The 114,650-nt window shown below is 51.0% G+C and carries 112 protein-coding genes and 2 tRNA genes (2 of these 114 only partly in view); 92 read left to right on the top strand and 22 right to left on the bottom strand.

Annotated elements, in window-relative coordinates; all coding sequences use genetic code 11:
- The 7 genes from asnB to ACFQ0F_RS06405 form a co-directional block, all read left to right on the top strand.
- Positions 1-1,190, top strand: partial view of an asparagine synthase (glutamine-hydrolyzing) gene (asnB, locus tag ACFQ0F_RS06435; protein WP_379070341.1) — the 3' portion only. It extends 670 nt beyond the left edge of the window; 1,190 of the gene's 1,860 nt are visible here — the last part of the coding sequence; the start codon falls outside the window, past its left edge; its stop codon occupies positions 1,188-1,190.
- A gap of 52 nt (positions 1,191-1,242) precedes the next feature.
- Positions 1,243-2,874: a heparinase II/III family protein gene (locus ACFQ0F_RS06430; protein WP_379070338.1), complete on the top strand. Its 1,632-nt coding sequence runs from the start codon at positions 1,243-1,245 to the stop codon at positions 2,872-2,874.
- 2 nt (positions 2,875-2,876) lie between these two features.
- On the top strand, positions 2,877-4,046 hold the full coding sequence (locus tag ACFQ0F_RS06425; RefSeq protein WP_379070335.1) for a glycosyltransferase family 4 protein: 1,170 nt from the start codon (positions 2,877-2,879) through the stop codon (positions 4,044-4,046).
- Positions 4,043-4,993 carry a UDP-glucose 4-epimerase family protein gene (locus tag ACFQ0F_RS06420; RefSeq protein WP_379070332.1) on the top strand — a complete coding sequence of 317 codons (951 nt, stop codon included), beginning with the start codon at positions 4,043-4,045 and terminating at the stop codon, positions 4,991-4,993. The genes ACFQ0F_RS06425 and ACFQ0F_RS06420 overlap by 4 nt, the downstream gene beginning before the upstream one ends.
- Positions 4,994-4,996: 3 nt before the next feature.
- Complete coding sequence (locus tag ACFQ0F_RS06415; RefSeq protein ID WP_379070329.1) at positions 4,997-5,545, top strand: sugar transferase; 549 nt, start codon at positions 4,997-4,999, stop codon at positions 5,543-5,545.
- A gap of 20 nt (positions 5,546-5,565) precedes the next feature.
- Complete coding sequence (locus ACFQ0F_RS06410) at positions 5,566-7,590, top strand: polysaccharide biosynthesis protein (protein WP_379070326.1); 2,025 nt, start codon at positions 5,566-5,568, stop codon at positions 7,588-7,590.
- 92 nt (positions 7,591-7,682) lie between these two features.
- The gene (locus ACFQ0F_RS06405) at positions 7,683-8,993 is read left to right on the top strand and encodes a nucleotide sugar dehydrogenase (protein WP_379070323.1); all 1,311 of its coding nucleotides are present in this window, start codon (positions 7,683-7,685) and stop codon (positions 8,991-8,993) included.
- Here ACFQ0F_RS06405 and ACFQ0F_RS06400 read toward each other — a convergent pair.
- Positions 8,937-10,262: an O-antigen ligase family protein gene (locus ACFQ0F_RS06400; RefSeq protein ID WP_379070320.1), complete on the bottom strand. Its 1,326-nt coding sequence runs from the start codon at positions 10,260-10,262 to the stop codon at positions 8,937-8,939. The two genes, ACFQ0F_RS06405 and ACFQ0F_RS06400, sit on opposite strands and share 57 nt — an antisense overlap.
- 131 nt (positions 10,263-10,393) lie before the next feature.
- Between ACFQ0F_RS06400 and ACFQ0F_RS06395 the strand changes: the two genes are divergently transcribed.
- The 8 genes from ACFQ0F_RS06395 (at position 10,394) to ACFQ0F_RS06360 (ending at position 19,553) form a co-directional block, all read left to right on the top strand.
- Positions 10,394-11,278, top strand: a complete 885-nt coding sequence (locus ACFQ0F_RS06395; RefSeq protein WP_379070317.1) for a UTP--glucose-1-phosphate uridylyltransferase — start codon at positions 10,394-10,396, stop codon at positions 11,276-11,278.
- Positions 11,275-12,951 (top strand): glucose-6-phosphate isomerase, encoded by a 1,677-nt coding sequence (pgi, locus tag ACFQ0F_RS06390; protein WP_379070314.1) that lies wholly within the window; start codon positions 11,275-11,277, stop codon positions 12,949-12,951. The genes ACFQ0F_RS06395 and pgi overlap by 4 nt, the downstream gene beginning before the upstream one ends.
- Positions 12,948-14,273: a UDP binding domain-containing protein gene (locus ACFQ0F_RS06385; protein WP_379070311.1), complete on the top strand. Its 1,326-nt coding sequence runs from the start codon at positions 12,948-12,950 to the stop codon at positions 14,271-14,273. Before pgi ends, ACFQ0F_RS06385 begins: the two co-directional genes overlap by 4 nt.
- 55 nt (positions 14,274-14,328) lie before the next feature.
- Positions 14,329-15,813 carry a phosphomannomutase CpsG gene (locus ACFQ0F_RS06380; RefSeq protein ID WP_379070308.1) on the top strand — a complete coding sequence of 495 codons (1,485 nt, stop codon included), beginning with the start codon at positions 14,329-14,331 and terminating at the stop codon, positions 15,811-15,813.
- A 59-nt stretch (positions 15,814-15,872) separates the two neighbouring features.
- The gene (rfaH, locus tag ACFQ0F_RS06375; RefSeq protein ID WP_379070305.1) at positions 15,873-16,421 is read left to right on the top strand and encodes a transcription/translation regulatory transformer protein RfaH; all 549 of its coding nucleotides are present in this window, start codon (positions 15,873-15,875) and stop codon (positions 16,419-16,421) included.
- Between the two features lie 68 nt (positions 16,422-16,489).
- Positions 16,490-17,983, top strand: a complete 1,494-nt coding sequence (gene glpK / locus ACFQ0F_RS06370; RefSeq protein ID WP_379070302.1) for a glycerol kinase GlpK — start codon at positions 16,490-16,492, stop codon at positions 17,981-17,983.
- A complete protein-coding gene (galE, locus tag ACFQ0F_RS06365) occupies positions 17,980-18,999 on the top strand; it encodes a UDP-glucose 4-epimerase GalE (RefSeq protein ID WP_379070299.1) in 1,020 nt (339 codons plus the stop codon). The genes glpK and galE overlap by 4 nt, the downstream gene beginning before the upstream one ends.
- On the top strand, positions 18,996-19,553 hold the full coding sequence (locus tag ACFQ0F_RS06360; protein WP_379070296.1) for an RNA methyltransferase: 558 nt from the start codon (positions 18,996-18,998) through the stop codon (positions 19,551-19,553). The genes galE and ACFQ0F_RS06360 overlap by 4 nt, the downstream gene beginning before the upstream one ends.
- Positions 19,554-19,606: 53 nt before the next feature.
- Here ACFQ0F_RS06360 and argF read toward each other — a convergent pair whose 3' ends face one another.
- Both argF and ACFQ0F_RS06350 read right to left on the bottom strand, forming a co-directional pair.
- Positions 19,607-20,518: an ornithine carbamoyltransferase gene (argF, locus tag ACFQ0F_RS06355; protein ID WP_379070293.1), complete on the bottom strand. Its 912-nt coding sequence runs from the start codon at positions 20,516-20,518 to the stop codon at positions 19,607-19,609.
- A complete protein-coding gene (locus ACFQ0F_RS06350) occupies positions 20,515-21,726 on the bottom strand; it encodes an aspartate aminotransferase family protein (protein ID WP_379070290.1) in 1,212 nt (403 codons plus the stop codon). The genes argF and ACFQ0F_RS06350 overlap by 4 nt, the downstream gene beginning before the upstream one ends.
- Positions 21,727-21,847: 121 nt before the next feature.
- On the opposite strand from ACFQ0F_RS06350, the gene grxD reads away from it, so the two are divergent.
- From grxD to ACFQ0F_RS06335, 3 genes are all read left to right on the top strand, one after another.
- Positions 21,848-22,165, top strand: a complete 318-nt coding sequence (grxD, locus tag ACFQ0F_RS06345; RefSeq protein ID WP_340675081.1) for a Grx4 family monothiol glutaredoxin — start codon at positions 21,848-21,850, stop codon at positions 22,163-22,165.
- A gap of 66 nt (positions 22,166-22,231) precedes the next feature.
- Positions 22,232-23,146: an SPFH domain-containing protein gene (locus ACFQ0F_RS06340; RefSeq protein ID WP_340675080.1), complete on the top strand. Its 915-nt coding sequence runs from the start codon at positions 22,232-22,234 to the stop codon at positions 23,144-23,146.
- Positions 23,147-23,149: 3 nt separating this feature from the next.
- Positions 23,150-23,569 carry an NfeD family protein gene (locus ACFQ0F_RS06335; RefSeq protein WP_379070286.1) on the top strand — a complete coding sequence of 140 codons (420 nt, stop codon included), beginning with the start codon at positions 23,150-23,152 and terminating at the stop codon, positions 23,567-23,569.
- Positions 23,570-23,679: 110 nt separating this feature from the next.
- Here ACFQ0F_RS06335 and ACFQ0F_RS06330 read toward each other — a convergent pair whose 3' ends face one another.
- The gene (locus tag ACFQ0F_RS06330; RefSeq protein WP_379070283.1) at positions 23,680-24,645 is read right to left on the bottom strand and encodes a fatty acid desaturase family protein; all 966 of its coding nucleotides are present in this window, start codon (positions 24,643-24,645) and stop codon (positions 23,680-23,682) included.
- A gap of 200 nt (positions 24,646-24,845) precedes the next feature.
- On the opposite strand from ACFQ0F_RS06330, the gene ACFQ0F_RS06325 reads away from it, so the two are divergent.
- A complete protein-coding gene (locus tag ACFQ0F_RS06325) occupies positions 24,846-25,193 on the top strand; it encodes a BolA family protein (protein ID WP_379070280.1) in 348 nt (115 codons plus the stop codon).
- On the top strand, positions 25,190-26,122 hold the full coding sequence (trhO, locus tag ACFQ0F_RS06320) for an oxygen-dependent tRNA uridine(34) hydroxylase TrhO (RefSeq protein WP_379070277.1): 933 nt from the start codon (positions 25,190-25,192) through the stop codon (positions 26,120-26,122). Before ACFQ0F_RS06325 ends, trhO begins: the two co-directional genes overlap by 4 nt.
- Here trhO and ACFQ0F_RS06315 read toward each other — a convergent pair.
- On the bottom strand, positions 26,119-26,685 hold the full coding sequence (locus tag ACFQ0F_RS06315) for a YecA/YgfB family protein (protein ID WP_340675073.1): 567 nt from the start codon (positions 26,683-26,685) through the stop codon (positions 26,119-26,121). The two genes, trhO and ACFQ0F_RS06315, sit on opposite strands and share 4 nt — an antisense overlap.
- 122 nt (positions 26,686-26,807) lie before the next feature.
- Between ACFQ0F_RS06315 and recQ the strand changes: the two genes are divergently transcribed.
- Together recQ and ACFQ0F_RS06305 are read left to right on the top strand one after the other, a co-directional pair.
- The gene (gene recQ / locus ACFQ0F_RS06310; protein ID WP_340675072.1) at positions 26,808-28,637 is read left to right on the top strand and encodes a DNA helicase RecQ; all 1,830 of its coding nucleotides are present in this window, start codon (positions 26,808-26,810) and stop codon (positions 28,635-28,637) included.
- Positions 28,637-29,380, top strand: a complete 744-nt coding sequence (locus ACFQ0F_RS06305) for a M48 family metallopeptidase (protein WP_379070272.1) — start codon at positions 28,637-28,639, stop codon at positions 29,378-29,380. Before recQ ends, ACFQ0F_RS06305 begins: the two co-directional genes overlap by 1 nt.
- Here the strand turns inward: ACFQ0F_RS06305 and pbpG are convergent.
- Entirely contained in the window at positions 29,357-30,280 is a 924-nt protein-coding gene (gene pbpG / locus ACFQ0F_RS06300; protein WP_340675070.1) for a D-alanyl-D-alanine endopeptidase, read from the bottom strand. The genes ACFQ0F_RS06305 and pbpG overlap by 24 nt on opposite strands.
- Before the next feature lie 100 nt (positions 30,281-30,380).
- On the opposite strand from pbpG, the gene ACFQ0F_RS06295 reads away from it, so the two are divergent.
- The 7 genes from ACFQ0F_RS06295 (at position 30,381) to ACFQ0F_RS06265 (ending at position 37,225) form a co-directional block, all read left to right on the top strand.
- A complete protein-coding gene (locus ACFQ0F_RS06295) occupies positions 30,381-31,061 on the top strand; it encodes a response regulator transcription factor (RefSeq protein WP_340675069.1) in 681 nt (226 codons plus the stop codon).
- Positions 31,058-32,956 (top strand): excinuclease ABC subunit UvrC, encoded by a 1,899-nt coding sequence (gene uvrC / locus ACFQ0F_RS06290; protein ID WP_379070267.1) that lies wholly within the window; start codon positions 31,058-31,060, stop codon positions 32,954-32,956. Before ACFQ0F_RS06295 ends, uvrC begins: the two co-directional genes overlap by 4 nt.
- A gap of 47 nt (positions 32,957-33,003) precedes the next feature.
- Positions 33,004-33,564, top strand: a complete 561-nt coding sequence (gene pgsA / locus ACFQ0F_RS06285; protein WP_340675067.1) for a CDP-diacylglycerol--glycerol-3-phosphate 3-phosphatidyltransferase — start codon at positions 33,004-33,006, stop codon at positions 33,562-33,564.
- Positions 33,565-33,668: 104 nt separating this feature from the next.
- Positions 33,669-33,744, top strand: a tRNA-Gly gene (locus tag ACFQ0F_RS06280).
- A gap of 73 nt (positions 33,745-33,817) precedes the next feature.
- Positions 33,818-34,621, top strand: coding sequence for a glutamate racemase (gene murI / locus ACFQ0F_RS06275; RefSeq protein ID WP_340675066.1), 804 nt, complete (start codon positions 33,818-33,820; stop codon positions 34,619-34,621).
- Between the two features lie 97 nt (positions 34,622-34,718).
- A complete protein-coding gene (locus ACFQ0F_RS06270) occupies positions 34,719-36,323 on the top strand; it encodes a glycerol-3-phosphate dehydrogenase/oxidase (RefSeq protein ID WP_379070262.1) in 1,605 nt (534 codons plus the stop codon).
- Between the two features lie 50 nt (positions 36,324-36,373).
- Entirely contained in the window at positions 36,374-37,225 is an 852-nt protein-coding gene (locus ACFQ0F_RS06265) for a M48 family metallopeptidase (RefSeq protein WP_340675064.1), read from the top strand.
- Between the two features lie 66 nt (positions 37,226-37,291).
- Here ACFQ0F_RS06265 and ACFQ0F_RS06260 read toward each other — a convergent pair whose 3' ends face one another.
- A complete protein-coding gene (locus tag ACFQ0F_RS06260) occupies positions 37,292-38,035 on the bottom strand; it encodes a glycerophosphodiester phosphodiesterase (RefSeq protein WP_379070259.1) in 744 nt (247 codons plus the stop codon).
- 93 nt (positions 38,036-38,128) lie between these two features.
- Between ACFQ0F_RS06260 and ACFQ0F_RS06255 the strand changes: the two genes are divergently transcribed.
- Both ACFQ0F_RS06255 and lolD read left to right on the top strand, forming a co-directional pair.
- Positions 38,129-39,364, top strand: coding sequence for a lipoprotein-releasing ABC transporter permease subunit (locus tag ACFQ0F_RS06255; RefSeq protein ID WP_379070256.1), 1,236 nt, complete (start codon positions 38,129-38,131; stop codon positions 39,362-39,364).
- Positions 39,357-40,049: a lipoprotein-releasing ABC transporter ATP-binding protein LolD gene (gene lolD / locus ACFQ0F_RS06250; RefSeq protein ID WP_340675061.1), complete on the top strand. Its 693-nt coding sequence runs from the start codon at positions 39,357-39,359 to the stop codon at positions 40,047-40,049. Before ACFQ0F_RS06255 ends, lolD begins: the two co-directional genes overlap by 8 nt.
- 9 nt (positions 40,050-40,058) lie before the next feature.
- On the opposite strand, the gene ACFQ0F_RS06245 is transcribed toward lolD, so the two are convergent.
- Entirely contained in the window at positions 40,059-40,640 is a 582-nt protein-coding gene (locus tag ACFQ0F_RS06245) for a DUF2062 domain-containing protein (protein WP_379070252.1), read from the bottom strand.
- 91 nt (positions 40,641-40,731) lie between these two features.
- On the opposite strand from ACFQ0F_RS06245, the gene ACFQ0F_RS06240 reads away from it, so the two are divergent.
- From ACFQ0F_RS06240 to murB, 9 genes are all read left to right on the top strand, one after another.
- Positions 40,732-43,104, top strand: a complete 2,373-nt coding sequence (locus ACFQ0F_RS06240; protein ID WP_379070249.1) for a DNA internalization-related competence protein ComEC/Rec2 — start codon at positions 40,732-40,734, stop codon at positions 43,102-43,104.
- Positions 43,105-43,176: 72 nt separating this feature from the next.
- Entirely contained in the window at positions 43,177-43,860 is a 684-nt protein-coding gene (locus tag ACFQ0F_RS06235) for a MotA/TolQ/ExbB proton channel family protein (RefSeq protein WP_340675097.1), read from the top strand.
- Positions 43,857-44,282 (top strand): ExbD/TolR family protein, encoded by a 426-nt coding sequence (locus tag ACFQ0F_RS06230; RefSeq protein WP_379070246.1) that lies wholly within the window; start codon positions 43,857-43,859, stop codon positions 44,280-44,282. Before ACFQ0F_RS06235 ends, ACFQ0F_RS06230 begins: the two co-directional genes overlap by 4 nt.
- 18 nt (positions 44,283-44,300) lie before the next feature.
- Complete coding sequence (gene msbA, locus ACFQ0F_RS06225) at positions 44,301-46,067, top strand: lipid A export permease/ATP-binding protein MsbA (protein WP_340675057.1); 1,767 nt, start codon at positions 44,301-44,303, stop codon at positions 46,065-46,067.
- Positions 46,051-47,061, top strand: a complete 1,011-nt coding sequence (gene lpxK, locus ACFQ0F_RS06220) for a tetraacyldisaccharide 4'-kinase (RefSeq protein WP_340675056.1) — start codon at positions 46,051-46,053, stop codon at positions 47,059-47,061. The genes msbA and lpxK overlap by 17 nt, the downstream gene beginning before the upstream one ends.
- 25 nt (positions 47,062-47,086) lie before the next feature.
- Positions 47,087-47,281, top strand: a complete 195-nt coding sequence (locus ACFQ0F_RS06215) for a Trm112 family protein (RefSeq protein ID WP_340675055.1) — start codon at positions 47,087-47,089, stop codon at positions 47,279-47,281.
- A gap of 46 nt (positions 47,282-47,327) precedes the next feature.
- Positions 47,328-48,116, top strand: a complete 789-nt coding sequence (kdsB, locus tag ACFQ0F_RS06210) for a 3-deoxy-manno-octulosonate cytidylyltransferase (RefSeq protein WP_340675054.1) — start codon at positions 47,328-47,330, stop codon at positions 48,114-48,116.
- The gene (locus ACFQ0F_RS06205; protein WP_379070240.1) at positions 48,113-48,685 is read left to right on the top strand and encodes a low molecular weight protein-tyrosine-phosphatase; all 573 of its coding nucleotides are present in this window, start codon (positions 48,113-48,115) and stop codon (positions 48,683-48,685) included. The genes kdsB and ACFQ0F_RS06205 overlap by 4 nt, the downstream gene beginning before the upstream one ends.
- Positions 48,685-49,746, top strand: a complete 1,062-nt coding sequence (murB, locus tag ACFQ0F_RS06200) for a UDP-N-acetylmuramate dehydrogenase (protein ID WP_379070237.1) — start codon at positions 48,685-48,687, stop codon at positions 49,744-49,746. Before ACFQ0F_RS06205 ends, murB begins: the two co-directional genes overlap by 1 nt.
- Before the next feature lie 105 nt (positions 49,747-49,851).
- On the opposite strand, the gene ACFQ0F_RS06195 is transcribed toward murB, so the two are convergent.
- A complete protein-coding gene (locus tag ACFQ0F_RS06195; protein ID WP_379070234.1) occupies positions 49,852-52,881 on the bottom strand; it encodes an Rne/Rng family ribonuclease in 3,030 nt (1,009 codons plus the stop codon).
- Between the two features lie 563 nt (positions 52,882-53,444).
- On the opposite strand from ACFQ0F_RS06195, the gene ACFQ0F_RS06190 reads away from it, so the two are divergent.
- The 20 genes from ACFQ0F_RS06190 to ACFQ0F_RS06095 all read left to right on the top strand — a co-directional run bounded on the left by ACFQ0F_RS06190 (position 53,445) and on the right by ACFQ0F_RS06095 (position 71,247).
- Positions 53,445-54,404, top strand: a complete 960-nt coding sequence (locus tag ACFQ0F_RS06190) for an RluA family pseudouridine synthase (protein ID WP_340675049.1) — start codon at positions 53,445-53,447, stop codon at positions 54,402-54,404.
- Complete coding sequence (locus ACFQ0F_RS06185; RefSeq protein WP_379070230.1) at positions 54,397-55,059, top strand: HAD family hydrolase; 663 nt, start codon at positions 54,397-54,399, stop codon at positions 55,057-55,059. The genes ACFQ0F_RS06190 and ACFQ0F_RS06185 overlap by 8 nt, the downstream gene beginning before the upstream one ends.
- 9 nt (positions 55,060-55,068) lie before the next feature.
- Positions 55,069-56,034: a signal peptide peptidase SppA gene (sppA, locus tag ACFQ0F_RS06180; protein ID WP_340675047.1), complete on the top strand. Its 966-nt coding sequence runs from the start codon at positions 55,069-55,071 to the stop codon at positions 56,032-56,034.
- Positions 56,035-56,095: 61 nt separating this feature from the next.
- Complete coding sequence (locus ACFQ0F_RS06175) at positions 56,096-56,608, top strand: YceD family protein (protein WP_340675046.1); 513 nt, start codon at positions 56,096-56,098, stop codon at positions 56,606-56,608.
- Positions 56,609-56,679: 71 nt separating this feature from the next.
- The gene (rpmF, locus tag ACFQ0F_RS06170; RefSeq protein WP_340675045.1) at positions 56,680-56,862 is read left to right on the top strand and encodes a 50S ribosomal protein L32; all 183 of its coding nucleotides are present in this window, start codon (positions 56,680-56,682) and stop codon (positions 56,860-56,862) included.
- Positions 56,863-56,875: 13 nt separating this feature from the next.
- A complete protein-coding gene (gene plsX, locus ACFQ0F_RS06165) occupies positions 56,876-57,898 on the top strand; it encodes a phosphate acyltransferase PlsX (RefSeq protein WP_340675044.1) in 1,023 nt (340 codons plus the stop codon).
- 35 nt (positions 57,899-57,933) lie between these two features.
- Positions 57,934-58,869 carry an ACP S-malonyltransferase gene (gene fabD, locus ACFQ0F_RS06160; RefSeq protein WP_379070223.1) on the top strand — a complete coding sequence of 312 codons (936 nt, stop codon included), beginning with the start codon at positions 57,934-57,936 and terminating at the stop codon, positions 58,867-58,869.
- A 47-nt stretch (positions 58,870-58,916) separates the two neighbouring features.
- Positions 58,917-59,660 carry a 3-oxoacyl-ACP reductase FabG gene (gene fabG, locus ACFQ0F_RS06155; protein ID WP_379070220.1) on the top strand — a complete coding sequence of 248 codons (744 nt, stop codon included), beginning with the start codon at positions 58,917-58,919 and terminating at the stop codon, positions 59,658-59,660.
- A 140-nt stretch (positions 59,661-59,800) separates the two neighbouring features.
- Positions 59,801-60,040: an acyl carrier protein gene (acpP, locus tag ACFQ0F_RS06150; RefSeq protein WP_340675041.1), complete on the top strand. Its 240-nt coding sequence runs from the start codon at positions 59,801-59,803 to the stop codon at positions 60,038-60,040.
- A gap of 72 nt (positions 60,041-60,112) precedes the next feature.
- Positions 60,113-61,351: a beta-ketoacyl-ACP synthase II gene (gene fabF / locus ACFQ0F_RS06145; protein ID WP_340675040.1), complete on the top strand. Its 1,239-nt coding sequence runs from the start codon at positions 60,113-60,115 to the stop codon at positions 61,349-61,351.
- Positions 61,348-62,238, top strand: a complete 891-nt coding sequence (gene pabC, locus ACFQ0F_RS06140; protein WP_379070216.1) for an aminodeoxychorismate lyase — start codon at positions 61,348-61,350, stop codon at positions 62,236-62,238. Before fabF ends, pabC begins: the two co-directional genes overlap by 4 nt.
- Complete coding sequence (gene mltG, locus ACFQ0F_RS06135; RefSeq protein WP_379070213.1) at positions 62,235-63,245, top strand: endolytic transglycosylase MltG; 1,011 nt, start codon at positions 62,235-62,237, stop codon at positions 63,243-63,245. The genes pabC and mltG overlap by 4 nt, the downstream gene beginning before the upstream one ends.
- Entirely contained in the window at positions 63,242-63,901 is a 660-nt protein-coding gene (gene tmk / locus ACFQ0F_RS06130; RefSeq protein WP_379070210.1) for a dTMP kinase, read from the top strand. The genes mltG and tmk overlap by 4 nt, the downstream gene beginning before the upstream one ends.
- Positions 63,891-64,898 carry a DNA polymerase III subunit delta' gene (locus tag ACFQ0F_RS06125; RefSeq protein WP_379070207.1) on the top strand — a complete coding sequence of 336 codons (1,008 nt, stop codon included), beginning with the start codon at positions 63,891-63,893 and terminating at the stop codon, positions 64,896-64,898. Before tmk ends, ACFQ0F_RS06125 begins: the two co-directional genes overlap by 11 nt.
- Positions 64,888-65,697: a TatD family hydrolase gene (locus ACFQ0F_RS06120; RefSeq protein WP_379070204.1), complete on the top strand. Its 810-nt coding sequence runs from the start codon at positions 64,888-64,890 to the stop codon at positions 65,695-65,697. The genes ACFQ0F_RS06125 and ACFQ0F_RS06120 overlap by 11 nt, the downstream gene beginning before the upstream one ends.
- 71 nt (positions 65,698-65,768) lie before the next feature.
- Entirely contained in the window at positions 65,769-66,413 is a 645-nt protein-coding gene (locus tag ACFQ0F_RS06115; protein WP_340675034.1) for a TetR/AcrR family transcriptional regulator, read from the top strand.
- A gap of 169 nt (positions 66,414-66,582) precedes the next feature.
- Positions 66,583-67,332: an electron transfer flavoprotein subunit beta/FixA family protein gene (locus ACFQ0F_RS06110; RefSeq protein WP_340675033.1), complete on the top strand. Its 750-nt coding sequence runs from the start codon at positions 66,583-66,585 to the stop codon at positions 67,330-67,332.
- Between the two features lie 2 nt (positions 67,333-67,334).
- Positions 67,335-68,264 (top strand): electron transfer flavoprotein subunit alpha/FixB family protein, encoded by a 930-nt coding sequence (locus ACFQ0F_RS06105; RefSeq protein WP_379070199.1) that lies wholly within the window; start codon positions 67,335-67,337, stop codon positions 68,262-68,264.
- A 159-nt stretch (positions 68,265-68,423) separates the two neighbouring features.
- Positions 68,424-69,380 (top strand): DUF5995 family protein, encoded by a 957-nt coding sequence (locus tag ACFQ0F_RS06100; protein WP_379070196.1) that lies wholly within the window; start codon positions 68,424-68,426, stop codon positions 69,378-69,380.
- 28 nt (positions 69,381-69,408) lie between these two features.
- Positions 69,409-71,247 (top strand): ABC transporter ATP-binding protein, encoded by a 1,839-nt coding sequence (locus tag ACFQ0F_RS06095; RefSeq protein WP_379070193.1) that lies wholly within the window; start codon positions 69,409-69,411, stop codon positions 71,245-71,247.
- Between the two features lie 60 nt (positions 71,248-71,307).
- Here ACFQ0F_RS06095 and ACFQ0F_RS06090 read toward each other — a convergent pair whose 3' ends face one another.
- The 3 genes from ACFQ0F_RS06090 to ACFQ0F_RS06080 form a co-directional block, all read right to left on the bottom strand.
- Positions 71,308-72,675, bottom strand: a complete 1,368-nt coding sequence (locus ACFQ0F_RS06090) for a WS/DGAT/MGAT family O-acyltransferase (protein ID WP_379070190.1) — start codon at positions 72,673-72,675, stop codon at positions 71,308-71,310.
- A 28-nt stretch (positions 72,676-72,703) separates the two neighbouring features.
- Positions 72,704-74,575, bottom strand: a complete 1,872-nt coding sequence (locus ACFQ0F_RS06085; RefSeq protein WP_379070187.1) for a long-chain-acyl-CoA synthetase — start codon at positions 74,573-74,575, stop codon at positions 72,704-72,706.
- A gap of 125 nt (positions 74,576-74,700) precedes the next feature.
- Complete coding sequence (locus tag ACFQ0F_RS06080) at positions 74,701-76,587, bottom strand: potassium transporter Kup (protein WP_340675027.1); 1,887 nt, start codon at positions 76,585-76,587, stop codon at positions 74,701-74,703.
- A gap of 150 nt (positions 76,588-76,737) precedes the next feature.
- Between ACFQ0F_RS06080 and ACFQ0F_RS06075 the strand changes: the two genes are divergently transcribed.
- Positions 76,738-76,828: transfer RNA gene (locus ACFQ0F_RS06075), tRNA-Ser, on the top strand.
- Positions 76,829-77,120: 292 nt separating this feature from the next.
- On the opposite strand, the gene ACFQ0F_RS06070 is transcribed toward ACFQ0F_RS06075, so the two are convergent.
- Entirely contained in the window at positions 77,121-77,351 is a 231-nt protein-coding gene (locus ACFQ0F_RS06070) for a tyrosine-type recombinase/integrase (RefSeq protein WP_449304927.1), read from the bottom strand.
- Between the two features lie 331 nt (positions 77,352-77,682).
- Here ACFQ0F_RS06070 and ACFQ0F_RS06065 point away from each other — a divergent pair, with 331 nt between their 5' ends.
- The 12 genes from ACFQ0F_RS06065 to ACFQ0F_RS06005 all read left to right on the top strand — a co-directional run bounded on the left by ACFQ0F_RS06065 (position 77,683) and on the right by ACFQ0F_RS06005 (position 85,431).
- Positions 77,683-77,967: a hypothetical protein gene (locus tag ACFQ0F_RS06065; RefSeq protein WP_379070184.1), complete on the top strand. Its 285-nt coding sequence runs from the start codon at positions 77,683-77,685 to the stop codon at positions 77,965-77,967.
- 89 nt (positions 77,968-78,056) lie between these two features.
- A complete protein-coding gene (locus tag ACFQ0F_RS06060; RefSeq protein ID WP_379070181.1) occupies positions 78,057-78,512 on the top strand; it encodes a hypothetical protein in 456 nt (151 codons plus the stop codon).
- A 254-nt stretch (positions 78,513-78,766) separates the two neighbouring features.
- A complete protein-coding gene (locus ACFQ0F_RS06055) occupies positions 78,767-79,363 on the top strand; it encodes a hypothetical protein (RefSeq protein WP_379070178.1) in 597 nt (198 codons plus the stop codon).
- 87 nt (positions 79,364-79,450) lie between these two features.
- Entirely contained in the window at positions 79,451-79,816 is a 366-nt protein-coding gene (locus tag ACFQ0F_RS06050) for a hypothetical protein (RefSeq protein ID WP_379070175.1), read from the top strand.
- Between the two features lie 72 nt (positions 79,817-79,888).
- Positions 79,889-80,833 carry a hypothetical protein gene (locus ACFQ0F_RS06045; protein WP_379070172.1) on the top strand — a complete coding sequence of 315 codons (945 nt, stop codon included), beginning with the start codon at positions 79,889-79,891 and terminating at the stop codon, positions 80,831-80,833.
- A 24-nt stretch (positions 80,834-80,857) separates the two neighbouring features.
- Positions 80,858-81,673, top strand: a complete 816-nt coding sequence (locus ACFQ0F_RS06040; protein ID WP_379070169.1) for a hypothetical protein — start codon at positions 80,858-80,860, stop codon at positions 81,671-81,673.
- Positions 81,674-81,701: 28 nt separating this feature from the next.
- Entirely contained in the window at positions 81,702-82,118 is a 417-nt protein-coding gene (locus tag ACFQ0F_RS06035; protein WP_379070166.1) for a hypothetical protein, read from the top strand.
- 50 nt (positions 82,119-82,168) lie between these two features.
- Positions 82,169-82,651 (top strand): GNAT family N-acetyltransferase, encoded by a 483-nt coding sequence (locus ACFQ0F_RS06030; protein WP_379070163.1) that lies wholly within the window; start codon positions 82,169-82,171, stop codon positions 82,649-82,651.
- Between the two features lie 161 nt (positions 82,652-82,812).
- The gene (locus tag ACFQ0F_RS06025; RefSeq protein ID WP_379070160.1) at positions 82,813-83,232 is read left to right on the top strand and encodes a MarR family winged helix-turn-helix transcriptional regulator; all 420 of its coding nucleotides are present in this window, start codon (positions 82,813-82,815) and stop codon (positions 83,230-83,232) included.
- A gap of 122 nt (positions 83,233-83,354) precedes the next feature.
- Positions 83,355-83,693, top strand: a complete 339-nt coding sequence (locus ACFQ0F_RS06020; protein ID WP_379070157.1) for a DUF1330 domain-containing protein — start codon at positions 83,355-83,357, stop codon at positions 83,691-83,693.
- Between the two features lie 40 nt (positions 83,694-83,733).
- Entirely contained in the window at positions 83,734-84,225 is a 492-nt protein-coding gene (locus ACFQ0F_RS06015; RefSeq protein ID WP_379070154.1) for an AAA family ATPase, read from the top strand.
- Between the two features lie 384 nt (positions 84,226-84,609).
- Positions 84,610-85,431, top strand: coding sequence for a helix-turn-helix domain-containing protein (locus ACFQ0F_RS06005; RefSeq protein ID WP_379070151.1), 822 nt, complete (start codon positions 84,610-84,612; stop codon positions 85,429-85,431).
- On the opposite strand, the gene ACFQ0F_RS06000 is transcribed toward ACFQ0F_RS06005, so the two are convergent.
- Complete coding sequence (locus ACFQ0F_RS06000) at positions 85,426-86,727, bottom strand: hypothetical protein (RefSeq protein ID WP_379070148.1); 1,302 nt, start codon at positions 86,725-86,727, stop codon at positions 85,426-85,428. The genes ACFQ0F_RS06005 and ACFQ0F_RS06000 overlap by 6 nt on opposite strands.
- Positions 86,728-86,729: 2 nt before the next feature.
- Positions 86,730-88,310: a M28 family peptidase gene (locus ACFQ0F_RS05995; RefSeq protein WP_379070145.1), complete on the bottom strand. Its 1,581-nt coding sequence runs from the start codon at positions 88,308-88,310 to the stop codon at positions 86,730-86,732.
- A gap of 234 nt (positions 88,311-88,544) precedes the next feature.
- Here ACFQ0F_RS05995 and ACFQ0F_RS05990 point away from each other — a divergent pair, with 234 nt between their 5' ends.
- A complete protein-coding gene (locus ACFQ0F_RS05990) occupies positions 88,545-88,985 on the top strand; it encodes a GNAT family N-acetyltransferase (protein ID WP_379070142.1) in 441 nt (146 codons plus the stop codon).
- Between the two features lie 113 nt (positions 88,986-89,098).
- On the opposite strand, the gene ACFQ0F_RS05985 is transcribed toward ACFQ0F_RS05990, so the two are convergent.
- The 3 genes from ACFQ0F_RS05985 to ACFQ0F_RS05975 form a co-directional block, all read right to left on the bottom strand.
- Positions 89,099-90,034, bottom strand: coding sequence for an alpha/beta hydrolase (locus tag ACFQ0F_RS05985; protein ID WP_379070139.1), 936 nt, complete (start codon positions 90,032-90,034; stop codon positions 89,099-89,101).
- Between the two features lie 131 nt (positions 90,035-90,165).
- Positions 90,166-90,963 (bottom strand): SDR family NAD(P)-dependent oxidoreductase, encoded by a 798-nt coding sequence (locus ACFQ0F_RS05980; RefSeq protein ID WP_379070136.1) that lies wholly within the window; start codon positions 90,961-90,963, stop codon positions 90,166-90,168.
- A gap of 7 nt (positions 90,964-90,970) precedes the next feature.
- Positions 90,971-91,582 carry a hypothetical protein gene (locus tag ACFQ0F_RS05975; RefSeq protein ID WP_379070134.1) on the bottom strand — a complete coding sequence of 204 codons (612 nt, stop codon included), beginning with the start codon at positions 91,580-91,582 and terminating at the stop codon, positions 90,971-90,973.
- A gap of 125 nt (positions 91,583-91,707) precedes the next feature.
- On the opposite strand from ACFQ0F_RS05975, the gene ACFQ0F_RS05970 reads away from it, so the two are divergent.
- Positions 91,708-92,241, top strand: a complete 534-nt coding sequence (locus ACFQ0F_RS05970; RefSeq protein ID WP_379070131.1) for a TetR/AcrR family transcriptional regulator — start codon at positions 91,708-91,710, stop codon at positions 92,239-92,241.
- A 202-nt stretch (positions 92,242-92,443) separates the two neighbouring features.
- On the opposite strand, the gene ACFQ0F_RS05965 is transcribed toward ACFQ0F_RS05970, so the two are convergent.
- Positions 92,444-93,064 carry a carboxymuconolactone decarboxylase family protein gene (locus ACFQ0F_RS05965; RefSeq protein ID WP_379070128.1) on the bottom strand — a complete coding sequence of 207 codons (621 nt, stop codon included), beginning with the start codon at positions 93,062-93,064 and terminating at the stop codon, positions 92,444-92,446.
- Positions 93,065-93,069: 5 nt separating this feature from the next.
- Positions 93,070-94,125, bottom strand: a complete 1,056-nt coding sequence (locus tag ACFQ0F_RS05960) for an AraC family transcriptional regulator (RefSeq protein WP_379070125.1) — start codon at positions 94,123-94,125, stop codon at positions 93,070-93,072.
- 181 nt (positions 94,126-94,306) lie between these two features.
- Here ACFQ0F_RS05960 and ACFQ0F_RS05955 point away from each other — a divergent pair, with 181 nt between their 5' ends.
- From ACFQ0F_RS05955 to ACFQ0F_RS05940, 4 genes are all read left to right on the top strand, one after another.
- Positions 94,307-95,158, top strand: coding sequence for an SDR family oxidoreductase (locus tag ACFQ0F_RS05955; RefSeq protein WP_379070122.1), 852 nt, complete (start codon positions 94,307-94,309; stop codon positions 95,156-95,158).
- A 43-nt stretch (positions 95,159-95,201) separates the two neighbouring features.
- Complete coding sequence (locus ACFQ0F_RS05950) at positions 95,202-96,920, top strand: OmpP1/FadL family transporter (RefSeq protein WP_379070119.1); 1,719 nt, start codon at positions 95,202-95,204, stop codon at positions 96,918-96,920.
- A 160-nt stretch (positions 96,921-97,080) separates the two neighbouring features.
- Positions 97,081-98,886, top strand: a complete 1,806-nt coding sequence (locus ACFQ0F_RS05945) for a CocE/NonD family hydrolase (protein ID WP_379070116.1) — start codon at positions 97,081-97,083, stop codon at positions 98,884-98,886.
- A complete protein-coding gene (locus ACFQ0F_RS05940) occupies positions 98,787-99,467 on the top strand; it encodes an IS6 family transposase (RefSeq protein ID WP_379072119.1) in 681 nt (226 codons plus the stop codon). The genes ACFQ0F_RS05945 and ACFQ0F_RS05940 overlap by 100 nt, the downstream gene beginning before the upstream one ends.
- 386 nt (positions 99,468-99,853) lie before the next feature.
- Here the strand turns inward: ACFQ0F_RS05940 and ACFQ0F_RS05935 are convergent, their stop codons facing one another.
- Positions 99,854-100,879, bottom strand: a complete 1,026-nt coding sequence (locus ACFQ0F_RS05935; protein WP_379070114.1) for an AraC family transcriptional regulator — start codon at positions 100,877-100,879, stop codon at positions 99,854-99,856.
- A 152-nt stretch (positions 100,880-101,031) separates the two neighbouring features.
- Between ACFQ0F_RS05935 and ACFQ0F_RS05930 the strand changes: the two genes are divergently transcribed.
- The 3 genes from ACFQ0F_RS05930 to ACFQ0F_RS05920 are packed head-to-tail and all read left to right on the top strand — an operon-like array spanning position 101,032 to position 104,678.
- Positions 101,032-101,931, top strand: coding sequence for a fatty acid desaturase (locus tag ACFQ0F_RS05930; protein WP_379070111.1), 900 nt, complete (start codon positions 101,032-101,034; stop codon positions 101,929-101,931).
- Between the two features lie 41 nt (positions 101,932-101,972).
- Positions 101,973-103,004 (top strand): putative solute-binding protein, encoded by a 1,032-nt coding sequence (locus ACFQ0F_RS05925; protein WP_379070109.1) that lies wholly within the window; start codon positions 101,973-101,975, stop codon positions 103,002-103,004.
- Between the two features lie 48 nt (positions 103,005-103,052).
- Positions 103,053-104,678: a GMC oxidoreductase gene (locus ACFQ0F_RS05920; RefSeq protein WP_379070107.1), complete on the top strand. Its 1,626-nt coding sequence runs from the start codon at positions 103,053-103,055 to the stop codon at positions 104,676-104,678.
- A 582-nt stretch (positions 104,679-105,260) separates the two neighbouring features.
- Here the strand turns inward: ACFQ0F_RS05920 and ACFQ0F_RS05915 are convergent.
- Positions 105,261-105,764 carry a phage integrase N-terminal SAM-like domain-containing protein gene (locus tag ACFQ0F_RS05915; protein ID WP_379070104.1) on the bottom strand — a complete coding sequence of 168 codons (504 nt, stop codon included), beginning with the start codon at positions 105,762-105,764 and terminating at the stop codon, positions 105,261-105,263.
- Positions 105,765-106,056: 292 nt separating this feature from the next.
- On the opposite strand from ACFQ0F_RS05915, the gene ACFQ0F_RS05910 reads away from it, so the two are divergent.
- The 10 genes from ACFQ0F_RS05910 to ACFQ0F_RS05865 form a co-directional block, all read left to right on the top strand.
- Positions 106,057-106,515 carry a hypothetical protein gene (locus tag ACFQ0F_RS05910; RefSeq protein WP_379070101.1) on the top strand — a complete coding sequence of 153 codons (459 nt, stop codon included), beginning with the start codon at positions 106,057-106,059 and terminating at the stop codon, positions 106,513-106,515.
- Between the two features lie 69 nt (positions 106,516-106,584).
- A complete protein-coding gene (locus ACFQ0F_RS05905; protein WP_379070098.1) occupies positions 106,585-107,286 on the top strand; it encodes a hypothetical protein in 702 nt (233 codons plus the stop codon).
- 134 nt (positions 107,287-107,420) lie between these two features.
- Positions 107,421-109,178 (top strand): ATP-dependent nuclease, encoded by a 1,758-nt coding sequence (locus ACFQ0F_RS05900; protein ID WP_379070095.1) that lies wholly within the window; start codon positions 107,421-107,423, stop codon positions 109,176-109,178.
- An 87-nt stretch (positions 109,179-109,265) separates the two neighbouring features.
- Complete coding sequence (locus ACFQ0F_RS05895) at positions 109,266-109,943, top strand: hypothetical protein (protein ID WP_379070092.1); 678 nt, start codon at positions 109,266-109,268, stop codon at positions 109,941-109,943.
- Between the two features lie 102 nt (positions 109,944-110,045).
- Positions 110,046-111,584 (top strand): RNA-directed DNA polymerase, encoded by a 1,539-nt coding sequence (locus ACFQ0F_RS05890; RefSeq protein WP_379070089.1) that lies wholly within the window; start codon positions 110,046-110,048, stop codon positions 111,582-111,584.
- An 82-nt stretch (positions 111,585-111,666) separates the two neighbouring features.
- Entirely contained in the window at positions 111,667-112,251 is a 585-nt protein-coding gene (locus ACFQ0F_RS05885) for a DJ-1/PfpI family protein (protein ID WP_379070086.1), read from the top strand.
- Between the two features lie 79 nt (positions 112,252-112,330).
- Positions 112,331-112,837, top strand: coding sequence for a hypothetical protein (locus ACFQ0F_RS05880; protein ID WP_379070083.1), 507 nt, complete (start codon positions 112,331-112,333; stop codon positions 112,835-112,837).
- A 25-nt stretch (positions 112,838-112,862) separates the two neighbouring features.
- Positions 112,863-113,234 (top strand): hypothetical protein, encoded by a 372-nt coding sequence (locus ACFQ0F_RS05875; RefSeq protein WP_379070080.1) that lies wholly within the window; start codon positions 112,863-112,865, stop codon positions 113,232-113,234.
- Positions 113,235-113,426: 192 nt separating this feature from the next.
- Positions 113,427-114,191 carry an SDR family oxidoreductase gene (locus ACFQ0F_RS05870; RefSeq protein ID WP_379070077.1) on the top strand — a complete coding sequence of 255 codons (765 nt, stop codon included), beginning with the start codon at positions 113,427-113,429 and terminating at the stop codon, positions 114,189-114,191.
- Positions 114,192-114,202: 11 nt separating this feature from the next.
- Positions 114,203-114,650 carry the 5' portion of a bifunctional transcriptional activator/DNA repair enzyme AdaA gene (locus tag ACFQ0F_RS05865; RefSeq protein ID WP_379070074.1) on the top strand. Its footprint extends 395 nt past the window's final position, so 448 of the gene's 843 nt are visible here — the first part of the coding sequence; its start codon is at positions 114,203-114,205; the stop codon falls past the right edge of the window.

Raw genomic sequence — 114,650 nt, 5'->3', positions numbered from 1 at the left:
ACAAAGTCACAAAACTTTATAAAAAGCTGTCTGCGTATAATAACAGTAATTCATTTGCCAATAAGCTAAACCATTCGATTTCAAATCAATTGATGGCCGACGTACCTTTAGGTGTATTTTTTAGTGGTGGAGCTGACTCGAGTATATTGGCAAGTATGTCAAATGATGCCGATCTTTTTTTTGCTGAATATTCTGCGGATAGTTCTGCCGACATAGATAAGAAATACTCTAAACTAATCGCGGAATATCTCAATAAAAAATTAATATCTTACAAGTTTTCAGATGACGACACCGGGGTTGATGATTTAATTCGTCAGGTTAAATTTGTAGCAGAGAATACAGAGGAGCTTATTTCTGATTATACATTTTGGGCCACTTATCAGCTTTCAATGGCTGCTAAAGAGAGCGGTTATAAAGTTATGCTAAGTGGTATGGGGGGAGATGAAGCTTTTGCTGGTTACCCGAGATATCATATTTTAAATAAACATAGCTTTTTTAAATTATTAAATCCGTTGTTGAAATTTTTTTTAAAGTTTAACGTATTCCCTAAAAAACTAGATAAGAAATTTGAAAGACTTGTTTCTTATACTGATGAGGATAATTGGGGTGTTGCCTATTCTCGACTACTTGGTTATTTCAGTCGAACAGAGCTAAAAAGTCTATTTAAAGAAAAGGAAGGTTTTCTTTTTGCAAATTATAGTGCTAAATTAGTTCAAATTATTAAACAGTTTGAAGGGGATTTTAACGATAAGGTCAAGTTGGGCCAGCACATGGACAGATCTGGGTTTTTAGCGCACAATTTAATGGTATCCGATAAAGCTAGTATGTTAGCTAGTATTGAATTAAGAGTTCCACTATTAGATGAAGCGCTAGTTGCTCATGGATACGCTTCTAATTCTGCAAATTTAATTGATTTAAAGGCCACAAAAAAGCCACTAAAAAACTTTTTGAAAAGTATTTTACCCAAAAGTTTAATAGAGCGATCAAAAACAGGATTTAACCCTCCTATAGACACTCTTATTGACAAGATTGGTCAGAATAGGCTTAAGCAAGAGGTCTTAGGAGTTGAGCGGTTTATCGATGAAAAATTCGTTTTGAAATTAATAGATGAACATTTCTCACAAAAGAGCAATAATGCTTATAAAATTTGGCAGATCTTATACTTCAAGTATTGGGTATCCAGTTTATAATTATTTTTATCTTTCATTCTTATATTTCAAAATTAAAATTTAGGATCTATTTTTGTTAAATTATTTTTTTAAGCTCTATAATACTATCAAGCCATTAAAGTTTGAGCAACTCTGGTTTCGACTTTATTATCGAATTAAAAAAACTGAAGTTATACCTACCAAAACTTTTTTATCTAATTATGTATGGGGCTGGAATGGCCCTAGCTTATATGAGCAAAGTATTTTTGAATATGGTCGTGTCAATTTTTTATCTTTAGATGGCGTAGTTAACTCTAGTGAAATTTGGAATGATACTGGCCAAGAAAAGCTTTGGTTGTATAATCTACATTACTTCGATGATCTAAGCTCCGTTACTTATCAGGAGCGAGAGTCTATACACTATTCTTTTATTAATCGTTGGATTGAAGAAAACCCACCTTGTTTTGGAAATGGCTGGGAGCCATACCCGCTATCACTAAGGTTGGTAAACTGGGTTAAATGGTTTAGTAAGAAGAAGGGTGTTGAGCAAAGGTATTTAAATAGTATTGCACAGCAGGCTAGTGCACTATCTCAGCAACTTGAATACCATATTTTAGGTAATCACCTATTTGCTAACGGTAAAGCTTTGACTTTTGCAGGTGCTTACTTACTAGGTGAAGAGTCCGAAGGTTTTTTAAATTTAGGTTTAAAGATATTAGATAGAGAAATTGACGAACAATTTTTAGCTGATGGCGCTCATTTTGAATTGTCTCCAATGTACCATGAAATTCTACTTTTGGATTTACTTGAACTAATTGATTTAGCAAAAACGAGTCAAAATGTAAATTTATTAGATCGCTTAAATAACTGGGAATTAGTGGCTAAAAAAGCACTTTGTTGGCTTAAGACAATGATTCACCCTGATGGTGAAATCAGCTTTTTTAATGATGCGGCTATAGGTATCGCAGCAAGTCCTGCTGAAATTTTTTCCTATGCAAGTAAACTAGGTATTGATTATCAAGTGCCATTAAATATACTTACTACTAATCATGGCAGTGGCTATAGTCGGGTGCAGAATGACACTTACACTCTTTTATTTGACCACGCAAACGTTGGGCCCGATTATCTACCTGGGCATGCTCATGCTGACACTTTAAGTTTTGAAATGTCAGTTAGTACTCAACGTGTTTTTGTTAATTCAGGTACTTCACTTTATGGAATTAGTAAAGAGCGATTAAGACAGCGTGAAACTCCAGCCCATAATACAGTAGTTGTTGATGGGCAAAGTTCTTCAGAGGTTTGGTCTGGTTTTCGTGTTGCTCGTAGAGCTTATAGTTGCCTAATTAAAGCAGAGGAAAGTTCAGGTAACGTTGTACTTTCAGCATGTCACGATGGTTATAAACGACTAAAGCAAAAAGTGACTCACACACGAACAATAAGTGCGTTAACCGATACTTGCATTATTATTGATGACTTATCTGCTAAAGCAGCAGCTGAGTTTAATTTACATGTTCATCCAGATGTAGATCTTAAGCAAGTTAATCAAACATGTTTAGAGTTAAGTCTTGCATGTAAAAGCAAAGTTATTTTAGTGAGTTCACATGCTTACTTTATTGAAGATAGTACGTGGCATCCAGAGTTTGGTACAACCATTCCAAACAAAAAAATAGTTATACCATTTAATAATGGTCAATTGATTACAGAAATAAAAATTCAAAAGGAATAGCTTTGAAAGTATTAGTGCTCTCATTTTATTACGCTCCCGATTTGTGTGCAGGCTCATTTAGAACTACAGCTTTAATAGAGCAGCTAAAAAATAACTCCGATGTTGAAATTGAAGTTATTACAACTTTACCAAACCGGTATGCTAGCTTTGAAGCTGAAGCGCAGGAGTTAGAGCAAACTGATAATGTAACTGTTAGGCGAATTGCTTTACCTTCGCATAACAGTGGCATGCTTGATCAAATTAAGTCTTTTGCTGCTTTTTATAAGCAGGCTAACAAACTTGTCTGTGGTAAAAAGTATGATTTAGTCTTTGCAACAAGTTCTCGTTTATTTACCGCTTTTTTAGGGGCGAGAATTGCAAAGCGAATTAATGCGCCTCTTTATTTAGATGTACGCGATATTTTTGTTGATACGCTAAAAGATGTGTTAAACCCCAAAGTAGCTTTTTTACTAAAACCTATTTTGACATTAGTAGAAAACTATACATTTTCAGCGGGAAGTCATATTAACCTAGTATCAAAAGGATTTGAAGGATATTTTGTTAATCGATTTAAAAATGCAAGCTATTCATGGTTTACAAACGGTATTGATAAAGAGTTTTTACACACTGAATCGCCAATTGAATTAGAGTTAAGCAAGCCAAACACGTTTACAGTATTATACGCAGGGAATATCGGTGAAGGTCAGGGGTTAAGTAAAATAATACCTGAGTTAGCTAGGCGAGTTGGCCCGAAATATCAGTTTAAAGTAATTGGTGATGGAGGTAGAAAATCCGCGCTGGTTGAGGCTAGTAAAGGGGTTGCTAATATTTCTTTTCACCCGCCAGTAAGCCGTGAGCAATTAATCAAAGAGTATTTAAGTGCCGATATTCTATTTTTACATTTAAACGATTACCCTGCATTTGAAAAAGTTCTACCTTCAAAAATATTCGAATACGCAGCTATGGGTAAGCCAATTTTAGCTGGGGTAAGCGGTTACGCTGCTGAATTTATAAATTTAGAGGTTGATAACGCTGAGGTGTTTTATCCAAGCAACAAGCAGCAAGCGGTCGCATCACTTGCTACTTTGAAGCTTGGGCAAACGAATCGAGATGGTTTTATTAAGAAGTACACACGTAAAAATATTATGATAGAAATGGCAAAATCAATTATTAGTTATGGTGATAAAAAGTGAAGCGCTTATTGATCACTGGTTACTCAGGTTTTGTTGGTAATCATTTAGCTGAGCTGTTGCAAGGAAACTATCACGTAAATTTACTAGGAAGAAAGCCGTCAAATTTAGGTAACTTTTTCAACCATAATCTTGATTCAACATCTACTTACGCTGATGCATTAGAAAATGTTGATGTAGTTGTTCATTGCGCTGCAAGAGTCCATGTTATGGATGATAAAGCTACTGATCCACTTAATGAATTTAGAGCCATAAATACTCATGGAACACTTAATTTAGCTAAGCAAGCAGTACAAGCTGGTGTTAAGCGCTTTATATTTTTAAGCTCCATTAAAGTTAATGGTGAAGGTACGACTAACCAAAACCCTTATACAGCACTAGATACCCCAAGACCTGAAGATCCGTACGGTATATCTAAAGCCGAAGCTGAACAGCAGTTATTAACGCTAGGTAAAGAGACTGGGATGGAAATAGTGATTATTAGGCCGCCCCTTGTTTACGGTGAAGGTGTTAAATCAAACTTTGGCTCACTAATGCGTTTTGTAGGCAAAGGTTTTCCATTGCCGTTTAGAGCGATAAAATGCAACAAGCGTAGTTTAGTATCTGTTTATAACTTGGCTGATCTAATTAAAGTGTGTATTGAGTGTCCTAAAGCAGCAAATCAAATATTATTAGTCTCCGATGATAATGATCTATCAACGGCTGAAATGGTTTCTTTAATGGCAAAAGTACAATCTAGGAAAAACTTAGCTTTGCCTGTGCCTGTTTGGTTCTTTAAATTGGCGGGCAAGTTAATTAATAAGAATGATATTATTGATAGACTGACAGGTTCTCTCCAGTTAGATATTACTCACACAAAAAATTCGCTTGACTGGAAACCACCATTTTCAGTTGAGCATGGGTTTACATTAGCAGCAAAAAACTTCAAAAAATTAACTAATGGATTTTAATTCATGCGCTTACTTGATTTTATTTTTTCACTAGCTGGTTTGGTATTTGGCTTCCCCGTGCTGTTAATTATTTACCTCATTGGCCTATTCGACACTGGCTCACCCATATTTCGCCAAGAGCGCGTAGGCCGTAACCAAAAGCCTTTTACGCTAGTGAAATTCCGCACCATGTCGGTAGATACCGCCTCTGTCGCCAGTCATTTAGCTTCATCCGCTAGCATCACCAAGCTTGGCGGCTTTTTGCGCAAGACTAAGCTCGACGAGCTGCCACAGTTGTGGAATGTATTAACCGGCGACATGAGCTTAGTTGGCCCGCGCCCTGGCTTGTTTAATCAAACTGAGCTTACCGCCGAGCGCGAGAGCCGTGGTGTGTTTGCTGCACGCCCAGGCATCACCGGCTTGGCACAAGTCAACGACATCGATATGTCTACGCCACGCTTGCTGGCCGAAACTGATGCACAAATGCTGGCTGAGCTCTCGGTCAACAACTACTTCCGCTATATACTGCAAACCTTGACAGGCAAGGGGAGCGGGGATCGTGTGCGTAAATAGTCACTTGTGGGTGAGTGCCAATGCCTAAATCCAAGCCTGCTCCTAAACACGACTGGCTAAGCTGGCTGCACCAAGCGCCGCGCCGCGCCAAGCAGATTGTGCTGCTACTGATCGACATTTTTATGTTGCCAGTGTTGTTCACGCTGGCACTCAGTGTGCGCATGGGCGAGCTAGACCTACCCAGCAAAGCGCAGATGCTCGACATCCCGCTCATGATCATCCTCATGATCGTCTGCGCCTTGTTCACTCGTGTGTATAGCGCCGTGGTGCGTGCCTTCGATGAGCATTATTTGCAATCAGCACTATTTGCCAGCATTAGTTGGGCAATGCTGCTCTGGGTAGCCGCTAGCGCTGGCATCACCCACACCTTGCCGCGCAGCGTCATCATCATCACCGGCGCCTTGCTCATGCTGCACTTCTGGGTCAGCCGCGCACTCATTCGCACTGTGCTTTTTGTTTTGCTCAAACGCCGTGAGCAGCACACTAATCTCGCCGTTTTCGGTGCTGGCCAAGCCGGTCGCCAAATCATGGCCGCTGCCGCTGGCATGGCGCAGTACCGCCTCACTGGCTTTTTCGACGACGACCCAGAGCTCATTGGCACCCGCATCAACGGCTTGCCGGTGTGGTCGGGCCGCCAAGCTCAGCGCTTTATAGAGCGCTTAGATATCGACGAAGTCATTGTTGCCATGCCTTCGGTGAGCCGCTCTCGCCGTCGCGATATTATCGATAGCTTGCAGAAAGCCTCTGGCGAGCGCGACATACACATTCGTATGTTGCCCGGCCTTGACCGTGTGATGTCTGGCGATATCTCGCTTAATGATGTGCAAGACATCGACATCCTCGACTTGCTCGGGCGCGATGCTGTGCCGCCAGATTTAGCGTTGTTTCGTCACCACGTCGCCGACCGCACGGTGCTCGTAACAGGCGCGGCAGGCTCTATTGGCTCTGAGTTATGCCGTCAGCTGCTCACCGCCCGCCCAGATACTCTCGTCCTGTTTGATCACAGCGAGTTTGGCCTCTACAGCATCGAGCGCGAACTTCGTGCCAGCTTTCCCGATGCCACACTGGTGCCGATACTCGGCAGTGTCATGGACCAAGCCCGCTTAGAACGACTGATGCGCCATCACCACGTGGAGACGGTCTACCACGCTGCAGCATACAAACATGTGCCCTTGGTTGAGGCCAACCCGTTTGAAGGCGTGATTAATAATAGTCTGGGCACCTACCACACGGCAGTGGCCGCACGCGATGCTGGCGTTGAGACATTTGTGCTGGTGAGCACCGATAAAGCCGTGCGCCCGACCAATGTGATGGGTGCCTCTAAGCGCTTGTCTGAGCTGGTGCTACAGGCCTTGGCCGCCGAGCCGATAGTGCCTGGCACCTTGGGTACTTGTTACGCCATGGTGCGCTTTGGCAATGTGCTCGGCAGCTCAGGTTCAGTCGTGCCGCTATTTCGTAAACAGATCAGCCAGGGTGGTCCGATCACACTGACTCACCCAGATATTACCCGCTACTTCATGACTATTCCTGAGGCTGCGCAGCTGGTGATTCAGGCCGGCGGCATGGCCAAAGGCGGCGAGGTGTTTTTGCTGGAGATGGGCGAGTCCGTACGCATCTTAGACTTAGCACGGCAGATGATCCGACTTTCTGGCCTTAGCGAGCGTACTGTTTCACAGCCCGATGGCGATATTGAAGTTGTGTTTACTGGCCTTCGCCCTGGCGAGAAGCTTTATGAGGAGCTGCTCATTAGCGATGAGGGAATTGAGCACACCGACCATCCGCTTATTTACAAGGCACATGAGCGCTTTTACCCGCTGTCACGCATCGAGGCTTTGTTTGCGGAAATAGAAGAGTTGGCTTTAATGCGCGACACCATCGGCCTGAAGCAATTGCTGCTGTTGAGCATCCACGGCTATAAGCCTGACTTCGCGGCTGAAGATAATTCTGGCTGCCTGGATGAGCGCCCCGAGGATGCCATGTCGATTGCTGCCTTTGAGGCCGAACTAGACCTGCCATACAATGAGTCGCAGGTGACACCGGTTTAGTTATTTTCGATCGATAGCGTTCTCTGCTCAGGCCAGTTTGGGTTACCTTACTGGCCTGAGTTGTTTTTAGTTCTGTATTTTTTGGAGTATCCATGGTGCATCCATCTCCGCTGTTGGCAAATGCCACCGTTGCAGTCATTGGCTTAGGCTATGTTGGCTTGCCGCTAGCGCTAGCATTTGGTCGTGTGTTGCCGACCATTGGCTTTGACATTAGCGAAGCTAAGCTCACGGCCTACCGCGCCGGTAACGATCCGACTGGTGAGATGGAAGCTGAGGCGTTTACGGCGTCTACTCAGTTGCGCTTTACCTCGCAGGGCAGTGATTTAAGCCAGGCCGACTATGTCGTGGTGGCTGTGCCAACGCCAATTGATCAAGAGAAAAATCCAGATCTCACGCCTGTGGTGCGTGCGACCGAGACCATTGCGCCGTTTTTAAAGCGCGGTGCGGTGGTGATTTACGAGTCCACGGTTTACCCCGGTGTGACCGATGAGGTTTGCGCACCGATCTTGGAGCGCTTGTCGGGCTATGTGCGCGGCGTTGACTTCAAGCTCGGCTATTCGCCCGAACGTATTGTGCCCGGCGACAAAACCCACCGTCTCGAGACCATCACCAAGATAGTCGCCGCCGACGATGCCGAGTCGCTAGACCGCGTGGCGGCGCTGTATGAGTCGGTGGTGGAAGCCGGCGTGTATCGCGCATCGAGCATTCGTGTCGCCGAGGCGGCAAAGGTGATCGAGAATACCCAGCGTGATGTCAATATCGCCTTGGTCAACGAGTTAGCGGTGATTTTCAACCTGATGGGCATCGACACCCTAGAAGTACTCGAGGCCGCCGGTACGAAATGGAACTTTTTACCATTCCGCCCAGGCCTGGTTGGCGGCCACTGCATTGGTGTCGACCCGTATTACCTCACCCACAAAACCCAAACCTTGGGCTACAACCCCGAAGTTATCTTGGCCGGTCGCCGCATTAACGACCGCATGGGTAGCTACATTGCTCAGCAAACCATCCGTGAAATGCTCAAGGCCGATCGCTTGCGCGCCGGTGCCACCGTGCTGCTCATGGGTCTAACCTTCAAAGAAAACTGCGCCGACATTCGCAATAGCAAAGTCATCGATATTTTCAACGAATTGCGCGACCACGGCTTAAACGTTGCACTTTGGGACCCTGTTGCAAATGTGTCGGAAGCTTTTGAAGAGTACGGCGTGGAGCTGGTAGCCGATTGGCGCACTGTGCCGCGCGTAGATGCTGTGCTCGCCGCCGTGGCGCATAACGAAGTTAAGGCCCTCGATCCTGCGGCCTTGGTGTCGGCGTTTGGTGTTGGCACGCCAGTGATCGATGTGAAGTCAGTGTTTGATCGCGCCGCCTTTGCTGCCGCCGGCTTGGCGTTGTGGCGACTGTAAGTGCGGCGCTGAGCCCTGCACCAAACCCCACGCCGCAAACACCAGCAGGAAGAAATAGGGCCGATAGATCGACAAATCGGTAGCGCCGTGCAGCACCAAGGTGGTGATGATGGCGGTAGCCAGCAGCCCAGCGAATGGGTTGCTGGCCTCTCTCGCCGCCCGCATGGCCAGCCACAAAATACGCCCCAGCGTGGCCAAGACCAATACACAGCCAATCACACCCAGCGAATACAGTATTTCCAGCAAAATATTGTGCGGTGCCGGGAAAAATAGTCCGTCCATATGTTTAGCGACTTCAACTGCGCCATGGTTTTTATAGGCCTCGAGGCCCCAGCCAAACCACGGTGCCTGCTGCCACAAGCCCCACGTGGTGTCGTAGATGGGTAGCCGCCGTGAGCTGAGGGCATTGAGCGTGTCATAGCTCATCCAGCCAGCGCTTTGAATGATGAAGGTGGCCACGCAAGCAAAGATGAAGGTGCCTGCGGTGCCGGCAAATAGCCATTTTAGCGGTAGGCGGGTAAAACGCAGTAACACCAGTAAGGTGATCGAGCACAGCGCCGCGAGTAGTGCGCCACGGCTGGGATAGCTGAGGCTGAGCCAAGTGAAGAGGGCTGCGGCGGCTAAAAGGGTAAGCAGGGCTACTGTGATGCCTAAACGGCCGATTCGGCCGCTGAGCACCACCGCGACGCTGCAGCTAATTAGCAGAGAGAACGCGAACCCCCAATAATTCATATTCTCCACGCTATTGAGCCACGCAACGACCATTGCCGAATGCTTAGGCGTGTAGATCAGCCACAACGCCCCCAGCCCCGTCACCACGCAGCAGCTGGCAATACCGCGCCCAAGCCACATTCTTTCACTTGAGCTTTCCAGAGCTCCTTGGCATGAACTTCGTTGAGTTGTGACTCCTTGGCTGGTAGCCACCTGCGCCAAAATAGCCACCGTAAGGCCAACTACCAGCGCCCCGATGAACTCCGCAAGCACTATCGCCCCCTGCCACGGGTATACCGACAACACCAAGCTGCTAAGCAAGCCTACACTCACAGGCAGAGCAACCCAGCCTAGCTCGCCGATATGCCGGAGCATTCCCACGCGCCCGCTTTCGCTTACACGCCCAGTTACTACACCTCTTAAGACTGTTGCGACAAAGACGACAGCGCTCACGCTCAGCAATATCCACACACTCGGGAAGCGCGCCACCGGCGAAAAAATCAGCGTTAAAACACACAGCAGTAGCAATGCCCCGGTCATGTGCGCAGTTTTCGTCATCGCGTAAGTCTCTAGGTTTGCGTTAGGGCGCAAGATTAGCGTGATGCTAGCTTCGTGGGTTATCTTTAGCCCTATTATAATTGCAACAAAAGCGCCCACTCTTGCGGCCAATAAAGTTTAAGGAACTCCCTGTGATTTCAACTGTCATTCTTCCTGTTGCCGGTCTTGGCACGCGTTTTTTGCCGGCCACTAAGTCGGTGCCGAAAGAGTTGCTGCCGGTGGTCGACAAGCCATTGCTGCAATACGCGGTGGAGGAGGCGTGGCGCGCAGGCATTCGCCATGTGGTGCTGGTGAATTCGCCGAAGAAGTCGGGGTTGGAGACGCATTTGCAGCCAGCCGATCCAGAGCTGGTGGCTGAATTGACCGCTAAAGGCAAAAAAGACTTGCTAGCGGCATTGCTCGGCACAGTGCCTGAAGGTTTGAAAGTGACAGTGGTCATGCAGCCGCAGGCGCTGGGCTTGGGTCACGCAGTGGCGTGTGGTGCTGAGGCGGCATTGGCTAGCGCGGGCGATGGCGTCGCGGTGATGTTGGTGGATGATTTTATTGATGCGCCGTTGTCGGGTGCGGGCGCGGCGGGCTGTTTGGCCGATATGGTGGCGCTGCACGAGGCGACAGGCGCATGGTCATTGGCGGTGGAAGAAGTGCCGCGCGATCAGGTGCATCGCTATGGTGTGGTGTCGCTGGCTGATTCCTCCGCACAGCGCATTGCGGCGATGGTGGAGAAGCCCGCCGCCGATGTCGCGCCCAGCAATCTCGCCGTGGTCGGGCGCTATGTGCTGCCCAAGGCCATCTTCGCCGCACTTGCCGATGTGAGGCCTGGCGCTGGTGGCGAAATTCAGCTCACCGATGGCATCAGTGCGTTGCTCGCCGAGCACGACATCCGCGCCCACCGCTTCGCCGGCGTGCGCTACGACTGCGGCAGCAAACTTGGCTACGCGCAAGCCAATATGGCGCTGGCCCTGCGCGACCCCGAGCTCGCCGCACCGCTGCGCGCTTGGTTGCCGGGGCTTTTATGAGCAGTAAAGCGCGGAGTCAACTCAGCGAGTGGCAGGCGGTGGCAGCGCAGGCGCCGATTTGGCAGCAGCGCCATTTGCGCGATGTTTGGGGCACGAAAGGTGCTTCGACGCGTACCGCCGAGCTAACGCGCACGCATGATGGCCTGCTTTTCGATTTCAGCAAGCAACGCCTCGATGCCTCTGTGCTCAACGACCTATTGGCCTTAGCTGAGGCCTGCGAATTACCACGCGCCATTGAGCGTTTGCTCAGCGGCGATCGCGTGAACCAAAGTGAAGATCGCGCGGCTTTGCACACGGCTTTGCGTTTGCCAGCCACGAGCCAGCTAGTCGTGGAGGGTGAGGATGTGGTGCCGGCGATACACGCCAGCCTCTCGCGCATGAGTGATATCGTGTCGCGCATTCATGCTCAGCAATGGCGTGGCGTGACTGGCGAGGCCATCAGCGATGTCGTCAGTATTGGTGTCGGTGGTTCCGATTTAGGCCCGTATTTGGCCACGCAGTCGTTGGCTGAGTTTGCGCCACCGGAAGCGCGCGGCCTGCATGTGCATTTTGTTAGCTCTATCGATGGTACCCAGCTCGCCGATTTGCTCGATCATTTGCGCCCAGAAACCACGCTGTTTGTGGTTGCTTCGAAGTCGTTTTCGACCATCGATACCTTATCTAACGCCGAAACCGCCATCGCTTGGATGCGCACGCGCATTAGCGACCGGGCCCGAATTTTGCGCCATCACTTTATTGGCGTGTCGGCGAAACCAGAAAAGATGACCGCTTATGGCATCCCTCAGTCCAATCAGATTCGTTTTTGGGATTGGGTCGGTGGGCGTTTTTCGCTGTGGTCGGGCATTGGTTTGCCTATCGCGCTGAAGTTGGGCATGGCGGGCTTTAAACAGCTACTCGCCGGTGCGCACGCTATGGATACGCATTTCGCCCAAGCGCCATTGGCCGATAACCTGCCGGTGCTGATGGGGCTTTTGCAGGTGTGGAATAGCACGTTTTTAGGCATTAATGGCCAAGCCATTTTGCCTTACGATGCGCGCCTGAAGCTGTTTCCGAGCTACCTCACGCAGCTGGAAATGGAGAGTAATGGCAAGTCGGTCGACCGCCTCGGCAAGCCGATTGATTACGCCACCTGCCCGATTTTATGGGGCGAGGTGGGCTCCAATGCCCAGCACGCGTTTTACCAATTGCTGCACCAAGGCACGCAACCGGTGGCCTGCGATTTCATCGCGCCGATACGCCGCTATAGCCGCGATGACGACACTGGCTCGAGTTTGCAGCACCAGCAGCAGCTGGCTTTGGCCAACTGTTTGGCGCAATCGCGCGTGCTCATGCTCGGCGATGCTACGCGCCAAGGCCATCATTATTATCGTGGTAATCAGCCGTCGTCGACGCTGCTGTTTGATGAACTCACGCCGTATCGCTTGGGCCAGCTCATCGCGCTTTATGAGCACAAAGTGTATGTGGCTTCGGCGCTGTGGAACATCAACCCGTTTGACCAATGGGGCGTGGAGCTAGGCAAGAAAATTGCTACTGCCACCCACTCGGTGATGACCGGTGCTGCCAGTGCCGAAGATTACGATGGTTCGACACAGCAGTTATTGCGCGTGATTGCCGATGGTCGCGCCGGCTGGGAGCGGGCTTCGTCGCGCGCCGACAAGGAGCAGTTGTCATGAAAATCGTTGTTCACGGTAACACTCCATTTGCCTGGACCTCTGCTGTGCATCTTGCTGGCATCGGCCACACCGTCACGCTCTGCGCCGATTGGTCGCGTTGCTTGCGCACACCCGACGCTGAGCTCGCGCGTGAACCCGGCCTGCTCACGCAATTACACGATTTGGTGCCCAAAGGTTTGCTCACGCTGAGCAGTGGCGTAGGGTTGATGGCTACAGGCACAAGTGATGTCAACGCAGATGCCTTTGCCATTGATCAGCATTGGCTCGCACTTGGTGGATCTGCAGATGAGCTTTTGGCTTATGCCCAGCGTTTAGAATCAGAGCGTGGCACTGCCTTGGCGCCGCTGGTGGTACTTTCGCCATATCCGCTCGGCACTTTGGCGCGGCTCAAGCAGGCCGTCGATGCCATGGTCTACGCGCTGCCGATTTTCGCACGCGGCGGCAGCATGCTCTCTAACCTGGCGAAACCGCCGTTATTGGTCATCGGTTGCGATGACGAGGCTCACACCGCATTCATGCTCGAAACCCTGCGTCCAATGACGCGCCGCGCCGGTGAAGTCATGCTGGTGCCGCTCGCCGCCGCCGAGCTCATCAAAAGTAGCGTCAACGCCATGCTCGCCACGCGCATGAGTTTCATGAACGAGATGGCTACGCTCTGCGAAAGCGTCGGCGTCGACATCGACCTTGTGCGCCAAGGCCTCGCCGCCGACCCGCGCATCGGCTCCGACTATCTCGACGCCGGCTGCGGCTTTGGCGGCCCCAGCTTCTCCGATGAGCTCCTCGATTTCTCGCGCAGCGTGCAGGCTTCCATCGACCAGCAAACTCTTATCGCCAATGCCCTGCGCATCAACGAACGCCAGCGCGACATTCTTTTTCGCAAACTCTGGCGCTATTTCGAAGGCGACCTCAGCGGTCGCTGCTTCGCCATCTGGGGCGCCGCCTACAAACCCAACTCCGCCAGCGTGCAAGACTCCGCCGTGCACCCACTGCTGCAAGCCCTCTGGGCCCAAGGCGCGCGCACCCGCGTCTACGATCCGCTCGCCGCCCAAAGCTTGCGCGAATGCTATCCGGATCAGCCGCTGCTCGAGATCGTTGATCAGCCATATGATGTGCTGAACTGTTCTTCGAGCGCGGCTTCAGCTGGCGCGGATGCCCTCATTGTGGTCACCGCTTGGGAGATTTTCCAAAGCCCAGACTACGCCCGCATACGCGCCGGCCTGCGCCAGCCATTCATCCTCGATGGCCGCAATGTCTACAATCCCGACTATCTTCGCGAGCAGGGCTTCACGTACGTGGGCATTGGCCGTGGGGATGTGTTTTAGATTTTCGTACTAAGTTTCTGCCAACATTATTCATCTTTATCTATTAAGGCCTTTTATGACTACGCCCTTGCAAAAACTTCCTGCTTTCAAAGCCTATGACGTGCGTGGGCCAGTGCCGGCGCAGCTGCATATCGACATGGTGTATGCGATTGGTCGGGCTTATGCGCGAGTGATTCAGCCGCAGGGGCCGGTGGCGATTGGCTACGATATTCGTGACACCAGCGAGGATTTTGCGCGGGCCTTGGCGGCAGGGCTGAATGCCGAAGGTGTGGCGACGCGCGATATTGGTTTGGCTGGCACCGAGATGGTGTATCACGCGGCGGGCTCATCGGGCTTGAATGGCGAAGTCATGGGCGGCGGCGTGATGATTACCGCAAGCCACAATCCGGTGGGCGATAACGGTATTAAGATGGTGCGTTATGAGTCGCGGCCGATTAGCGGCGATGATGGTTTGGCAGAAATGGAAGTGCTGACGCGGCAACTGCTAAACGAGCAGGCAGCTGAAGCTGGCGTGCAGTCTTATAACTTTGGCCCGCTAACTAACGGCGACCAATATCAAGCAGACCCGCAGTTGCACGCAAAAATGCCAATTGCCGACACCTATCGCGAAAAAGTCCGCTCTTTCGTTGATTTCCCCAAGTTAAAAGCCGAGCTCGCGCAACGCGATACGCCATTAAAAGTCGTTGTGAACGCTGGCAATGGCTGTGCCGGCCCATTTTTTGACAATATCGCCGAAGGCCTCAAGCTAGACATCACACGCGTATTTCACACGCCCGATGGACAGTTCCCCAACGGCGTGCCTAATCCTATGTTGGCAAAATGCCAAGAAGACACCGCCAGTGTTGTGCGCGAGCAAAAAGCTGATTTGGGCATTGCCTGGGATGGCGACTTTGATCGCTGCTTTTTCTTTGATGAAACCGGTGCGTTTATCGAGGGCTATTATTTGGTGGCCTTGCTCGGCACGCAGTTACTCAAGTACGAGCCCAATGGCGCGGTGTGTTATGACACACGCTTAACCTGGAACACTATTGCGCAAGTGGAGGCGATGGGCGGTCGTGCGGTGGTCAGCAAGTGTGGCCATAGCTTCATTAAAGGCGCCTTGCGCCGCGAGGGTGCGGTCTATGGCGGTGAGATGTCGGCGCACCATTATTTCCGCGATTTCTACTGCTGTGATTCCGGCATGATCCCATGGCTATTGTTGCTCGAGCGTTTAACCGCCGATGGCAAACCGCTGTCGAGTTTGGTTGCTGAAGCACAGGCGGCTTACCCCTGCAGTGGTGAGATTAATTTCAAGGTCGACGATGCCGCCGCTGCACTCAATCGCGTAGATGCCGCTGTGCAAGCAGAGGTTAAGGCCAACAACGAAACGCTAGTCAGTGAGTCTATGCTCGATGGTGTGTCTCGTGAGTTTGAGCAATGGCGTTTTAATTTGCGCATGAGTAATACCGAGCCTGTGGTTCGCCTCAATGTTGAGTCGCGCGGCGACAGCAAACTCATGCAGACGAAAACCGACTGGCTGCGAGCGCTTATTACGGCATAAACTATGCGCATTAGCAGCCATGTTTAGGGCTGATACCGTAACGAGGCAAGGAGCGCCGGATGCTTGATGGTTTAGGCTCAATGCTAGAGTTAGATATAGAGGCCTCGCGGCGTTGGTATGTCTTGCAGTGCAAGCCGCGCGAATGTGAGCGCGCGGTGGAGCAGCTAGCCAATCAGGGCTATCAAGGATTTGTGCCAACTATACGGCGTGAGATTCTGCGTCGAGGTAAGCGCACCGTTGTCGTTGAGCCATTATTTCCGCATTACATTTTCGTTCAGCTCTGCACCAAGCACGACAACTGGGCGCCGATTCGCTCCACTCGTGGCGTTGCCAAGGTCTTGCGCTTCGGCGAGCTGCCGTTGGCCGTTCCCGATGCCATCGTCGATGCCTTACAAGCGCGCGAAACTGGGCAAGATGCCGGTAGTGAAAACCCAACAGCACTCTTTGCTATTGGCCAAGACGTGCTTATTAACGAAGGCCCGTTGGCTGGTCTAGATGCCGTCGTTGCTGCCCGCGATGGCACCGAGCGTGTGGTGCTGTTGCTAAAACTGTTGCATCAAGAGCAGCGTGTGAGCATGCCCATTCAGTCGCTAAAAATTTCGGATTGAATGTTACAGCAGACTGTTTGCCGTTAAAGTAAGCCCTGTTTTGTCCTAGCAATAAGAATTACATCATCATGCCGCACTATATTTTATCGATCGATCAAGGCACTACTAGCACGCGCGCCATCGTTTTTGATGGCACCGGTAACCGTGTCGCCAGCGCTCAAGTCGAGCTTAAGCAGCATTTTCCCGCCGATGGCTGGGTTGAGCATGACGCCATGGATATTTGGTGGGCGACCGAGACCGTCTGCCGCGATGCACTGCGCAAGGGCGGCCTGCATGCGCGTGATATTGCCGCCATCGGCATTACCAATCAGCGCGAAACCACCGTGCTCTGGGATCGTGCCAACGGCATGCCGGTGCATCGCGCCATTGTTTGGCAAGACCGCCGTACTGGTGAGCGTTGTGCTGAGTTAAAAGAGCAAGGCTATGAGCCGCTGATTCAATCGCGCACTGGCCTGCTGCTGGACCCGTATTTCTCGGCAACAAAGCTGGCTTGGTTGCTCGATCATGTGCCCAATGCTCGAGCCCGCGCTGAGCGTGGCGAGTTGGCCTTTGGCACCATCGATAGCTGGTTATTGTGGAAGCTCACGCATGGCAAAGTGCATGCGACCGATGCCACCAATGCCTCGCGCACCATGCTGTTTAATATCCGTACGCAATGCTGGGATGAAGAGTTGCTGCGCCTGTTTAATATTCCCGCCGAGCTACTGCCGGTGGTGAAGGATTCCAGCGCCGATTTTGGCCGCTGTGCACCGGATTTTTTAGGTGCGCCCATCCCTATTTGTGGCGTTGCTGGTGACCAACAAGCGGCACTCATTGGCCAAGCCTGTTTTGCGCCGGGCATGGTGAAAAGCACCTACGGCACAGGTTGCTTCATGATTACCAACACCGGCAGCACCATTGTGCAGTCGGAAAATCGCTTGCTCACTACCGTGGCCTATCGTCTTAATGGCGAGACCACGTATGCAGTGGAGGGCTCGATTTTTGTTGCTGGCGCCACCATTCAATGGCTGCGCGACGGCCTCAAGCTCATTGGCTGTGCCTCGGAAACTCAGGCGATTGCCGAGGCTACTGGCGATGCTCGCGGCGTGTATATGGTGCCGGCGTTTACCGGCTTAGGTGCGCCGTATTGGGATCCGCGTGCGCGTGGTGCCATCTTTGGCCTGACTCGTGACACTGGCATTGGTGAGATTGTTACTGCTGGTTTGCAGTCGGTGTGCTTCCAGACTCGCGACCTGATGGAAGCCATGACTCGCGATGGCGCTTCGCCTGTCACCACGCTGCGCATCGATGGTGGCATGGTGGTGAATAATTGGGTGGCGCAATCGCTGGCCGATATCATTGGCGTGCCGGTGGATCGCCCCGTGGTCACAGAAACTACGGCATTGGGCGCGGCATTTTTGGCCGGTCTGCAGGTCGGTATTTTCACCTCTTTAGATGATATTTCGACGCTGTGGAGTTGTGACCGCCGCTTTGAGCCGACCATGAGTGATGACAAGCGTAGCTCGCTTTACACCGGCTGGCTCGATGCCGTGCGCCGCGTTGCCTCGGAGCCAAACGCATGACGATTTTAGTAACCGGCGGCGCTGGCTACATCGGCACACACACTCTCATTGAGCTGCTGGCTGCGGGCCATGAGGTGTTAGTGCTGGATAACTTCAGCAATGCCAGCGCCGAGTCATTGCGCCGAGTCGAGCAAATCACCGGTAAAACCATTGCCTGCATGGAAGGCGATATTCGCGATGCCGCCTGCTTAAAAGCGCTGTTTGCTGAGCATGCGATTAGCGCGGTGATTCATTTTGCTGGCCTGAAAGCAGTGGGCGAGAGCGTTGAGCAGCCGCTGAAATATTACGATAACAACGTTCATGGCTCGCAAGTGCTAGTCGAGGCCATGCGTGATGCCGGTGTGTTTACGCTGGTGTTTAGCTCCTCGGCTACTGTCTATGGCGAGCCGGCCGAGATGCCGATTAGCGAGCAATGCCCGGTTGGCCGACCGACCAATCCTTATGGTCGCTCCAAGCTCATGGTCGAAGATATTTTGCGTGACGTGAGCTTGTCGGATGCGCGTTGGCGCGTGGCGTTGCTGCGCTATTTCAATCCCGTTGGCGCACACGAAAGTGGCTTGATTGGCGAGGATCCGAATGGCATCCCGAACAATCTTGTGCCCTATATTAGCCAAGTCGCGGTGGGCAAATTAGCCAAGCTCTCGGTCTTTGGCGACGATTACAACACGCCCGATGGCACCGGTGTGCGCGACTATATTCATGTCGTGGATTTGGCTCAGGGTCACGTTGCCGCGCTGGCATTTTTAGCGCGCGAGGCCGGTGTGCACACTTGGAATCTTGGGACTGGCCAGGGTTATTCGGTGCTGGAAATGATTCGTGCTTTTGAGCAGGCCAGCGGGGCACGAGTGCCTTATGCGATAGTGCCGCGCCGTGCGGGTGATATTGCTACTTGCTATGCCGACCCGCAGAAAGCTAGCACTGAGTTGGGCTGGCAGGCGTCGCGCGATCTTGATGCGATGATGCGTGATACGTGGCGCTGGCAGTCGCAAAACCCAAATGGCTTTAAGGGCGCATGAGCTTGGCAGCAGACGCCGAGAGCGTTCCTAAACAGGTGAGCGGCTTCGTTGCCATCGGCTTAGAAAACCCGAAAACCCCCGATAACGTTGGCTCAGTGTTGCGTGCTGTTGGCTGCTTCAACGCGCAAGCGGTCTACTACACCGGTCAGCGCTACGACATCGCCGCCAAGCATCACACCGATACGAAAAATGTTCAGCAACGGGTGACCTTAGCGCGCACCGATCACTGGTCTGCGTTAAAAGCCCAGCTACCTGAGGGCACAAAAATCGTTTGTGTTGAGCTAGCCTTAGGCGCCATGAGTCTGCCTGAGTTTGAGCATCCCGAACGTGCGCTATATGTGTTTGGCCCCGAGGATGGCAGCTTGCCGAAGTCGGTGGTTAGTGAGGCCGATGCGGTGGTGTATATCCCCACCATTGGCTGCTTAAATTTGGCGGCGACGGTGAATGTGCTGCTTTATGACCGGCTGCTAAAGCGCGGTTTAAGTGATGAGATGAAAACTGGCGATGAGCTGATTTTGGCGAGCCGAGATAATCGCAATCGGCTGAAAGTTTAGCGCGCTTAAGCTGGCTCAGCGGCACCAAAAACTAGCTACAAATTGCCCGCTATTTAGCGCGCGCCCACCAGCAAAAACTCCAGCAATGCCTTCTGTGCATGCAGACGATTCTCCGCCTCATCCCAGACCACACTACGCTTGTCATCGAGCATATCTTCAGAGATTTCTTCGCCGCGATGCGCAGGTAAACAGTGCATAAACAACGCGTCATCGGCGGCATGATCCATCAGGCGCGGATTGACCTGATACATCGAAAAACGACGCTTACGCACACTTTGCTCAGACTCTTGGCCCATGCTCGTCCACACGTCGGTAGCCACCAAGTGCGCACCCTCGGCGGCCTCTTCAGCGGTTTTCACCAAGGTCGCGCAATGGGCATATTGCTCGAGCATGTCGGGGTCTGGCTCAAAGCCATAGGGACAGGCGATGCGCAGATGAAAGCCGAATTGGTGTGCGGCATGGACATAGCTATTGCACATATTATTGCCATCGCCGACCCAAGCAAATTCGCGACCAGCTAGCGGGCCACGATGCTCGACAAAGGTTTGTAGGTCGGCGAGTAGCTGGCAGGGGTGATGGTCATCGGTGAGGGCGTTAATCACGGGCACGCGTGAATACGCCGCAAAGCGCTCGATGGTGGCGTGGTCGAAGGTGCGAATCATCACCGCATCGACCATGCGTGAAATCACTCGCGCTGAGTCTTCAATCGGCTCGCCGCGACCGAGCTGAGTGTCGCGCGGCGATAGAAAAATCGCCGAACCGCCAAACTGCGCCATGCCCGCTTCAAACGAGACACGGGTACGAGTCGATGACTTCTCGAAAATCATCCCCAAGACGCGGTTTTTGAGCGGTTCATAGATTTCGCCAGAGCGCAGTATGCGTTTCAGCTCGATGGCGCGATCTAAAATGCCTTGTAGCTCAGCTGGCGTGAAATCTAGGAGCGTGAGGAAATGCCGCGTGCTCATGCGCTTGCCTCGTTTGTCGCAGCTGCAGGCGCTAGGAATTCGCGCACCATCGCGCTAATACGAGTCACTAGTTCGTCGGCCTCTGCGGCGGTAATCACCAGCGGCGGCAATAAACGAATACGATTTTCTGCACTAACAATCAGCAGCACACCGGCATCACGGGCGATGGCGACTAGTTCTGTGCAGGGCTTTGGCAGCACGACGCCGAGCATCAGGCCTGCACCTTCTACAGTGACGCCAAGATCGCCAAGCTCACGGATGAAGCCGTCGCGAATGCGCTGGCCCATGATGGCGGCGTTGTCGACGGCACCAGCGAGCAGGCCATCCATGGTAGCGAGCGCAGCAGCGCAGCCTAGCGGAGTGCCGCCATAGGTGGTGCCGTGTTTGCCCGGACTAAAAAGCTCAGTGGCTTTGCCAGCGACTAGCGTGGCGCCTATTGGGAAGCCATTGCCCAAGCCTTTGGCGGTGGTCAACACATCCGGCAAAATGCCCGCGTGTTGGTAGGCAAAATAGCGCCCAGTCCGGCCATTGCCAGTTTGAATTTCGTCGAGCATGAGCAGCCAGTCGTGTTGGTCGCAGATGTCACGCAGAGCTTTCAAATAGCCGAAGCCATTTTTCGCCATGCGCACGCCGCTTTCGCCCTGAATAGGCTCGACCAAGATCGCCACGATATTGGGGTTGCGCGCGGCTACGGCTTCGATTGCAGCAATATCATCGAATGGCACACGCTCAAAACCTTGCACCAGCGGGCCAAAGCCTTCTTGTACTTTCGCGTTGCCAGTGGCAGTTAGTGTTGCCATGGTACGGCCATGAAAGCTGTTTTCCATGACAATAATCGTTGGCAGTGTGATGCCTTTTTTATGGCCATAGAGCCGAGCTAGCTTGATCGCGGCTTCGTTAGCTTCCGCGCCGGAGTTGCCAAAAAAGGCACTGTTCATGCCCGAGACGGCACAGAGCTTATCGGCGAGCTGCTGCTGCAATGGCACCTGAAACAAGTTCGACGTGTGCACCAAAGTGCTGGCTTGCTCAGCAATGGCTTTCGCTACGCCAGCGTGAGCATGACCCAAACCACAGACAGCAATGCCGGCGGTGGTGTCGAGGTAGCGCTTGCCATCGGTGTCGTAGAGCCAGACGCCTTCGCCTCGCACAAACGCTACGGGCTGGCGGGCGTAGGTGGGCATTAAGGTCGGGGGCGTTAGGGCGGTCATGATGGCGAGCCTGCAGGTCATTGAAAAAGGTAATCGCGGAGTGTAGCGCTGGGGCATCGTTTCGCCAAGACACTTCAGTATCTGCTATATTGTGGGCCATATTTTCAACTGAGATGAAGCCATGGAAATCGAAGAGTTAATCAAGAAGCAAATTGCCGACAACGCCGTACTGTTGTTCATGAAAGGCACCCCGCAATTTCCACAATGCGGTTTTTCTGCCCGTACTGTCGAGGCTTTGGTGCAAGTTGGCGAACCATTCGCCTACGTCAATATTTTGGATAATCCTGACATCCGTGCCACCTTGCCGAAAATCGCAAACTGGCCAACCTTTCCACAGCTGTGGGTTAAAGGTGAGCTGATCGGTGGCTGCGACATCGTTATGGACATGGTTCAAAAAGGCGAATTAGCCACGCTCGTAAAAGAAGCATCAGCTACTTAAGCCTTAACAGCGTTGGATTCAAGTCGCCGAGCAGAGCCTCTGTCGGTGCACTAAATGGAGTTATATATGTTACCTATTTTCCTAATGGTCTTAGTTGCACTGGCCGTACTCGTTGTTTTAATGAGTGTGAAAACCGTGCCCCAAGGCTATGAGTGGACAGTGGAGCGCTTCGGTCGCTACACCACCACACTGAGCCCAGGCCTGCATTTCATCATGCCGTTTTTCGATCAAGTCGGTCGCAAACTCAGCGTCATGGAACAGGTACTAGACATTCCTGCACAAGAAGTGATTTCGCGCGACAACGCCATGGTGCGTATCGATGCTGTCTGCTTCTACCAAGTCATCGACACGCCACGTGCTGCTTATGAAGTTCAAGGCTTGGGCTATGCCATTCAAAACTTGGCAATGACCAATATGCGTACTGTCATTGGCTCGCTAGACCTCGATGAGATGCTGTCGCAGCGTGACCAAATCAACGGTCGCTTGCTTGCTGCTATTGATCAGGCCACTGGCCCATGGGGTATTAAAATTACCCGCGTTGAGATTAAAGACATCACGCCGCCACACGATTTGGTCGATGCTATGGCGTCGCAAATGAAAGCTGAGCGTATGAAGCGTGCCTCGATTTTGGAAGCTGAAGGTCGCCGCCAAGCGGAGATTTTGGAAGCTGAAGGCGAGAAGCAAGGCCAGATTTTGAAAGCCGAGGGTGCTCGCGAAGCCGCCTTCTTGGAAGCTGAAGCGCGTGAGCGTGAAGCTCAGGCTGAAGCCAACGCCACCTCAATGGTGTCGGATGCTATCGGCAAGGGCAATATTCAAGCCTTGAACTACTTTATCGCGCAAAAATACGTCACCGCCTTTGGTGCCGTGGCAGCGTCGACCAACACCAAAGTCATCATGATGCCGATCGAAGCTACGCAGTTGGTTGGTAGCGTTGGCGGTATGGCTGAGTTGTTGAAAGCCGTACGCGACGATAAGGCCTAAGCCATGACAGCCACAGGGTGGTGGATTATTGCTCTGGTATTGGCGCTCAGCGAGCTGCTTTCGGGCTCGCTGTTTTTGCTGATGTTGGCAATTGCCGGCGGTCTAACGGCGCTAGCAACTCACGCGGGTTTGACTGACTGGCAGTATCAAGCAGCCCTGTTCTCAGTGCTCTCAGTGCTGCTTTGCTTTGGCTGGGCTAAACGCCGTGCTTCAAAAGCTGCGGTGGCACCGAATGGGCTAAATAGTGGCTCTAAGCGTTGGCTTGGCCGCGAGTTGGTGCTGACTGAGGCAATAGTACAAGGCCGTGCCCGTATTGCGATGGACGATACTTCGTGGACACTGAGTGGCCCGGACCTGCCTATTGGTGCTCGCGTTCGCGTGAGCGCAGTACAGGGCAATACGCTGGTGGTAGAGGCGCAGTAATCGCTTCAGAGCAGCTGCTTCACAAAAAACGCGCGAGCCATCAAGGTCGCGCGTTTTTTTATGGGGCTCATTTTTTGCCGCAATCTCTGTAGTGTGCTCTTGCGCGACTGTTATGTTGTGCTGATCGTTGCCCTGCGCAATACATCAAGCAAGCTTGTAGCCTGATTCTGCTCAGGGATAACCCCTGCTGCTTTTAGTTCTGCATGTAGTTTCGGCAAATGCCAGCAGGGCGCTGTCGGCATGAGGTGATGTTCTAGATGGTAATGCTCATAGTGCGGCGCAAACAACAGCTTTTCAAACCAATTCGCCGAAGTGCTGCGTGCGTGCATTAGCGGGTTTTTGCTCAATGGGTCGGCGACCACAGCATGGTCGGCAATCTGGCGTATGCGCATGCAGGTTGGTAGTACAAAGATGAAGGCTATGGCCCAGAGGCCGTAGAGCCAGCCATTGCCGAGTGCATAGAGTGCGCCCCAAATAGCGAACTGCCAGAGAATGGCGATGTGGCCATTATTTGCGATGAATTTTTTCGCATAGCCACTGACACCTTGTGGCGCAGGCATTAGGCGTTCGACCTTGCCGGTGAGCTCATATTTCCAATAGCCCGCGTACATGCCCATGAGGCCGATGATGGACTTGATGCCAGTTTGGCCGCTGATGTCGCGCCAAAGTTTGCGTTTCAGGCTGCCAGGGCTGACCGGATAGCTCTCGGTCATGATGCGGTCGGGGTCATCTGGCGTGCCAGCAAGGCGGTGGTGCACCATATGATAGGCTCGATAGCCAGGCATGCTTTGCAGGATTGGTAGGGCGGCTAGGTATTCACCAATCCATTCGTTTAGCGATGGCGTAGCAAATAGCGAGCGATGCGCGGTTTCATGCTGCAGGATGGCAAAGCCGGCCATGGCACTTGCCAGCAGAAACACACTGAGCACATAGCTTAGTGGGTGCGGCCAAGCTAGGCTGATGGCGAAACCGGCAATCACCAGCGTCCAATCTTTGGCGACTTCTAATGTGCCGCGCCAGTTTGATTTTTGGTTGAGCTCGGCGCGACGCGCGGGACTTAGGCTGTATGTGCTCATATCGATGCTCATGGAGTATTTAGCGTGGATTTATATTACTCATAAAAATTCATATGTGCAAATGATGTAATGAATCTAAATGATTTGCTGCAATCTTGACCCTGAGCAAGCGAGGCTGAGTTTCAGGCTCTATAATAGAAACATTAGCCATGTGCTTGAGCTGTGCTCTAGCCTTGGCAGACTGGTTTTGGAGTGTTGTTATGTCCTCTGTTTCACCATCTACAGCATCTACTTCGGCATCATCTAGCCGCGAGCAGCGCATTATTGCGGCGGTTACCCAGGCGATCCAGCCTAGTCACATTGAAGTGCTGAACGAGTCACATAATCATGGCGGCCCAGGCACCGAGACTCATTACAAGTTGATTGCCGTGAGCGAGGCGTTTCAAGGCCAGCGCGCGGTGGCAAGGCATCAGCGCATTTATGCCGCAACGGCTGCTGAGCGTGACACCGGCCTGCATGCATTGGCTTTGCATTTGTACACGCCAGAGGAATGGGCTGCTATTGATGCTGCGCCCGAAAGCCCAGCTTGCCGTGGAGGCAGCCAATGAGCGAAGCATGGATTCAGGCGCGCCAAGCGGCCGATGAGCCTGTGGTGGTTGCTGCGCTTTATCATTTTGCCGATTGGCCTGAGTTTGCCGAAGTCAAAGCTCCGCTCACCGAGTTCTGTGTAGGCTTAGGCATTCGCGGCACGTTATTGCTCGCGCATGAGGGCATAAATGGCACGGTGTCGGGCACGCGCTCGGCCATCGATGCATTGCTCGCGCGCTTGCGTGGCGACAGCCGCTTTGCCAATTTAGAGCATAAAGAATCGTTTTCTGATCGCCATCCATTCTTGCGTTTGAAAATTAAGCTCAAGCGCGAAATCGTCACTTTAGGCAAGCCGGTTGATCCTACAGCGGTGGTTGGCACTTACGTGAAGCCGCAGGAATGGAATGCGCTGATTAGCGATCCATCGGTGTTATTGATCGATACGCGCAATGATTATGAGGTGGCCATTGGCACCTTTGCTGGAGCGGTAGATCCTAAGACGGCGAACTTCAGTGACTTTCCCGAATATGTCGCCAGCCAGCTAGACCCTGCAAAGCATACTCGCGTCGCGATGTTTTGCACCGGCGGCATCCGCTGTGAGAAAGCCTCGAGCTATATGCGTCAGCAAGGTTTCGATGAGGTCTATCACCTGCAAGGCGGCATCTTGAAATATTTGGAAGAAGTGCCAGTCGAAGAAAGCCTGTGGCAGGGCGAGTGTTTTGTTTTCGATGAGCGCGTGGCGGTCAAGCATGGCCTAGAGCAGGGCGAGGCCACCGTCTGTTATGGCTGCCGCCGTGCTTTGATGCCAGCGGATTTAGAGTCGCCGCTTTATGAGTACGGCATCAGCTGCGCACATTGTCACGATAGCTTGAGCGATGATCAGCGTAAGCGTTTTGCCGAGCGCCGCATGCAACTGGCGCTGGCGACAAAACGCTTAGGCAAGTCTTAATGCCCTTCGGGTGCGTGGAAGTGCAGGTAAATCGAGGTGATGAGTTCGGGGATCTCGCTGGTCATGCCGGAGAGCATTTTGCGGTCGCGGCGCAACGGCATCAGATCAGGATCTTCGATCAAGTCCGAGAGCACCAGCATGGGCAAAGTCATGTCGGCGATCTCATCTTCGTCGATGCGATACCAGTCGTCTTCGTCCAAAAACAGCGCCTCCATGAAGCCAGCACACCAGCTATTGAGCGGCGTGTCGTCATCGGGCTCGGCGTGCAACGGGCAGGGCAGCACCAAGCGCACACCATGATAAAGCGCGGCGTGGATGCTTTTTTGCCAAGCCTGCAGGTCGGCAAACAAATCCGCACTGGCTTCGGCGTTGGGCAGCGGCGCTTCGTCATCGAAGCAAGCGGTCATCGCCTCCTCGTCGAGCTTGCCGCGCGGGCCCACGGTGAGGCCCGTAAGGAAGCCGTGCATGCCAGCGAAGTCAGGGCCATTGGGGTTGGCGTCGCCATCGAGAAAAGTCTCCAGAGCCAGCAGTGTGGACTCGGACAAAGCGTATTGTTCGTGCATAAGCGGCGCTCCAAAATGTCCATGCATTGTACTCTGAACAATAGCGCAAAGAGAGCCTCTGTATCGCGCAAAATTACGACATTGCGTACGCGCACTCATCTGAATTTAAAGGAAGCCTGCTGATGTCGGCGAGTATTGATCGCGCCCGCGAGGTGCTGCGCCAAGTCTGGGGCTATAGCGATTTCCGTGGCCGCCAAGCCGAAGTTGTCGACACCGTTGCCAATGGCGGCGATGCCCTAGTACTGATGCCCACTGGCGGTGGTAAGTCCTTGTGCTATCAAGTGCCGGCCTTGATGCGCAGTGGCACAGCGATCGTCATCTCTCCGCTCATCTCACTGATGCAAGATCAAGTCGCTACCTTGCTGCAGCTAGGCGTGCGCGCGGCGTATTTGAGCAGTAGCTTGGATTTGCACGAGGCGCGGGCGATTGAAACGCAGCTACTCGACGGCTCACTCGACCTGCTTTATATGGCGCCTGAACGAATGGTCACTGCGCGTAATTTGGCGCTGCTGTCACGCGTGCCAATTTCATTATTTGCCATCGATGAAGCGCATTGCGTGTCGCAATGGGGCCATGATTTCCGCGCTGATTATTTAGGTCTGTCGGTGCTCGCTGAGCAGTTTCCCGATGTGCCGCGCTTGGCATTAACGGCCACCGCCGACCTGCGCACCCGTGCTGATATTGCGCGCTTGCTGAAGCTCGATCATGCGCCGGTATTTTTAAGCAGCTTCGACCGACCGAATATCTATTACCGCATTTTGCCGCGCCTCAACGCGATGGATCAGCTCACCGATTTTATCCGCCGCGAACACCCGCAAGATGCTGGCATTGTCTATTGCTTATCGCGCGCGAAAACCGAGCGAGTGGCGGCGGCTTTGGTGAAGCAAGGCTTTCCAGCACTGGTCTATCACGCTGGTTTATCGCCAGCGGAGCGCGAGTCCAATCAAACGAGGTTCTTGCGCGAAGAGGGCATTATTGTTGTCGCCACCATCGCGTTTGGTATGGGCATCGATAAGCCCAATGTGCGCTTTGTCGCGCACCTAGATTTACCCAAAAGTCTTGAGGCTTATTATCAAGAAACTGGTCGTGCTGGCCGTGATGGTCTGCCTTCAACGGTATCGCTTTTTTACGGCCTGCAAGATGTCATCAAGCATCAGCAAATGCTGGCGCAGTCCAATGGCAGCGAAGAGCATAAGCGTCATGAGCGCCGCCGCATCGATGCCATGCTTCAGCTTTGCGAGACCACGGCGTGTCGCCGCCAATTGCTGCTGCGCTATTTCGATGAGCATATGCCCGAGCCCTGCGGCCACTGCGATGTCTGCACGGAGCCGGTGGCGACTTGGGATGCCACCGAACCGGCGCGCATGGCCTTGTCGGCGGTGTATCGCACTGGCCAGCGCTACGGCGTTGAGTATGCGGTAGAAGTGCTCAGCGGCAAGCGCTCCGATCGTGTCTTGAGCAATGCTCACGAGCAGCTCGCGGTGTTTGGCCAAGGCGTGCATTTGAGCCTAAAAGCATGGCGTAGTATTTATCGCCAGCTGTTGGCGCACGGCTTATTACTGGTCGATGCCGATGGCTACGGCACACTACGTTTGGCGCCAGAGTGCCGGCCATTGCTGAAGGGCGAAGTCAGCCTGCAATTGCGCAAAGATCGCGACACCGCCAGTTCTCAACGCTCGAGCAAGCCATCGCGAGCGGCGAGCAGCATTGAGCCGGCAGATGAACCGTTATGGCAGGCCTTGCGCGCACGTCGCAGCAAATTGGCGAAGGAGCAGGGTGTACCGCCTTATGTCATTTTCCATGACAGCACCTTGATCGATATGGTCATGCGCCAACCGCAAAGCCTGCAAGAAATGAGTACCGTTGCCGGCATCGGCGAGAGTAAGTTGGCGCGCTATGGCGAAGCCTTCTTGGCGGTGATTTTGGATCAAAGTTATCCGGTCATGGGCTAATGAGCGGCGCGCAGGCGTGGCAGCTGAAGCGCTCATCGCGGCGCACGGTGGCGATTCATATTCGCCGTGATGGCCATGTTGAAGTGCGAGCGCCGCTGCGTTATCCGCTCAATGCCATCGAAGCCTTTGTGCGTAGCCGCCAAGCTTGGATAGATGAGCAGCTGCAGCGCTTAGGCGACTTACCGGCATTGCCGCAATGGGGCGAGGATCGTCAGTGGTGGCATCAGGGTCAGGAATGGCCGGTGCATATCGAGCACGTGGCTACACAGCGTGGGCGGGTGCAGGTTTGCTTTAGCGACCATGGTGTTGATAGCGTAAGCGCTGTTAGGCATGGCTTCCAAATAACAACGACAACTGAGCCCGACACTTGGCCCAAGCTCATCACCAAATCGCTACAAAACTGGCAGACAGCTCAAGCCAAGCAATCATTGCCCATTCGTGTGGAGGCTTTAGTAGCGAAGCATGGTGAACAATGGCGACCAACCGCTTTACGTTTTCGCTGCCTGCGCTCGCGCTGGGGCAGTTGCAGCGCCGATGGCCGCATCATGCTCAACACTCAGCTCATGCAGCTGCCTGAGCACTTAATCGATTATGTGATTTGCCACGAGATGGCGCATTTGCGCGAGATGAATCACAGTGCGGCGTTCTATGCTGTGCAAGCGCGCTTGAACCCAGAGTGGCAGGTTCAGCGCGTTGAAATGAAGCAGTGGGCTACGCGCTTAGTTACGAGCGGCGACGTCTAGCCAGTCTTTCACGCGATTAGCATCACCAATTCGCGTGTATTTTCCCCACGAATCCATCAGCACAATAACCACGGGCTTGTCTTGGATATGCGCCATCATGACCAAGCAACGACCAGCTTCATTGATAAAGCCAGTTTTCGAAATATCGATTTCCCATTCGGGCTTTTTCACCAAGCCGTTGGTGTTGCGAAAGCGCTGCTCTTGGCCACGCACCATCACGCTGTATTCGGGTGTTGTTGAAAAGGCACGAATGTCGGCGTAGCGATATGCCGCCTGCACCATCTTAGTAAGTTCGCCAGGTGTTGAGACGTTTGCGCCATGCAGGCCGGTGCCGTCGAAAAACTGCGTATTGGGCATGCCCAAGCTGCGCGCTTTGCGATTCATTGCCGCGATGCCCGCAGCCAAACCGCCTGGATAATTGCGAATTAAAGCCGATGCGGCGCGATTTTCTGAAGCCATTAACGCCAGTAACATGAGGTCGGCGCGCGGTAGGCTAGTGCCAACACTCATGCGTGAATGGGTATGGCGAAGATGATCAATATCATCTTTAGTAATCGTGACCAGCTCATCCATGGATTGCTTTGCATCGAGCACCACCATCGCTGTCATCAGTTTGGTGATGGAGGCAATCGGCATGCGCTGATGAACGTTTTTCGAGTACAGCACTTCGCCGGTTTCAACATTGGTAATAAGTGCTGCGCGTGAGGCAACATCCAATGGTGTGGTGAAGCTGCTGTGGATAATGTCGGGCCCAGCGCGACGCTGCTCGGCGGCGATCTGAGCTGCTGATACGGGCGCTGCTGTTTTGGCCGCATAGGCTTGTGGAGCCATTGCGAAGAGGCTTAAAACAGCAACAGCAAAAGCCCTGCGCGGGCTAAGAATTTTAACGTTTGGCAACATGAAAAGAGTCTCGGTATTTATGACTAGATTGCGTTCAAGCGTTATGTAACATAAGACGGTGCAGTTATGATAGTAGGTCGGCTTAAAAGTAGGGGGTAATGTGGCGCTAACGGTGGCTATCGTCGACAATAATGCGCTCCTGCGAGATGGTATTGCAGCGCTACTTTTCCTGCCTATTTCCGGCTTGCGCGTGGTGATGGCCAGTGACTGCGATGACGCCGCAATGACGGCTTTGCAATCGACTAGTTTTCGTGTCGCTTTAATTGGTATTTCTGGGGCAAATACGCCATCTAGCTTAAGCAGTGAAGCGAGCGATCAAACAGATGCTCCGAAAACACATTTCGAACTCGCCATGCGCTTGATGCATCTAGCCGATAAGCCGCGCGTGGTGCTGATGAACCAAACGCCTGAGGTCTATCCAAAAGCCATGATTCAGGCCGGCGTTTCGGGGTTTTTATCCACCCATGCCGATCTCGATGAGCTAGTAAAATCCTTGCGTTTGGCGGGGATGGGTAAGTCGTATATTTCACCGAGTTTGTCGACGGCTTGGGCGCAAGAAGGCTTAAGTGATGAGCAGGAGCGCTTTGCTGAATTATCGGCGCGTGAGTTGGCGGTTATGCACTATGTTTTGGCGGAGAAGCGAGTGCCCGAAATTGCTGAGCTATTGAGCATTAATCCGAAAACAGTAGCGACTTATCGCAGCCGAATGATGGAGAAGCTTGGCGTGCGCTCAGACCTCGGTTTGTTCAAGCTCGTGCAATCTACAGGACTGTGCTCATGACGGATGTCACGGCCACCTTAGCTGCGCCGGAGCCATTGGAGCCGACGGCAAATAGCAAGCATGCCAACGCATTACGCCTAGAGGCTTTGCGCGACACAGTGAAAACCTTGCCAACTGACCCCGGTGTTTATCGCATGCTCGATGCCACCGGTGCAGTGCTTTATGTCGGCAAGGCCAAGGTGCTGAAAAATCGCGTTAATTCCTATTTTGCCAAGCAGGTCGACAGCCCGAAAACTAAAGCTTTAGTGGCGCGTATTCACGCCATTGAAGTGACTATTACGGCCTCGGAAACTGAGGCGCTGCTGCTTGAGCAAACGCTGATTAAGTCGCTGAAGCCTCCTTTTAATATTCTACTTCGCGATGATAAAAGTTATCCATCGGTGCTATTAACTGAGGGCGATGCTTGGCCTCGCTTAGGTTTTCATCGTGGTCCGAAAAAACAAAAAGGCCGTTACTTTGGCCCGTTTCCTAGCTCGGTGTCGGTGCGCGATAGCCTGAATTTATTGCAGAAGTTATTTCAGGTGCGCCAATGCGAAGACAGCTTTTTTCGCAATCGCACACGGCCATGCTTACAGCACCAAATTGGCCGTTGCCGCGCGCCCTGCGTAGGCTTGGTCAGCGACGAAGATTATCGCCGCGATGTCATCAATACGCGGCTGTTTTTAGAGGGCCGTAATGCCGAAGTTACCGACGGTCTTATCGCGCGCATGGACATGGCCGCCGAGGCCTTAGATTTTGAATCAGCCGCGCGTTATCGCGACCAACTCAGCGCATTGCGGCGCATACAAGAGCAGCAGTTCGTGCTCAATGATTTGGGTTCAGCCGATGTTTATGGTGTGGCGGCGCAGCCCGGCGGCGTTTGCGTGTCGGTGTTACAAGTGCGCGATGGTCGTGTTTTGGGTAGCAAAAATTGGCATCCCAGCGTGTTTGGCGAGACCGCTATTGAAGATATTTTGGCTGAATTCCTACCTTCGTATTATTTGCAGATAGGCGCTGGTCGCGAGCTGCCGCGAGAGATCATCACGCCAGTGGCTTTGGCTGATGACGCGGTGCTAGCCGATGCCTTACGCCAGCACTTTGGTCGCGAAGTTGAGATTAAGTCACGGGTGCGTGAGACGCGGGCGGCCTGGTTGACCATGGCGCAGCGCAATGCTGAGTCGGCGCTGACGGCAAAGCTCAGCCATCGCGGTCATACCGCCATGCGCTTTGCCGAGCTGCAGCGAGTATTGGCTTTGGAAAAACCGATTAAACGCATGGAGTGTTTTGATATTTCGCACACCATGGGCGAGGCCACGGTTGCCTCTTGTGTAGTATTCGATGGCGAGGGCCCGCGCAGCAGTGACTATCGCCGCTTTAATATCGAGGGCATCACGCCCGGCGATGATTACGCCGCCATGCATCAAGCCTTAACGCGGCGCTATAGCAAGCTCGACCCTAATGATGAGCGCTTGCCTGATGTCTTATTTATTGATGGCGGCAAGGGCCAGCTCAGCCAAGCGATCGATGTTTTGGCCACGTTGGGCATCATTTCTGTGCAGCTGATTGGTATTGCCAAGGGCGAGGGCCGTAAGCCTGGGTTGGAGACACTGCACTTTCCTGACCGAGAGCCTTTGAGCTTAGATGCGCAATCGCCGGCCCTGCATTTGACTCAGCACATTCGCGACGAAGCGCATCGGTTTGCCATTACCGGGCATAGGGCTCGCCGCGCCAAGGCGCGTAAAACCTCGACGCTAGAAGGTATTGATGGCATTGGCCCAGCGCGCCGGCGTGCCTTAATTCAGCATTTTGGTGGCTTGCAAGAAGTGCTACGAGCCAGCGCACACGACCTCGCTCGCGTCAATGGCATTAGCGATGCCTTAGCACAAAGCCTGTATGCCGCCTTGCACAGTCACTGAAGTTCTAGGATAGTCTGTGACTTCATTCTGACCGTATGGAGACGGTGTTGGCCGCACGTCCACTCTGGAACATCCCAAATATTCTGACCGTCTCCCGTGTTGCCCTGATTCCGGTGCTGCTGGTGCTCGCGTATTCGCCTATCGCCTTTCGTAATGAGATCGTTGCCGCCGTCTTTGCAATTGCTGCCGCCACCGATTGGTTCGATGGCTATTTGGCGCGCACGCTGAATCAAGGCTCGGCCTTTGGCCGCTTTTTAGATCCTGTTGCCGATAAACTTATGGTCGCTGCCGCACTAATTTTGCTAGTCGAATGGCATGCGCACGTGGTCATGGTAGTGCCGGCGATTGTCATCATTTCGCGTGAGATCACTATCTCGGCATTGCGCGAATGGATGGCTGAAATTGGCCAACGCACGCAAGTGGCAGTAAGCGCCATTGGCAAATGGAAAACCGCCGCGCAAATGGTCTCTATCACTTTGCTACTGCTCGATTGGGCGGTGCTAAATCCGCTGGCATGGGGCTTGTTGTATTTGTCGGTCGTGCTGACCTTATGGTCGATGTGCATCTACTTAGTGGCAGCATGGCCATCGCTAAGTGAAGCAGATTAAATAGCTGGCTAAAGTTTGCGCAGACGCACCGCCTAAGGCTTGACTTGATTCTGCCAAGGCCTACAATGCGCGCCTGTTCCAGTGACGCAAGTCATTTGATCATTGCGGGTGTAGCTCAGCTGGTAGAGCGCGACCTTGCCAAGGTCGAGGTCACGAGTTCGAGCCTCGTTACCCGCTCCAAATCGACAAAACGCCGACCATTGTGTCGGCGTTTTGCTATCCTGAGTTTCTATTTGGCTTGATGGACGCGTTCATGGCCGCAACTTCACGCTCGGCAATTGGTGTATTTGACTCCGGTATTGGCGGTCTGACGGTAGTGCGGGCTTTAATGGAGCGCCTGCCATTTGAAGACATAGTCTATTTTGGCGATACCGCGCGCGTGCCCTACGGCGTGAAATCCAACGAAACCATCCATAGCTTCACCACGCAAATCGCCGACTTTTTACTCGCCCGCGATGTCAAGTTGCTGATCATCGCCTGTAACACCATGGCGGCGGTGGCGGGTGAGGCCGTGCGGGCGCGTTCGCCAGTGCCAGTGCTTGATGTTATCGATGCCGGTGCGCGTGCGGCGGTGGAAATAAGCCAGCGCGGCATTGGTGTTATCGGCACGCCGACCACGGTCAACTCCAATGCTTATGCGCGCAATATTCATGCGCTCAATCCTGCACTCAGTGTCTACTCGCAGGCTTGCCCTTTGCTGGTGCCATTGGTGGAGGAGGGCTGGCTTGAACACGAAGTCACGCGCCTAACTTTGCGCGAATATTTGAAGCCAGTATTTGTTGAGTCTATCGATGCTTTGGTGCTGGGCTGCACGCATTATCCGCTGCTGAAGCCGCTTATTGGTCAGATTGCGGGGCCGAATATTCGCTTGGTGGATTCGGCGGTGACTATTGCCGAGCAAACCGCGCGCGTGCTGACCGAAATGGAAATGCATAATCCGCAGCGCATCGCGCCACGCTATGACTATGTGGTGACTGACATTCCGCTACGTTTTCAAACCATAGGTTCGCGCTTTTTGGGGCGTGAACTGAGCCATCTTGAGCAGGTGCGCTGGTAGTTCTGCAAAAAAATGACCTCGAAGTCATTCGCCTGAGCCTTTTTTCCTACACATTTGGTTACACTAGCGCCGATTTTTCGGACAAGGAGAGGCGCAGGTGGCAGTTATAGAGGCTCGAAAACAGCAATGGCAAACGTTGACCACAACCGCATGGGATGTGCTGGTGATTGGCGGCGGAATTACTGGTGCTGGTGTGGCGCGCGAGGCCGTGCGACGTGGCCTGCGTACGGCATTGATCGAGCAGACTGACTATAGCTGGGGCACATCTAGCCGCTCATCGAAAATGGTTCATGGCGGCCTGCGCTATATCGCTCAAGGTGAAGTGCGGCTGACTTGGCATTCGCTTACTGAGCGCGAGCGTCTGCTGCGCGAAGCACCGGGCTTGGTCGAGCGCATGGGCTTTCACTTTGCCCATTATAAAGGCGTATTTCCGGGTCGCTGGCCATTTCAGTTTCTCATCACGGTCTATGATCTGCTCGCCGGCATGCGCGACCATCGCTACTTTAAAAAGCTCAATTTCTTGGCGCGCATGCCTGGTCATCGCGGCGAAGGCCTTACTGGCGCCACGCGCTACACCGATGCCGTGGTCGACGATTCGCGCTTAGTACAACGCGTGCTCGACGAGGCCGTGGCCGATGGTTTAGTCATGCTCAATTACGTGAAAGCCACCGATTTGGTGATGACTGGTGATCGTGTCACCGGTTTGCGTCTGCAAGATACCTCGGATGATTTTGGCAGCGACCGAGGCGAGACCGCTGTAGTGGCGGCGAAAGCCGTGATTAACGCCACCGGCGCGTGGGCGGATCGCCTACGTCGAAAACTCATTGATGAAGTGCGTGTGCGGCCTTTGCGCGGCAGCCATTTGGTGTTTTCTGCGCATCGCCTGCCTTTGAGTGAGGCCTTAATTTGCCATCACCCCGATGACCAGCGCGTGATGTTCATTTATCCGTGGGAAGGCCGCACCATTGTTGGCACGACGGACCTTGATCATCGTGACGATTTAGACATTGAGGCGGCCTTAAGCGAGGCCGAGATGCATTACTTGTTGCGCGGCATCAATACGCAATTTCCTGCCGCGAAATTTACCGTTGAAGACATTATTTCAACTTGGTCTGGCGTGCGCCCAGTGGTTAGCGCTGGCGATGGCAATGACCCATCGAAAGAGAGCCGCAGCCATAGCGTTTGGGATAACCAAGGCTTAATTACCGTAACTGGCGGCAAGCTCACCACTTTCCGTCTTATTGCGCTCGATGCCTTGCGGCTGGCGGCAGGGCAGCTGGGTATTACTGTGCGCGATGATGGCGCCGCGATTTTTCGTGCACCACAGTCGGGCCCTGCGCCTGAGCATTTAACGCCGGCGATGTTTGCCCATGTAGTGGCGCGTTTTGGCATCCATACCCAACGCTTTTTGCGCGAGATGCCCGCTGGTGAGCTCGTGCATATTGCCGACACCAACACCTTGTTGGCCGAATTACGCTGGGCATGCCGTCATGAGCAAGTGGTTCATCTCGATGATTTACTCATGCGTCGTGTGCGTTTAGGCCTGCTGCTACCGCGCGGTGGTTTGTCGTTGATTCCGCAAATCGATGCCATATTGCGTGATGAATTACACTGGTCGGCGGAAAAAATCAGCGCTGAGCGTGTACGCTATGAGTCTATATGGCGACGTTATTACTACTTACCAACGGCAGCTAAGGTTTAGCGCTTAGCATATTTAGCCGTCGATACCATTACTTTTGGAGCACTCCGCGCATGAATGTGAAGCATCTTGCTAAAGCCAGTGGCTTAGCGCTGATTTTAGCCTTAGGCCTAGCGGCTTGTACGACCACGACTCAGCAAGGTGCTACGGGTGTCAGTCGCCAACAGTTACTGCTGGTGTCATCTTCTGAAGTGGAGGCGATGGCGGCGCAGAGCTATCAGGAAGAGCTGACTAAGGCCACAAGCAAGCGCGCGCTAAATACTGATAAAGCCAATTTGGAGCGTATTCGCCAAATTGCTGATCGTTTGATTCCACAAGTCGGTACTTTTCGCAGCGATGCCTTGGCGTGGCGCTGGGAAGTTAATTTAGAAACGCGCGATGAGCTCAATGCCTATTGCGCGCCTGGTGGCAAAATCATGTTTTTCACCGGCATCATCAATAAGCTAAAACTCACCGATGATGAAATCGCCGCCATCATGGGTCATGAAATTGCTCATGCTTTGCGTGAGCATGGCCGCGAGCGTGTGTCGCAAGCCTATGCGCAAAATGCTGGCTTGAGCCTGGTTGGTGCACTCACTGGCATGTCGCAAGGCACCAGTACGTTGTTGCAGCAAGCTGCGCAGATTGGTTTAACGCTACCCAATGGCCGCGGCCAGGAATCGGAGGCCGACATTATTGGCCTAGAGCTGCTAGCTCGTGCCGGTTACAACCCGAATGCATCGGTCACGCTTTGGCAGAAAATGGCTGCTGCCACTGGCAATAGCAGTGGTTCGTTCTTGAGTACTCACCCAGGTAATGCTCAGCGTATTAACGATCTGCAAGCGGCTATTCCGAAAGTTATGCCCTTGTATCAGCAGGCTAGACGTAGTCCCGCGCCAAGCCGAGCCATTGTGCCGCGCACTTAATATTTAGTTTTGCCTGCAACGATAAAAAGCCTCGCCGATGAGCGAGGCTTTTTTATGCGCTTGAGTTTATGCGCTCCAGCTCAGCCAGCTTTTTGCCAGCATCGGCGTGTCGGTGATTAAGCCATCCACGCCCATTGCTGCTAATTCTAACGCCCGCTGGTGATCGTTCACCGTCCACGTCGACACCCACAAGCTAGCGGCGTGCGCCTGAGTCACTAGCTCAGCTGTGAGTAAGTTTGCGTGCGGACCGATGGCATCGCAGCCTAGGGCTTGTGCGACCTGCACGATGTCGCCAGCAAAATTATCTTCTACTAAAAAGCCGCGTGGCAACTCGGGTGCCTGTTGCTGTAAGCGGTGCAATAGCCGCGGATTAAATGACGTGCAGCGCGCGCGACCCGATAAGTTAAAGCGCTGCCAAATCGCAGGCAAGGCGGCGACTACGGCGGCTTCATCCTCCTCATGCTGAAGTTTTAGCTCCAGCTCGATATGGGTGAAATCGTAGAGTTCAGTGAGCACTTGCGCCAACGTTGGCACGCCTTCGCGCTTTGGCCATGGCGCAAAGCCTTTGTGTGCGGGCTGATGGCAGGCATCCAGTGCGGCTAACTCGGCAGCGCTATGCTCACGCACCAAACCATGGCCAGAGGTGGTACGCGATAACTCAGCATCGTGGATGACTATGAGTTCGCCATCGGCACTAAGGTGAATATCGAACTCGACAGCTCGCACGCCGAGTGCGCGCAGATACCGAAACCCGCTGAGGGTGTTTTCGGGAGCTTCGCTGCGCGCGCCACGATGACCAATTAAGCGCATGGCGCTCTCCTTATTTAGCATTTATGCCTAGTGTAGCCTGCTCGTTGTGAATTCTGTGTGACGCCGCGCGGTGGCTATGGTGTAATCGCGCCCATGTATAAACCACTCTCTGTTTTTATCGGGCTGCGCTACACACGTGCGCGCCGCCGCGACCAATTTATCTCCTTCATGTCACTGAGTTCGATGATCGGGCTTATGCTCGGCGTGGCTGTGCTCATCACGGTGTTATCGGTGATGAACGGCTTCGACCGCGAGCTTAAGCAGCGCATCTTAGGCATGGTCTCGCAGTCCACTATTCACGCCACCGAGCCGGTACAAAACTGGCGCAAGCTCGTGCAAATTGCCGAAGCTAGTCCGGGTGTTACTGCTGCCGCACCTATGTCGCAGGTGCAGGGCATGCTCACTGCCAATGGCCAAGTCAACGGCGCGGTGATCACCGGTATTGCGCCCGAGTTCGAAGCCAAGGTGTCGATCTTGCCCGACTTCATGGCGCAGGGGCAGATGAGCGATCTCACCGATGGCAGCTATGGCATCGTGCTGGGCCAACAGCTCGCCGATGTACTCGGCGTGCGCATGGGCGATTCGGTAACACTGGTTTTACCCGAGGCCACCTTGAGTGCTGCCGGCGTTATTCCTCGCTTTAAGCGCTTTAATGTTGTTGGTGTATTCAAAGTTGGCGCTGAGGTCGATGGCATTTTGGCCTATGTGCATTACGCCGATGCCGGTCGCCTGTTGCGCATTGGCGACCGCGTGCAAGGCTTGCGCTTAAAGGTTGATGACCTGTTTGCCGTGCGTGCCACCAACGAACGCTTATTGGCCACACTGCCGCCATATTTTTACGCCAGCGATTGGACGCAGACTCAGGGCAGCTTGTTTAACGCTATCAAAATGGAAAAGGCGATGATGTCTTTACTGCTGCTGCTGATCGTGGCGGTGGCGGCGTTTAATATCGTTTCCAGTCTGGTCATGGTGGTTAATGACAAGAAGTCAGACATCGCAATTTTGCGCACCTTAGGCGCCACGCCGGGCATGATTCAGCGCATTTTCTTAGTGCAGGGCACGGCGGTTGGGCTGGGTGGAACTATCGCGGGTGTGGGCTTAGGCATATTGCTGTCGCTCACTGTTAGTGACATCGCCGCTGGCTATGAGCGCCTGATGAATGTGCGTTTATTCGATGCCTATTTTGTCAATTATCTGCCCACGCAACTCGATTGGTTTGATGTCACTTGGGTCGGCCTCACTGCATTTATTTTGAGCTTCTTGGCGACAATTTATCCGGCACGCCAAGCTGGTCGCATTCAACCAGCGGAGGCTTTGCGCCATGAGTGAGATTGTTCTAGCTACCCATGATTTGGGTCAGCAATTTTCTGAAGGTCCGCAAGCTATTACGGTCTTGAAGGATGTCAGCTTTCAGGTCATGCGCGGCGAGCGTGTCGCCATTGTCGGTCGTTCGGGTTCGGGCAAAACCACATTGCTGCATTTGCTCGGGGGCTTAGAGTTGCCAAGCAGCGGTCGCGTTGAGCTGATGGGTAATGACCTAGCCAGCATGAGCGAAGCGGAGCGCAGTAAGTTGCGTAACCAGCACATCGGTTTTGTCTATCAGCTGCATCATCTTTTGCCGGAATTTACGGCATTGGAAAACGTCAGCTTGCCGGCAGTCATCGGCGGCATGAGTCCTAAGTTAGCTCGCAAAAAAGCCCATGAATTATTAACGCGCGTGGGCTTGTCGGAGCGTGTTGAGCACAAGCCATCGGAGCTCTCAGGTGGTGAGCGCCAGCGTGTGGCTTTGGCGCGTGCGCTAGTGTGTGACCCTGCCTTGGTATTGGCAGATGAGCCTACAGGCAATCTCGATCGCGATACTGCCGAGTCGATTCATCAGCTCATCGTTGAGCTAAATGAAACCTTGGGGATTAGCTTTATTATCGTGACTCACGAAGAGCGTTTGGCGTCTTTGGCGCATCGGCGTTTGAGCATGAGCAGCGGTAGCTTAGTCGAGCTTGATCAAGCCCAATAATGCTGTGCCTTACTGCGCAGAAATGTCATTAGATTTTTGCGCGAGGCGGGCTTCTAGGCGCTTGCGCCAAGCCGTGACCACATGCCATCGCCAAAAATAGCGCATGGCGATATAGCCTATCGTACCTAACACCAGCCCTAGTACGACCGAGCCAAGGAAGAATGGTTTGAGCTGCTGAAGTAGGCCTACCTCGAAAGCGTCTACGGGCGCATCCGACATATGCAGTGCGCGCGTCGCCAAGTGCTCTAGCTGATGCCAGGTGAGCATGGGCACATCAAGCAAATGGCTACCTAACCAATAACCGCTATACATAAATGGCAATAGCGTTAGTGGGTTAGTGATCCATACCAGCAGAATCATCAGCGGCAAATTAATGCGAAAGACAATGGCGATAGCGGTGGCCGGCACCATTTGAAAAGGTACGGGTAGGAAGGCGCAGAATAGACCCCAAAACATCGCCCATGAAGCCGAGCGGCGGTTTAGGTGCCAGAGACTAGGATCGCTCAGGCGGTTGCGTAAAAAGCCGAGGCCCTTCATCTCTCGGATTTGCTCCGGAGTGGGAAGGTAGCGACGAATAAAAGCCTTAGCCATGAGGTCTTCCATGTTCTACCCAGAAAGAGGGCAGGCCGTAGTCTACACTGAGAGTTGATTCAACTGGAATGGATGCCAGGGGAGCAACAGCGTGTCTTCGCTATTATTTAGTTTTGTTTATGGCGTATTTTTGTTGCGCCTATGGGCGCAGCTGCCTTCATTTATGCTTTGCTTAGCCTATTGCGCAGTGATATTGGGCGGCATTTTTCTTGCTCAGCTTCTTCGTCAGCGCCGCTCATTTAAAGATTTCGCCCTCAGCTGGCCAGCACTTGCCGGCATCGGTTTGAGCGCGGGCATGCTCTGGTCTGTATTTGCCGCAACGCAAGCGATGACGCAGCAGCTGCCATCGGCGTGTGAAGGTGAGCGCCTGAATGTCACGGGTCGTATTGTTAGCTTGCCAAGACCAGCGCAGCCCATTGGCGAGCGTTTTGTCTTTCAGCCTATTTCAGGCGCTGAATCGTGTTGGCAGAGTGGCGTTAACTGGCAGCTGAGTTGGCGCGGCGATATTTTATTAAAGCCTGATGAAGTGTGGCGCTTTCAGCTGCGCTTGAAGCGGCCCAATGGTGTGGTCAATCCTGGTGGCTTCGATGGTGAGCTGTGGTGGCATCAGAACGGCATTAGCGCTACTGGCTGGGCGAGCTCTGGCGAGCGCATTGCTGCTGCCGAGACCACGCTCGATGGTTTGCGCTGGCGTATTCGCCAACATTTGCTAGCGAGCTTTGCAGATCAGCCCGATGCCGCCGGCACAGTATTGGCGCTGCTCACTGGCGACCGTGCGGGCATGTCCATCGAAGCCTGGGACAGATACGCGCGCACCGGCATCACGCATTTGGTGGCGATTTCAGGTGTGCACATCACCATGGTTGCCTGGTTAGTAGCGTGGTTTGTTCGCCGCTGCTGGTTGCGCTCGCCGAAGCTGGCGTTGTGGCAGCCAGCCGTGCGTGTGTCGGGTGTTATCGGCTGGCTGGCGGCATGTGGCTATGGTGCGTTGGCGGGCATGGAAGTGCCAACGCAGCGCACTTTATTGATGCTCGGAATGATCGTTTGGCTACGTTGCCTGCCAGGTGAGATGCGCGCGACACAAAGCCTGTTATTGGCTTTAACGGCGGTGCTGCTGCTCGATCCCTTAGCGATTCATTCGGCCGGTTTGTGGTTGTCTTTTGCTGCTGTCGCCTTACTGATGGCTGGCGGCATGGCTCCCGGTGAGGAAGTGAGTTGGCGCGCGGGTTTTCGAGCGCAATGGCTGGCGACGTGGGGCTTACTGCCGTTGACCTTGGCGCTATTTTCTCGGCTAGCGTGGCTGAGCTTGCCGATCAATATCATCGCCATCCCGTGGGTAACGTTTACTGTGGTACCAGTGGCAATGGCGGGCCTGCTCGCGCATAGCGTCTCCGAGCCGCTAGGCCATGCGTTATGGGCTTTGGCTATTGGCAGCATGGCCATGCTCGATGAGTTGCTGAAATGGGCGGCAGCACTGCCGGGAGCGGCCATTGATTGGCATTTACCTGGCGCGACAGTCTGGGCGCTGGGCTTGAGTATTGCTTTATTACTGATGCCGCGCGCGCTGCCTGGGCGGCAATTGGCATGGCTGCCGCTGCTTGCGCTGTGTTGGCCGCAGCCGAGCTTGAGCGAAGGCCAGTTGCGGCTGAGCATTATCGATGTCGGTCAAGGTTTGTCGGTGCATGCGGAAACGGCAAAACATCAGCTGTTATTTGACACTGGTGCGGCATTTAGCGATGACGCCGGCGCTGGTCAGCGCATTATTTTGCCGTATTTGCGCTGGGCTCAGGTGCGCTCGCTCGATGCTCTCGTGTTTAGCCACGACGACAATGATCATACCGGCGGTGGCGGGGCGATCTTGCGCACGCTGCCGGTGGCCCAGGTTTGGGGCGAGTGGCCATCGCATTTGGCGCAATGGCCTTTAGCTGAGCGTCCGCCGCAGCAAGGTTGCCGCAGTGGCCAGCGTTGGCAATGGGATGGCGTCGAGTTCGAGTTTCTGTGGCCAGACCCAACGTTTTTGCTCAAGCGCGATAATGAGCGCTCTTGCGTGCTGCGCATTCGTGCGCAGGGATTTACCGTGCTGATTCCGGCCGACCTAGAGGCACAAGGCGAATTAACGCTGTTAGCTATGCAGTCTGATCTGCGCGCAGATTTACTCTTACTTGGCCACCATGGTAGCAAAACATCGAGCACCGAAAGTTGGCTAGATGCGGTTGCGCCGCGCGAGGTCATTGCCACCGTTGGTTATCGCAATCGTTTTCATCATCCGCACTCCACAGTGCAACAACGCGTTATGGCTAGAGGTATTCCGCTGTATCGAAGTGATGACAGTGGTCTGTTGCGTTATGAGTTTCTTCAAGTTGGGCAATGGCCACGAGTGCAGCATGGGCGATTGCTCGATAAGCATTATTGGCGAGCAAAACCGCAGCTGCTTTCGCCTCAGCCATCTGAAATGCCGCCCTAAGTGCTTGGCGCACTGGCCGCCATCCCTTAGAGTAGCGGCTATTCGCGATGAGGAGATGAGCCTGTGTTTGAGATGATGAAATCTGGCGGGTATTTGATGCTGCCGTTGTTAGTGGCGTCGGTGCTGGCCTTGGCAATCATCCTAGAGCGTGCGTGGTCATTACGCCGAAGTCGGGTGGCGCCGCCACAGCTGTTAAGCCAAGTTTGGCGACAGCTGCAAGCAGGTGAAATGAATGCTGATCAGCTGCGTTTACTGCAAGCTGGCTCACCCTTAGGCTCTTTGTTGGCAGCGGGCTTGATCAATGCGCGCCATGGCCGTGATCTCACCAAAGAAAGTATCGAAGATGCCGCTACACCGGTCGTGCACGAAATGGAGCGCTACCTAACGTTGCTCGGCACCATAGCGATGATTTCACCCTTGTTGGGCTTGCTCGGCACCGTTATCGGCATTATCGATGCATTTTTGGTGGTCACTGCCGGTGGCATTAGCGATCCGACAGCATTAGCGGGTGGCATTTCTAAAGCCTTGGTGACAACGGCTGGCGGCATCTTTGTCGCCATCCCAGCAATGATTATGCACCGTTATTATCTGCGCCATATTCAGACCCTAATAGTGAGCATGGAGCAGCAGGCGGTGAAGCTGGTCGATATGCTGCACGGCGATCGTGAGGTGGATGTGCTGCCTAGCGCCGCTAGCTTCACAGCGCCCGCCACAGGCAGCGTTGCAACACCGAGCAGAGATGGAGCTGAGGCGTGAAATTAAAGCGTCCCATGGATGATCATTTGGAACTCAATCTCACGCCATTGATTGATTGCCTGCTGTTTTTGATTATCTTTTTCTTGCTGTCGACCACGTTTGCAAAGACCGGCAAGTTACAAATTACCTTGCCTCAGGCCGATGCCACGGTGCCGGCTGCGAAGAAAAATCCTTTAGAAGTCTCGGTAGATGGTCGCGGCCATTACGCCGTCAATGGTGAGGTGTTGGCCGCTAATAGCCCTGAAGCTTTGCGCAGTGCCATCGAGGCAAAAGCAGGTGAGAAGCGCGATCAACCATTGATTATTTCTGCCGATGGCCAAGCGCCGCATCAGTCAGTGGTAACGATCATGGATATCGCCGGCCAGCTTGGGTTTCGTCAAATTGGAATTGGCACACAAAAAGCTGCCACTAGCGCCCCTTAATTTTTTGGAAGTTTATTCATGAGCTCAGCGCCAGTCGAAACTACTAGCTGGGAGTCGTATAAGCGGCTTTTAGGCTATACCCGAAAACATTGGAAAATCTTTCTATTTGCTGTTTTCGGCTTCATTTTGAATGCGCAAACCGAATGGGCTGCGGCGCAATTATTGAAGTACATCATTACCGCGATTCAAGACCAAGATCAGGCCTCGAAAAATATGTTTCCGGTGCTGATTATCACGCTATTTCTTGTGCGTGGTATTGGTAGCTTTATTGGCACCTATTATATGTCTCTGATTTCTCGCAATATTGTCTATGCATTGCGGATTGAGTTGTTTGATCGCCTGATGACGTTGCCGGCACGCTATTATAACGAAAACTCAGCGGGGCATATTTCTGCCAAGCTCATGTACAACGTTGAGCAAGTCACAGCCGCAGCCACGGATGCGCTAAAAACGATTGTGCGCGAGGGCGCGGTTGTCATCGGCTTATTCGGCTATTTGTTTTACACCAACTGGAAGTTGTCGTTATCGCTGCTGGTGGTTGGGCCATTTGCTGCCATGCTAGTTCGCGTGGCAAGTAAGCGTTTCCGCAAGCTCGCGGTGCGCATGCAAAATGCCATGGGTAATCTTAACCATATCGCGCAAGAGGCCATTAACGGCTTCCTCGTGGTGAAGACGTATGGCGGCGAAGACTTCGAGCGTAATCGCTTCGACAAAGCTTCGCGTGAGAACCTCAAACAAGGCATGAAAATTGTCGTCACCAGCGCCATCAATACACCAGTAATACAGCTGCTGATGGCCGTGGCTCTGGCCGGCGTGATTTGGGTGGCCTTGCAGCCAGGCATCACTGGGCAGACTTCACCAGGTGAGTTTGTCGCCTATATTACGGCAGCAGGCCTGATGGCTAAGCCGATCAAATCACTGACTGAAGTCAATGAAAAGCTGCAACGCGGTATCTCTGCAGCGCAGTCAATTTTCGATGTCATTGATGAGACACCTGAGCCTACTGGCGGTACTCGCGCCATTACGCGCTTAAAGGGCGAAGTAGAGTTCCGCAATTTGCGCTTTGCTTATGAGCCAGGTAATCCTGTGCTGCATGACTTTTCTTTGAAAGTCGCGCCAGGTCAGACGGTCGCTATTGTTGGTCGCTCGGGTTCGGGCAAGACAACGCTAGTAAATTTGCTGCCGCGTTTTCACGATGCCGAAGCTGGCGAGCTGCTTATTGATGGCTTCCCGATTGACGACTATCCCGTGGGTGAGTTGCGCAAACAGATTGCCACGGTTAGCCAAAAGGTCATTTTGTTCGATGACACAGTGGCGAATAACATCGCCTATGGTGCCTACCGTCACTTGCCGCGCGAAACCATTGTGGCAGCAGCGAAAACGGCCTTTGCCGATGACTTTATTCGTGAGCTACCGCAGGGTTACGACACTCGCATTGGCCAAGATGGCATGCAGCTTTCCGGTGGTCAGCGCCAGCGTTTAGCGATTGCTCGTGCGTTGATTAAAGATGCGCCTATCTTGATTTTGGACGAAGCCACGAGCGCGCTCGATAACGAGTCTGAGTTCTATATTCAGGCCGCTCTTGAGCGCGTCATGGAAGGCCGCACGACGCTGGTGATCGCCCATCGTTTATCGACTATTGAAAACGCCGATGTCATTGTTGTGATGGATCAAGGCCGCATTATTGAGCAAGGCAATCATGCCGAGCTACTAGCCAAAGCTGGCGCTTACGCGCAATTGCATAGCCGCCATTTTAGTGAGGATGACGATGGCCGCATGGCCTGAACGTTGGCATCAGGGGCATTTCTTGCTGCGCTTGCTATTGCCACTGTCGTGGCTATTTAGCTGGCTTGCCGCGCGACGAAAACGCGCCTATGCCTCAGGCAAAAAGCCAACGTGGCGCGCCCCCGTGCCTATCATCGTGGTGGGTAATATCAGCGTTGGTGGCACCGGTAAAACACCATTAACACAAGCTATTGTGCAGCAGTTACAGGTCGCAGGCTGGCGCCCAGGCATCATTAGTCGTGGCTATGGTGGCAGCTGTGAGTACCCTTGCGAAGTGAGCACACAAGCGACACCAGCTAAAGTTGGCGACGAGCCTTTGCTGCTGGCGCGTGCCAGTGGCGTACCGGTAGTTGTTGATCCTGTGCGTAGTCGCGGCGCCGCATTTTTACTGGCGCATCACCCCGAATGTGATGTGATTATTTCTGATGATGGCCTGCAGCATTACGCCCTTGAGCGCGATATTGAAATTGCCGTGATCGATGGTAAACGTGGCTTAGGTTCGGGCTGGGCATTGCCGGCCGGACCTTTACGTGAGCCTGTAGCGCGGTTAAATGAAGTCGATTTTGTCGTGCTCAATGGTTCATGGCACTTAACCACGCCGGTGCCGGAAAATGCCTACACCATGGTGCTTGAGCCACAGCCTTGGCTGCCAGTTTGCCTTGAGCAGGCCAATCAAACACCACCACTGAAAGGCCCGGTGCATGCGATTGCGGGTATTGGTCATCCGCCACGATTTTTTGAATTGCTCGCAAGCCTTGGCTATGGCCCTGAGCCACACTCGTTCCCTGATCATTACGCTTACCGTGCCGAAGATCTGCGTTTTGAGCCGCTACTGCCACTGGTCATGACCGAAAAAGATGCAGTGAAGTGTGCGCAATTTGCACCGCCAAATAGCTGGTATGTGCCGGTTCAAGCTATGCTGCCAGATGTATTTTGGCAGGAGTTATTGGCGCGTTTGGCAGAAAAAAAGGCTGCTCAGCCCAACATCATGTGAATTAAAAATAGATTGGATATTGCTCATGCTAGATAAAAAACTGCTCGCACTATTGGCTTGCCCACTCTGCAAAGGGCCATTAATTCATCAGCAAGATGAGCTGATTTGTCGTGCCGATGCACTGGCGTTTCCAGTGCGTGATGGCATCCCTGTGATGCTTGAAGGTGAGGCGCGAGCGCTGACCTTAGAGGAATCTTTGCCTGAGCATGGCGCGCGCTAAGCGCTGGCAATTGATCATTTGAGCTTCGACTGAGAGGACAAAGCTGATGAGTTTTCGTGTTGTTATTCCCGCCCGTTTTGGCTCTAGCCGACTGCCTGGAAAACCCCTACTCGACATCGCAGGCAAGCCCATGGTGGTGCATGTCTATGAGCGAGCCTTACTCAGCGCCGCGACCGATGTGGTGGTTGCCACCGACGATCAGCGTATTGCCGATGCGCTGCGCGCCTACGATGCACCAGTAGTGATGACACGTGCTGATCATCCTTCCGGCACTGATCGTCTGCAAGAAGTCGCCGAGCAGCTCGGTTGGCAGCCCGATGACATCGTGGTCAATGTGCAGGGCGATGAGCCCTTAATTCCGCCCAGTGTGATTAACCAAGTGGCTGATAATCTGGCCGAGGCCTCTGAGGCGGGCATGGCAACATTGGCTGAGCCCTTGCACGATATTGAGCAATTATTTAACCCCAATATCGTTAAGCTCGTGCGTGATGTAAATAACTTTGCCCTGTATTTCAGCCGTGCTCCAATGCCGTGGGCGCGAGATGCTTTTGCGCTAAACCGTGAGCAGCTGCCACCCGAAGCCTTATCGTTATATTTGCGCCACCTTGGTATTTACGCCTATCGCGTCGGCTTTTTGCATGACTATGTGTCGTGGCCGCCGGCGCTGATTGAGCAGGTAGAGTCATTGGAGCAGTTGCGCGCCCTGTATCAAGGTGTGCGTATCCATGTTGATGTCGCCCATGCCTCATTGCCACCAGGTGTGGATACTCAAGCTGATCTTGACCGAGTGCGCGCTATTTTGGCGGGCTCAGGTGCTGCTGGGGCAATGGCATGAAGCTGGTAGAACGAGAGGCAAGTGATTTAGCCGCGCCGACAGCCAGCTATACAGAATCTGCTACGCGCGTGCTCTTTGTTTGTCTCGGCAATATATGTCGCTCACCAACCGCTGAGGCCGTATTTCGTCAGCGCGCCTCACAAGCTGGCTGGGATGCTCTCCTACAAGCAGATTCGGCAGGCACGGCAGATTGGCACACGGGGAAGTCTCCTGACCCACGCAGCCAACGTCATGGCGCTGAGCGTGGCTATGATTTATCGCCGCTGCGTGCGCGTCAGGTCAGCTGGCATGACTTCGATGAGTTTGATCATATCCTCGCGATGGATGATAAAAACTTCGTCGACTTGCAAACGCTAGAGCGCGAAGCTGCACATCATTTAGGCCATGAACCGCGTGCTGTTTTGGCTAAACTCATGGACTTTGCACCGGATCTACTGAGTAATGTGCCTGACCCATACACTGGCGGTCCTAAAGGCTTCGACGAAGTTATTGACCTAGTGGAAGCCGCCTGCGATGGCCTTTTGCGCAGCGTGCTAAAGGCGCGTGGCGTGCTTGGTTGCGGCTGCTAATGAGCACTGCTATTCGCGAGAATGTTGATTTGCAGGCGTTTAATACGCTAGGTCTAAGAGCTCGCGCCGCTCATTTTGTCGAACTCACCAATGAAGCCGATCTTGCTCCACTGCTAGCGCGGGCCAAGGCCGAAGCATGGCCCGTGCAGCTATTGGGTGGCGGCAGCAATATTGTTTTCGCAGGCGATGTATCGGGCTTGACCATCCGCTTAAGTTTGCGCGGCATTCGCCTCATCAGCGATAGCCAAGCTGGCGCTAAGATAGTGGCTGAAGATTGCGTCATTATTGAGGCGGCTGCCGGTGAGTCATGGCATGAATTCACGCAATACACCTTGGCCCAAGGTTGGGCAGGTTTAGAAAACCTTTCCTTGATTCCAGGCTCAGTCGGTGCGGCGCCGGTGCAAAATATCGGCGCTTATGGGGTTGAGGTTGCCGATGTCATGCACTCATTACGTGCTTATGATCGTGAGCAAGGGCGGGTAGTAGAGCTGTCGGCTGCAGACTGTGGCTTTGCTTATCGAGACAGTATTTTTAAGTCGCAACAGCCTGGGCGCTACGTGATTTTATCGGTGCGATTTGCTTTGTCTGCCAAGCGCCCGCTGGTGTTGGGCTATGGCGATATTCAAACGGCGTTAGCAACGGCTGGAGTACAAGAGCCGAGCGCTATTGATGTTGCGCAAGCAGTTATTCGAATTCGCCAGGCGAAGCTGCCTGACCCCGCTGTGCTCGGTAATGCCGGCAGCTTTTTCAAAAACCCGTTGGTGCCCAGTGCTCAGATTGAGCAGCTACAGGCGCACTTTCCGGGCTTGGCCGCATATCCTGCGCAGCTAAGCACGCCGGGATGGCAAAAGGTTGCTGCTGGCTGGCTGATCGAGCAGGCGGGCTGGAAAGGTTATCGCCGTGGCTCGGTGGCCGTGCATGAACGCCAAGCCTTGGTGCTGGTGCATCATGGCGGAGGCAATGGTGCTGAGCTATTGGCCTTGGCCGCTGACATTGTCGCCAGCGTGCAGGCGCGCTATGGCATTCATCTAGAGCAGGAACCGGTGTTGATGGGCGGCTAAGCGGCCGACGTTATCGTCAACGTGGTAATGCTAAAGACAAATTCACAGCCATAAAAATGCCCCGATTACGGGGCATTTTTATGATCTGAGATTACCGCTCTGGCGTTAGCCTTCTGAGGGTGTCTCAGTGGCTTTTGCTTCGGCTTTCAGGCGTGCTTCTTGCTCGCGCTGTAAGCGGCGGCGCACGCGAGGATCATTGCTGGCACGACGCTCAGCTTTCTCGCCTTTGCTTTCGCTAGGAGTTTCTACAACGGCGGCTTCAGGAGCAGCAGCTTCAGTAGCCTCACTTTGCACTTCAGTAGTTTCTGCTGGTGCTTCAGCGGCCGCTTCAACGACTGCTTTCGGTGCTGCTTCTGGGCTTGGCTCAGCCGTTGCTTCAGCTGCGACGAACGCAGCAGGTTCAGGGCTAGCTTCAGTTGCGGCAGCTTTTTTCGCTATCTCTGCTTCTGCTTCTGGCGCAGCTTTTGGGGCTTCTGTTGCAACAACAGTTGCTTCAGGAGCAGCCGACTCGGCAGGCGCAGTGTCGGCAGTTACGACGACTTCCGCCGTAGTGCTTGTGGCGACTTCAGCAACGGCAGATTCAGTCGCTGCAGTAGCGTCAGCAGACTCAGTTACTGTAGCAGCTGCTTCAATATCAGCGACCTCGGCAACAGGCTGCTTAACAGCGGCTGACTCAGCTTTCGTTGGTTCAGCGACAGCTGCCGTAGTCGTTTCAGCACTGTTTGCTGCAATAACCGGTGCCTCATTAGTGGTAGCGCTATTTTGCGCAGCCTCATTTGAAGTTGCTGCAACTGTTGCCGCAGTAACGCCAGCAGCAGTTTTGGCTGCTAATTCTTCAGGTACGGGCAGGCCGGCATCAACTAGTACTTGCGGATCGCGCTCGCGTGGTCCGCGTTGGCGGCGCGAAGGATGGCGATTGCGACGGCGGCGCTCTCCGCCCTCTGCATTAGCAGCGGCTGGAGCGATGTTGCCATCGACACTTGCTGTAGCTGCGGTATCGGCTTGAACTGCTTCAGCGGCAACTTCACGATTAGCTTCTTTCGCTGCTTCACGATTTGGGTCGCGAGGCGGGCGTGGTGCACGTGGTGGGCGCGGCGGACGAGGTGGGCGCGGAGTTTGCTCGGTACCCTCCGCTGCATCACGGCGTTCGCCACGAGCAGGGCGGCCGCCGTTGCTATTACCATTGCCATTGCTGCCGTTGTCATTAGTGGAGCTATCGGTTTGTGGACGACCACCAGCGGCTTGCAGTTCGTTATTTTGGCGACGCTCAGGCTGACGACCACGGCCTTGGCCACGCCCACCGCGTTGACCGCCATTGTTGTTGCGGTTTTGATTAGAACGATTTTCAGGAACTACGGGCTCAGGCTCGGGCTTGATGCCAAATAGCGTGCTGAAAAAGGTTTTTAGCCAGATCAAAAAGCTAACATTGTTTGCTACTGGCGCAATGGTATTTGCCTTGGCAGCCGGTGCAGCGGTAGCGCGCGCTTCGCGAGGCGCTTGCTGAGTAGGTGCTTGTGTCACTGGCGTGACATTACGCACGGCAGCGACCTGACGTTTCGGCGATTCGCCATCAACAGCTTCCAGTACAACCTCAAGCGCTGGCGCTTCAATACGCTCAACGAGTTTGAAGCTTGGGCCGTCGTCATCGTTTTCTTCGACTTGGTCATCGCGCAGACGAGAAACTTCGTAGTGCGGTGTGTCCATGTGCGGATTAGGCAAAATCAAGATGCGAACTTTGCTGCGTAGTTCCAGCTCAGCCAAGGTTTGACGTTTTTCATTGAGCAGGAAGGTGGCGACCGATACTGGAACGGAAGCGTTGATTTGCGCGGTACGTTCTTTCAGCACTTCTTCTTCGATCAAACGCATGATCGACAACGCTAGTGAACGCACATCACGAACCATGCCTGTGCCATTACAGCGTGGGCAGACTAAGCCTGTGGACTCTTCTAGCGATGGACGTAGGCGTTGGCGCGAAAGTTCGAGCAGGCCAAACTTCGAGATACGACCCATTTGAATACGGGCGCGATCCATCGTTAATGCTTCACGCAGGCGCTCTTCAACCATGCGCTGATGCTTTGGCGGCGTCATGTCGATGAAATCGATAACTACCAAGCCGCCGCTATCACGCAGGCGCAGCTGACGCGCGACTTCGTCGGCAGCTTCTAAGTTGGTGTTAAGAGCGGTTTCTTCGATGTCACTGCCTTTAGTGGCGCGCGCCGAGTTGATGTCGATAGACACCAAAGCTTCAGTTGGGTCGATAACAATCGAGCCACCCGATGGCAATTTTACTTCGCGTTGGAAGGCAGTCTCAATTTGGCTCTCGATTTGGTAGCGATTAAACAGCGGCACCGAATCTTTATAGAGTTTAATTTTGTTCTGATAATGCGGCATGACTTGCTGCACAAAGCTCATGGCTTCGTTATAAGCCGCTTCGTTATCGATCAATACGTCGTTGATGTCTTGGCGCAGATAGTCACGCACAGCACGAATAATGACGTTAGATTCTTGATAAATCAGGAACGGTGAGGGCTTTTCCGTGCTCGCTTGGTTGATGGAGTTCCATAGCGTGAGCAGATAATCCAAGTCCCATTGCAGCTCTTCAGCGCTGCGGCCAAGGCCAGCAGTACGGACGATCACGCCCATATCATTAGGGATGGTGATGGAGTTCAGCGCGTCTTTCAGTTCTTGACGCTCTTCACCTTCGATACGACGCGAGATGCCGCCGGCGCGAGGGTTATTAGGCATGACCACTAAGTAGCGGCCAGCTAGCGAGATAAACGTGGAAAGTGCTGCGCCTTTATTGCCTCGTTCTTCTTTTTCTACTTGAACGATGACTTCTTGGCCTTCCTGCAACGCTTCTTTGATGCTGATGCGGCCGCCGGCTTCCTTTGGCGACTTGTTGAAGTATTCACGAGCAACTTCTTTTAATGGCAAAAAGCCGTGGCGATCGCCGCCGAAGTCGACAAATGCTGCTTCTAAGCTAGGCTCAACGCGAGTTACGCGGCCTTTATAAATGCTGGCTTTTTTCTGTACGCGGCCACGGTGTTCGAGGTCGAAATCATAGAGGCGTTGGCCATCTACCATTGCCACCCGAATTTCTTCGTCGTGTGTGGCGTTAATTAACATGCGTTTCATGTGCGGCTACCCTAAGGGTTATAGGCCGTCTGAGAAAACGCAGGCAGGTGCACGGCAACAGAACAACACCATGAATACATGGGTCATTAAGGTTAACTTTTACCGGCCGATCGGGCTAGCTCAAGTCATTGATTCTGTTGTTGGTCATCCGGGTCAGGTACAGGGTGTCTGCACGGAGCTGGGAGACGCGGTTCCATGTCCGTGGACATGGGCCGAAAACAATTCCTGCCTGTGCTACATCTATATGACGGCACTAGGCTGTGTTGTTGGTAAGCGCGTATCGTCAACGCTTACCGGTACTTTGGTGTTACGGCTAGCCGGAGGAGGTGCATGGGTCGGTGGTCAACACTGGGGTTAATACCTCTCAGTAGACCAAGCTCGTGTGCGATTCCCGCCGGACAGCGTCGCTTTGCTTTATACTTCCGCCACCATTTTGCTAAACCCGATGCTTTTGGGCATAAACTGGCAAAATGAGGGTCTTAAATTGCTAAGCGACTCGCTAATATAGCAGTCATCCCCGTGTGCTGCTAGATAAGCGCACCAAATTATCCACAGGCTTGTTCATGCACGCACCCGATAGCTCCGATACACCCGCCGTTAGTTACATCACAGTGGATGCCGCTTATGCCGGCCAACGCCTCGACAACTTTTTGATGACGGCGCTGAAAGGCACGCCACGCACACTTATTTATCGCATCGTGCGTAAAGGTGAGGTGCGCGTTAATAAAGGCCGTATTAAGCCTGATTACCGTGTTGAGGCAGGCGATATCATTCGCGTGCCACCGATTCGCATGAGCGAAGAGGCGCCAGCGCACAGGCCATCGACTGGTTTGCAAAAGCTGCTGGAGCAGCGTTTGGTTTTTGATGAAGACCATCTGATGGTGATCAATAAGCCGGCGGGCCTAGCCGTACATGGCGGCAGTGGTATTTCTGTGGGCCTAATTGAAGCGCTGCGCACCATGCGCCCTGAGCAGGCCGGCAGCCTTGAGCTGGTGCATAGGCTCGATCGCGATACTTCAGGCTTGATCATGGTTACTGGTCATCGACCTTTATTGCGCGCACTTCATGCTCAGCTGCGCGATGGTCAAATGGACAAGCGCTATGTGGCACTGCTTAGCGGTCGTCTGCAGGGCACAACGCACCGCGTTGAAGCGCCGCTATTAAAGGTCGAGCGTCCAGGTGGCGAAGCGATCGTGCGCGTATCGCGTGAAGGCAAGGCGGCGATTACCGTGTTTACGGTGCTGGAGCGTTATAAAGACGCGACGCTGGTCGAAGCTCATTTGCTCACCGGCCGTACTCACCAGATTCGTGTTCATGCTCAGCATTTAGGTCATGCACTCGTTGGTGATACCAAATATGGCCGCGATGCAGATAATGAGCGCTTTAAAGCCAAAGGCTTGTCGCGACTGTTTTTGCATGCTCGCGACCTGAAGCTGACGCTGCCATCTGGCAAGCGTTTGGTGCTATCGGCTGAGCCCGATGACGACTTCGAAAAAGGTTTGGCGGTGTTGCGCCGTGCCTAAGTTTGACCTAGTGATTTTCGACTGGGATGGCACGGTGATGGACTCTGTGGCGCAGATTGTCAGCAGCATTCAAGCTTCTGCGCGCGATCTTGGTGTCGATGTACCTAGCGAGGCAGCGGCGAAAGATATTATTGGCTTGGGCTTGCCCGAGGCCATGCGCGTGCTGTTTCCGACAGTAAGCGAGGCGGCACGCGAAGCATTACGTCAGCAATATGCCACGCATTTTGTCGCCAGCAATAATAAGCAAACTAAGCCGTTTGCTGGCGCTGAAGCAATGCTGCAAGGCCTGCGAGCTCAGGAGCTAACGCTTGCTGTGGCCACAGGTAAAAGTCGCAAGGGCTTGGATCGCGTAATGGCCGATACTGGCTGGGCACATTATTTTAAAGCCACACGTTGTGCTGATGAGACGCTGTCTAAGCCTGATCCGCGCATGCTCAACGAGCTGTTGAGCGAGCTGAGTGTGCCGGTGCAGCGCGCCATCATGGTCGGCGATACAACCTATGACTTGGCCATGGCGGAGTCGATTGGCATGGCCTCGGTTGGCGTCACCTATGGCGTGCACAGCGCCGAGCGGCTATTGGCTCACCAGCCTTTGACGCTCTGCCACTCGCTGCCCGAGTTGGCGACCTATTTGCAGCAAACGATTAATCAGTGAGGGTGTGTCATGGCGGAATGGGGCAATGGTCGCGGTCCGCGCGACTGGGCATTGGTTGAGCGCTTTCTTTTAGAAGATTTGAACGATAGACGGCGCGCTAAACGCTGGCAGTGGATTCGTCGCGGCTTATTTATTGTCGTGGTGGCGCTATTTGCCTATCGCACTATTGGCTCCATGGGTGCCGAAAGCTTTGGCGCACATACCGCCGTCATCACTATTGATGGCGCGATTGCGGCAGATATGCCGGCCAATGCCGATAGCCTGATCGAAGCGCTCGATAGCGCCTTCAGCGCGACTGAGGCCAAGGCCGTGGTCTTGCGCATCAATAGCCCTGGCGGCAGCCCTGTGCAGGCCGATGAGGTCTATCGTGAGATTCGTCGCCAGCGCTTAATCCATCCTGATAAGCCACTATACGCAGTGATTAGCGATATGGGTGCGTCGGGTGCTTATTACATCGCGGTGGCGGCCGATAAGATCTACGTCAATCCATCCAGCTTGGTGGGATCGATCGGCGTCATCATGCCTGGCTTTGGCGTGCCTGAGCTACTGCAGAAACTTGGTGTTGAGGATCGTACTTTGGCTGCAGGTGCACACAAAAATCTGCTTAGCCCTAGCAAGCCCGTGAATGAGATTGAGCAGGCGCATGTGCAGGGCGTGTTGGATGCCGTGCATAGGCAATTTATTGCTGCTGTGAAAGCAGGCCGTGGTGAGCGCTTAAAGGTCAACGACGATACCTTCTCGGGTTACTTCTGGAGCGGCGATCAAGCCATCACGCTAGGTCTGGCGGATGACATCGGTTCCTTGCACTCGGTGGCGCGTGATGTGGTGAAAGCTGAGACGTTGGTGGACTACACCTTGATGCCTAATCCCGTTGATTCAGTGCTGCGCCGTTTGGGTGCTGTGGTTGGCCAAGAGTTCGCTACGAGCCTGCGTCAAACCCTAGGTTTGGAAGCAAGTCGCGTTACGCTTAAATAAGCCACAAATGCAGCAATAGTCCTTTGACAGGGGCGGGGTGAATCCGTATTATCCCGCCCCTATGTCAGACAGCACAATTCCACACATCATCGAACCAGGCAAATGGGCCGATCGCGCAGCAGTGCTCGATGTCGCCATGCCATTAGCGCGTTTTACGCGCTTGCTTGATGGCGCCTTAAGTACAGATGGTGAAGTGACAGTGCATGTCGCGTTTGCTCGCGATGCGCGGCATTTTCCGGTGTTAGCGGGTCGCTTAGAGACCACGCTTTCGTTAGAATGCCAGCGCTGCTTGCAGGCCGTTAATGTGCCGATATCGGCACAAGTAAATGTGTTTATGCTGAACGATGACGAGGAAGTTGAGCGTTTATCGGAAGCTGAAGATTTTGTTCTAGCAGACAATGGTGAACTAGATTTCCCAGAGCTGCTGGAAGATGAACTGATCTTGGCTTTGCCATTAGTGGCAAACCATGAGGACTGTGAGCCAGCAGTGCCGTTAGTTGACGACACCGTAGCCGAGCCCGAAACGTTGAGAGAGAACCCATTTCATGTCTTAGCGAGCTTGAAAAAGCACTAAGACGCGAAGTGACACCAAAGTGAGACTGCTGCAGTTAAGCAACAGTCGTGAGTAAAATGCCGGAGTAAACCATGGCCGTTCAACAGAACCGTAAAAGCCGTTCACGTCGTGACATGCGTCGTTCGCATGATGCCTTGAATGGCCCAACCCTGAGCGTCGATCAGACCACTGGTGAATTACACCGTCGTCATCACGTCACCAAAGATGGCTTCTATCGCGGTCATCAGCTCTTTGGCGTAAAAGACGAAGCATAAGACGCAGTAATCTATGTCGATTACGCTGGCGGTTGATGTAATGGGAGGCGACTTCGGTGCCTCCGTTACTGTGCCAGCGGCGTTAAAAATAGCCGCCATTGCCCCCGACGTGAGTTTTTTGTTGGTGGGTGATGAAGCGGCTATTTTGCCATTTCTGGAAAAAACTCCAGATGCTCTGCGCAAGCGCATGAGCATTGTGCACACCAGCGAATTTGTCACCATGGACGATAAAGTCTCGGTGGCGCTGCGTCAGAAAAAGCGCTCTTCCATGCGCTTGGCTGCTGAAGCCGTTCGTGATGGCCACGCTCAGGCTTGTATCTCTGCGGGCAATACCGGCGCGCTCATGGCAGTTAGCCGTTTTGTGCTAAAAACCCACCCTGCAATAGACCGCCCAGCCATCATGACGGCCCTGCCAACGCAGCGTGGTCATGTTCATATGCTTGATCTCGGCGCCAATATTGATTCTGAACCTGCGCATTTGCTGCAGTTTGCTCGTATGGGCTCGCTTGTGGCGGGCGCGCTCGATGGCCATGCCAGTCCGCGCGTGGCACTGCTTAATATTGGCGAAGAAGAAATCAAGGGCAACGACCTCATCAAGCAGACGCATGAGCTGCTGCGTAACTCCGGTCTAAATTACATCGGCTATATCGAAGGCGATGGTGTTTTCCGTGGTGAGGCAGAAGTGGTTGTCTGCGATGGTTTCGTTGGCAATATCGCGCTGAAAAGTTCTGAGGGTGTGGCGAAAATGATCGCCGCCATGATTAAAGTGCAGATTAACCGTAATTGGCTGACCAAAATCTTAGGCGCTTTGGCTTATCCCATTTGGCGTGGCTTGAAGTCACAAATGGACCCCGGTCGCTATAATGGTGCCAGCCTCGTTGGCCTCAATGGCATTGTCATCAAAAGCCATGGTAGCGCCGATATCTCCTCCTTTGCGCATGCGCTTGAAGTCGCTATGTTAGAAGTGCGCAAAGATATTCCCGGCCTCATCTCGCGACGCTTTAGCGAAGCCGAGAGCAGCGCCGCTAGCGAATAGTAATAACTCATCTATTCATATAAAAAGGACCAACTATGACGACGACTGCATGGGTATTCCCAGGTCAAGGCTCGCAAAGCATTGGCATGCTTGCTGATTTAGCCGCTAGTTATCCCATTATTGAAGCGACCTTTGCTGAAGCTTCAGCCGCCTTGGGTAAAGACCTGTGGGCATTGGCGCAAAACGGCCCTGAGGCCGAAATGAACGCCACTGAAAACACTCAGCCCTTATTGCTCGCCGCAGGTATTGCCGTTTGGCGTGCGTGGAAACAAGCGGGCGGCCCTGCACCAGACTATTTAGCCGGTCATTCTTTGGGCGAATACACCGCACTGGTTGCCGCCGAGGTGATCTCACTGGCCGATGGTGTGCGCCTAGTCGCCGAGCGTGGCCGCTTGATGCAAGATGCCGTACCTGCAGGTGAAGGTGCGATGGCTGCGATTTTAGGCCTCGATAATGAGCAAGTCATTGCCGCCTGCAAAGTCGCTGCCGATGGCGACGTCGTTGCCGCGGTGAACTTTAATGCGCCCGGCCAAGTGGTTATTGCCGGCAGTGCCGCAGCGGTTGATCGTGCCATTATTGAGTGCAAAGCAGCTGGCGCTAAGCGTGCCTTGCCGCTATCGGTGAGTGCGCCGTCGCATTGTGCCTTGATGCGCCCTGCGGCAGACGAGCTAGCTAAGTGCTTCTACGCACTGACATTTAACAAATCGGTCATCCCTGTGGTGCAAAATGTTTCGGCAAAAGTGGCCAGCGATACAGCGACGCTTCAGGCGGCATTGGTCGAGCAGCTCTATAGTCCCGTGCGTTGGGTTGAGTGCGTTGAGCATCTGAGTGCCTTAGGCGTAACGCAAATGTTCGAAAGTGGCCCGGGCAAAGTCCTCACGGGCTTGAATAAGCGTATTGATAAAAATATGACTCATTGGTCACTAGATTCAACCGAAGGTATGACTGCTGCGTTAGAATCACTTTGCTAAGCTAAGACGATCGGCTTGAAAGTTGTTTTTGAGCCAGAGGATTAAATATGAGTGAGTCAGAAAAAGTAGCGCTAGTCACTGGCGCTACACGTGGCATAGGTCGAGCAATTGCTTTAGCCCTTGGTCAACAAGGTCATACTGTCGTTGGCACTGCGACCACAGCCGAAGGTGCTGAGCGCATTAGCGCTGCATTTGCTGAGGCTGGCGTAAAAGGCAAAGGCGTCGTGCTCAATGTTGCTGATGCTGAATCTATTGATCAGACCATTGCCGTGATTAACGCCGAATTTGGTGCACCACAGATCGTGGTCAATAACGCCGGTATCACCCGCGATAACCTCATGCTGCGCATGAAGGCCGATGAGTGGGATGACGTTATCAATACTAATTTATCGGCGATTTTTCGCGTTACCAAGGCATGCCTTAAAGGTATGACCAAGGCGCGTTGGGGCCGCATTATTAATATCAGCTCGGTGGTTGGTTCCATGGGTAACCCTGGACAGGCAAACTATGCCGCTGCAAAAGCTGGGCTTGAAGGCTTTAGCCGTGCCTTGGCTGCTGAGATTGCTTCGCGCAACATCACGGTCAATTCCATTGCACCAGGCTTTATTGAAACAGATATGACTCAGGCTTTGCCGGAGGCGCAACGCGAGTTGTTACTCAAGCAAGTGCCGGCAGGTCGTTTAGGGCAACCGGAAGATATCGCCTCCGCGGTCGCGTTTTTGGCCTCAGATGCGGCGTCTTATATCACTGGAACCACGCTGCACGTCAACGGCGGCATGTACATGGCTTAACATAAGGCCATGAAATTCCTACATAAGTTGACTGAAACAACTACTTACGGTTTGACGGCAGGCTGTTCTTGCCAGCTACAAGTCGCTTCACTAGACTTAGTCGCGACTTGTCGGCCTAACCGACATCACAGGAGATAAACGTGAGCACAATCGAAGAACGCGTCAAAAAAATCGTTGCCGAACAACTGGGTGTTAAGTTGGAAGAAGTAACTAACGAAGCTTCATTTGTCGATGATTTGGGCGCTGACTCGCTGGACACCGTTGAATTGGTGATGGCGTTGGAAGAAGAATTTGAAACAGAAATCCCCGATGAAGATGCTGAGAAAATCAGCACCGTGCAAACGGCCATTGACTATGTTACTGCGCACAGCAAGCAGTAAGTAGTTTGTGTAAAAAGCCGCAGTAGCGTTTGCGCTCCTGCGGCTTTTTCGTGTCAGAGAGTGGAGAAATACATGGCAAAGCGTCGCGTAGTGGTCACAGGTTTGGGCATGCTTACCGGCCTTGGCGCCAGTGTAGAGTCGACCTGGCAGGGCATTAAAGCCGGTCAAAGCGGTATACGCACGGTCACGGATTTTGATTGCAGCGCTTTGACTACTCAGTTTGCCAGTCAAGTGCCTGATTTTATTGTCGATGATTATATGCCTGCGAAAGAAGCGCGGCGCATCGATGGCTTTATTCAGTATGGCCTCGCAGCAGGCTGTCAGGCCATGAAAGACTCTGGTCTTGAGATTACAGAGGCTAATTGCGACCGTGTTGGTGTCGTGTTGGGCTCGGGTATTGGTGGTTTAAACACTATTACATCTACCCATACGAATTTACTTGAGGGTGGCCCACGCAAAGTGTCGCCATTTTTTGTGCCTGGCTCCATCGTCAATATGGCAGCGGGCATGTTGGCTATTCGCTTTGGTCTTAAAGGGCCAAATCTTGCGATCGCGACAGCCTGCACGACTGGTACTCACAGCATTGGCATGGCGGCACGCATGATTGCCTATGGCGATGCCGATGCCGTGCTTGCTGGTGGTGCTGAGAAGGCCGTTAGTTTATTGGGTTTGGCGGGCTTTGCTGCACCGCGCGCGCTATCGACTCGCAACGATGACCCTGCAGCTGCCAGTCGGCCATTTGACCGCGACCGTGATGGCTTTGTCATGGGCGACGGCGCTGGCGTGGTGATGCTCGAGCTGCTAGAGCATGCACAAGCTCGTGGCGCCAGAATTTACGCTGAGCTTGTGGGTTTTGGCATGAGCGAAGATGCCTTTCACATGACTTCCCCCGTTGAAAATGGTGCCGGTGCAGCAGCGGCCATGCGTAATGCGTTAAAAGATGCTGGGCTGAATCCTGAGCAAGTGGACTATATCAATGCGCATGGCACTTCAACTTCAGCCGGCGATGTCGCTGAGTCGCTTGCCATTGAACAAGTGTTTGGCGACCACGCTACAAAACTGGCAGTAAGCTCGACGAAATCGATGACTGGGCATTTGCTCGGTGCAGCCGGTGGCGTAGAGGCGATTTTCAGTGTCTTGGCGATACGTGACCAGATCGTGCCGCCAACCATCAACCTCGATAATGTCGACCCACAATGCCGTCTCGACTATGTGCCGAATACCGCGCGTGAGCAGCGTGTCGATGTCGTGGTATCGAACTCTTTTGGCTTTGGTGGCACCAATGCCTCGTTGGTGTTTCGGCGTCTGTGACGCAGCTAACGGTGAGCGTCTGGCGCGGCGCTGAGCAGCTCGATGCCATCGCCAGCGATGATCGCAGCCTGCGCTATGGCGATGGCCTGTTTGAGACCGTACGAGTCTTGGCAGGCAGGCCAGTGCTCATGGAGCAGCATTGGGCGCGCCTTAGCGTAGGCTGCGAGCGTTTAGGCCTGCCAGATGAGTCCATTTGGCGAGCCCATGTAACGTCATTTTTAGCTAATCGCCACCATGGCATCTTGCGAATTCAAGTCAGCGCCGGCTCCGGCGGCCGTGGCTATGCTCGCCCTAGCATCTGCCAGCCAGTATTGATATTGCATTGGTTCGATGAGCCGATGCCGCCACGCGATTGGGCGGAACAGGGCATTTGCATGTCTGAGGCTAGTCTACGATTGGCCGAGCAGCCAGCGTTGGCGGGCATTAAACACAGCAATCGACTCGAGCAAGTGTTGCTACGGCAAGAGCTCAGCGCTACGCCTGAATGCCAAGAAGCCGTGGTATATGACCAGTCTGGGCGCGTTATCGAAGGCGTGTTTAGCAACCTATTTTTTGTCCGCGATGGTGAATTACACACGCCAGCGTTGGGCCGATGTGGCGTGCGTGGGGTACTTCGTGATGCCTTGCTTGATGCTTGCTCAGAGCATGGTATCGCCGCAGTTGTTGGGGATTTTACGCGCGCAGACTTACTCAGCGCCGACGCCATTTTCTTCGTTAATAGCGTCAATGGTTTGTGGCCGGTACGGCGTTGGTTATCAGGACAAGAGCAGCTCATACCCGTTGGTTCGAGCAATGAAAGCGCCACTAGCCACGATAAGGCTTGGCGAATCGATGCAATCACCCGACAATGCCAAGACATCATTGCCCCGTGGTTTGCTAACGCATGAGTACACTCGCTGCCCCAAAAAAGCCGATTCGTAAACGCCGCTGGTTGTTAATGGCTGTTTTGGTCGTGCTCGCTATTATTGCCTATCGCATTTTTCTGCAATCGGTCACCTTGCCCACCGAAGGTGTGAAGCTGCGCGTGGCGCGAGGCAGTCACTGGCAGCAAGTCGCAACTCAGCTCAGCGATCAAGGCATTATTCACAGCCAATGGTCCTTGCGAGCCTATCTGTTTTTACGACCCGGCGAAGAAGTTTTGCTGCCGGGCGTATTTAACTTTCGCCCACCAATGACGCTTGAGCAGCTGGTGTCACGGCTATCGCAGGCTCCCGATGGCACGCCGGCGATGCTGGTGATCGAGGGCACGCGTTACAGCGACTTGCTGGCGACTATTGCCGCACGCGATGACGTGCGCCATGGCGTTGCCGAAATGACAGACGAGCAGGTATTGGCGGCCATAGGCGCAGAGGAGTCACATCCCGAAGGTTTGTTTGCACCTGATACCTATGTGATGGATGACGACTCTCGCGATATCGATATTTTGCGCCGACTATACCTGCGTCAAAAACGTATTTTGGCGGCAGAGTGGGCTGCGCGCGCGCCTGACTTGCCCTATAAAACGCCTTATGAAGCGTTAATCATGGCGTCGATTATTGAAAAAGAAACCTCGCGCAATGATGAGCGCGCGCGAGTAGCCGGCGTTTTTGTACGACGTATGAGAATTGGTATGCGCCTGCAAACCGACCCCACCGTGATCTATGGCATGGGTGAGGCTTTTCGCGGCAATATCTCGCGCAAAGACCTGCGTGCAGCCACCGACTACAACACCTATCGCATTGATGGTTTGCCACCGAGCCCGATTGCTTTGCCGAGTCGCGCATCGATTCATGCCGCGATGCATCCTGCCGAGAGCGATGCGATCTTCTTTGTTGCCGATGGCAAGGGCCGTCATATTTTTTCCGCGACGCTAAAAGAGCATAACAACGCGGTGAATAAGTATCAGCGTCAATGAGTAAGCATCATTCGTGGCCACGTTTCATCACCCTAGAGGGCGGTGAGGGCGTCGGCAAAAGCACCAATCTTGCCGCGATGGCTGAGCTGCTGCGCGCAACAGGCCGTGAACTAGTGGTCACACGTGAACCCGGCGGTACGCCATTGGCGGAAACTATTCGCGAATTACTACTGGCACCCCGCGATGAAAAAGTCGCGCCCGACGCCGAGCTACTATTGCTCTTTGCCGGTCGCGCACAGCATTGGCAGCAAGTGATTTTGCCGGCATTGCAGCGTGGCGCTTGGGTGCTCTGCGATCGCTTTTTAGATGCTACTTATGCTTATCAAGGCGGTGGCCGCGGTCTTGATGTAGGGTTGATCGATAGCCTCTCTGAACTCGTGCTAAAGGCTCAAGGCCCGGCACTCACCTTACTGCTCGATGTTGATGTTGCCACTGGCATGAGCCGCGCCAGTGAGCGCGCGGCACTTGATCGCTTCGAGCAAGAACAGCTGAGTTTTTTTGAGCGCGTGCGAGCTAGCTATTTGGCACGTGCTGAGGCCGAGCCTGAGCGTATGAAACGCATTGATGCAGGCCAAGCATTGGCCGCCGTGCAGCGTGATGTTGCCAGTGTCCTATCGGCCCATATTGCCCATTGTGAGATTCACCATGTTGACTGATGTATATCCCTGGCAGCAGGGTATTTGGGCCTCGCTTAATCGTTTGTTGAATGCCGAGCGCCTGCCGCATGCCATGCTCTTTGCTGCTCCAGCAGGCACTGGTAAACGCCGTCTAGCCGATGCCTTTGCTGCGCGTATGTTGTGTCAAACGCCATCGCTTGATGCGGCTTGCGGCCAATGCCGAGGTTGCCAGCTCTTAGCCGCTGGCACACATCCAGACTATTACGTGCTAAGCCCTGAGACCGATGGCGATAAAGTCAGCAAAGTTATCAAGATTGATCAGGCGCGCGCTGTTGTCAGCTTTGCTTCGCAAACGGCGCAAATGCAGGGTTATCGCGTCATCATCATTGATCCTGCTGATGCGCTGAACACCTCATCGGCCAATGCCATGTTGAAAACCTTGGAAGAGCCCGGTCAGCGCTGCGTATTTTTGCTGCTGACTGATCAGCCCACGGCCTTACTAGCGACTATCCGTAGCCGCTGCCAGCTGCTGCCGTTGAGCTTGCCTGACGAAGAAGATGCGCTAGCGTGGTTGCGTCCGCAGCTGAGTGTGCCGGCGATGGCCGAGACATTATTGGGTTTAGCACGTGGTGCGCCATTGGCGGCCTTGGCCTTGAGTGAGTCACCATGGTTTGTTCAGCGCCAGCCTATTCTCGACGCCTTGCTGGCGGTGGGCAGTGGCGCTGAGCAGCCATTAACTGCGGCTCAGCAGTTCACTAAAGTGAACCCGATTGAGCAAATCACCGCCTGGCAAAGCCTGCTCGATGACGCCGTGCAGCAGGGCTTAGCGCCAGAGTTGCCGGTGCGCCATAGCGATCTGCCATCGCTGCAAAAGCTCGCTGAAATCAATGCGCAATGCTTGCTAGAAACACTGTGGCAGGCCGTGGAAGCACGCCGCTTGCTCGATGACACCAACGTTGCTGCCGCCACTATTCTCGATAATCTTTGGTTGCATTGGGCGCGTGCAACTCGTCAAGGAGGCCATCATGTTCGTTGATAGTCATTGCCATTTAGACATGCTCAAACTCGACCGCCACGATGGCTCGTTGGCGCGCGCGCTGGATGCCGCTCGTGCTCGCGGCGTTGAGCATTTTCTCTGCGTGAGTGTGGAAACCGAGAAGTTTAGCGACCTGTGTGCGATTGCCGATCAGCATGCTGATGTGTCTCTGAGTATTGGCGTGCATCCGTGTCATACCGACGCGCATGCGCCTAGCGTGACTGAGTTGCTAAAGCTCGCACAGCATCCGCGTGTGGTCGCCATTGGCGAGACTGGCCTGGACTATTTTCACGATGCCAGCACACGCGAACAGCAGCAGGCTCTATTTTCTACGCATATTGAAGTCGCTCGCCAGACCGCTAAACCTTTGATTATTCATACCCGTTCATCGCGTGATGATGTGCTGGCACAAATGCGCCGCGAAGGTGCAGAGCGTGCGGTGATGCATTGTTTTACTGAAGACTGGGCGACCGCCGAGGCAGCGCTGGACTTGGGCTATTACATCTCGATTTCAGGCATTGTGACTTTTAATAAAGCGCTGGAATTGAAAGAAGTGGCTAAGCGCATTCCGCTCGATCGCTTGCTGATTGAAACTGACGCGCCGTATTTGGCACCTACGCCTAATCGCGGCAAGCCAAACGAGCCGGCGTACTTACCAGATACTGCCGCTCATATTGCTGAACTGCGTGGCTTGAGTGTGGAGGCGTTGGCTGAAGCAACCACAGAGAACTTCAAACGCTTATTTGGTCTGAAGTCGCTCTCACCCTTGGTACTAGCACCAAGGTCCATGGCAGACTAAACTCCTGTCTTCATAGATTATTTGCCCGACTACGAGGGAATATGGATCTCTCGTTGACACAAGGAGCTGGCATGAGTGACTTAGCCAAAGCCACGCAAAAAGCGCGCGAATTTCGTCAGCGTGAACAAGACATTCTCGATTGTGCACAAGCGCTATTCATTGAGCATGGCGAAGATAAAGTCACGGTAGAAATGATTGCCGACAAAGTGGGTATTGGCAAAGGCACTATCTATAAGCATTTCGAAACAAAAAACGAAATCTATGTGTTGTTAATGATCCGCTATGAAGATGAGTTGGCGGACATGTTCGCTCGCATCGACATGACCGAAGACAAGCAAACTTTGGTGCGCGAATATTTCACTTTTCGCGTGAAGGATGCCGACAAATACTTATTGTTTGAGCGCCTAGAAAGCAAACTAGTAGCCGATGGCGCTGTGCCTACCATGCTAGAGAAATTGCATGCTATCCGTTCGTCAAACGTGGATACGCTGTATGCCATGGTGGAAGGGCAAATTAAGGCGGGTAAGCTCGCCGATGTGCCACCGTCTTGGCATATCGCTGCGGCATGGGCCTTAGCTCATGGCGCATCTGCCTTAACTAAGTCGGGCTTTTACACGCAATTTATTGGTGAAAAAGAGCCATTTCTAGACTTTTTGCTTAATGTGGCTGTCCGCATGGGTAATAAACAAGTTTTGGGTAAAAAGCCAAAGCATTGATTTTTAATCGCTTTGCTTGCAATTAAAGAGTATTTCGTCGGTCGGCAGGTTGACCGTTAAAGCATCACACTGCAAGATACCGAGCCTTTCGAGAGCAGTCTGTGCGCGCTGCGCGCCTTTTCTCGTCATGTTCATCATTCGTTTAAATCGTTAAATAGCTGAGGATTCCATGAAGGTTCTTGTCGCTGTCAAACGCGTTGTCGATTACAACGTCAAAGTTCGCGTGAAAGCGGATAACTCCGGCGTGGAGCTGGCCAATGTCAAAATGGCCATGAACCCGTTCTGTGAGATCGCGGTAGAAGAAGCTGTTCGTCTGAAAGAGAAAGGCATCGCTACTGAAATTATTGCGGTCACTGTTGGTCCACAAGCTGCGCAAGAACAACTGCGTACTGCTCTGGCCCTAGGTGCCGACCGTGCCATTCTGGTGCTAACCGATGACGTCGCTGAGCCGCTGGCTATCGCGAAAATTCTGAAAGGAATTTGCGATGAAGAGCAGCCTGGTTTGGTTGTTTTAGGTAAGCAAGCCATCGATGGTGATAACAACCAAACTGGCCAAATGCTGGCTGCGTTGGCTGGTTTTGCCCAAGGCACATTTGCTTCAGTCGTAGAAGTCGCTGGCGATAAAGCCAAAGTGACTCGCGAAATCGACGGTGGTTTGCAAACCGTTGAGCTGACATTGCCTGCGGTAATTACTACCGACTTGCGTTTGAACGAGCCACGCTATGCGTCGCTGCCAAACATCATGAAAGCAAAGAAAAAGCAGCTGGATACGAAAGCACCTGGTGACTACGGTGTCGATACCACGCCACGTTTGAAAACAGTAAAAGTGAATGCCCCTGCTGAGCGTAGCGCTGGCATCAAGGTGAAAACTGTTGAAGAGCTGGTCGATAAACTGAAAAACGAAGCGAAGGTGATCTAATCATGGCCACTTTAATTATTGCAGAACACGATAGCGCGTCCATCAAAGGCGCAACCTTAAACACAGTGACAGCTGCCGTGAAAATCGGTGGCGATGTGCATGTGTTGGTTGCTGGCCAAGGCTGCCAAGCTGCTGCCGATGCCGCCGCTAAAATTGCTGGCGTGAGCAAAGTTTTATTGGCTGATAACGCTGCTTACGCGCATCAGCTGCCAGAAAACGTGGCGCTGCTGATTGCTGAACTCGGCAAGTCCTATAGCCACGTATTGGCTCCAGCGACTACCAACGGCAAAAATATTCTGCCACGCGTAGCCGCTTTGCTAGATGCATCGCAAATCTCGGAAATCTCAGCAGTTATCTCTGCTGATACTTTCGAGCGTCCTATCTACGCTGGTAACGCCATTGCTACTGTGCAATCGACTGAAGACATCAAAGTCATCACCGTGCGCCCTACAGGCTTTGACGCTGCCGCAGCTGAAGGTGGTTCGGCTGCAGTTGAAGCTGTGGCTTCAGCGCAAGATGCTGGTAAATCAAGCTTCGTTGGCGAAGAGCTAGCTAAGTCGGATCGTCCAGAATTAGCCGGTGCTAAAATCGTCGTTTCTGGCGGTCGTGGCATGGGCAATGGCGAGAACTTCAACTTGCTTTATTCATTGGCCGATAAACTTGGCGCAGCTGTTGGTGCTTCGCGCGCCGCGGTTGATGCTGGCTTTGTGCCTAACGACATGCAAGTCGGTCAGACTGGTAAAGTCGTTGCTCCACAGCTCTACATTGCGGTTGGTATCTCCGGTGCCATCCAGCATTTAGCTGGCATGAAAGACTCGAAAGTTATTGTTGCGATCAACAAAGATGAAGATGCTCCGATTTTCTCCGTTGCCGATTACGGCATCGTGGGCGATCTCTTCGACATCGTGCCGCAGCTCGACAAACTGATTTAATAGCTCGCGCTCATTAGGGCGCTAGCGGTTTGTCAAAAACGGGTCCTAGTGGCCCGTTTTTTATGTCTAGATTTTTTCGAAGAAACTCAACATTTGGTGGTTTTGTTTAGTCGTTGTAGAGTCTACGCATTAATAATAAAAAATGGCATGAGCGATCACATGAACCGTTACGTTTCTAGCTTCTTCCTCATCAGCATAATCAGTGTATTGTCAGCTTGCGGTGGCGATAGCCGCGCCGCATCTGACACTGCCGTGAGCACGCCAGCTGCAACTGATAGCGCCAGCGCTGCGCGTGCTGAGCCATCGATCAATATTCCCCTCACTGACTTACTTCCACCGCTAGTAGCAACCGATCCTGCGTCTGATTATGCCGAGCGTTGTGGTGCTGATGGCCTAATTTGTGTGCGCTGGGTGGAGAGCAAGTTAGCGGAGTGGGAGAAGTTTTTCGGCTGTGATCATCGCGCCGTTTTCCCTACGGTGTATCGTTTGCTAACGAAGCAAACGCGCTTGCAACTAGAAGAAGATCCCAGCGTTTTTGATGACCCTGCAGGCCTTGGCTTTGAGGCGCTGCAGTTCTATGCACTTTACGACGAGATGATCACCGATCATCTGGCAGGTAAGCCGATTGCACCGGCTTGGCAAACGGCTATGGATGCGGCGAATAGTGGCAATTGGAGTGGCGGCCACGATATGTTGCTCGCGATTAATGCTCATGTGCAGCGCGATATGCCATTTGCAGTGGCCAATACCGGCTTAACTCTGCCCAATGGCAAAAGCCGTAAGCGTGATCATGATCGCTTCAATACCGTGCTCAATACAGCCTATCCCATCATCGTGCGAGAAGTTGGACGGCGTTATGATCCGCTGATGACGATTGTGGCAAATCTTGGTTTGCCGGTTAATTTGGTTTCGCAACAATTAGTCGCTGTTTGGCGAGAGGGTGTTTGGCGCAATGCCGAACGACTCTCTGTATCGCAAGAGCCAACTTGGCAATCGTTAACGCATGAGAGCATCGAGTTGCAGGCAAATCTCACTGCAATAGCCATGAAAGTGGGTGAAACACCACAGCGTCGTAGTCTGCGGGATGCCTATTGTGAGGCTGCACTGGTAGAGTAGCCGCCTTGTTTATTTATCGAGGCAGGGCATGTTTTCTTGGTTTGAACGCCGCTTAAATCCTTTTCCTGAGCAACAGCTAACGCAACCACCGCGTGAGCTGTTGGCATTTTGCTTATATTTCACTCGTGGTGCATGGCCGTATTTGCTCATGGGCGCGGCCTTGATGACGCTGGTGGCCATTGCTGAAGTCTGGCTTTTTAGCTTTCTGGGCGACATCGTTAATTGGCTCTCGGTGCAAAGTCGCGATTCTTTTATGGAGGCGCAGCGCTGGCAGCTCATCTCCATGGCCGCCGTGGCTTTGGGCCTGCCGCTATTAGTCACTGCGCATTCGCTGCTGAACCATCAAACCCTGATGGGCAATTACCCGATGCGCATCCGCTGGTTGGTACACCGGTATTTGTTGCGTCAGTCCATGGCGTTTTATCAAGATGAGTTTGCTGGTCGCATCGCCACCAAGCTAATGCAAACCGCACTAGCGGTGCGCGAGTGCGTGATCAAACTGCTCGATGTATTGAACTACATCGTGGTCTATTTCTTGGGCACATTGGTGTTATTTGCTAATGCCGATTGGCGTTTGGCCATTCCGCTAGTTGCCTGGTTGCTATTGTATTTATTGATGCTGAAGTTTTTTGTGCCGCGTATGGGGCGCGTAGCCCAGCTACAGGCCGATGCGCGCTCGCAAATGACGGGGCGTATTGTCGATAGCTACACCAATATTCAGACGGTGAAATTGTTTTCGCACGCCCAGCGTGAGGCGAGCTATGCCCGAGAGGGTATGGGTGAGTTTTTGGTCACGGTCTATGCGCAAATGCGCTTAGTAACATGGTTGAACTTATCGCTCTATAGCCTCAATGCCGCGCTCTTGCTCAGTGTTGGCAGTTTGGCGATTTGGCTATGGCTAGGGGCTGAAATATCGGTTGGTGCGGTGGCCTTGGCCTTAGGTTTGGTGCTGCGCCTATCGGGCATGTCGCAATGGATTATGTGGGAAATAGGATCGCTGTTTGAAAACATCGGCACCGTGAAGGATGGCATTGGCTCAATTTCGGTACCGCAAGTGGTTGAAGATAAGCCTGATGCGGCCGTTTTAAGTGTGCCGCGTGGTGAGATTATTTTTGACAAAATGAGCTTTCATTATGGCCAGCAAAGTGGCGTGATTGCGGATTTGAGCCTGCGCATTGCCGCTGGTGAGAAAGTTGGTTTAGTCGGGCGCTCAGGTGCCGGCAAGTCGACCTTGGTGAATTTGCTGCTGCGTTTCTATGATGTGGCTGGCGGGCGCATTGTCATCGATGGCCAGAATATTGCCGATGTGCAGCAAGACAGCTTGCGCGCACAGATTGGTATGGTTACGCAAGACACGTCATTGCTGCATCGTTCGGTGAGCGAGAACTTGCGCTATGGCCGTCCTGATGCGACACAGGAGATGACCGAGGCGGCGGCGCGTAAGGCGCAGGCGCATGAGTTCATCTTGTTGCTAAAGGATGCCAAGGACCGCACCGGCTATGACGCACATGTAGGCGAGCGTGGGGTGAAGCTTTCGGGCGGCCAACGCCAGCGCGTGGCCATTGCGCGCGTGATGCTGAAAGACGCACCGATCTTAATTCTCGATGAGGCAACGTCGGCGCTGGATTCAGAAGTTGAGGCGGCGATTCAGGAAAATCTGTATCGCTTGATGGAAGGTAAGACTGTGATTGCCATCGCACATAGGCTATCGACCATTGCCGCCATGGATAGGCTGGTGGTGATGGATGCGGGCCGCATCATTGAAGTTGGTACGCACGATGAGCTAGTGGCAGCTGGCGGCCTTTATGCGCAGCTATGGGCGCGCCAGTCCGGTGGTTTTTTAGATCCAGGCGATATCGCTGAGTAAGTAGTTAGGCGAGAGACGTGCCGCATTCCCTCGCCTAACTCAATACTCGTCCCAGAAGGCTTAAGCGTTTTCCAACTCCACCAAACCCTCTTCCAAATACGCCAGCAACTTCTGCATATGCGGTAGCGTGCGCCGACAAGCAATAATGCCAATCTCAAACTTCTCGGCATAGCTCACCACGGTGATATTGGTCGCTTGACCATCCATGGCGATAGAGACCGGATAAATGCCTTCGAGCTTGGCGCCATTCCAGTACATCGTTTCGCGCGGGCCCGGCACATTAGAGATGACGATATTAAACGCCTGCCAAGTTGGCGCGATGCCAGTTGCCATATTGATGCCACTGACGGCCAGTGCGGTGCCAACGTAGTTCATGATTTCCAGCTGGCTCATGTTGGCGAAGCGGTCTTTGCTGTTTTGCACTGAACGCGCAATGGCATCGAGACGCTCGAGCGGATGGCTCAGATGCGTGGCCAAGTTCGCTAACACCATGCCGACTTGGTTGCCGCCATCGGAGTCATCTTTGCGCAAAGACACCGGTACCATCGCTACTAAAGGCTTGTCGGGCAGGGCATTTAAGTCGGTCAAATAACGGCGTAATGCACTCGCGCACATGGCCAAAACAATGTCGTTGAGCGTAGCGTTATGCTTTTTAGCGGTAGCTTTGATGCGTGGTAAGTCCCATGACTGGGCAGCGAATCGACGCGAGGCGCTGATTGGTTGGTTCAAAATCGAACGTGGCGCCTGAAACACCGAGACATAATCGGCATCATTGCCACGAGCCTTAATCGATTTGATGATTTCTTTGGTCACGCGTGGCCAAGTGGCGGCTTGATCACGAATCGCCCCCATAGCTTTACTGGCTTTTGAAATAGGCGCTGTGACATTAGCGACAACGCCTTCTGGCGCAGCTTTTTTTCGTGGCGGCATCGCCCAAAAAGGCACGGTGTCGCGGCAGAGCGGGTCTGGCGACATGCCTTTTTGCAACATGCGCATGCCAGCGACACCATCGATGAGTGCGTGATGAATACGGCTGTAGACGGCGACTCGGCCATCCTCGACACCATCGATAATGTAGATTTCCCACAAGGGCTTGGCGCGATCCATCAGGCCGCTATGCAACTTTGAAACGATGGCTAAAAGCTCACGAATACGACCGGGCTTAGGCAGCGAAATGTGGTGAAAGTGCGCCTCTAAATCGAACTCGGTATCTTCTTCCCAAAAGGGTATGCCGAAGCGCTTAGTGAGCTTTTGGTTGAATGGCGGCTGCGCGCGACGATACGACAATGCCCATTCGGCAAGCTCTTGGGCGTAGTTGGGGCCGGCATCTTCGGGCGGTGAGAGCAGCAATAAGCTGCCAACGTGCATGGGCTGATTGCGGCGCTCTAAGAGCAAAAACATATTATCGGGTGGTGAAAGTGGCGTCATAGTAGCTATCCTTATATCTGCTCAGCTCTTAGAGCTGAATGCGTCCTGCGTGAATATCGGCAAAGGTTTTTTTCGTCAGCGGCACGTAAATATTTTCGCGTGGCAGTAAGAGCCAAACGTCATCGACAGTTTTCGGGTCGAAGCCAGTTTGCTTGAGCTCGACTTTGCGATACTTAAAGGTGCCGGTGGTTTCTTGCTCGGGCTGTATGCGTATGAATACAGGGACGGCGTAGCGTGGTAAGCAGGCAATCAATGTTGCAGCTACTTCCTTGCCATCGAAGCTCATGCCGGGCTTGAGCGTGATGGCTGCCATGCCTGCTCGGCCATCGCAGCCGGGTACAGATACGCCATAGACTGCACCATGCGCGATGCTACTAACGCTGGCCAATGCACCTTCAACTTCGGTGCTGGCGACGTTTTCGCCTTTCCAGCGGAAAGTGTCGCCAACGCGGTCAACAAACTGAATATGGCGCATGCCTTGGTCGCGCACTAAGTCGCCAGTGTTGAAATAGCAGTCGCCTTTTTTGAAGACATCGCGCAGCATTTTTTTCTCACCGGCTTCCGGGTCGGTATAGCCATCGAAAGGTCGGCGTTCACTGACTTCGCTAATCAATAAGCCGACGCCGCCTTTTTTCACTTTGACTAATCGGCCCTTGGTATTGCGCACGGGCTCATCACTGTCAGCGTCAAACTGCACGATGGCGAATGGTAGAGGCGAAAAGCCGGCGGTTTCAGTGACACCAAAGGCATTAATAAAGCCAATGTTGGACTCGCTAGCCCCATAAAATTCGTAAATCCGCTCGATGCCGAAGCGCTGCTGGAACTGCTTCCAGATTTCTGGGCGCAGGCCATTGCCGGTAATCAGGCGAACGTCGTGCATGGTGTCATTGTCGAGCGGATCGCGGTTGAGTAGATAGCGCAGCAGTTCGCCAATATAGGTGAAGCCAGTCGCGCGGTAATGGCGTAGGCGATCCCAGAACTGGCTGGCGCTGAACTTGCGATCGATGGCGAGAGTTGCGCCAGCCGACAGCACACAGCCCCAGGCCACGGTGAGCGCGTTGTTGTGGTAGAACGGCAGGCAGCAATAAAACACGTCATCGCTGCGTAGGCGTAGGGTGGCGTTGCCGACGCCGGCCATCGAGGCGAGCCAGCGGTAATGCGTCATCACCGAGGCTTTTGGTAGGCCGGTCGTACCCGACGTGAAGATAAAGAAGCAGGGCTGGCGGGCTTGCACATGGCGCGTGCTTTCAGGGTTGATGCTGCGGCGACGGCCGGCATCGCGCGCTAAGTCGGTAAAGCCCACGGGGCAGTCGGCGCTTTCACTGGGCGCATGACCTTGGCCTTGCACCCAAAAAAAACCGATATCGGGGCGAGTCTCAAAGCTTAAGCCTGTGCTTTTTAGCGCATCGCTACACTCATCGCTGAGAACCAAAATGCGAGGCTTCACGAGGTCGATGCTATGACGCAAGACATCACCGCGTTGGTTGAAATTGAGCATGCCGGCGACTGCGCCAAGCTTCACCGCAGCAGCGACACAGGCTAGTTGCATGGGGCTATTTTCAGCCAAGATGGCGACGGTATCGCCGCTATGCACGCCATGATGCGAGAAGCTGGCTGCTAGGCGATTGACCCAGCTATTGAACTCAGCATAAGTCCAGCGTCGGTCTTGCCATTGCACCGCAACGCGGTCGGGGGTTTGTCGTGCCCAGCGTTCTAGCACGCGGCCAATGGACATTTCAGATTCGGGCTTGAGTGTGGCTAGGCCAAATAGGCCACGATTAACCGTGAGTAGGTCGGGAATGGCGGCAAAAGCGCCGCGAGCAATATCTCGCAGGCCTACTTTTTTGACATTGGATTCTTTTGAATCCGCCGGCGTTGGGCGCTCTATTGGTGGTGGCATGGCGCGCTCCTTGTTGTTTTTATTGAACCAAGTTTGCCACATCTTGGGCTCGAAGCGCGCGTCTACTTAATGGCCATGCTGACTTTGCCTCAGCTGCTATCTACAGTGATAAGACAGCATGGGCGTCACAGTCGAATCTGCGTGCCCATCTCCACGACGCGATTGCTAGGAATGCTAAAGAAGTCAGTCACCGGCACAGCGTTGCGCGCCATGACGATGTACAGCATTTGCCGCAAGCGGTGCATAGGGTTTTCTTTGTTGGGAATAATGTGTTCGCGCGAAACAAAGAAGCTGGTATCCATAACGTCTAAATTCAGCGAATGATTGCGGCAGAGTGCAAAAATTTGCTCGATGTCAGGCTGCTCTTTAAAGCCGTAGTTCGCCGTGATGAGATAAAAGTGATGACTGATCTCATTGATACTCAGGCGCTCTGAGTCTTCGACAAAGGGCACATCCTTAGTAGCAATACGCAGCACAATATTGCGTTCATGAATGATTTTGTTGTGCTTCATATTATGCAATAGCGCATGCGGCACCTGCTCTAGCGAGCTATTCATAAACACTGCCGTGCCTTGCACAGTCTGCCCAGCAGAAGCACCAATACTATTGACGAATAGTGACAGCGGCATGGTTTCATTATTTAAACGTGTCTGCACGCTGTCGCGACCGCGCTTCCAGGTTGCCATAATGAAAAATGCACTGATGCCAATCAGCACAGGTAGCCAACCACCATGGATGATTTTCAGTGATGTCGATGAGAAGTAGGCGATATCGAGCAGAATAAACGGCACGATTAATAGCGCTGCGAGCTCAGGGCGCCAATGCCAGATTTTAATAGCCACCACGATAAGTAATATGGCATCCAGTGTCATGGTCATGGTCACAGCAATGCCATAGGCCGCCGCCAAGTTTTCTGAGCTTTGGAATGTCATCACAAGGATGCAGACTGCAACAAATAGCAGCCAATTAAAGAAGGGGATGTAGATCTGACCAATTTCTTTATTGGATGTATGGCGCACTTCAAAGCGCGGTAGATAGCCGAGTAGCATGGCTTGTCGGGCGATCGAAAATACGCCTGAAATACAGGCCTGAGATGCCACAACGGTAGCAAGCGTAGCGAAAATAATGAGAGGGTAGAGTGCCCAATCTGGAGCTAATAAAAAGAAGGGATTTTCAATAGCCGCTGGGTTCTCTAAAAGCAGAGCGCCTTGGCCGCAATAGTTGAGCACTAGCGCTGGAAACGCCATATAAAACCAAGCACGGCGTATGGGGCGATGACCGAAGTGGCCCATGTCGGCGTAGATCGCTTCGCCACCGGTAATCGTTAGCACCACGGCACCAAAAATAACCATTGATACGCCGGCATGTTCCTCAATAAACATGACTGCCCAATACGGGTTAATGAGGGTGAGCACTTCCGGCGCATGGCGGATATTTATGGCACCGAGAAAGGCTAGTGTGCCGAACCAAAGCAGCATCACCGGGCCAAAGAAAGCGCCCATCGAGCCAGTGCCATGGCGTTGTAAGGTAAATAGTACGGTAATGACGGCAAGCGTGATGGGAATAATAAAAGGTTCAAAGTCGGGCGAAACGACCTTCAGACCTTCCGCAGCTGAGAGTACGGAAATGGCTGGAGTAATCATGCCGTCGCCTAAAAAGAGTGCGGCACCAAATAAGCCTAAAACAATCATTAATGGTCTAGCCCACGGTCGCTTATAGCGGCCACGCAGCACCAACGCCATCAGCGACATAATGCCGCCTTCACCATTGTTGTTGGCACGCATGAGGAGCGTGATGTACTGAATCGATACCACGAGCGTGAGCGACCAAAACACCATGGATAAAATGCCGATGACGTTGTCATGGGTAATATCAAGTCCGGGCACAACACTGAAGCATTGCTTGATGGCATACAGCGGGCTCGTGCCGATATCACCAAACACCACGCCAAGAGCGCCGATGGTTAAAGCTAACTGACTGGATTTGAGTGTATCGGATGGTGCTGCAGACATATGCTTCCTCAGTGCCAACACGCGATGCAACGGTTGACATGCTACTTAGTCGCGCGAGTCTACCACCGCTAGCTTTGAGAAAAACACTTTGCCATCACCGCAGTCATCCGCTAGCATTGCCGCCCGCAATAGCAGCGTCTATTGCACCCCGGTGAGGTGTCCGAGTGGCTTAAGGAGCACGCCTGGAAAGCGTGTATAGGTTAATAGCCTATCGAGGGTTCGAATCCCTCTCTCACCGCCAAATGATGTACCTAAAGCCCGCCTAGTCAGCGGGCTTTAGCGTTTCTGGAAACCGTGTTTTTTTTCAAATCCCACAATTTTTCCCACCACGCGGCTGCTTGCTTGAATCTGAGCGTTCATGATGTCATTTGGTGGCGTAGAAATTCTGCTTGCCAAAATGAAAGGCTGTTTGCTACAAACTAGCTGTAGCTTTCGCAGGGAATGCGGCCGCACACCACCTTCGTCAGTGTACTGGCTAGGATGTGCCAAACACCTCTTCGCAATGACTCCAAGGATGGACCGCTCTCATTGCACTACGACAACTGAGTGGCGGTAGCCCGCCCAACGCAGCTGTCCAATGGACTAATAACCCCGCGACCATCTTGGTTCAGCACATGCGTATAGATCATGGTGGTGGACACATCGGTGTGGTCCAGCAGCTCCTGTACCGTGCGAATATCGTAGCCACCCATGAGCAAATGAGTCTCAAAACTGTGCCGTAAGGTGTGCAATACCCGCTGCCTACACCGTAAGCGGCGGAGCACTTGCTCTAGCAATGATGGCGGGGCAGGGATGCGGTCTTTTTCTGGGGCTGCTGATGAATGACTTTCCGCTTCCTTGTGGAATCATGTAGTTAAAGCTAGTCACGGTTTCCTAGTTTCGCCAGTCAATTTTGTTATGCAGCGAGATTGTCGCCTACAAAATGGCATGGCATGCTTTACGACACAGGATGTGCGGTATTTGATGGCAAGGAGTGCTGTGTTTAAGTTTCCAAAGCTTTGATGTCTTTGAACTTTCCCCACGCTACCCCGTCTTATGCAGCAGATCAAAATTATTACGCCGCAACCTTGCGGTATAAACTAAGTTAGGCATTTCATGAAAAACTCTGACCATCCGCTCACAATCGATGAGTGCATTGCGTCCTTAGAGCATACGCGCGGCAGCCATGCGCTCGACAAATATGAAGGGCGCGCCTTTCGTTTTCTTATCGAGCGGCTGAGTCAAATCAAGCAAGAGATTGCAACCGGAACAGCAACGAGAAACATAGATCTTAAAGGCATCATTGCCCGCACGGTCGTTGAGCAGAATCCTTCTGTACTTACGCCCGAACTTGGGGGCAAACTTATTGCCATTGAAAAACAATATTACGATCACGGTTAAAATGCCTAACAAGGCGCTGAAGTCGCTCATTTCATTCGCTGGGACCGCGTGCCGCGGCCCCTTAGCTTAATCGTTAGGCTCTCAATCGCATGAACAAGATTTCTCTCACAGTCCCATACATATTTATTCTTCTAGCGGGATCTTCCTACGCGGAAGTAAGTTCTCTTTGTGGCAAAGAAGAGAACGCCGTCTGGTCCTGCCAGACAGGCAAGAAGATTTACTCTCTTTGCGCATCAATGCCCGTCACTGAAACAACGGGGTATGTGCAGTATCGAGCAGGAACCAAGGATAAAATCACATTTAATTTTCCGGCTACTCATCAGCATCCAAAAGGAAATTTTGAGTACGGGCTTCTCCCGCAAGGCGCATTCCTTACCTTCAATAATGGTGGCTATGAATACCGAATTAACGAGCCGCTAATTGGTCAGCCAATCATAATTGTTTCAGGTAAGGACAATACTATTTTGCAGTGCAATGACTCAACACAGTCTTTAACCAATAACGCAACGATAGATCTTTTTAGATCTGCTGGGGTTTTTCAGTGAATGTCCATCAAGAGCCTAACAAGGCGCTCAAGTCGGACAGCCTTCACCGGCGCTGCTTCGCATTATCGCGCCGGTTGCGGTTCCCTACGCAGCTTTGCTGCTCCGGCTGCCGCTTAGCTTGGCGTTAGCTTGCTTAAGGAAGAGTAATGTACCCACCAGCATACCCACACGAGCAATTACAAAATTTATACCCTGGCGTATTTCTGCTGCATGGCAGTATTAAGATGGGCCCCGGTATGAGAATGAACAGAAATATGGTCATTCTACAAAGCGGCTCAGAATTAACATTAATTAATCCAGTTCGCATGAACGAGGAAGGCCTTGCAGCTTTAGATCTACTTGGCAAGGTGAGCAAAATAATCAGACTGGGAGACTTCCACGGTCTTGACGATGAGTTTTACCTAAATAGATACAAATGTGAGTTCTGGGCTCAGCAAGGCCAGGAAACATACAAGTCACCAAGCCCAACAAAAATTATCAACTCAAGCACTACTGGACCTGTCAGCAATTCCGAATTTTTCATTTTTGAAACTGCCATTTTTCCAGAGGCAGCGCTTCTCATCAAAGACCACAAACTATTAATAACTACCGACAGTATTCAATATCATTCTGACTGGAGCTATTTCACATGGTTTACAAAGTTTGCCTTTAAGTTACTAGGCTTCAAAACAGGTCTAAACATTGGAGGGCCTTGGCTGAAGCGCGTAACGCCAAAAGGTGAAACGCTCAAAAAAGATTTTGAGGCTCTTTTAACCCTCGACTTTGAGGCTATTATTGCTGCACATGGCTCACTCACCAGAAGTGGCGCCAAAGAACTACTCAAAACCGAAATGAGTAACGTGTTCACGTAAGCTAACAACTAGTTCAAACCGTTCGCTTCGCTCACTGGGACGGGCTAAAGCCCGCCCCTTAACCAAACGTTATGTGTAAGGCTATCTATGTTCAATAAAAAATATGGTAATGATTTAGCTGAAAAGGTTGCCAACCATTTAGAAATGATTGGTCCTATAAATAACAACCATCGAGATTATTGCGGCACAGGGTTTATTTTCCTAAATGGCAATTACATCTACACTCATTTTCAAGATGGTGAAGCTGACCTTAATAATGAGATTAATGTTCCAGATAAAAGTAGTCGAGGTATAGTTATTTCATTCGATTCCAAAATCGATTTTATAAGTTGGCTTTCTTTACAAACCGACAAAACGCTATCTAGCGCAGAATCTTCTGATGACTGGTACAATAATAATCAGCGTATTACAAAAGAAAGGTTGCTAAATGCGTTGGCAAATAAAAACACATAACAAGCGCGTCAACCTCGCTCACTGCGTTCGCTGGACGGCTGCGCGTGCGTTAGCTTTCAGGATAAGAGTACTATGGATATAGACACAGCAATTTCGGTGATCAACTCTATTGTTGCTTTGATTGTCTCGATTATTGCCCTTGTATACACAGTCAAAACCTACCTCTTAAAATCAGGTGCAAGCGTTCGCGCATCTTTTGGCATGTGCTCAAGCAGTGTGTATTGTGAAGATCAATACGTGACAAGCATCACCCTTGAGAACCTGAAAGATAGAGCGATAGTAATTTTTAAAATATATCTAAAGATTGGGCATAACTACTACTTAGAAGTAGAAGATTTCGGTGATAGCCCGCTAATACTAAAACCGTTTGAAGCCTTTAAAAAAGAGTACGATGCTATTGATCTATACAGTATCAATATGAACAGGATTGATCTCAATAAGATTTTTGACGACAAGAAAGCCAAAAAAAAGATAGTACTCTCGACATCTGACGGAAAGTACGTGGTTAGTTCTTGGATTAAAAATTGGGATCCAGTTTATGACTTCTTTAACAATCATCTTACAGCAGTAATACATCCACGTCGTGCAACGTATAAAGGAAAGGCATATGGAATAAATACTAAGTACATCGTTGATATAAAAACTGAGAGCGGGAAAGAGGAAGTTATCCCGATCTATCCAAGGGACTATGAAATTAAAAAATTCAAAAACTTCCGCTTAACAAAAGAATGCCTAACGTCCAAAGAGAACCTAGAAGAGTATCTTTATGAGCAAGTCGGAGCAGGCATACTTAATTGTTCTGAGATCTCCGTACATGACACTGAATCTTGGTTCAATGAAACCTATGAATCAGAACACAAAAAAACAATTGAAGCTAAGTATTACAATTGGTTTTTCTATAAAATCTTAGGCTCTGTGCTGACTAAGTATAGTAACTACCGCTTAAGACGGAAGAATAAGAAAGCAAAGAAAGCTAACAAATCAATGCAGCCGACCGCTAAAGCGTCGGCTGATTGAGGCGTTAGCCCTCAGAAGGAAACCATGCACAATCTACACATAGCAATCATTTCGATAGTCCTTATGTTTTTCCTTTCGTCTTGTAGCCAAGAGGAATTGAGTGAAAGGTTTATCCCAAAAGAAGAATCCGACTTTGCTGAAGATTACTTATCGAAGTTACGAGGTAGAGACTTTACTTACGTCAAGAGCATCTTGAGCCCAGAAATAGAAGCTCAAATTACCGATGAGCTACTAGAGGAAATGGCAGGATATTTCAGGCAAGGTGAACCATTGTCAGTAAAAATAATTGGTTCGCAGGTCAATGTGTTTAATGGGCAATGGCAAGGTAACTTCACATTCGAATATGAGTTCGAGAGCGGTTGGAATCTCGCCAATACTGCACTGAAGAAAATTGATAACGGCTATGAAGTTATAGGCCTAAACGTATACCAAACTGAAATTTCCCAAAAAGAGCTCAACGCTTTTGGTTTTTCTTCAAAGTCAGGAATGCAGTATTTTGTGCTGTGTGCAGCTGTTTTAGTACCGCTCTTTATTTTATGCACTCTAATTGTATGTATTCGTACGCCTATTGAACGAAAAAAGTGGTTGTGGGTTATCTTTATTCTACTAGGATTTGGCGCTATACAGGTTAATTGGACAAATGGTGTGTATGCTTTTCAATTATTAAGCGTTCAATTGTTAGGCGCTTCTGCAACGGCCAGCGGCGTAGCAGCACCGTGGGTTTTGTCTGCTTCAGTTCCACTAGGAGCTATAGTGTTTTGGCTACGTCGAAAATCACTGATCGAAAGGGCTAACAAGTCAAGTCAGCAGGACGCCAGCGATACTGGCGCCTCTGCTTGAGGCGTTAGGGCTCTTTGGAGGACAACCAGTGTTCTTTACACTTCTGCTCGTTACGCTAGTACTTGCAATCTTTACCGCAGCGATCGTCGCGCGTGCTTTCGCAAAGCCGATAGAAAGCATTCTTCGCCGCATCGTCGCGGACGACATCAGTTACGCCTGGCAGCGATATCTTCAATTCGCAATCGTGGTCGTCGGCGTTTCTGCGGGCGTCCGAATAAATGATTTGGAGCGATACATCACACCGCCGCAATGGGTAAAAGACGCACAGATTATTCAGCTGACCAATGAGCGGTGGGCGTTGGAGCTTTATCGCACCATCATTGAAACGCTACAGGGCATCGCCTGGATGCTTTTGGTGTTCTTCGCATTTGCATTGATTGCTTATGTCATCGTGAGAATCGCAGAAATGAAAAATGGAAACAGCTCTGCAGCTAAAGAGCCCTAAACAGGCGTCGTGGTGAAGCGCCGGCGTTGGGCATCATAGATGCTTCGATCATGAATATAAGAGCTTCAACTAGCAGCGACGTAGCTTCAATAGTCGCGTTGTTCACTGCATCTGTGCACCAGATTGCTGCGCGAAGCTATACGCCTGCGCAGTTGGCAGCTTGGGCGCCAGAGTCTCCTAATTTAGGGCAATGGTGCTCGCGACTGGCAATCTTGGAAACGCTGGTGGCGGTGCTTGATGGGGAGATAGCCGGCTTTATCTCTTTTGCCGGAAACGGTCACATAGAATTCCTTTTCACGTCTCCAGCATTCTCGCGTAAAGGCGTGGCATCACGGCTGTATGAGATTGCTGCGCAGACTCTTCGCGCAAGAGGTGTAAGAAGTTTATCAACCGAAGCCAGCATTGAGGCTCGGCCGTTTTTTGAATCAAAGGGATTCAACATTGTCGAGGAACAAGTAGTAGAACGGAATGGCGTTCAATTGAAACGATTCGCAATGACTAGAGTATGCGGCGACAAGGACGCCCAGCCCTGACATCAGCCGACGCTCGTTCCCGCGCGTCTGATGTCAGGGCTGGGCGTTTTGTTTTGTTTGAATTGGACACCACTATGGCGCGCCAGTAAGATTGATGGGTAGTTGACAAGTCAATTATGTGCGCCATATTATTGCGGGCTCAACCATATGGCAATAAAATTATGTCAATCTTCACATCCTCAACTTTGGTACTCCGCTTTGCTGAGCAGCAAGTCTTCCTAAATCGAAAACTAGATCAGGCATTGTCTGCACACGGGATCAGCTTTACCGAGTTTACGGCGCTGCGGCAGTTGCACATTGCACCGAACAAGCAGATCCGTCGAATTGATCTGGCTCAGCTTATCGGTCTGTCAGCATCAGGCGTGACTCGGTTGCTCAATCCAATGGAAAAAATTGGCTTAGTTACTAAGGAGGCTAGCGAGCGGGATGCTCGGGTCAGTTTGGTCAAGTTAACCGAATCTGGTGAACGCCTGCTGAAGGAGGCCGAAGTGTCTTTTGATCATTTGGCTGATCGCAGCTTGCAGGACTTTACTGAGCATGATTGTAGTGAGTTTGCTCGGCTAATCAGCAAAATCCGCTGAAGCATAAGTAGACAATCGAAATGGATCAATGCACTCAAAAAAGCTACCTGGAGCCGACTGAGCAGGCGGAGCGAGCCTTCTTCAGTTACCCGGATAACGGCCCCATCCTGATGCTTAATCTCATGCGTTTTCGCGATGTGGCGGATTACGTAGACAGGCCAGACTTAGCGCCCGAAATGCCAATTAAAGGTAGTACGGCTTTTCAGCTATACATAGATCAAACGCTACCTTTGTTGAAGAAGACTGGAGGTGATTTGTTGTTTTACGGCGCCACTGATAAGTTTCTCATTGGCCCGGCCGATGAAAGTTGGGATGCCGTTATGCAGGTTCGTCAAAACAGTCGATCGGTCTTCCTCGCATTTGCGAGCAATCCAAGCTACCAAGATACCTTGGCTCACCGTACTGCTGCTTTGCGGGACTCTCGTCTGTTGCCGATATTTCCAACCGCAGATCTCTGCTGATGAACTCAGGCGTTATACGCCTTAAAAGCGAGGAGTCTTTTTGAAGCGAATCGTAATATTTGGAAACTCAGGCTCAGGTAAGTCAACTTACGCAAAGAACCTATCATCGAGCCTCGGCTGTTCACACATGGACCTCGATACAGTGGCATGGGAGTCAGGTGTGGCTACGCCGATCAGGCGATCTCTGGAGGCAAGCCAGTCAGAAATTCTGGAGTTTATAAATTCAGAGAAGAATTGGGTCGTGGAGGGTTGCTATGCCGACCTTTTGGAGGTGGCTCTAACTCACGCAACAGAAATAATCTTTCTGAATCCTGGCGCTAAGACTTGCGTCGACAATGCTCAAAATCGCCCGTGGGAACCTCACAAATACAGCAGCCCGGAAGCACAAGATGCCAATATTGGGATGCTAATCGAATGGATCAAAGAGTACGATCGACGCAAGGACGAGTTTTCTTACATGGCACATCGCTGTCTTTTCGAAAGCTTTGTAGGTCAGAAACGGGAATTTAACTCCAATGAACGAGATGGCTAGGAAATGATTTTAGGGAAGAGCAGTATTGCTTGCTGCTAACGCTAATCAATGTTCTCTCAGTCGGAGCCGAGTCATGAGCCTCGGTTTTTTTACGGTGCTGACAAGTTAACTCGCTGGTTGAGATAATTCGTCGATGAGCACCTATAAACGACATCGTTTTCACCCCAGCATCATCAGCTACGCAGTCTGGATCTATTACCGGTTCAACCTAAGCTTTTGAGATATCGAAGACTTACTGGCAGAGAAGGGCACCCTGTCAGTAATGAGGCGATTTGATTTGGTGTATCAAGTTTGGACCTAGTACTGCGTTAGTCTCGTTGAGGTGATAAATGGCTATTATTCTGCCAAACTGCTACTTCATTAATACTACTCTTTGAATGTGCAATGTCTCTTATGCAGCTTAAGCACCCAGCACCTAATGGCGTTACTGTATATTACTGGCCGACTAGTCTCATTCTTTTGGCGCCGTCTCTTTTGCTTGATAGGCCTACAAGTCCGTTATGCGCCACACTTAGAGTTGCCTGCGGCAAGCCCTATATTATTGATGTAAATGGACAGCAGATAACGACACGTGCCTCATTGGTGGCACCAGGAGCTATTAGAAATAAATTGATAGCGTTAGATAGCGATATTGCGCTTTTTTATATACCTCTTGATGCCCCAAGTATGCATAAGGTGAAGGAGCTCCTTGGTAGCCAAGAGCTGTTAAATTTCTCAATAGAGAAATTTGAGCATTTATTGCCGAATATTCGCAAAGCAGCAACCGATACTGTTTCTTCCGCAGAGGCAGGATACTTGATGGATGATGTCATTGAGGCAATGATCGGTGAGAAGATCAAGGAACGAGCACCGATAGATTTGCGCGTTAAGCAATTGCTGAAAGTACTAGCAAACACTCCTTTTAACGAAGTGAGTGTTGATGTTTTATGCGAACAGGTTCATTTATCGCCGTCACGCCTTCGTCATTTATTTAAAAAAGAAGTAGGTTTTACAATTCAACAATATGCCCGTTGGCTTGCGGTTTGGCGCGCGTGTCTACTGTGGCAGCGCGGTCGCCAGTTCACGGATGTGGCTCTAGAGGCAGGCTTCCACGATCTGTCTCATGTCGATCACGCGTTCAATGAGGTATTTGGAATTAACCCCACGAACGTGATCGACCCTAGTTTTGTCCGGCTTATAAACTGTGCTCCTGAGGCCAGTTTATAAGCCTATATCGGCTAGCTCTGTGACGACATTACGATAGAAATTGATGCGACTGAACGCAAAGTCAGTATTGTCTTCACCCATGCAGCTGAGGCCAGGCAACCCCGGAACATCGGAACTACTGAGGGACATATGGTTAAGGCCGGGGTGAGGGTGCTCAGAGTTAGCCGTATCACCATAGATGTAACGCGCTTTTACAGGTGTACGGCCACCAGTATTACCTGGCCCATAAAACTCAAAAGCCTGTGACTCCATGGAGATATTTCCATCATTTTCTCCTTCGCGTTCATAAATGATGCGCCAAAAAAATTGGTCTTTTAAATAGCAGGGATGGGAGATATCTTTGATCGATGTCGTAAAAGTTTGATAATAAACTGGGTGCTCTGGGTCTACAGGTAACTTGTAAAGCTGGTTGAAGCTAGGTGCGCAAGTTTGTTTGCTTGGGTCGCAGTTCATGTCAGTAGAGACGGTCATATATTTAGTGCTTAGCGCTACTACCGATTTACTTCCCTCGGTATTTAGTACCTTGTTGCTACTAAATTCATCAACTGCAAATGCAAGATTAAGTAAAGGTGAGCGACATTGATCGCTGAGGCATGCAGCGAAAGCTTCCAAGATAAAGTCAGCTTGAGCTGTGCCCTTATTTGCACCTAACAAAGAAGTCCAACTTGCTATGTGCTGATACATTGGTCGCCCACTCAGTTCATTAGTAAGAGCGGAGATCATATAGCGGGAGTCAGGACAGCCCTGTGAGTGACAAATTATGTTGAATTTAAGCTTTTGATGACACTCGTCTTCAGAGGAGAAGTCATGCTTTTGCCGATTAATTGGCGAGCTGCAGTAGTCTATCGAAGCAGCGTACAGCCCATCTTCAACTTTAGGGCTCTCTCCTTGGCATAGCCTCTCTGCCATTGTAGTGCCCACACAGCGTTTATATAACAACATGCCTCGCTCTTCATGAGAGCCGTACTTCACCTTATTGGGTTGGTAAACTACGGCACCATCGGCTTCAAGAGCATTCTTGACTCCGAATGCATCATATTCAGCACCAGCTTGCTTTGTATCTCCTTGAAAAGCTGTGTCAGCTGTTCTTGACCAAGCATGTGAAAGTATTATTGGCCATTTTGTGGCTACAGGTTCAGATGGGGGTTGGCTAAAGTTTTTAGCCTCTGTAGGAAGGTTTGCAGCACGCTCGGATACTGGATTGTTATCCTGCGTACCACTATTCTCGCTGCCGTCATTGCAGCCAGCTAAGCTAATGGTTAATAAAGTAATTAATATTAGTAAATGTGGAGACATAATTAAATCTCCACGGGATTTACAATTGGAATTGGTAGGAGGCCTATTAAGGCTGATGGCATTAAATCAATAGCATCAATTATGTCGATGAAGGCTTCAGTGATTGGTACTAATTGCTTGCGATCAATTTTATCTAGCGTGTCCGCTTTGTCATATAGGTAAATTGGGCCTGAAATTAGGCTGGCTGTTGGAATGCCTTCACGACATACGAAAGAAGCATCCGTTGGCATACCGCCAGCTGTACATAGAACATTCGCTTGCAGGAGTGCCATGCGTCTTAAGTCGTGCTTTACAATGGTATTCATCATGACGGCTTTCATGGGAAGCCCCATATTATTCATGATGCCGCGTATTTCGGACTGATCTCTAACCTCCAGTTTTCCGTCGGCCCCAATTATGCCCTGCTTGGCAATGTGCTCTAAGGTAATGTTGGCAACAATTTTGTAAGGAGAGTCTTTATCTTTAATATACTTATCAATAAATGCCATATGTGATTGATAACCAGTGAAATGGGTATCAAAAGTTACAAATAGCATAGTCTTCTCGCGTGACTCCTTGGGCTGAGATGCATAGTGCTGAGCTTGTGCAAGTACGGCTGCTACGCCACTACCATCCTCGACAGCACCGTTAAACACCGAGTCATGATGCGACTGCACCATGATAGTTTCTTTGCTTTTGCCAGTTAAAATGCCAACTACGCTGCGTGACTCGACAGCTTTTCGTGACCCTTCGAAGACTATTTTTGCTTCCTGTTTGCCAAGTTTTAGCTGCTGACGAAGTCGAGCTCCCTCTTTAGCTGTTATCCAAAACCCAGGTATTGTTACTTCAGAGCGGCGATAGAATTCGTTGTAGTAGTTATTAGAGTCAAAATAGTCTGCTAGCACACCAACGAAACCAACTGCTCCTGCATCCATTGCAGCATCTAGAACTGTTGAGTAAGTCGTGATGAAAGGATTTGCAACTAGGAGAGATAAGTCGCTATCTATAACTGATAGCGTGGGATCCCAATAGAACTCCATGAATGGGGCGAGACCAGCTGTAGGTAATAAAAACTTAAGATCAAATAGGACAATTTTTCCTTTTACTCCTTTTAGTTGCTGCTCAAGAGGAGTTCCGAGTCCAATGTCCACCATCTCAGCTTTTAAGCCGTTAGCCCCTGTTGTAAAGACAGATGGCTCACTGGGGGTGATGAAAGAAAAAGCCGAAGGGAAAGCATCTACAGGTTTATCACCCAAGGACAATGAGGTTTTGTCTGCAGACCACCCCCAGGATGTCGCATACTCATAATGCACATCATCTAGGCCGATTTTTTCGAATTGGCATTTTACATATGCTGCTGCTGCATAGCCTTCTGGGGTTCCGGTGCGTCGATATCCGACATTAACTAAATCTTCTATCCAAGCGTAAATACGGTTTTCACTTGGAATGCCTCTAGCCTCGGGTGAGTCGTCCTTGTCACAGGCTTTAGCAACATTGGGGGCACTAACACTGGAAGAGGTTTTTTTTGATGAATCATCGCCGCCAAAGCAGCCTACTAATGAGGCCAGTATTAGGCTAGCTGGCAGTAGTAATTTTTTGAACATGGCACTTCCTTATAGTTTTTATTAGGAAGTGATGCTAAAGACAGTTTTGTGTGCCTGCTTGTATGAAACAACTGAGTTGCGGGTGCGACGTCCCCCCATATTTGAGTAGCGCGCCGCTTTAGAGTCCAATAGTGGTGGTTGCGTAAAAGTGTGAGGACCAACTACTGTTGAATCTGGAAGTTAACCTGTCAGTACCGTTGGCGGCATTTAGTGCTCAAAGGAGCTTAATCACTCATGATTGAAGCAGTATCGAAAATCAACTTGGCTGAAGTGCTCCCGCTAATTCGCGCGTACCAAGAGTTCTATAAGGTTTCGGATATATCCGATGATCGCAATTCAGATTTTTTTGTACAGTTCGGTGAGTCTAGTCTTGCAGGCTGTCAGTTCATCTATAGAGATGAAGGAGCTGTTGTAGGTTTCGCGACGGTATACTTTTCTTTTACTTCAACAATCGCATCAAAAATAGCTGTTCTCAATGATCTATACACCGTGCCTAACTACCGTGGTAAAGGTATCGGTCGCCAGCTGATAGAGCACTGCCGAGGCTATGCAGGGAAAAGTGGTGCAGCTCGTTTGCAGTGGGTTACCGCTCCAGATAATAAGCAAGCCCAGAAGCTATACGATTCAATGAGTACTGGCAAAAGTACATGGCATTTTTACACATACAACACTTAACAAGCAGTTTGCATCTGCTCTGTTTCACTACTTCAGAGGGTACTGACAAGTTAACTTGTCAGTACCGGCGTTTAGTATAGCGAGCTAAATCCAAACGCCGGCATAGGTTTAGGTCAATTAGATGAAATGGGAAGCACTTCATCTAGGAAGCGCAGCTGCAACTTCAGCGCGTTGGTAAAGTAGGGCTCAAAATAAGGGTCAAAGTGGTCTGCATCTATCTCGACTACCTGGAGTTTTGGGTTGGCGACCTTGGCGATTTTGTCCGCCACAAATGGCGCCACCGTATCTCGGGTCGCACCCACTATTAACATTGGTATCTGGACGCGCTTGAGGTTAGTCCAAGGGCGGTAGAACCCCATCGTAAGTAGCGAGCGTGCTGTGACGCGATTTACGTACTTCTTGCCACTGTGTGCAGCAAGGCCCATCTGCATGGCTTCCCAAGCATTGTCGCGATCCATAGTGCCATATTCCCCTTGGCTGGCCACTGTAGGAAGGCTGAGTCCAGCATTTGGCCTCAGGAAGTCGAGCATGCCGTAGCCAATAAACTGGACTAGTCGTCGCAATGGCACGGCGCGTACCGTGGCGACGCCATCTAGCATTGGTACTTGGATGATGGCTCCATACAAATCTGGATGTTGAGCTGCGAGATCGACAACATGACCGCCACCAAACGAAGTGCCCCACACCACGATACGATGTGCATCGACTTGTGGCTGGCTTTTTAGGTGAGCCAGCGCTTCATTTGCTGCTTTTACGCGCCGCCAAGGATTAATGTCCTGACGCGGCCAGCCGCCACTCAGGCCCCAGCCCGGAAAATCAAACTCCATGACGGCATAACCTGTTTCAACAAATCGGTTAATGAATGGAGCAGTCAGTGCTTGCTGGATACTTCCCCATCCTCCAACCATTAGAATGCCGGGTAACTGGCGAGTCCCCGAACTCTCTGGAGTATGAAGTGTTGCTGCACAAGTATCCTGACCTGCCATGAAGGTAGACTTGATAATGGTTACTTTGACATCAGAAGTATCAGGATTTTGACGATTGTTCATAATTTTTCTCAGCTCTGGAAATGATCACAGTTGATTGCGATGCAGTTGGGTGATTTCTGATTGGCTTGAACTCACAGCTGAATGGCCTCTTCATAATTCACTTCTGAGGTCGCTGGAGTAAATGCGTATCCTCAGCTCTCCTTAAATGGATTGAGTCGATTACCGATGTGATATTGCAACGCCATCGGCAATGGCCGCATGGTGCTAGCGAGAAGCTTGTTAAGCATGCCGGGTACCCAGACGGGCTTACCTTTCATTACAGCGTCCCAACCTTCGCGCGCCACTTCATCTGCCTGTTGCCAAAGAATGCTGGGCAACTTGTTGGCAGCTTCGCGCGTACCCATCGTGTCGTGGAATTCACTGTGTGTGAAACCTGGGCAAAGGGCAGTGACGTGGATGCCCTGCGGTTTCAGCTCCATATCCAGCGACTGCGAGATATTGAGCACATAACTTTTAATGCCGGTGTAGAGCAGGCTTGCTCCTGGTGGCGAGAATGCCGCTAGCGAAGAAAGATTGATGATGCGGCCCCATCCTCTGGCACGCATGCCGGGGAGAACGCGGTGACAGAGTTCGGTGACCGCGGTCACCATAAGTTGAATCTCAGCGCCAAGTTGTGGCCATGGTGTGTCGGCAAATGAAGTCTTACTGGAGAGGCCTGCATTGTTAATAAGCACGTCAATAGAGATGCCTTTCTCCTCAGCGAACGCCATGATGGAGGAGGGTGCAGCTGGATCATTAAGATCGACAGCAAAGACATCACATCGCACTCCGTGCTTTGCTGTTAGCTCTTTAGCCAAGTCGTGCAGGCGTTCGATGCGGCGTGCGACAAGAAGAAGTGAATAGCCTTCGGCGGCAAGATGTCGGGCAAATGCAGCTCCAATGCCTGCAGAGGCTCCGGTGATGAGTGCGTTACGGGTGACTGTTTTCATATAAGTCTCACTTTATTGATTGAGAAGGCAGCTCATGCCGTTCGATTTTAAAATTCTTGCGCGCACGACCGATGTCGCCGCGATAAACGCCTATCGGCCCTTCTAGCAGGAATGGATAGGGAGTAAGGCGTTGTGCATCGGTAAAGCCATAAGTTCCGATGCCGAGGTATAGCCCTGACGAGATTCGTCGAACCTCGTCAACCATGTTCACGCTGCCACAAAGGGAATGAAACCTCCTATACACGAGCTGATAGGAGAGACCTCCATCGAGTCGAGATGGTGCTATCAAGGTCCGCATGGGGAAGCGTTGAATGACACGCTTACCCTGCAAAAATGTGTTGTACCCTTGCCCTGTGCTTGCATCGATCGGTTTGAAGGCTTTGCACATCCAAGAGTGGAAATGATTTCTCAGGACGGCTCCGCCCACGAAGGTCGCCAGCCAATTTGGTTGGGCTAGTAGGCGTGCAGCATATTCTCCAGACATTTCTTCGAGCGTCGGCGCCTCAAGCTGTTCGAACACTTTGAGCAACTCTTTCGTTGAGGCTTGCAGCAGTTCTGCCTTCTTAATCATTTCTGGCTTTCTTAAAGCATCGTCTTGAATGCAGTTCAACATAATCATACTTAGTTGTTGAATGATGTTCAAGAGTCTTTAAGAGGAAATGTTGATTGTCATTCAACTGTGTATACAATGTTAAACCATTGGCAGTTGGGCTAACTGTCGCTGATGTAAATATGGAGAGAGGGATGGCTCGAACCAAGCGCGAACAAGACCGGCAATCAAAGCGCGACGAGATCGTGGAAGCAGCCCGAGAGTTGTTTATACAAGAAGGTTACGAAGCCAGTTCGATGAGCCGTCTAGCAACGACTGCCGGCGTTGCTCCCAACACAATCTATTGGTACTTCAAAGACAAGGACGAAGTTCTAGTTGCTGTGCTTGATGCTGAGTTTTCGACGCGTATGGCCGAGTACCTGCAGTTGCAAGTGATTAAGCCCACTGAGCGTCTATTATGGATAGTAAATCAGTTGGAGCAGGTAAATCGGCTGATTGCTACTGTGCATAGTCGCTTAGAGAAATCGCCCGTTGTGAATGCATGGCATGAACGCTTTCATGAACTAACTGAAGAAATGCTTCGTTTAGAGCTGCGGCAGGTAGGCATTGCGTCTGAAAAAATTGATCCCTTGGTAAAGATTAGTATTTTCACAATTGAGGGGCTATTGACTCATCAATTGGCAGGCAACGAAAAGCAAGCAATCTGCGAAGCACTTTTTTCCGTCTAGGCTATATCGAGGGTGCAGACAGGTTAATTCGCTAGATTAGATAATTTTCCCATGAGTGCCTACAAACAACATCGTGTTCATCCCAACATCATCAGCTATGCGATATGTAGTGGTCTAATGATTTAGGACACCAACTTTGGCAAAAATATTCGCCACAGTGAGGTGTAAAAGACCACTATTGTTGAGTCTGAAAGTTAACTTGTTAGTACCTTTTTAATCGCGCATAAAAATCCTGCAGAGTCGCTTCAATATTGGGCTCTAAAGTAAGGCCGCTAGCATTTAGAAAGCCGGCAATCATACGGTAGTGGCCAATTAGCAGAATGATTTCAATTAGCCGTTTCTCATCATAGTGCTCGGCGAGTAAGCCCCAAGTGCCATCGGAAAGGTGACTGCTTTCACACAGCTCATTGCAGGCCTGTATAAGTGCTTGTATGCAGCGATCACTGACGGAGCTTGGCTCACCTGTGAGTTGCACAATGTCATCGCCACTAACGCCGGCGCGCAAGGCGAGTTCAACGTGCTGACCCCATTCATAGCGGCTGCGACAGTTCCATGCCGTGCGTAGAATGACCATTTCGCGCTCACGCCCACTTAAGCGACCAAAAGGCATCAGGCGCGATGCAAACAGTAGCCAAGGCCAAAACAAACTTGGGTTTATGTGCATCACGGTGAAAATATCAGGCACTTGCTGGCGGCCAAAAAGTGCTGAAACCTTAGAGATCGTGCGAAATACTAAGCCACGCTGGGCTGGCGCTGGTACTTGCAGGCGCGCCGATGAGGGTGTTAGCCAACCTTGTGGTGGCTGCAGAAAATCATTAGTCATGAAGGCTACTCCGTAATTGGCGTTTGTTGGCGCTCGCGATAGCTGCTTGTGGTCTCTCCCGTTTGGCCTTTAAACCAACGCATAAATGCCTGGCGTGTACTAAAGCCTAGAGCCTCGGCCACTTCGGTTAGCGGTATTTTTCCTGCATCGAGATGCTCGTGTGCCACTTTGAGCCTGACGCGATCGAGCAGCTCGCTATAAGTGGTGCCAGCTTTTTGCAGCTTGCGATGCAGGCTGCGACTGCTCATGCCCAACTGTGCGGCAATTTGCTCTTTATCTGGCAAGCGGTCGTGCAACATGGCGAGCATAAGTTGGCAGACAGCCTCTTCGATCGAGTGCTCTTTACTGCGCTGCTCAAGCTGCTGCAAGGCATGGCGCTCGAGCATCTCCTTCATGAAGGCATCGCCATGGCGCAGCGGAACTTTCAAAATCGAAGCCGGCATGACGACAGCTGAGCGTGGTGCGCTGAAATACACCGGGCATTGAAAAAATGTTTGGTAGTCCAATAGCAGGCGAGCTTGTGCTGGCGCTTCATGACGAAAATGGATTGCTGAAAATAATGACTTCTGCTCTGGAATGAGTAGGCGAGTCAGCACCACGAATGCGCCCAAAATATATTCGCTGACATGACGGCGAAATAGTGGTCCACCTGCAAGGCATTCCCACTGCAAATGCACGGCGCCTGGGGCAAAGCTGATGGAGGAGTCGCCGATGTCGCTGAGCAGGCCGTTATAGCGTGTCACAGCAGCAAGCACGTCGGAAAAGCGTGGGCAAGCCTGAGCGATATAGCCGAGCAAGCCGAAGGTGGCGGGTTGAATTTCTTGCGCAACATGCAGACCAAGAATGGGATCGGAGAAGTAATGCGACGACACCTCTAATAAGCGCTCAAGTGACGCCACCGAGACGTGGTCGTCGACATTGGCAAAGTCTTTACGCGATAAACCAGCCTCTTCGAGCAATAGGTCGATGGGTAGTCCGGTGTTATCGCCCGAGGCCACGAGATGTTGAACGTGGCGAGCGGATATCCAGCCTTGGGTCGGTTCTTCTAGCGCATTGGACATGCCGTTGCTCCATTAGTTTTAGCGCTTGCTGACTCTTGTGCCTGATCTTGCCATAAGCCGAGGGAGAAAATGGTGCTGGCTTATATAGGTGCATTTTTTGGCCGAATAAGCTACGTGCAAATGACGCTAGCACGGGCAAGATAATTGGCAATTGTTTGTTGTCAGTAGGAAGTTATCGGCCATGAAGCTGTCTAGTCTGCAAGGTAAAAAATGCTTAATCACTGGCGCTGCTAGCGGCATCGGCAGAGCTACCGCTGTGGTCGCCGCCGGCGAGGGTGCCGAGCTTTATCTGACCGATGTACAAGCCGATGGACTAGAAGCAGTGGTTGCCGAGATTCGTGCCAAAGGCGGGCAGGTGGCGTTATATCAGGCATTTGATATTGCTGATTATGACGCGGTTTGTGCTTTTGCGCGTGATATTCACAGCGTACACGGCAGCATGGACGTGCTGATGAATATTGCCGGCATTTCCATTTGGGGCAGCATCGACCGCCTACAGCATGAGCACTGGCGCCAAGTCATCGAGATCAACTTGATGGGCCCGATTCATGTCTTAGAAAGCTTTGTGCCGAAAATGATTGAGGCCGGACGCGGCGGTCATATCGTCAATGTGTCATCGGCGGCGGGGCTGTTTGGCTTGCCGTGGCATGCGGCATATAGCGCTAGCAAATTTGGCGTGCGCGGCATTTCTGAGGTGCTGCGTTTTGACCTAGCTAAGCATGGCATTGGCGTGAGTTTGGTTTGCCCTGGCGCGGTCAACACGCCATTGGTTGGCTCCGTCAATATTGTGGGTGTTGATCGCAATAACCCTGAAGTTCAGGCGACCGTGAAGCGCTTCCAGCGCCATGCAGTAACGCCAGAAAAGGCGGCACAGGCTATTTTGAAAGGCATTAAAGATAACCGCTATATGGTTTTCACTTCGCCAGATATTCAGGTGGGGTATTGGTTCCAGTGCAAGTTTGCACTGCCTTATGAGTTAGTGATGCGTTTGCTGAATCGCCAAGTGCGCTTGCTTGCTGAAAAGCACAGCTAATTAACAAAGCTCAACAATAAAAATAAAATAAGAGGTGAGCAAAGTGAGTACTCATTATCGCGTACTTAGTGGGCTATTTTTGCCACTAGCTTTAGGTGCTTCATCATTCGTATGGTCTGCGGGTGCTGAAGTCCCAGTCATTGCAATCAGCAGCCAAGGTACGTCGAATGCGAACTCTGCCGAGGCAAATGACGCATCGGTGTTGTTTTATAACCCTGCTGGCATGGCGCGCCTGCGTGGCACCAACGTGTCTCAGCCATTTGCGCTAATTGCGGCATCAACCAAGGTGGAAAATAAGGGCACCACGCGCGCTCAAGATATGGGGCAGGCGCCAGATACCGGGCCTACGGCAGACTGCAGTAAATACGATTGCATGAGTGCTGCTAATCCCAAGCCCGCAATGCCTGCTGTTGGCCCTCAGCCCGGCGGTATTTTTCCTGCCGTGCTGCCAGTAGGTGCTCTTTTTGCTACGACGCCGTACAACGACAGCATTAGCTTAGGCATTGGTGTTTTTTCGCCAGGCGGCGGAAACTTGAACTACAAGAGTGATTGGTTTGGCCGATATTTCATTGACAGCGTCGCGATTGAGACGATCAATATTAACCCATCGATGTCTATTCGCTTTGATGATAAGCACAGCATCGGCTTCGGCGTATCAGCAATCCTTGGTCATGCAAAATTCAAAAAACCTATCGATGTTAATAAAATTGCGCCATATTTGTTTAAGTCCATTATTAATAACAATAAAGGATTAATTGAAAAACTAAATGGCGACCTAGGCAGTCCGCTGCCCGTTGATGAGCTAGCTCCATTATTGGAAGGCATTGCTCAATTTGTGCCGGCAGGAGTGAAGGATTTGCTTATTCCTTTGTTTGCGGGTGGTGGCGTGCCAACTCTGGGGCAATTTAATGATGTTTTAATTCCTGCTCTTAATAACGTCAGCCTTACTGATCCAACGAGTACGTCATCCGCAACCGTCGAGGTTTACGGCTTGGGCTATGGCTGGAACTTGGGCTATATGTACCAGATGAGCGATAAATCACGACTCAGTGTTTCCTATCGCTCGGCATCGGATGTGCGCATGAATGGCGAGCTAGATTGGGATTTCTCTGATCTTCGAGCTAGTGAACTGGGCAATGTGGTGACCGGAGATTTGCCCGCATTCCTCAGCGAATACTATCGTCCGGATGTCGACGCAAGGTTGGTTTTCACCATCCCATCTAAGCTCAATATTGGCTTTTTTACCGAGCTAAACGATCGCTTAGACATGATGATGAGCTACACGTTTAATAAGTCTTCGGTGGTTGAAAGTTTGAGCGTCGAGCTTATCAATCAAACAACCGACACCAAGCAAGGGCCGGTCGTGCTTGCGCAAAACTGGCGCGACTCGTTTACGGCGGCGGTAGGTTTTAACTATCACTGGAACGACAAGCTCACGCTGCGTACCGGCCTTCAATTTGACCAAACGCCTATTTCTGGGCCAACGGGTCGCCATCCCGGCCTTGCGGATAATGATCGCTGGATGACCTCGGTAGGCCTTGGTTACGAAGTCGATAAAAATACCTCCATCGATTTCGCCTATAGCTATATGTACATCATGCCCGGCATCTCGAATTATCACGAACGCTGCACTGGCACCTACTACGAAGGCTCGGCGGCACAGGGGGCGAGTGAATGTACTGCCGATGGTGGTACTTTTCGTGGTCGTTTCTACGACAGTCATGCGCATATATTGGGCTTGCAGTTTAACAAAAAACTTTGATTTTATAATGTCTTATGATAATTCCATCTAGGTGGAAACGATGATCGGTGTCCGAATTAGATATCATTTCTGTCTCGTTTTAAGCCCTGCGGAAAAGGCGGTTAGGCATATGCTGAAACACAAACTACGGGCTTGCCCGATAAAAGTGTCTGGAGGCTATATGCAAATTTTACGGTGGGCTTTGGCCGGTACAGTTGCGCTTTTTTTAGTAGGTTGTGGTGGTGAGTCCTCCACGCCAAAAGCGCCACTAGCCGCAATCACAGATCCCGTCACAGATCCCGAGCCAGAAGTTCCATCGACGCAAGTTAAGAAAACGGTAACGTTTAAGGCCAGCGACGGTAAAAAACTTCAAGCAATTATCACCGCTGCTGATGAGCTAAAGCCGCGTCCACTTATTATTGAGTTCAGCCCCTACGGCTCAGGCTCGGCCGTGCCCGACTTCGGCCCCGCATACAATCATGTGTTTGTTAATGCTCGAGGCACAGGCTCCAGCCAAGGCGTTTGGAGCGCCGTTGGCCCGCGCGATCAATTAGATGTTGCCGAGTTTCTCGAGTGGGCCTGCGATCAGCCTTGGAGTAATGGCCACATTGGTTTGTATGGTTTTTCGGCTAGCGCTATAGCTGTCTATAACTCCATGCATTTGCCGCTAGCGTGCGTAGATGCCGCTGCGCTCATGGCTGGCACTAACGATCTGTATCGAGATCTGCTTTTCCCTGGCGGTATGCAAAACATATTGCCCGCGATTGCTGTTGGTTTTGGTGTCGGCGCGCCATTATTAGCGAGTCTGCCCGATCGAATGATGGCAAATCCAGTGCCAATTGACTTGCTAGAGTCTGGCTTAGGCTTCTTGCTCGACCTCTTGCCAAATGCACTTTTGCTGCACCAATCTGAGGATGCCTACTGGCAGGCACGCACACAACGGCCTGGGCCAAATGTATTTCCTGTGCTGGCGGACACCGGGTTTTATGATGTCGAATCACGCGGGCCATTCGAAAGCTATAAGATGCTGCGTGATCTTGGCGTGCCCGTTCATTTGCGAGTCTTTGGCGCACACGATGGCTTTCCGAAAAATGGGCCTGACCCATTCGTAGAATATAAGCGCTGGTTTGATCGCTATTTGTTAGGCATTGAAAACGGTATCGATAAAGAGCCGAAGGTGCAGATACTGGTTGGCCACGGTAGCTATAAAGCATCGCTAGATGGCCAATTTACAAAAATCGATGCAACAGATTGGCCGGTGCCCGGCACACGTTGGCAGTCGCTGTATTTCGATGCCAGTCGCGGCGGTGGCGCAAAGTCTATCAACGACGGAAAGTTAGCTCCGGCGCCAATAAAAAAGAAAGCATTGCAGCCATACCCTGCGCTCACATCATTGCCGACCGCTACCGATCCCAACACCACGGCGACAATTTATGGTGCCGGCGCTCCCCTATTTATCGCGCTGCCATTTCTGACCGAGCTGGCGCTGATGGAGCCGCTATCGCTGACCTACACCACGCCAGTATTGACTAAGGATGTCGATGTGGTGGGCCCCGCTAGCCTAGAAGTGTACTTATCCATGCTGTTGCCCGACGGTGATATTCAAGCGGTAATCGCTGATGTATGGCCAGATGGCAGCGCTCATCCGGTAGCTGTTGGTCGCCTGCGAGCCGGCTATCCTAAGCTTGTTGAGGAGCGCACTGTGCGCGATAGTTCTGGCGAAATCGTGCAGCCATATGCAGATTTCAGTAAGAAGTCTTACGCGCTACCGATGCAAAATAGAAAGTATCACGTAGAGTTTTGGCCTATCGGCAATCGCTTTCAAGCAGGCCATCGACTACGCGTGTATTTAACCGGCGCTGCCATGTATATGCTGCCAGTGCCCGGATTAAACGTTGTGTCTGTCGGTGGCGATACTCCATCGCGACTATTACTGCCAGTTCTGCCTGCAAGCGATCTATTGGTAGCAATGCGCGCTGCTCAATAAGGCTGAGCAGGCAGTGCCCTGTCAGTTATGAATCGATCCGATTGTGGTGTATCAAATTCGGACCTAGCTATGCTCGTAAGCTTAAGCAAAGACATCGCGGATTTGGCGATACGTTTTATCTTGATGAGGTATTTATCAAGATAAACGGAAAGCAGCACTACTTGTGGCGAGCCGTGGATCAGGATGACGAAGTAGTCGATGTCTATGTTCAGAGTCGCCGTAATGGTGCGGCGACACGGCAGTTCTTTAGGCGCTTATTGCGCAGCAATGGCGGCGAACCACGAACAATAGTCACTGATAAGTTGGCGAGTTATAGGGTTTCTAAGCGTGAGTTAATGCCTTCCGCTCATCACGACACGAGTAAGTATGCCAATAATAGGGCAGAGCAGTCGCATGAGCTGACGCGATTTCAAGAGCGAGGCATGAGGCGTTGCAAGTCGCAGAGCCAGGCTAAGCTATTCCTAACGAATCATGCAGCAGTATCTAATCAATTCAATTTAGGCAGACATCTAATTTCAGCAAGCCATTATCGACGCAGCAGGAAGGCTGCGTTCGCAACGTGGAGATCGGTGGTTGCGTAAAGGCGGTAGGGTAAATTCTTGCTAAGCTTAAAAGTTAACTTGTCAGTACAAAAGGATGCTAGAGGCTTGAGCGATACCTCGCTTGTATAGAACGACTGTGTTTTGGGGGCACTGGGCTTCCTCTGCTTTAGTAGGCAAGCCCCGTTGCCTTTGAAGCCGCGAGGAGTTTACGGCGAGAGTTATCCACATAATCTGTTGATAACTAAGTGGATGAATGACTGTAAGCCTTGGGCAGTCAGGCGTGATAATGATGTTCATTTTATAGCCAATTCGGCGGTTTAATACGCCAAGTGAGTAGGCGATACTGATTGAACTTTATCTGCTTTATAGACATGTTCTGATGGTCGCATAGCGATGTGAAGGGCAACTATTGCTAACCTAAAAAGTTAACTTGTTGATATTATACCGATTTTTAAGCGGTACTGCCCTGGAGAGACATTCTCCCAGCGTCTGAACGCTCGCGAAAAGCTTGCTGTATCGGCATAGCCCAAATACACGGCAACTTCATCTAACTTCATATTGGTCATATCGAGTAGCTGAGTCGCTAATTGTTGCCTAGTCTCCTCAATAATTATTCTAAAGCTCGTACCTTCAGCCTCTAGCTTCCTGCGTAGCTGCCGAGTGGAGGTATTAAGTGCTCTAGCAATATCATCCAAAGACGCCAACAAACCCTGTGTACTTAACAATTGCTGACGAACTTGACCTGCTATGCCGCCTATTTTGCGGTTGGTCAGCAAGTGGCGGCATTGATCCTCAAGCAAACGTATTAGGTGTGGGTCAAATGTTGGCAGTGGTCTATTTGCGTCATGAAGATTAACTATGATTGCTGTGCGCTGGGCATGGCTATGCACAGTTAGCCCTGATAGCTCAGCTATACGATGGACATATGGCAGGGGCGGACCGGCAAGCTCTAGACGTTTAATAGGGCGCCCGTTGAAGCTAAGCTCATGAATGAGATTAATTGTGGTGCCAATATCTCGCTCTAGCAAAAACTGCTGAAGATGAGTTGGAATATCGCTAGGATCAGCATAAATAATTAGTTCATCTAGCACGGCGGCGATTTTAAAGGAGCAGTAGGCCGTACTTAGTGGTAAGTATCGGATAGCACATTCGAGTGCTTCTCGAACGTTTCTGCTGGTTCGTAGTGCAAAGCCCCATGTTCCGAATGTTGATACGTTGTATTGCATGCCGAGCTCAAACCCTAGAGCTGGGATGTGCGAGAGTGATGCCATAATGTTTTCGATAAGGCGCATTTCTTGCTGAGGCGTTATCAGTGCTTCAGGGTTTTCTAATAGGGCTTGTGTGATTTCTGTGCCAAGCAAGCAGGCGTCATTGCTGGCTCCTTGCGCGTTTGCATAGTTCAAAATGACCTGACTGATAGCGAGGCTGTGCAATACAGGCTCAGTGGACATTTGGACTCCTAGTACATCTCATTTGGCATCGACAATATCTAGACACCTGGCCACAAATGCAAGTAGATAGGCCAGATCTGCTCTCTTAAAGCGTGACTTCTCAAACTAAGCTTCGATTGTATGTCCATCGAAGAATAAATAGGGAAAGCATCATGGAGCGCACACTGACTGAGCATAATAGGTACGCTATTTCTGTGGCCAAGGTACATATGGGGCATGTTGCTTGGTGTACGGTTGCGCTTTCCGTCGCCGTGTTGCTGCTATATGTCGTTAGCTTTTATCTGGTTGCAATTAATGTTATGCCAGTTTGGCTGGCATTTATAGCGGTATGCATAACAACGTACATGGCTTATACGCCAGTCCATGAAGCAGTACATAATAATATTAACGGGGATAATACTGGGCTACAGTGGTTGAATGATGCTTGTGGCTACTTGTGTGCACAACTACTTATAATTCCTTATTCTGCACATAAAATAGAGCACTTCACGCATCATAGGTACACTAATCAGCCAAATAAAGATCCAGATTACATTATTAGCGGTGTTATGCGTGGTGGACTATTTGCAATAATAGCAATCTCTAAGTTTCTTTGGAATCAAATAACTTACCCTCTTCATAATCATTGGGGAGAAATGCCTTTAAGCGGAAAGCTTATCTATACTGCTGAGCTTAGTGTAGCAGTAGTTTGGCGAGCTGCTCTATTTATGCTGCTTCCAGTATCAAGTGCTATGCTTTTAGTTGTAATGGCCTATGTTATAGCTGTCGTATTTACGTCTTATTGGTTTGCCTATCGCCCGCACCATCCATATCAAGAAGTAGCTCGTTATAAAAATACAAGCAGCTTAATTATGCCACGCTGGATGAAGCCACTAGAGTGGTTTTGGCTAGGGCAGAACTTACACTCTATTCATCATGCTTTTCCACGAATTCCATTTTATCGGTATCACGCTGTTTTTAGAATAATTGAGCCAGCACTTCGAGCTCATGATGCCCCGGTAATTGGAGTTTTTAATAGGAATCCAATAGAAATAACAGCTCATACAGATTAATGTTTTAACGTGAATAATCATATTATAAAAAGAGAAAATATATGAAAAAATTAATAGTACCAGCTTTTTTAATTTCCGCCTTAATAACGCCAGCAGTTCAAGCCAATCAAAGGCTCTGCGTTTATGATCTACTTGGCGGCGCTGGCGATATGGTCAATATTGCCAAAGATTACGCCGTAGCCGCTCAATCCATGGGCGCTAAAATTACTATCAAAGCCTACACCGATGAGCGCGTAGCCACAGAAGATTTGAAAGCAGGTGAGTGCGACGCAGTGATGGCCACTGGCTTTCGAACTCGCCAATTCAACCCAACAGCGGGTGCGCTCGATTCTTTAGGTGTCTCTACCATTATTCGTAATGGCAAAGTTGATATGCCAGCCAGCTATGAAACGGTGCGAAAAACCATTCAAACCTTTGCTTCGCCGGCTGCTAGCAAGTTAATGATTAATGAGAGATATGAAGTCGCCGGCATCATCCCGTTTGGCACGGCATATCCTGTTGTTAATGATCGCAAGATCAACACGGTAGAAGCGCTAGCAGGCAAACGTATTGCCTCGTTTGATTACGATAAAGCGCAGGCCATCATGATTCAGAAAATTGGCGCCCAGCCTGTCTCAGCCGATATCACCAACTTTGCAGGTAAGTTTAATAATGGTTCCGTGGACTTTATCGCCGCCCCCGCCATGGCTTATCGCCCATTAGAGCTATATCGCGGTATCGGTACTAAAGGTGCTATTCAGCGCTTCCCGATTCTTATTTTGACTTATCAAATCATTATCAATGAGACGAAGTTTCCTGAGGGGTTTGGTCTGAAGTCACGCCAGTATTGGTTGGGTCAATTCAATCGCGCAATGTCGCTTATCAACAAGGCAGAAAAAGATATTCCTACCGCGACATGGGGTGATTTAACTCCGGAGAATATGGTCAAGTACACCATTATGCTGCGCGACTCACGAATTGCGATTGCTGAGCAGGGCATTTATGACAAGCCTGGCCTGAAGATCATCAAGCGCGTTCGCTGCAGCATCAGTTCAGCTGATTCAGAGTGCAGTGCTAATACTGAGAATTGGTAATTTTAAACAGCGATACTCATTGTAGTTACAGAACACCAAGAGCTAGATATGAACGAAGCAGATCAACTTGATTACGATTACCTGATCATCGGCTCTGGCTTTGGAGGCAGCGTGTCAGCACTTCGGCTAGCCGAGAAAGGCTATCGTGTGTGTGTTTTGGAGCAAGGTCGGCGCTGGACACCAGAAAACCTGCCCTCAACGAATTGGAAGTTCTGGGACTATCTCTGGCAGCCCGTACTTGGCCTGAGTGGCTTTCTTAGCTTACGGCTTTTTCGCCATGTCATGATTTTGCATGGCAATGCGGTTGGCGGCGGATCTATCACTTACGCTCAGACTCTGTTGATTCCACCAACAAGTGTGTGGGCGGAAGGTAGTTGGGCAGGGATTTCAGATTGGCATACGGAGATGCCGGCGCATTATGAGCGTGCGAAGGAGATGCTCGGTGTTACGGTCAATAAGCGCCCCGCTGCAGCTGATGCGAAGCTCAAAGAAATGGCAGATGCCATGGGAGTTGGGGGCAGCTTTTACTATACCGATGTAGGCGTCTTCTTTGGCAAAGAAGGTGACGATCCTGGGACGGAGTATCCCGACCCATACTTTAAAGGTGATGGCCCTGCGCGTAACTCATGTATAGGTTGTGGTGGTTGCATGGTGGGCTGTCGTTACAATGCTAAAAACACATTGGATAAAAATTACCTTTATTTGGCAGAGAAGCGAGGCGTAACTGTTTGCGCTGAAACAAAAGTTATTGATGTGAGGCCTTTGAATGACTGCGCGGATGGTGCTGATGGTTATGTCGTTTCTACTGTTCCAACATTCTCTCGTTGGAAGCCTAAAGTTCGACATATCACAGCAGGCAAGGTGATTTTCTCAGCATCATCACTGGGTAGCCAGGCACTATTATTTTCATTGCGTGACTCTGGGTCATTACCAAATATCTCAGCCAGCCTTGGCAAACGTGTTCGCACAAATGCTGAGTCGATTTTGGGTGTGCGTTACCCCGGTAGCCAAGAAGATATGTCTAAAGGTGTAGCTATCGGATCTGGTATTTATATAGATCAGCATACGCATGTCGAGGCTGTACGTTACGCGGATGGCTCCAACCTATTGAGCAGTTTGCTAACAACTCTGACCGCAGGGAGGCCGGGCGCTAGCCGACCGCTGTACTGGCTATTAGCATTTATTCGCTTGCTTCTAACTCGCCCAATTGCCGCAATTCGCTCCGTGCTTCCTTATCGCTTCTCGCGTGAAACGGTAATTTTCCTAGTGATGCAAGCTTTGGAAGGTCATCTTGATATGCGGTGGACTCGGCCGTGGTATTGGCCTTTTAAGAAGATATTAAGCACTCATGGTGCCCCTATTCCTACCTTTATCCCTGCGGCAAATGAGTTCACAAGGAAGGCTGCCGCTGCTACGGGGGGCGTAGGTATGAGCTCGCTTAGTGAAATATTTTTCAATGTCCCGATGACGGCTCACTGCATGGGCGGCTGCAATATGGCGAGCAGAGCAGAAGATGGAGTTATAGATTCACAGCATAGAGTTTTTAATTATCGCAATCTGTATGTAATTGATGGTTCCGTAATTGCAGCCAATCTGGGGGTAAATCCAAGCTTAACCATTACTGCGCTTGCAGAGCGGGCCATGAGTTTTATCCCTGATAAAATTTGCTCCTAATTCAAGTAATTAATGGAAGGTTACCGCGCCATCTGCTCGTAGTAAGCCAAGCTTGGGCCTGTCTATTTCCGCGAATTCAAACGGATTTTACCCCTGATCTTGTTGTTACTTTGCCCTGATGGTGATGGCGGACTTCCCTGTTAACGTTTTCGTAAAGCTGTATAGATAGGCTTAAATACTGGGCGTGAAGCGGAGTGAGGCAGTAATTTTGCGGTAAAAGTCCCTGATACTTCCCTGTTAGCAGGGAAATAGGGCGCAGACGAGTTCGCTCAAGACTGTGCCCACCGCCAAGTGATTTGCCTGAAGCCCGCCTAGTAAGCGGGCTTCAGCGTTTCTGGAAACCGTGTTTTTTTCAAATCCCACCGTTTTTCCCACCATGGGGCTGCTTGCTTGAATCTGAGCGTTCATGATGTCATTTGGAGGCATAGAAATTCTGCTTGCCAAAATGAAGGGCTGTTTGGTAGAAACTAGCTGTAGCTTTCGCAGGGAATGCGGCCGCACACCACCTTCGTCAGTGTACTGGCTAGGATGTGCCAACCAACCTCTTCGCAATGACTCCAAGGATGGGCCGCTCTCATTGCACTACGACAACTGAGTGGCGGTAGCCTGCCCAACGCAGCTGTCCAATGGACTAATAACCCCGCGACCATCTTGGTTCAGCACATGCGTATAGATCATGGTGGTGGACACATCGGTGTGGCCCAGCAGCTCCTGTACCGTGCGAATATCGTAGCCACCCATGAGGCGCCTGCCAGCGCCATAGATTAAACGAGCCATGAGACCCGTGACTCCATGCATGTGTGTCAGCAAGGCACTTACTTCCTGATGCGACAGCACAACAGGTCGTCGTACACGCGGTTTAGCGCGGGCAATCTTGTCTAGCCAAGATAAGAAGGCTTCAACTTCGGCGGCGGCCATGTCGCTTGGATGTCGCTTCTGATGAAAGAGAATGTAGCGCTTGATCCAGTGCGTGTACGCCTGCTCAGTACGCCGACTCAAATGCTTGGCGCGCACGCGGCGGAGCACTTGCTCTAGCAATGATGGCGGGGCAGGGATGCGGTCTTTTTCTGGGGCTGCTGATGACATGACTTTCCGCTTCCTTGTGGAATCATGTAGTTAAAGCTAGTCACGGTTTCCTAGTTTCGCCAGTCAATTTTGTTATGCAGCGAGACTGTCGCCTACAAAACGGCATGGCATGCTTTACGACACAGGATGTGCGGTATTTGATGGCAAGGAATGCTGTGTTCAAGTTCCCAAGGCTTTGATGTCTTTGAACTTTCCCCACGCTACCCTGTCTTATGCAGCAGATCAAAATTATTACGCCGCAACCCTGCGGTATAAACTAAGTTATGTGTCATATAGGTACTAAGGAAAGGCCGTGCAACATAATTTTGAGCGATTAAGCGAGCATATACTCCCACTTTCGAATTCCGACAATTTTCATGTAGCAAAAAATGAGTGGAAACTAGTCGGTGTGGAAATTCAGGAAGATTGGGATAACTGTCCTTGTGGTCAAGCAATTAAGGAGCTTTGTTATATTCAGAACCAATTGAACGGTAACAAAACTCATGTTGGAAATGTCTGTGTTAATCAGTTTATAGGAATTGCTACAGGTAATTTGTTTGCTGGTCTTAAGAGAATTGCATCCGATAACTCAGCCAATGCCAACGAAGATCTTATACTTCATGCTTATCAACTCGGCTATATCTACGAAAATGAGTATCACTTTTTAATGCAAACTCGTCGCAAGCGAAAGCTGTCGGATAAGCAGATGACTTGGAAGCAAAAAATAAACTTAAGAATTGTTAATCAAACAGTTGTCCGTAAAAACACATAACAAGACGCTTAAGCAAGGACGCGCTAACGCACGCCACTTAGCTTGGCGTTATGTGTAAGAGGTAAAACGATGGATGGACCTTGGTCAGAAGGACCGAAAGAATTACTTCAGCACGCTGTAGATCATATTGCGCATGACGGTGACTTTGATAGACGAATCGCTATGATTAGTATTGATAATGCGGTTGAGCTAATGATTAAAACTTATCTTGGGCTGCCTCGACGCAAAGAAAAAGGCGGCAAGCCTTCGCGCAAACAGCTTGAAGAAGCAAATAGCTCGTTTCCTGCCTTGCTTGATTTACTTGAAGAGTTTGCAGGTGAAAAGCTTACCGGTGTTAGCCTTGATGAAATCGAGTGGTATCACAGAATTAGGAATCAGCTCTACCATTCGGGCAATGGAATAACCGTAGAAGTTGCTAGAGTTGAAACATACTTGTCTTTGGCTAAAACCTTATTTCAAAATCTATTTAAAGTTGAGCTTATTTTGGTATCAGAAAGCCAGATTCAAAAGAAATTAGGTGTGTTTTTAGGTAAGTGGGGTGTTTTCGAACACGAGTTAATAGATCGAGCTAAGTCACTTAATTTACCCGATCAACGGCCAGGAGCGCTAATTTTCTATAAGGCTGAAAGGCTTATTAAAGAGCTATGGCAAGAAACTAAGAGCTTTAGAAATATTACAGTGCACAAACTTGAAACTCTTGAGGCTAAAGACTTCGATCAACCAATCGAAAATATAGATAAATTGAGGGAGTATGCCAAAAACTTCACATAACAAGCGGCTCAATCGGAAAAATATTCGCTGCCACATTTTATTTCAAATAAGCGCAACAAAGCCGCCATCAAACATTTGCGCGGTTAGCCGGGCGTTAAATTTCCATAGCCTGAATCGAAATCAAGGAGAGATTTTTGTCCCATAAATTATCAGAGGTAAGAATAAAAAACTTTAGGTCATGCATTGATGCTGATTTGAAACTTTCTGGATATACTCCTTTGATTGGATATAACAATGCTGGAAAGTCAAACGCATTAACTGCAATCCAATGGCTTTTGAGAAAAACAAGCCTCGATACAAAGGATTTTTTTAATCCTGCTTCTTCTGTTGAGGTCGAAGGTATCATTGATGGCATATCGCAAGATATTCTAGATCAAATGGCGGAAAACCATCGCTCATCGATAGTAAACTATATTTCCGATGGAAAGTTAAGAGTTCGAAGAGTTCAAACTACGCCTAATGCCAAAGTTGCAACGATTAATATTTCTGTTTGGAATGAGGCCGCGCAGGATTGGGTTCCTAACCCAAATGGAATTGATAATGCGCTGAAAAGCCTTTTACCTGAGCCAATTAGAATTGGAGCGATGGAAAATGCTGCAGAGGATGCCTCCAAAGCTAAGAGTACGACGACGATAGGGAAACTGTTGTCGGAGTTTCTAGAGCCAGTAAAAACAGCTCATGGAACTGAGCTGGCAGGTCACCTTAGTGAAGTTAGCAGAAGAATATCTAGCGATGGTGACATGAGGTTTGGAGAGCTTGCTGTAATCGATCAAAACGTTAATCAAAAAATTGATGATTTATTTCCAGGAATGAGTCTTAAGCTTCATTTTGATACCCCAACATTTGATGAATTGATCAAATCTGGGTCTATTAAAGTTTATGAGAACCAAAATCAAGGTCGTGATTTTTCCTCATATGGGCATGGGGCACAGCGCTCTATTCAAATGGCTCTCATTCAGCATCTTGCTGAGGTTAAGCGAGGTGCTGGAGCGAATCTCTCTACTACGCTGCTATTAATTGATGAGCCGGAGCTATACCTTCATCCTTTCGCTGTTGAGCAAATAAGACAAGCTTTACTCGCTTTATCTCAAAACGGTTACCAAGTAGTATTATCTACACACTCCGCACAGATGGTTACTTCAGAGCAAGCGAAATCCTCACTATTAATTCGTAAGTGTAACCAACGAGGAACATATGCCAGAACTCGCCTGTCTGATGCAATACAGATGATTGTTCCAGATTCTACGCATCAGATGGAACAGCTATTTAGTCTATCCCACTCCACGCAAGTGTTATTTTCAGAGCAGGTTATTTTAACTGAAGGTAAAACTGAACTACGCCTACTGCCTTACATTTTTGAACGCATCTCAGGTAAAACACTAGGTCAAGAAAAACTAGCCCTTGTAGCGCAGAGTGGAGTTAGAGATACAAGGAAGTCATTAGAAATTCTTGGTGCAATGGATCTCCCAGCTAAAGCTATTGTAGATTTAGATTATGCCTATACAGGCGCGGTTTCCGATGGATTCCTACAAACAAACGATCCTGACATCAACGCATCCAAATTAATTCTTCAGCGGTTAGAGCAGCAAGGTCTAATCACATTGCATACCAATGGATTGCCGAAGAACGGAGTTGTTAAAGCGGCTAAAGCTTTCGAAATTTTTGCCAACGAACCGGATGCTGTAATACATATTGAGAATCTTCATAATCGGTTGAAAGCTAAATGTATTTGGGTTTGGACTAAAGGTGCAATTGAGGCTCATATAGGTACAACGAGCAAAGATGAGTTAGCATGGGCCCAGTTCAAAGCTTTAGTTGATACAAATGGGTTGCAAACTACCTGTCCAGAACCGAATACATTGACAGATTTAGTGCAATGGTTAAGTACGTAAATTTAACAAGCGCATGTTGTCGGACTGGTTTTCCGCTGGGATCCAAACCAACCGCAAGTGCGGGCGTTATATTTTTTTGAGCCATCTATGAAGCTGAAAGAAGCGGCAGAGATAATAAAACGAGACTCAATTAATGCGTGGATTAGGCGCGTTAATTGGCGTTTCATGGATGAGCGAATTCAAGCTGAATTTGAGAGTGTCACATCTGATAAAGATAGCATGAACCTACTGGGCGGACTCTATATCAGCAGGGCAAAAGACAATGACCCCATACGAAAATCTAACCTGATAAGCTCTCAACATATTAATTCTACTCATATCTTTACTGGTCACAGATTGCTAGGAATAAGCGTGATCGATCCAGAAACTAAAGCGTTGAAAATTGCTTCTGAGCGAAATGCTCAGCTCTGGTACTCTCAAGGGCCATCTGGCGATGTTTTTGTGTTCGTGGGTCCTTATCAGTCAGATGCAGGAAAAATTGAAGAAAATGAAATAATCATTGGGAAATATCACAATCCATCTCAAATAACAGCTCAGTGTATAAGAAAACACTTTTCGATTTATCTGAAGTATTGTAGTTGCACCGCGCAGCATTCCGCCTCAAGTCTGAGCAACTACTTATATCGGAAGTATCTGGTTTTCAATGATTTTAGATATAAGTCTACATACAGACAAAAGCTTATAGTATTTTCCGAGCGTCTACTCATTTTGGTCCTAGGTGGGGCGGCGGTATGGGCCTCACTTTATGTTGGTGGAAAAATATAACAATCGGCTGCACAGCGACCGATTTTCCTCCGCTTCGCGGCTCCAAACCGACACGTGAGTAGGGCGTTAGGTGAAAGCTAAGAATAAGCAATGGAGCTGTAATTGAGCAATTCAATAAAAGAACACAGAAAGGCGACTAAGCGGCTTGCTCGTTCACTCAAAAAAACAGATGTGTACCATTGGTTATGTGAGAGAGGCTATTTCCCCGAGAGTTACGTTCTTCCGCCTTGCTTTGTCGTTGATAAGAGACCAGCCAAGCCAAAGGTTTACACGAAAGTTACAGGTGGAGGTAAAAAGTACAAAGTGCCAAGGACTGAGTGCTTGAATGTTCATTTTCCAAAAACTGAATATACTGATCGCAACTTTGGATTAATTCATCCTGAGATTCACAATGATATTGCTTATCACATTTCTACAAATTGGCTAACGATTGTAGAAAAGATGGTTCCCAAAAACAGTCAGGTTACTTCTTACACATTTCCAATACCAATAGACTCTCGAAATCCGGGAAGAGTCGGGTATCTTAGAAGCGGCAGGCTCATTTATGAATTTATTGGGATGATTGATGACGATATTGCCTCTGAAGCTTATAAATATAGATATATAGTTAAGGCAGACATAAAAAGCTTTTACCCATCTATCTATACTCACAGTATTGCTTGGGCAATACACGGAAAGAAATTCATCCGTAAACCCGCGAACATGCACAGCTACAAGCTTCTCGGGAACCGCTTAGATCGCTTATTTCAAAATGCCAATGATGGCTGTACTAATGGAGTTCCGATTGGGCCAGTAGTCTCAGATGTGATCGCAGAGATTGTTGCCTCAGCTGTCGATGTTAATTTTACCAAATTGGTTCGGGACTCTGGGGTGGAGTGCGAAGCTGTTAGGTTCAAAGATGATTATCGGATACTAACCAAGTCTGAATCTGACTCAAAGAGAATTATCAAATTTCTTCAGGCTTCGCTAAAGGAATATAGCTTAGAGCTAAGTGATGAAAAAACGACAATTTCACTCCTTCCTGATGGGTTGTTTAGAGAGTGGGTGTCTAAATATCATGCCGTTCACCCAGTTAAGAAAAAGTCATACTCATGGAAAGAGTTTCGGGAGCTGTATTTAGCGACAATCCGAATCGATAAAGAATGCACAGGAACTGGTGTTATTGAGCGATTTCTCGCGGATATTGTCGACAAGGGCGGAAAACTAAAAATAAAGGTCGGTGACTTTAACTTGCAGAAGGTTATTAGCATGTTGATCATGCTAGGAAGCCTACGAATTAAAGCGTTTCCAAAAATAATTGCAATTCTAGAGGGAGTGCTAAGAAGCGATTTCGGGTTTATCCATCAAGACACTATCGTAGAATATCTCGAAGATTACCTAATCACTCTTTCCGAAGAAGAGGAGAGGAATAAATACCTTATATCGTGGATTAGTTACTTTCTTGTAAGTAATGGGCTGGACAAATTTCTGTCTACCAAGCCTAAATACAAAGATCCAATTACGCGATCAATTCTAAACAATCGCGGTAACGTATTTAAAGACTGTAAAGAGCACAAAATTTTCGTAGGCTGTAAAACAATAGCCAAGAAGATAACAATGATTGAGCATCTAGATGTATTTAATCCACCCAAAATCACCTAACAAGGCGCTGCTGTCGGACAAGTTTTCCGCTGCGCTCCAAACTTGCCGCAGAGCGCGGCGTTATGTGTTTGAGGAGCATTGATTGAACATCGGCATTTTTATCTACCCTGAGGCTGAAGTGCTCGATTTTTCAGGGCCGTTCGAAGTGTTTTCCACCGCTTCGCGCTTGTGTGACGGAAACAAAGCCTTCACGGTATTTTTAATTGCCGAACACAATGCCGTGGTGTCGGCCCGAGCCGGCTATAAAGTCCTTCCCGATTACTCTGTTGAGGATCATCCGCTGCTGGACGTGCTGGTAATTTCAGGCAGGGTGCACACTACTGAAATGGAAAATAAAGTGGTCACCGATTGGATCAAGGGCCAGGCGCACTCTGTGAAACTCATCGCTACCGTTTGCACTGGTGTTTTTCTGCTCGCGCAAGCCGTTCAGTCCTTGTCCTGCAAAGTCACCACTCACTGGGAGGACATTCCGGATCTCCGGAACATGTTTAGCCGGCTCAACGTGGTCGACGGTGTCCGGTGGGTCGATGAGGGGAATATCGTGAGTTCAGGCGGGATATCTGCTGGCATCGATATGAGCTTACATTTGGTGAGTCGCTTGCACAGCGAGGAGTTGGCAGCGAAAACGGCGCATCAGATGGAGTTCGCATGGACAAAAAACACATAACCAACCGCGTAAGCCAGACGGCTTTCAGCCGCCGCTTCGCTCAGCGTTATGTTTAAAAAAACGACAGGAGAAACGAAAAATGAAGAAAATCGTAATCGCAGCCCTTCTGTCTATGCCAATGGTCGCAATAGCTGATCCTTCGCCATTCGGCCTGGAAATAGGAAAGGCAACTATTAAGGATGTCAAAGCGAAATATAGCGCTCAAAAAACTGGCATCAATAAATACAGTGGCGGTGAAATGTATGACCTATCGGGCATAGATTTCGATGGGTTACAAAAAGCCACAGTAATTTTCAGTACTGATGGCAAATTGCTCGCTGTTCTGACCACCTTGCCAAAAAGTAAATTTGACAGCCTTCTTAGTGGCCTTAGCAACAAGTATCAGCTTGTTTCTAAAAACATCCCATTTGTGGGCAACAAATCCGCAAAGCTGGTAGACGGCAACACAGAAATTACTCTTGATGCACCGCACATGAGTTTCCAAATGGAAATGAACTACAGCAATAAAGATCTTTGGAAATCGTATAAGGCTCAATCAAACAAAGAGCAAGAACAAAAGAAAAAAAGCGAGCATTCACAGCTATAAGACATAACGATTAAGGGAAATATGTATGGATAATAAAGTTAAAGGCGTTCTTCTTGGAGTGGCGGGTGTCATTCTCTGGTTCATGCCGCTTGCGGCATGGGATCAGGAATTCATGGGGCAGTTGATGACAATGCACCAAGCCGGTCATCACATTGGAGGAATAGCATATCTGCTTTTACTATCGTCGCTGGCATACGCAGCGTTGTCATGGCTCGAACAGCACCAACTTCGGATAATTGCAGCCGGTATCGCCACAGGAATTAGCCTTTTGTTTCTCGTGCAGGCGGGTTCGAGTATGGCTTGGGGCCTGCTTGCTCTCATTGTTGTTTCGGGCGCCAGTATCTGGTTTGCTGTCAAGGACAACAAAAAGTCAAAAGCAACGGCAAGCGCCACATAACAACGCCATCAACACGGACGGTCTTGGTCAACGTGCTTTTGGCGCGTCGCCCAATCCCGCCGGTTATGACGAACGTTATAGCGCAATTGAAATACAGCAAGATTCGGGTCGGCAGTAGTCGTTCGGCCTCCTAACATAGCATCTGTTCGGGCATATGCCCTTTTATAGTAAGCAGATCCTAGAGGAATAACGATGACTATACTTGCCAACAAAGTCGCTATTGTTACCGGTGCCAGTACCGGCATTGGCTACGCAGCCGCGAAGCTTTTTGCGAGAGAAGGTGCTGCCGTAGTGGTGGCTGCAAGGCGACAGAAGGAGCTTGATGACCTGGTGGACTTAATCAATACGGAAGGCGGGCAGGCACTGGCACTAGCCGGTGATGTTGGCGAAGAAGCTTTTGCCAAAGCTTTGGTAGATACGGCTGTAAGCCACTTTGGTGGCCTGGATATCGCTTTTAACAATGCTGCCATTCTGGGTGCTATGGGCCCAGTCTCAGAGATGTCGCTCGCGGCCTGGAATCAAGTTATTGCGACGAACTTAACCAGCGCATTTTTGGGCGCAAAATACCAACTGCCGGCTATGGCTGCCCGAAAAGGAGGTTCGTTAATTTTCACCTCTACCTTCGTTGGTTACACCGCGGGTATGCCGGGCATGGCTGCCTACGCGGCCAGTAAGGCTGGGCTTATTGGATTGACTCAAGTGCTGGCGTCAGAGCATGGGCCTCAGAATATCCGGGTCAATGCCCTTTTGCCCGGTGGTACTGATACGCCGGCAGGACGTGAGTTTGCCAGTACGCCAGAAGCATTGGCATTTGTGCATAATCTGCATGCTCTTAAGCGTATGGCGACACCAGATGAAATTGCCCAATCTGCATTGTACCTAGCCTCCGAAGCCTCCAGCTTCACCACGGGATCTGCAATGCTGGTCGATGGCGGTGTATCTATAAATCGGGTTTGAGAGGCCGGCCCATGTCAGACTATGACCGAATCGCAAGCGCTATGGCCTATTTGGTTGATCGGGCAATTGATCAGCCCAGCCTTGAAGATATAGCTGCCCATGTGCATCTGAGTCCGTATCACTTTCAAAGGCTGTTTTGTCGTTGGGCAGGTACTACGCCGAAGCGCTTTTTACAGGTCCTGACATTGGAGCGGGGCAAAGGATTGCTTGATAATTCTCGCTCCTTGCTTGATGTCTCACATGAGCTTGGATTAAGCGGCAGTTCAAGGTTGCATGATCACTTTGTGCAGCTGGAAGCAGTCACGCCCGGCGAGTATAAAAATCGAGGTAAGGATGTACAGATCGAGTATGGAGTACATCCTACCCCACTGGGGCCCATGTTTGTGGCCGTAACCCTGCGTGGTGTTTGCCGGGCAGCGTTTATGGACTTCAATAGCATGGAGGAGTTGCTGGATGACT

This window comes from Paraperlucidibaca wandonensis (assembly GCF_042677145.1).
Lineage (GTDB): Bacteria > Pseudomonadota > Gammaproteobacteria > Pseudomonadales > Moraxellaceae > Perlucidibaca > Perlucidibaca wandonensis.
The sequence above is the reverse complement of the archived record's forward strand: the minus strand, read 5'-3'. Positions and strand labels throughout refer to the sequence as shown.

Excerpts from the sequence above, each read along its gene's own strand:
- ACFQ0F_RS05930 (WP_379070111.1), top strand. The coding sequence starts at position 101,032 with ATGGAGCGCACACTGACTGAGCATAATAGGTACGCTATTTCTGTGGCC.
- ACFQ0F_RS06315 (WP_340675073.1), bottom strand. The coding sequence starts at position 26,685 with ATGCACGAACAATACGCTTTGTCCGAGTCCACACTGCTGGCTCTGGAG.
- fabG (WP_379070220.1), top strand. The coding sequence starts at position 58,917 with ATGAGTGAGTCAGAAAAAGTAGCGCTAGTCACTGGCGCTACACGTGGC.
- msbA (WP_340675057.1), top strand. The coding sequence starts at position 44,301 with ATGAGCTCAGCGCCAGTCGAAACTACTAGCTGGGAGTCGTATAAGCGG.
- ACFQ0F_RS06360 (WP_379070296.1), top strand. The coding sequence starts at position 18,996 with ATGAGCTTGGCAGCAGACGCCGAGAGCGTTCCTAAACAGGTGAGCGGC.
- ACFQ0F_RS05980 (WP_379070136.1), bottom strand. The coding sequence starts at position 90,963 with ATGAAAACAGTCACCCGTAACGCACTCATCACCGGAGCCTCTGCAGGC.
- ACFQ0F_RS06120 (WP_379070204.1), top strand. The coding sequence starts at position 64,888 with ATGTTCGTTGATAGTCATTGCCATTTAGACATGCTCAAACTCGACCGC.
- ACFQ0F_RS06195 (WP_379070234.1), bottom strand. The coding sequence starts at position 52,881 with ATGAAACGCATGTTAATTAACGCCACACACGACGAAGAAATTCGGGTG.
- ACFQ0F_RS06080 (WP_340675027.1), bottom strand. The coding sequence starts at position 76,587 with ATGTCTGCAGCACCATCCGATACACTCAAATCCAGTCAGTTAGCTTTA.
- ACFQ0F_RS06110 (WP_340675033.1), top strand. The coding sequence starts at position 66,583 with ATGAAGGTTCTTGTCGCTGTCAAACGCGTTGTCGATTACAACGTCAAA.
- ACFQ0F_RS06095 (WP_379070193.1), top strand. The coding sequence starts at position 69,409 with ATGTTTTCTTGGTTTGAACGCCGCTTAAATCCTTTTCCTGAGCAACAG.
- ACFQ0F_RS06085 (WP_379070187.1), bottom strand. The coding sequence starts at position 74,575 with ATGCCACCACCAATAGAGCGCCCAACGCCGGCGGATTCAAAAGAATCC.
- galE (WP_379070299.1), top strand. The coding sequence starts at position 17,980 with ATGACGATTTTAGTAACCGGCGGCGCTGGCTACATCGGCACACACACT.
- ACFQ0F_RS06405 (WP_379070323.1), top strand. The coding sequence starts at position 7,683 with ATGGTGCATCCATCTCCGCTGTTGGCAAATGCCACCGTTGCAGTCATT.
- ACFQ0F_RS06025 (WP_379070160.1), top strand. The coding sequence starts at position 82,813 with ATGTCAATCTTCACATCCTCAACTTTGGTACTCCGCTTTGCTGAGCAG.
- tmk (WP_379070210.1), top strand. The coding sequence starts at position 63,242 with ATGAGTAAGCATCATTCGTGGCCACGTTTCATCACCCTAGAGGGCGGT.
- ACFQ0F_RS05895 (WP_379070092.1), top strand. The coding sequence starts at position 109,266 with ATGAAGCTGAAAGAAGCGGCAGAGATAATAAAACGAGACTCAATTAAT.
- ACFQ0F_RS06175 (WP_340675046.1), top strand. The coding sequence starts at position 56,096 with ATGTCAGACAGCACAATTCCACACATCATCGAACCAGGCAAATGGGCC.
- ACFQ0F_RS06040 (WP_379070169.1), top strand. The coding sequence starts at position 80,858 with ATGCACAATCTACACATAGCAATCATTTCGATAGTCCTTATGTTTTTC.
- ACFQ0F_RS06020 (WP_379070157.1), top strand. The coding sequence starts at position 83,355 with ATGCGTTTTCGCGATGTGGCGGATTACGTAGACAGGCCAGACTTAGCG.
- ACFQ0F_RS06325 (WP_379070280.1), top strand. The coding sequence starts at position 24,846 with ATGTCCTCTGTTTCACCATCTACAGCATCTACTTCGGCATCATCTAGC.
- rpmF (WP_340675045.1), top strand. The coding sequence starts at position 56,680 with ATGGCCGTTCAACAGAACCGTAAAAGCCGTTCACGTCGTGACATGCGT.
- ACFQ0F_RS06060 (WP_379070181.1), top strand. The coding sequence starts at position 78,057 with ATGAACAAGATTTCTCTCACAGTCCCATACATATTTATTCTTCTAGCG.
- recQ (WP_340675072.1), top strand. The coding sequence starts at position 26,808 with ATGTCGGCGAGTATTGATCGCGCCCGCGAGGTGCTGCGCCAAGTCTGG.
- ACFQ0F_RS06335 (WP_379070286.1), top strand. The coding sequence starts at position 23,150 with ATGACAGCCACAGGGTGGTGGATTATTGCTCTGGTATTGGCGCTCAGC.
- kdsB (WP_340675054.1), top strand. The coding sequence starts at position 47,328 with ATGAGTTTTCGTGTTGTTATTCCCGCCCGTTTTGGCTCTAGCCGACTG.
- ACFQ0F_RS05945 (WP_379070116.1), top strand. The coding sequence starts at position 97,081 with ATGCAAATTTTACGGTGGGCTTTGGCCGGTACAGTTGCGCTTTTTTTA.
- ACFQ0F_RS05905 (WP_379070098.1), top strand. The coding sequence starts at position 106,585 with ATGGATGGACCTTGGTCAGAAGGACCGAAAGAATTACTTCAGCACGCT.
- ACFQ0F_RS05975 (WP_379070134.1), bottom strand. The coding sequence starts at position 91,582 with ATGATTATGTTGAACTGCATTCAAGACGATGCTTTAAGAAAGCCAGAA.
- ACFQ0F_RS06255 (WP_379070256.1), top strand. The coding sequence starts at position 38,129 with ATGTATAAACCACTCTCTGTTTTTATCGGGCTGCGCTACACACGTGCG.
- ACFQ0F_RS05990 (WP_379070142.1), top strand. The coding sequence starts at position 88,545 with ATGATTGAAGCAGTATCGAAAATCAACTTGGCTGAAGTGCTCCCGCTA.
- ACFQ0F_RS06330 (WP_379070283.1), bottom strand. The coding sequence starts at position 24,645 with ATGAGCACATACAGCCTAAGTCCCGCGCGTCGCGCCGAGCTCAACCAA.
- ACFQ0F_RS06410 (WP_379070326.1), top strand. The coding sequence starts at position 5,566 with ATGCCTAAATCCAAGCCTGCTCCTAAACACGACTGGCTAAGCTGGCTG.
- ACFQ0F_RS05965 (WP_379070128.1), bottom strand. The coding sequence starts at position 93,064 with ATGACTAATGATTTTCTGCAGCCACCACAAGGTTGGCTAACACCCTCA.
- sppA (WP_340675047.1), top strand. The coding sequence starts at position 55,069 with ATGGCGGAATGGGGCAATGGTCGCGGTCCGCGCGACTGGGCATTGGTT.
- ACFQ0F_RS05925 (WP_379070109.1), top strand. The coding sequence starts at position 101,973 with ATGAAAAAATTAATAGTACCAGCTTTTTTAATTTCCGCCTTAATAACG.
- ACFQ0F_RS06065 (WP_379070184.1), top strand. The coding sequence starts at position 77,683 with ATGAAAAACTCTGACCATCCGCTCACAATCGATGAGTGCATTGCGTCC.
- murB (WP_379070237.1), top strand. The coding sequence starts at position 48,685 with ATGAGCACTGCTATTCGCGAGAATGTTGATTTGCAGGCGTTTAATACG.
- ACFQ0F_RS06265 (WP_340675064.1), top strand. The coding sequence starts at position 36,374 with ATGAATGTGAAGCATCTTGCTAAAGCCAGTGGCTTAGCGCTGATTTTA.
- lolD (WP_340675061.1), top strand. The coding sequence starts at position 39,357 with ATGAGTGAGATTGTTCTAGCTACCCATGATTTGGGTCAGCAATTTTCT.
- ACFQ0F_RS06005 (WP_379070151.1), top strand. The coding sequence starts at position 84,610 with ATGTCTCTTATGCAGCTTAAGCACCCAGCACCTAATGGCGTTACTGTA.
- ACFQ0F_RS05985 (WP_379070139.1), bottom strand. The coding sequence starts at position 90,034 with ATGAACAATCGTCAAAATCCTGATACTTCTGATGTCAAAGTAACCATT.
- ACFQ0F_RS05960 (WP_379070125.1), bottom strand. The coding sequence starts at position 94,125 with ATGTCCAATGCGCTAGAAGAACCGACCCAAGGCTGGATATCCGCTCGC.
- ACFQ0F_RS06125 (WP_379070207.1), top strand. The coding sequence starts at position 63,891 with ATGTTGACTGATGTATATCCCTGGCAGCAGGGTATTTGGGCCTCGCTT.
- ACFQ0F_RS05920 (WP_379070107.1), top strand. The coding sequence starts at position 103,053 with ATGAACGAAGCAGATCAACTTGATTACGATTACCTGATCATCGGCTCT.
- ACFQ0F_RS06030 (WP_379070163.1), top strand. The coding sequence starts at position 82,169 with ATGAATATAAGAGCTTCAACTAGCAGCGACGTAGCTTCAATAGTCGCG.
- grxD (WP_340675081.1), top strand. The coding sequence starts at position 21,848 with ATGGAAATCGAAGAGTTAATCAAGAAGCAAATTGCCGACAACGCCGTA.
- ACFQ0F_RS06205 (WP_379070240.1), top strand. The coding sequence starts at position 48,113 with ATGAAGCTGGTAGAACGAGAGGCAAGTGATTTAGCCGCGCCGACAGCC.
- ACFQ0F_RS06385 (WP_379070311.1), top strand. The coding sequence starts at position 12,948 with ATGAAAATCGTTGTTCACGGTAACACTCCATTTGCCTGGACCTCTGCT.
- ACFQ0F_RS06340 (WP_340675080.1), top strand. The coding sequence starts at position 22,232 with ATGTTACCTATTTTCCTAATGGTCTTAGTTGCACTGGCCGTACTCGTT.
- pbpG (WP_340675070.1), bottom strand. The coding sequence starts at position 30,280 with ATGTTGCCAAACGTTAAAATTCTTAGCCCGCGCAGGGCTTTTGCTGTT.
- plsX (WP_340675044.1), top strand. The coding sequence starts at position 56,876 with ATGTCGATTACGCTGGCGGTTGATGTAATGGGAGGCGACTTCGGTGCC.
- ACFQ0F_RS05955 (WP_379070122.1), top strand. The coding sequence starts at position 94,307 with ATGAAGCTGTCTAGTCTGCAAGGTAAAAAATGCTTAATCACTGGCGCT.
- trhO (WP_379070277.1), top strand. The coding sequence starts at position 25,190 with ATGAGCGAAGCATGGATTCAGGCGCGCCAAGCGGCCGATGAGCCTGTG.
- pgi (WP_379070314.1), top strand. The coding sequence starts at position 11,275 with ATGAGCAGTAAAGCGCGGAGTCAACTCAGCGAGTGGCAGGCGGTGGCA.
- ACFQ0F_RS05970 (WP_379070131.1), top strand. The coding sequence starts at position 91,708 with ATGGCTCGAACCAAGCGCGAACAAGACCGGCAATCAAAGCGCGACGAG.
- uvrC (WP_379070267.1), top strand. The coding sequence starts at position 31,058 with ATGACGGATGTCACGGCCACCTTAGCTGCGCCGGAGCCATTGGAGCCG.
- ACFQ0F_RS06380 (WP_379070308.1), top strand. The coding sequence starts at position 14,329 with ATGACTACGCCCTTGCAAAAACTTCCTGCTTTCAAAGCCTATGACGTG.
- ACFQ0F_RS06090 (WP_379070190.1), bottom strand. The coding sequence starts at position 72,675 with ATGACGCCACTTTCACCACCCGATAATATGTTTTTGCTCTTAGAGCGC.
- ACFQ0F_RS05915 (WP_379070104.1), bottom strand. The coding sequence starts at position 105,764 with ATGTCATCAGCAGCCCCAGAAAAAGACCGCATCCCTGCCCCGCCATCA.
- ACFQ0F_RS06215 (WP_340675055.1), top strand. The coding sequence starts at position 47,087 with ATGCTAGATAAAAAACTGCTCGCACTATTGGCTTGCCCACTCTGCAAA.
- mltG (WP_379070213.1), top strand. The coding sequence starts at position 62,235 with ATGAGTACACTCGCTGCCCCAAAAAAGCCGATTCGTAAACGCCGCTGG.
- ACFQ0F_RS05880 (WP_379070083.1), top strand. The coding sequence starts at position 112,331 with ATGAAGAAAATCGTAATCGCAGCCCTTCTGTCTATGCCAATGGTCGCA.
- ACFQ0F_RS06115 (WP_340675034.1), top strand. The coding sequence starts at position 65,769 with ATGAGTGACTTAGCCAAAGCCACGCAAAAAGCGCGCGAATTTCGTCAG.
- murI (WP_340675066.1), top strand. The coding sequence starts at position 33,818 with ATGGCCGCAACTTCACGCTCGGCAATTGGTGTATTTGACTCCGGTATT.
- ACFQ0F_RS06260 (WP_379070259.1), bottom strand. The coding sequence starts at position 38,035 with ATGCGCTTAATTGGTCATCGTGGCGCGCGCAGCGAAGCTCCCGAAAAC.
- ACFQ0F_RS06045 (WP_379070172.1), top strand. The coding sequence starts at position 79,889 with ATGGATATAGACACAGCAATTTCGGTGATCAACTCTATTGTTGCTTTG.
- glpK (WP_379070302.1), top strand. The coding sequence starts at position 16,490 with ATGCCGCACTATATTTTATCGATCGATCAAGGCACTACTAGCACGCGC.
- ACFQ0F_RS06190 (WP_340675049.1), top strand. The coding sequence starts at position 53,445 with ATGCACGCACCCGATAGCTCCGATACACCCGCCGTTAGTTACATCACA.
- ACFQ0F_RS06400 (WP_379070320.1), bottom strand. The coding sequence starts at position 10,262 with ATGACGAAAACTGCGCACATGACCGGGGCATTGCTACTGCTGTGTGTT.
- ACFQ0F_RS06055 (WP_379070178.1), top strand. The coding sequence starts at position 78,767 with ATGGTCATTCTACAAAGCGGCTCAGAATTAACATTAATTAATCCAGTT.
- fabD (WP_379070223.1), top strand. The coding sequence starts at position 57,934 with ATGACGACGACTGCATGGGTATTCCCAGGTCAAGGCTCGCAAAGCATT.
- ACFQ0F_RS06245 (WP_379070252.1), bottom strand. The coding sequence starts at position 40,640 with ATGGCTAAGGCTTTTATTCGTCGCTACCTTCCCACTCCGGAGCAAATC.
- ACFQ0F_RS05875 (WP_379070080.1), top strand. The coding sequence starts at position 112,863 with ATGGATAATAAAGTTAAAGGCGTTCTTCTTGGAGTGGCGGGTGTCATT.
- ACFQ0F_RS06100 (WP_379070196.1), top strand. The coding sequence starts at position 68,424 with ATGAACCGTTACGTTTCTAGCTTCTTCCTCATCAGCATAATCAGTGTA.
- fabF (WP_340675040.1), top strand. The coding sequence starts at position 60,113 with ATGGCAAAGCGTCGCGTAGTGGTCACAGGTTTGGGCATGCTTACCGGC.
- ACFQ0F_RS06105 (WP_379070199.1), top strand. The coding sequence starts at position 67,335 with ATGGCCACTTTAATTATTGCAGAACACGATAGCGCGTCCATCAAAGGC.
- ACFQ0F_RS05995 (WP_379070145.1), bottom strand. The coding sequence starts at position 88,310 with ATGTTCAAAAAATTACTACTGCCAGCTAGCCTAATACTGGCCTCATTA.
- ACFQ0F_RS06000 (WP_379070148.1), bottom strand. The coding sequence starts at position 86,727 with ATGTCTCCACATTTACTAATATTAATTACTTTATTAACCATTAGCTTA.
- ACFQ0F_RS06050 (WP_379070175.1), top strand. The coding sequence starts at position 79,451 with ATGTTCAATAAAAAATATGGTAATGATTTAGCTGAAAAGGTTGCCAAC.
- ACFQ0F_RS06350 (WP_379070290.1), bottom strand. The coding sequence starts at position 21,726 with ATGACCGCCCTAACGCCCCCGACCTTAATGCCCACCTACGCCCGCCAG.
- rfaH (WP_379070305.1), top strand. The coding sequence starts at position 15,873 with ATGCTTGATGGTTTAGGCTCAATGCTAGAGTTAGATATAGAGGCCTCG.
- ACFQ0F_RS06305 (WP_379070272.1), top strand. The coding sequence starts at position 28,637 with ATGAGCGGCGCGCAGGCGTGGCAGCTGAAGCGCTCATCGCGGCGCACG.
- ACFQ0F_RS05935 (WP_379070114.1), bottom strand. The coding sequence starts at position 100,879 with ATGTCCACTGAGCCTGTATTGCACAGCCTCGCTATCAGTCAGGTCATT.
- ACFQ0F_RS05870 (WP_379070077.1), top strand. The coding sequence starts at position 113,427 with ATGACTATACTTGCCAACAAAGTCGCTATTGTTACCGGTGCCAGTACC.
- ACFQ0F_RS06415 (WP_379070329.1), top strand. The coding sequence starts at position 4,997 with ATGCGCTTACTTGATTTTATTTTTTCACTAGCTGGTTTGGTATTTGGC.
- ACFQ0F_RS06235 (WP_340675097.1), top strand. The coding sequence starts at position 43,177 with ATGATGAAATCTGGCGGGTATTTGATGCTGCCGTTGTTAGTGGCGTCG.
- lpxK (WP_340675056.1), top strand. The coding sequence starts at position 46,051 with ATGGCCGCATGGCCTGAACGTTGGCATCAGGGGCATTTCTTGCTGCGC.
- argF (WP_379070293.1), bottom strand. The coding sequence starts at position 20,518 with ATGAGCACGCGGCATTTCCTCACGCTCCTAGATTTCACGCCAGCTGAG.